This window comes from Heliomicrobium gestii, from assembly GCF_009877435.1.
Taxonomy (GTDB): Bacteria; Bacillota; Desulfitobacteriia; order Heliobacteriales; family Heliobacteriaceae; genus Heliomicrobium; species Heliomicrobium gestii.
In genome coordinates, this window is record NZ_WXEX01000003.1 from 171,625 (window position 1) to 286,967 (window position 115,343).

104 protein-coding genes, 1 pseudogene and 1 riboswitch (1 of these 106 running past the window's edge) are annotated in these 115,343 nt (G+C 56.2%); of the genes and pseudogenes, 78 read left to right on the top strand and 27 right to left on the bottom strand.

The features are described from left to right. The first annotated feature begins 191 nt into the window (after window positions 1-191). Window positions 192-989, top strand: a complete 798-nt coding sequence (locus GTO89_RS04645) for a C40 family peptidase (protein WP_161260899.1) — start codon at window positions 192-194, stop codon at window positions 987-989. A 111-nt stretch (window positions 990-1,100) separates the two neighbouring features. Here GTO89_RS04645 and GTO89_RS04650 read toward each other — a convergent pair whose 3' ends face one another. From GTO89_RS04650 to GTO89_RS17070, 3 genes are read right to left on the bottom strand one after another with little or no spacing between them, the layout of a single operon-like run. After that, window positions 1,101-1,430 carry a hypothetical protein gene (locus GTO89_RS04650; RefSeq protein ID WP_161260900.1) on the bottom strand — a complete coding sequence of 110 codons (330 nt, stop codon included), beginning with the start codon at window positions 1,428-1,430 and terminating at the stop codon, window positions 1,101-1,103. A gap of 13 nt (window positions 1,431-1,443) precedes the next feature. Beyond that, window positions 1,444-1,548 carry a DUF3885 domain-containing protein gene (locus GTO89_RS17925; RefSeq protein ID WP_161260901.1) on the bottom strand — a complete coding sequence of 35 codons (105 nt, stop codon included), beginning with the start codon at window positions 1,546-1,548 and terminating at the stop codon, window positions 1,444-1,446. Then, a complete protein-coding gene (locus GTO89_RS17070) occupies window positions 1,530-1,934 on the bottom strand; it encodes a DUF3885 domain-containing protein (RefSeq protein WP_170294370.1) in 405 nt (134 codons plus the stop codon). Before GTO89_RS17070 ends, GTO89_RS17925 begins: the two co-directional genes overlap by 19 nt. Window positions 1,935-2,211: 277 nt before the next feature. On the opposite strand from GTO89_RS17070, the gene GTO89_RS04660 reads away from it, so the two are divergent. The 12 genes from GTO89_RS04660 (at window position 2,212) to GTO89_RS04715 (ending at window position 11,861) form a co-directional block, all read left to right on the top strand. Continuing rightward, window positions 2,212-2,487, top strand: coding sequence for a SpoVG family protein (locus GTO89_RS04660; protein WP_161261025.1), 276 nt, complete (start codon window positions 2,212-2,214; stop codon window positions 2,485-2,487). A gap of 308 nt (window positions 2,488-2,795) precedes the next feature. After that, window positions 2,796-3,215 (top strand): hypothetical protein, encoded by a 420-nt coding sequence (locus GTO89_RS04665; protein WP_161260902.1) that lies wholly within the window; start codon window positions 2,796-2,798, stop codon window positions 3,213-3,215. Then, window positions 3,173-4,120: a hypothetical protein gene (locus tag GTO89_RS04670; protein ID WP_161260903.1), complete on the top strand. Its 948-nt coding sequence runs from the start codon at window positions 3,173-3,175 to the stop codon at window positions 4,118-4,120. The genes GTO89_RS04665 and GTO89_RS04670 overlap by 43 nt, the downstream gene beginning before the upstream one ends. Window positions 4,121-4,333: 213 nt before the next feature. After that, window positions 4,334-4,516, top strand: a complete 183-nt coding sequence (locus GTO89_RS04675) for a hypothetical protein (protein ID WP_161260904.1) — start codon at window positions 4,334-4,336, stop codon at window positions 4,514-4,516. Beyond that, window positions 4,513-4,758, top strand: coding sequence for a cell division topological specificity factor MinE (locus tag GTO89_RS17930; RefSeq protein WP_161260905.1), 246 nt, complete (start codon window positions 4,513-4,515; stop codon window positions 4,756-4,758). Before GTO89_RS04675 ends, GTO89_RS17930 begins: the two co-directional genes overlap by 4 nt. A 215-nt stretch (window positions 4,759-4,973) precedes the next feature. Continuing rightward, entirely contained in the window at window positions 4,974-5,162 is a 189-nt protein-coding gene (locus GTO89_RS04685; RefSeq protein ID WP_161260906.1) for a hypothetical protein, read from the top strand. A gap of 43 nt (window positions 5,163-5,205) precedes the next feature. Further along, the gene (locus tag GTO89_RS04690; RefSeq protein WP_161260907.1) at window positions 5,206-5,715 is read left to right on the top strand and encodes a bacteriohemerythrin; all 510 of its coding nucleotides are present in this window, start codon (window positions 5,206-5,208) and stop codon (window positions 5,713-5,715) included. Window positions 5,716-5,823: 108 nt separating this feature from the next. Further along, window positions 5,824-6,231 (top strand): bacteriohemerythrin, encoded by a 408-nt coding sequence (locus tag GTO89_RS04695; RefSeq protein ID WP_161260908.1) that lies wholly within the window; start codon window positions 5,824-5,826, stop codon window positions 6,229-6,231. Window positions 6,232-6,455: 224 nt separating this feature from the next. Then, the gene (locus GTO89_RS04700) at window positions 6,456-7,292 is read left to right on the top strand and encodes a site-2 protease family protein (protein WP_161260909.1); all 837 of its coding nucleotides are present in this window, start codon (window positions 6,456-6,458) and stop codon (window positions 7,290-7,292) included. A 279-nt stretch (window positions 7,293-7,571) separates the two neighbouring features. Next, complete coding sequence (locus GTO89_RS17780; RefSeq protein WP_161260910.1) at window positions 7,572-9,308, top strand: methyl-accepting chemotaxis protein; 1,737 nt, start codon at window positions 7,572-7,574, stop codon at window positions 9,306-9,308. A 206-nt stretch (window positions 9,309-9,514) separates the two neighbouring features. Further along, on the top strand, window positions 9,515-9,790 hold the full coding sequence (locus tag GTO89_RS04710) for a hypothetical protein (RefSeq protein WP_161260911.1): 276 nt from the start codon (window positions 9,515-9,517) through the stop codon (window positions 9,788-9,790). 292 nt (window positions 9,791-10,082) lie between these two features. Then, window positions 10,083-11,861: a methyl-accepting chemotaxis protein gene (locus GTO89_RS04715; RefSeq protein ID WP_161260912.1), complete on the top strand. Its 1,779-nt coding sequence runs from the start codon at window positions 10,083-10,085 to the stop codon at window positions 11,859-11,861. Window positions 11,862-12,184: 323 nt separating this feature from the next. Here the strand turns inward: GTO89_RS04715 and GTO89_RS04720 are convergent, their stop codons facing one another. From GTO89_RS04720 to GTO89_RS04730, 3 genes are all read right to left on the bottom strand, one after another. After that, the gene (locus GTO89_RS04720) at window positions 12,185-13,345 is read right to left on the bottom strand and encodes an ATP-grasp domain-containing protein (protein ID WP_161260913.1); all 1,161 of its coding nucleotides are present in this window, start codon (window positions 13,343-13,345) and stop codon (window positions 12,185-12,187) included. Between the two features lie 140 nt (window positions 13,346-13,485). After that, window positions 13,486-15,426 carry a molybdopterin biosynthesis protein gene (locus GTO89_RS04725; RefSeq protein ID WP_235920233.1) on the bottom strand — a complete coding sequence of 647 codons (1,941 nt, stop codon included), beginning with the start codon at window positions 15,424-15,426 and terminating at the stop codon, window positions 13,486-13,488. A gap of 15 nt (window positions 15,427-15,441) precedes the next feature. Then, entirely contained in the window at window positions 15,442-16,686 is a 1,245-nt protein-coding gene (locus GTO89_RS04730) for a molybdopterin molybdotransferase MoeA (RefSeq protein WP_161260914.1), read from the bottom strand. Between the two features lie 181 nt (window positions 16,687-16,867). Between GTO89_RS04730 and GTO89_RS04735 the strand changes: the two genes are divergently transcribed. Further along, window positions 16,868-17,560 (top strand): class I SAM-dependent methyltransferase, encoded by a 693-nt coding sequence (locus GTO89_RS04735; RefSeq protein ID WP_161260915.1) that lies wholly within the window; start codon window positions 16,868-16,870, stop codon window positions 17,558-17,560. Window positions 17,561-17,772: 212 nt separating this feature from the next. Further along, entirely contained in the window at window positions 17,773-18,351 is a 579-nt protein-coding gene (locus GTO89_RS04740) for a hypothetical protein (RefSeq protein WP_161260916.1), read from the top strand. A gap of 129 nt (window positions 18,352-18,480) precedes the next feature. Here GTO89_RS04740 and GTO89_RS04745 read toward each other — a convergent pair whose 3' ends face one another. The 4 genes from GTO89_RS04745 to GTO89_RS04750 form a co-directional block, all read right to left on the bottom strand. After that, window positions 18,481-19,164 (bottom strand): TerC family protein, encoded by a 684-nt coding sequence (locus GTO89_RS04745; protein ID WP_161260917.1) that lies wholly within the window; start codon window positions 19,162-19,164, stop codon window positions 18,481-18,483. Window positions 19,165-19,448: 284 nt separating this feature from the next. Next, window positions 19,449-19,580: a hypothetical protein gene (locus GTO89_RS17600; protein WP_268894612.1), complete on the bottom strand. Its 132-nt coding sequence runs from the start codon at window positions 19,578-19,580 to the stop codon at window positions 19,449-19,451. Between the two features lie 37 nt (window positions 19,581-19,617). Continuing rightward, entirely contained in the window at window positions 19,618-19,743 is a 126-nt protein-coding gene (locus tag GTO89_RS17605; protein ID WP_268894613.1) for a hypothetical protein, read from the bottom strand. A gap of 175 nt (window positions 19,744-19,918) precedes the next feature. After that, window positions 19,919-21,052: an iron-containing alcohol dehydrogenase gene (locus tag GTO89_RS04750; RefSeq protein WP_170294385.1), complete on the bottom strand. Its 1,134-nt coding sequence runs from the start codon at window positions 21,050-21,052 to the stop codon at window positions 19,919-19,921. A gap of 248 nt (window positions 21,053-21,300) precedes the next feature. Between GTO89_RS04750 and GTO89_RS17610 the strand changes: the two genes are divergently transcribed. Both GTO89_RS17610 and GTO89_RS04760 read left to right on the top strand, forming a co-directional pair. Then, on the top strand, window positions 21,301-21,423 hold the full coding sequence (locus GTO89_RS17610; RefSeq protein WP_268894614.1) for a hypothetical protein: 123 nt from the start codon (window positions 21,301-21,303) through the stop codon (window positions 21,421-21,423). Window positions 21,424-21,497: 74 nt separating this feature from the next. Beyond that, window positions 21,498-22,586, top strand: a complete 1,089-nt coding sequence (locus tag GTO89_RS04760) for a hypothetical protein (RefSeq protein ID WP_161260919.1) — start codon at window positions 21,498-21,500, stop codon at window positions 22,584-22,586. A gap of 127 nt (window positions 22,587-22,713) precedes the next feature. Here GTO89_RS04760 and GTO89_RS04765 read toward each other — a convergent pair whose 3' ends face one another. Together GTO89_RS04765 and GTO89_RS04770 are read right to left on the bottom strand one after the other, a co-directional pair. Further along, window positions 22,714-23,031, bottom strand: a complete 318-nt coding sequence (locus GTO89_RS04765; RefSeq protein WP_161260920.1) for an AzlD domain-containing protein — start codon at window positions 23,029-23,031, stop codon at window positions 22,714-22,716. After that, on the bottom strand, window positions 23,021-23,752 hold the full coding sequence (locus GTO89_RS04770) for an AzlC family ABC transporter permease (RefSeq protein ID WP_161260921.1): 732 nt from the start codon (window positions 23,750-23,752) through the stop codon (window positions 23,021-23,023). The genes GTO89_RS04765 and GTO89_RS04770 overlap by 11 nt, the downstream gene beginning before the upstream one ends. A gap of 117 nt (window positions 23,753-23,869) precedes the next feature. Here GTO89_RS04770 and pdxR point away from each other — a divergent pair, with 117 nt between their 5' ends. After that, on the top strand, window positions 23,870-25,417 hold the full coding sequence (gene pdxR, locus GTO89_RS04775; protein ID WP_161260922.1) for a MocR-like pyridoxine biosynthesis transcription factor PdxR: 1,548 nt from the start codon (window positions 23,870-23,872) through the stop codon (window positions 25,415-25,417). Between the two features lie 15 nt (window positions 25,418-25,432). Here the strand turns inward: pdxR and GTO89_RS04780 are convergent, their stop codons facing one another. Next, window positions 25,433-26,593 carry an MFS transporter gene (locus GTO89_RS04780; protein WP_161260923.1) on the bottom strand — a complete coding sequence of 387 codons (1,161 nt, stop codon included), beginning with the start codon at window positions 26,591-26,593 and terminating at the stop codon, window positions 25,433-25,435. A gap of 185 nt (window positions 26,594-26,778) precedes the next feature. On the opposite strand from GTO89_RS04780, the gene GTO89_RS04785 reads away from it, so the two are divergent. The 6 genes from GTO89_RS04785 (at window position 26,779) to GTO89_RS04810 (ending at window position 34,569) form a co-directional block, all read left to right on the top strand. After that, window positions 26,779-27,372 carry a DUF2238 domain-containing protein gene (locus GTO89_RS04785; protein ID WP_407929486.1) on the top strand — a complete coding sequence of 198 codons (594 nt, stop codon included), beginning with the start codon at window positions 26,779-26,781 and terminating at the stop codon, window positions 27,370-27,372. Window positions 27,373-27,419: 47 nt separating this feature from the next. Continuing rightward, entirely contained in the window at window positions 27,420-29,267 is a 1,848-nt protein-coding gene (locus GTO89_RS04790) for a histidine kinase (RefSeq protein ID WP_161260925.1), read from the top strand. Continuing rightward, entirely contained in the window at window positions 29,227-29,943 is a 717-nt protein-coding gene (locus GTO89_RS04795) for a LytR/AlgR family response regulator transcription factor (RefSeq protein WP_161260926.1), read from the top strand. The genes GTO89_RS04790 and GTO89_RS04795 overlap by 41 nt, the downstream gene beginning before the upstream one ends. A 397-nt stretch (window positions 29,944-30,340) precedes the next feature. After that, the gene (locus tag GTO89_RS04800; RefSeq protein ID WP_161260927.1) at window positions 30,341-30,721 is read left to right on the top strand and encodes a DUF485 domain-containing protein; all 381 of its coding nucleotides are present in this window, start codon (window positions 30,341-30,343) and stop codon (window positions 30,719-30,721) included. Beyond that, window positions 30,718-32,247, top strand: a complete 1,530-nt coding sequence (locus GTO89_RS04805) for a solute symporter family protein (protein WP_161260928.1) — start codon at window positions 30,718-30,720, stop codon at window positions 32,245-32,247. Before GTO89_RS04800 ends, GTO89_RS04805 begins: the two co-directional genes overlap by 4 nt. Before the next feature lie 250 nt (window positions 32,248-32,497). Next, window positions 32,498-32,632, top strand: a riboswitch (cyclic di-AMP (ydaO/yuaA leader). Window positions 32,633-32,733: 101 nt separating this feature from the next. Next, window positions 32,734-34,569, top strand: a complete 1,836-nt coding sequence (locus tag GTO89_RS04810; RefSeq protein ID WP_161260929.1) for an APC family permease — start codon at window positions 32,734-32,736, stop codon at window positions 34,567-34,569. A gap of 256 nt (window positions 34,570-34,825) precedes the next feature. On the opposite strand, the gene GTO89_RS04815 is transcribed toward GTO89_RS04810, so the two are convergent. Next, window positions 34,826-35,488, bottom strand: coding sequence for an acetate uptake transporter (locus GTO89_RS04815; RefSeq protein WP_161260930.1), 663 nt, complete (start codon window positions 35,486-35,488; stop codon window positions 34,826-34,828). On the opposite strand from GTO89_RS04815, the gene GTO89_RS04820 reads away from it, so the two are divergent. Both GTO89_RS04820 and GTO89_RS04825 read left to right on the top strand, forming a co-directional pair. Next, on the top strand, window positions 35,458-35,811 hold the full coding sequence (locus GTO89_RS04820; protein WP_161260931.1) for a hypothetical protein: 354 nt from the start codon (window positions 35,458-35,460) through the stop codon (window positions 35,809-35,811). The two genes, GTO89_RS04815 and GTO89_RS04820, sit on opposite strands and share 31 nt — an antisense overlap. Before the next feature lie 34 nt (window positions 35,812-35,845). Beyond that, window positions 35,846-37,051, top strand: coding sequence for a methyl-accepting chemotaxis protein (locus GTO89_RS04825; protein ID WP_161260932.1), 1,206 nt, complete (start codon window positions 35,846-35,848; stop codon window positions 37,049-37,051). 90 nt (window positions 37,052-37,141) lie between these two features. Here GTO89_RS04825 and GTO89_RS04830 read toward each other — a convergent pair whose 3' ends face one another. The 6 genes from GTO89_RS04830 to ygfK all read right to left on the bottom strand — a co-directional run bounded on the left by GTO89_RS04830 (window position 37,142) and on the right by ygfK (window position 45,934). Continuing rightward, on the bottom strand, window positions 37,142-38,755 hold the full coding sequence (locus tag GTO89_RS04830) for an ABC-F family ATP-binding cassette domain-containing protein (RefSeq protein WP_161260933.1): 1,614 nt from the start codon (window positions 38,753-38,755) through the stop codon (window positions 37,142-37,144). An 87-nt stretch (window positions 38,756-38,842) separates the two neighbouring features. Further along, window positions 38,843-39,145 carry a zinc-ribbon domain containing protein gene (locus GTO89_RS04835; protein WP_161260934.1) on the bottom strand — a complete coding sequence of 101 codons (303 nt, stop codon included), beginning with the start codon at window positions 39,143-39,145 and terminating at the stop codon, window positions 38,843-38,845. A gap of 250 nt (window positions 39,146-39,395) precedes the next feature. Further along, a complete protein-coding gene (locus tag GTO89_RS04840) occupies window positions 39,396-40,052 on the bottom strand; it encodes an acetate uptake transporter (RefSeq protein ID WP_161260935.1) in 657 nt (218 codons plus the stop codon). 223 nt (window positions 40,053-40,275) lie between these two features. Further along, entirely contained in the window at window positions 40,276-41,082 is an 807-nt protein-coding gene (locus tag GTO89_RS04845; protein WP_161260936.1) for a hypothetical protein, read from the bottom strand. 329 nt (window positions 41,083-41,411) lie between these two features. Continuing rightward, window positions 41,412-42,743, bottom strand: coding sequence for a putative aminohydrolase SsnA (ssnA, locus tag GTO89_RS04850; RefSeq protein WP_161260937.1), 1,332 nt, complete (start codon window positions 42,741-42,743; stop codon window positions 41,412-41,414). A gap of 26 nt (window positions 42,744-42,769) precedes the next feature. Then, complete coding sequence (gene ygfK / locus GTO89_RS04855; RefSeq protein ID WP_161260938.1) at window positions 42,770-45,934, bottom strand: putative selenate reductase subunit YgfK; 3,165 nt, start codon at window positions 45,932-45,934, stop codon at window positions 42,770-42,772. A gap of 197 nt (window positions 45,935-46,131) precedes the next feature. Here ygfK and dpaL point away from each other — a divergent pair, with 197 nt between their 5' ends. The 42 genes from dpaL to GTO89_RS05065 all read left to right on the top strand — a co-directional run bounded on the left by dpaL (window position 46,132) and on the right by GTO89_RS05065 (window position 92,024). Continuing rightward, window positions 46,132-47,358 carry a diaminopropionate ammonia-lyase gene (gene dpaL / locus GTO89_RS04860; RefSeq protein ID WP_161260939.1) on the top strand — a complete coding sequence of 409 codons (1,227 nt, stop codon included), beginning with the start codon at window positions 46,132-46,134 and terminating at the stop codon, window positions 47,356-47,358. A 126-nt stretch (window positions 47,359-47,484) separates the two neighbouring features. Continuing rightward, window positions 47,485-49,248 (top strand): sigma 54-interacting transcriptional regulator, encoded by a 1,764-nt coding sequence (locus tag GTO89_RS04865; protein ID WP_328793862.1) that lies wholly within the window; start codon window positions 47,485-47,487, stop codon window positions 49,246-49,248. 216 nt (window positions 49,249-49,464) lie between these two features. Further along, entirely contained in the window at window positions 49,465-51,759 is a 2,295-nt protein-coding gene (gene xdhA / locus GTO89_RS04870; RefSeq protein WP_161260940.1) for a xanthine dehydrogenase molybdenum-binding subunit XdhA, read from the top strand. 2 nt (window positions 51,760-51,761) lie between these two features. Then, on the top strand, window positions 51,762-52,649 hold the full coding sequence (gene xdhB, locus GTO89_RS04875; protein WP_161260941.1) for a xanthine dehydrogenase subunit XdhB: 888 nt from the start codon (window positions 51,762-51,764) through the stop codon (window positions 52,647-52,649). Then, window positions 52,639-53,106 carry a xanthine dehydrogenase subunit XdhC gene (gene xdhC, locus GTO89_RS04880; RefSeq protein WP_161260942.1) on the top strand — a complete coding sequence of 156 codons (468 nt, stop codon included), beginning with the start codon at window positions 52,639-52,641 and terminating at the stop codon, window positions 53,104-53,106. Before xdhB ends, xdhC begins: the two co-directional genes overlap by 11 nt. A 350-nt stretch (window positions 53,107-53,456) precedes the next feature. Next, entirely contained in the window at window positions 53,457-54,809 is a 1,353-nt protein-coding gene (locus tag GTO89_RS04885; RefSeq protein ID WP_161260943.1) for a nucleobase:cation symporter-2 family protein, read from the top strand. Between the two features lie 81 nt (window positions 54,810-54,890). Next, window positions 54,891-56,135, top strand: coding sequence for a YgeY family selenium metabolism-linked hydrolase (locus GTO89_RS04890; RefSeq protein ID WP_268894615.1), 1,245 nt, complete (start codon window positions 54,891-54,893; stop codon window positions 56,133-56,135). 59 nt (window positions 56,136-56,194) lie between these two features. Beyond that, complete coding sequence (locus tag GTO89_RS04895; protein WP_161260945.1) at window positions 56,195-57,199, top strand: ornithine carbamoyltransferase; 1,005 nt, start codon at window positions 56,195-56,197, stop codon at window positions 57,197-57,199. Window positions 57,200-57,201: 2 nt separating this feature from the next. Continuing rightward, window positions 57,202-58,152 carry a carbamate kinase gene (arcC, locus tag GTO89_RS04900; RefSeq protein ID WP_161260946.1) on the top strand — a complete coding sequence of 317 codons (951 nt, stop codon included), beginning with the start codon at window positions 57,202-57,204 and terminating at the stop codon, window positions 58,150-58,152. Window positions 58,153-58,284: 132 nt separating this feature from the next. Continuing rightward, window positions 58,285-59,676 (top strand): dihydropyrimidinase, encoded by a 1,392-nt coding sequence (hydA, locus tag GTO89_RS04905; protein ID WP_161260947.1) that lies wholly within the window; start codon window positions 58,285-58,287, stop codon window positions 59,674-59,676. 17 nt (window positions 59,677-59,693) lie between these two features. After that, window positions 59,694-62,258 carry a selenium-dependent xanthine dehydrogenase gene (gene xdh, locus GTO89_RS04910; protein WP_161260948.1) on the top strand — a complete coding sequence of 855 codons (2,565 nt, stop codon included), beginning with the start codon at window positions 59,694-59,696 and terminating at the stop codon, window positions 62,256-62,258. A gap of 93 nt (window positions 62,259-62,351) precedes the next feature. Then, window positions 62,352-63,392 carry a molybdopterin-binding protein gene (locus tag GTO89_RS04915; protein WP_161260949.1) on the top strand — a complete coding sequence of 347 codons (1,041 nt, stop codon included), beginning with the start codon at window positions 62,352-62,354 and terminating at the stop codon, window positions 63,390-63,392. A gap of 48 nt (window positions 63,393-63,440) precedes the next feature. After that, on the top strand, window positions 63,441-64,574 hold the full coding sequence (locus tag GTO89_RS04920) for an XdhC/CoxI family protein (protein ID WP_161260950.1): 1,134 nt from the start codon (window positions 63,441-63,443) through the stop codon (window positions 64,572-64,574). A gap of 41 nt (window positions 64,575-64,615) precedes the next feature. After that, a complete protein-coding gene (yqeB, locus tag GTO89_RS04925) occupies window positions 64,616-65,416 on the top strand; it encodes a selenium-dependent molybdenum cofactor biosynthesis protein YqeB (RefSeq protein WP_161260951.1) in 801 nt (266 codons plus the stop codon). 362 nt (window positions 65,417-65,778) lie between these two features. Next, window positions 65,779-66,030, top strand: coding sequence for a hypothetical protein (locus GTO89_RS04930; protein WP_161260952.1), 252 nt, complete (start codon window positions 65,779-65,781; stop codon window positions 66,028-66,030). 365 nt (window positions 66,031-66,395) lie between these two features. Further along, window positions 66,396-66,758, top strand: coding sequence for a hypothetical protein (locus GTO89_RS04935; protein ID WP_161260953.1), 363 nt, complete (start codon window positions 66,396-66,398; stop codon window positions 66,756-66,758). Between the two features lie 141 nt (window positions 66,759-66,899). Beyond that, window positions 66,900-67,223: a hypothetical protein gene (locus tag GTO89_RS04940; RefSeq protein ID WP_161260954.1), complete on the top strand. Its 324-nt coding sequence runs from the start codon at window positions 66,900-66,902 to the stop codon at window positions 67,221-67,223. Window positions 67,224-67,638: 415 nt separating this feature from the next. Next, on the top strand, window positions 67,639-68,577 hold the full coding sequence (locus GTO89_RS04945; protein WP_161260955.1) for a response regulator: 939 nt from the start codon (window positions 67,639-67,641) through the stop codon (window positions 68,575-68,577). A gap of 291 nt (window positions 68,578-68,868) precedes the next feature. Continuing rightward, entirely contained in the window at window positions 68,869-70,098 is a 1,230-nt protein-coding gene (locus GTO89_RS04950) for a sensor histidine kinase (RefSeq protein ID WP_161260956.1), read from the top strand. Between the two features lie 21 nt (window positions 70,099-70,119). Then, on the top strand, window positions 70,120-71,295 hold the full coding sequence (locus tag GTO89_RS04955; RefSeq protein WP_161260957.1) for a response regulator transcription factor: 1,176 nt from the start codon (window positions 70,120-70,122) through the stop codon (window positions 71,293-71,295). Window positions 71,296-72,139: 844 nt separating this feature from the next. Continuing rightward, window positions 72,140-72,460, top strand: a complete 321-nt coding sequence (locus GTO89_RS04960; RefSeq protein ID WP_161261028.1) for a BMC domain-containing protein — start codon at window positions 72,140-72,142, stop codon at window positions 72,458-72,460. Window positions 72,461-72,471: 11 nt separating this feature from the next. After that, a complete protein-coding gene (locus GTO89_RS04965) occupies window positions 72,472-73,017 on the top strand; it encodes a EutP/PduV family microcompartment system protein (protein WP_161260958.1) in 546 nt (181 codons plus the stop codon). Then, the gene (pduA, locus tag GTO89_RS04970; RefSeq protein ID WP_161258605.1) at window positions 73,010-73,285 is read left to right on the top strand and encodes a propanediol utilization microcompartment protein PduA; all 276 of its coding nucleotides are present in this window, start codon (window positions 73,010-73,012) and stop codon (window positions 73,283-73,285) included. Before GTO89_RS04965 ends, pduA (GTO89_RS04970) begins: the two co-directional genes overlap by 8 nt. 30 nt (window positions 73,286-73,315) lie before the next feature. Next, the gene (gene pduB, locus GTO89_RS04975) at window positions 73,316-74,110 is read left to right on the top strand and encodes a propanediol utilization microcompartment protein PduB (protein ID WP_161260959.1); all 795 of its coding nucleotides are present in this window, start codon (window positions 73,316-73,318) and stop codon (window positions 74,108-74,110) included. Window positions 74,111-74,130: 20 nt separating this feature from the next. Beyond that, on the top strand, window positions 74,131-75,801 hold the full coding sequence (locus GTO89_RS04980) for a propanediol/glycerol family dehydratase large subunit (protein ID WP_161260960.1): 1,671 nt from the start codon (window positions 74,131-74,133) through the stop codon (window positions 75,799-75,801). A 22-nt stretch (window positions 75,802-75,823) separates the two neighbouring features. Further along, entirely contained in the window at window positions 75,824-76,468 is a 645-nt protein-coding gene (locus GTO89_RS04985; RefSeq protein WP_161260961.1) for a propanediol/glycerol family dehydratase medium subunit, read from the top strand. A gap of 15 nt (window positions 76,469-76,483) precedes the next feature. Continuing rightward, on the top strand, window positions 76,484-76,996 hold the full coding sequence (locus tag GTO89_RS04990; RefSeq protein WP_161260962.1) for a diol dehydratase small subunit: 513 nt from the start codon (window positions 76,484-76,486) through the stop codon (window positions 76,994-76,996). Between the two features lie 14 nt (window positions 76,997-77,010). Continuing rightward, a complete protein-coding gene (locus GTO89_RS04995; RefSeq protein WP_161260963.1) occupies window positions 77,011-78,834 on the top strand; it encodes a diol dehydratase reactivase subunit alpha in 1,824 nt (607 codons plus the stop codon). Window positions 78,835-78,841: 7 nt separating this feature from the next. Continuing rightward, the gene (locus GTO89_RS05000; protein WP_161260964.1) at window positions 78,842-79,594 is read left to right on the top strand and encodes a glycerol dehydratase reactivase beta/small subunit family protein; all 753 of its coding nucleotides are present in this window, start codon (window positions 78,842-78,844) and stop codon (window positions 79,592-79,594) included. Then, window positions 79,570-80,316, top strand: a complete 747-nt coding sequence (locus GTO89_RS17785) for a BMC domain-containing protein (protein WP_204758212.1) — start codon at window positions 79,570-79,572, stop codon at window positions 80,314-80,316. The genes GTO89_RS05000 and GTO89_RS17785 overlap by 25 nt, the downstream gene beginning before the upstream one ends. Before the next feature lie 13 nt (window positions 80,317-80,329). Beyond that, window positions 80,330-80,611, top strand: a complete 282-nt coding sequence (pduA, locus tag GTO89_RS05010; protein ID WP_161260965.1) for a propanediol utilization microcompartment protein PduA — start codon at window positions 80,330-80,332, stop codon at window positions 80,609-80,611. Window positions 80,612-80,652: 41 nt separating this feature from the next. Further along, window positions 80,653-81,309, top strand: coding sequence for a phosphate propanoyltransferase (locus GTO89_RS05015; RefSeq protein ID WP_235920234.1), 657 nt, complete (start codon window positions 80,653-80,655; stop codon window positions 81,307-81,309). A gap of 16 nt (window positions 81,310-81,325) precedes the next feature. Further along, the gene (locus tag GTO89_RS05020; RefSeq protein WP_235920235.1) at window positions 81,326-82,144 is read left to right on the top strand and encodes a flavoprotein; all 819 of its coding nucleotides are present in this window, start codon (window positions 81,326-81,328) and stop codon (window positions 82,142-82,144) included. 36 nt (window positions 82,145-82,180) lie between these two features. Further along, the gene (locus GTO89_RS05025) at window positions 82,181-82,471 is read left to right on the top strand and encodes a EutN/CcmL family microcompartment protein (protein ID WP_161260967.1); all 291 of its coding nucleotides are present in this window, start codon (window positions 82,181-82,183) and stop codon (window positions 82,469-82,471) included. Between the two features lie 108 nt (window positions 82,472-82,579). Continuing rightward, window positions 82,580-83,686, top strand: coding sequence for a cob(I)yrinic acid a,c-diamide adenosyltransferase (locus tag GTO89_RS05030; protein WP_170294378.1), 1,107 nt, complete (start codon window positions 82,580-82,582; stop codon window positions 83,684-83,686). Window positions 83,687-83,716: 30 nt separating this feature from the next. After that, window positions 83,717-85,159, top strand: coding sequence for an aldehyde dehydrogenase family protein (locus tag GTO89_RS05035; RefSeq protein ID WP_161260969.1), 1,443 nt, complete (start codon window positions 83,717-83,719; stop codon window positions 85,157-85,159). Window positions 85,160-85,296: 137 nt separating this feature from the next. Continuing rightward, window positions 85,297-86,634 (top strand): 4Fe-4S dicluster domain-containing protein, encoded by a 1,338-nt coding sequence (locus GTO89_RS05040; protein ID WP_161260970.1) that lies wholly within the window; start codon window positions 85,297-85,299, stop codon window positions 86,632-86,634. Window positions 86,635-86,650: 16 nt separating this feature from the next. Next, window positions 86,651-87,199: a BMC domain-containing protein gene (locus GTO89_RS05045; RefSeq protein ID WP_161260971.1), complete on the top strand. Its 549-nt coding sequence runs from the start codon at window positions 86,651-86,653 to the stop codon at window positions 87,197-87,199. 222 nt (window positions 87,200-87,421) lie between these two features. Then, complete coding sequence (locus tag GTO89_RS05050; protein WP_407929484.1) at window positions 87,422-87,808, top strand: MIP/aquaporin family protein; 387 nt, start codon at window positions 87,422-87,424, stop codon at window positions 87,806-87,808. Between the two features lie 762 nt (window positions 87,809-88,570). Next, window positions 88,571-89,032, top strand: coding sequence for a hypothetical protein (locus GTO89_RS05055; protein WP_161260972.1), 462 nt, complete (start codon window positions 88,571-88,573; stop codon window positions 89,030-89,032). Beyond that, on the top strand, window positions 88,980-90,227 hold the full coding sequence (locus tag GTO89_RS05060) for a hypothetical protein (protein WP_161260973.1): 1,248 nt from the start codon (window positions 88,980-88,982) through the stop codon (window positions 90,225-90,227). Before GTO89_RS05055 ends, GTO89_RS05060 begins: the two co-directional genes overlap by 53 nt. Window positions 90,228-91,163: 936 nt before the next feature. Further along, window positions 91,164-92,024 (top strand): hypothetical protein, encoded by an 861-nt coding sequence (locus GTO89_RS05065; protein ID WP_161260974.1) that lies wholly within the window; start codon window positions 91,164-91,166, stop codon window positions 92,022-92,024. A gap of 397 nt (window positions 92,025-92,421) precedes the next feature. Here GTO89_RS05065 and adhE (GTO89_RS05070) read toward each other — a convergent pair. Beyond that, window positions 92,422-94,669 (bottom strand): annotated as a pseudogene (gene adhE / locus GTO89_RS05070) (bifunctional acetaldehyde-CoA/alcohol dehydrogenase); the annotation flags it as partial. Between the two features lie 555 nt (window positions 94,670-95,224). Here adhE (GTO89_RS05070) and GTO89_RS05075 point away from each other — a divergent pair. Further along, window positions 95,225-95,764, top strand: a complete 540-nt coding sequence (locus GTO89_RS05075) for a matrixin family metalloprotease (protein WP_161260975.1) — start codon at window positions 95,225-95,227, stop codon at window positions 95,762-95,764. A 31-nt stretch (window positions 95,765-95,795) separates the two neighbouring features. Next, window positions 95,796-96,308: a hypothetical protein gene (locus GTO89_RS05080; RefSeq protein ID WP_161260976.1), complete on the top strand. Its 513-nt coding sequence runs from the start codon at window positions 95,796-95,798 to the stop codon at window positions 96,306-96,308. A 286-nt stretch (window positions 96,309-96,594) separates the two neighbouring features. Here GTO89_RS05080 and adhE (GTO89_RS05085) read toward each other — a convergent pair whose 3' ends face one another. Both adhE (GTO89_RS05085) and GTO89_RS05090 read right to left on the bottom strand, forming a co-directional pair. Next, on the bottom strand, window positions 96,595-99,207 hold the full coding sequence (adhE, locus tag GTO89_RS05085; RefSeq protein ID WP_161261031.1) for a bifunctional acetaldehyde-CoA/alcohol dehydrogenase: 2,613 nt from the start codon (window positions 99,205-99,207) through the stop codon (window positions 96,595-96,597). Between the two features lie 224 nt (window positions 99,208-99,431). Then, window positions 99,432-101,156 (bottom strand): ATP-binding protein, encoded by a 1,725-nt coding sequence (locus GTO89_RS05090; RefSeq protein WP_161260977.1) that lies wholly within the window; start codon window positions 101,154-101,156, stop codon window positions 99,432-99,434. Window positions 101,157-101,434: 278 nt separating this feature from the next. Here GTO89_RS05090 and GTO89_RS05095 point away from each other — a divergent pair, with 278 nt between their 5' ends. From GTO89_RS05095 to GTO89_RS05115, 5 genes are all read left to right on the top strand, one after another. Further along, on the top strand, window positions 101,435-102,331 hold the full coding sequence (locus tag GTO89_RS05095) for a chemotaxis protein CheX (RefSeq protein ID WP_161260978.1): 897 nt from the start codon (window positions 101,435-101,437) through the stop codon (window positions 102,329-102,331). A 21-nt stretch (window positions 102,332-102,352) separates the two neighbouring features. Next, window positions 102,353-102,715 carry a response regulator gene (locus GTO89_RS05100; protein ID WP_161260979.1) on the top strand — a complete coding sequence of 121 codons (363 nt, stop codon included), beginning with the start codon at window positions 102,353-102,355 and terminating at the stop codon, window positions 102,713-102,715. Between the two features lie 25 nt (window positions 102,716-102,740). Further along, window positions 102,741-104,729, top strand: a complete 1,989-nt coding sequence (locus GTO89_RS05105) for an ATP-binding protein (protein WP_204758283.1) — start codon at window positions 102,741-102,743, stop codon at window positions 104,727-104,729. A 141-nt stretch (window positions 104,730-104,870) separates the two neighbouring features. Beyond that, window positions 104,871-106,130, top strand: a complete 1,260-nt coding sequence (locus GTO89_RS05110; protein ID WP_161260981.1) for a methyl-accepting chemotaxis protein — start codon at window positions 104,871-104,873, stop codon at window positions 106,128-106,130. A gap of 218 nt (window positions 106,131-106,348) precedes the next feature. Beyond that, entirely contained in the window at window positions 106,349-107,377 is a 1,029-nt protein-coding gene (locus GTO89_RS05115; RefSeq protein WP_161260982.1) for an aldo/keto reductase, read from the top strand. 34 nt (window positions 107,378-107,411) lie between these two features. On the opposite strand, the gene GTO89_RS05120 is transcribed toward GTO89_RS05115, so the two are convergent. Continuing rightward, the gene (locus GTO89_RS05120; protein WP_161260983.1) at window positions 107,412-108,551 is read right to left on the bottom strand and encodes a hypothetical protein; all 1,140 of its coding nucleotides are present in this window, start codon (window positions 108,549-108,551) and stop codon (window positions 107,412-107,414) included. 365 nt (window positions 108,552-108,916) lie between these two features. Here GTO89_RS05120 and GTO89_RS05125 point away from each other — a divergent pair, with 365 nt between their 5' ends. Then, a complete protein-coding gene (locus GTO89_RS05125) occupies window positions 108,917-109,456 on the top strand; it encodes a peptidylprolyl isomerase (protein WP_328793863.1) in 540 nt (179 codons plus the stop codon). A gap of 86 nt (window positions 109,457-109,542) precedes the next feature. Here GTO89_RS05125 and GTO89_RS05130 read toward each other — a convergent pair whose 3' ends face one another. Both GTO89_RS05130 and GTO89_RS05135 read right to left on the bottom strand, forming a co-directional pair. After that, complete coding sequence (locus GTO89_RS05130; RefSeq protein WP_161260984.1) at window positions 109,543-109,902, bottom strand: AzlD domain-containing protein; 360 nt, start codon at window positions 109,900-109,902, stop codon at window positions 109,543-109,545. After that, the gene (locus tag GTO89_RS05135; RefSeq protein WP_161260985.1) at window positions 109,899-110,666 is read right to left on the bottom strand and encodes an AzlC family ABC transporter permease; all 768 of its coding nucleotides are present in this window, start codon (window positions 110,664-110,666) and stop codon (window positions 109,899-109,901) included. The genes GTO89_RS05130 and GTO89_RS05135 overlap by 4 nt, the downstream gene beginning before the upstream one ends. A gap of 322 nt (window positions 110,667-110,988) precedes the next feature. On the opposite strand from GTO89_RS05135, the gene GTO89_RS05140 reads away from it, so the two are divergent. Continuing rightward, complete coding sequence (locus GTO89_RS05140; protein WP_161260986.1) at window positions 110,989-112,326, top strand: APC family permease; 1,338 nt, start codon at window positions 110,989-110,991, stop codon at window positions 112,324-112,326. A gap of 135 nt (window positions 112,327-112,461) precedes the next feature. Here the strand turns inward: GTO89_RS05140 and GTO89_RS05145 are convergent, their stop codons facing one another. Then, on the bottom strand, window positions 112,462-113,451 hold the full coding sequence (locus GTO89_RS05145) for a delta-lactam-biosynthetic de-N-acetylase (protein ID WP_161260987.1): 990 nt from the start codon (window positions 113,449-113,451) through the stop codon (window positions 112,462-112,464). A gap of 349 nt (window positions 113,452-113,800) precedes the next feature. Here GTO89_RS05145 and GTO89_RS05150 point away from each other — a divergent pair, with 349 nt between their 5' ends. Then, window positions 113,801-115,343: the beginning of a phosphoribosylformylglycinamidine synthase gene (locus GTO89_RS05150; protein WP_161260988.1), read on the top strand. Its footprint extends 2,258 nt past the window's final position; the window shows 1,543 of its 3,801 coding nt (coding positions 1-1,543); its start codon is at window positions 113,801-113,803; its stop codon lies off the right edge, out of view.

The window sequence follows — 115,343 nt, forward strand, 5'->3', positions numbered from 1 at the left end:
ACCTGATCGATTAAAAATCGATCAGGTGGTCTTTTTATGCAAAATTTCCCCTGAAAGACACGACCCCCACAAAACGAAGGGATAGAACGAAAGCTTTGGCATGAGAATGTTGTCCGCTTCCGGATCCGTGATTGCCGTTTTTTCGTCAACCATCCAACACCATGACCAAACGACAACGAAAGGCGGAAGCAATGAAACAAACGACTTATGCCAAAATGCTGCTGTCTACGCTGGCTATCGTTGGAACCATGATGCTGCCGGGGATCGCTCACGCTTATTCCACTTCCTACACAGTGAAAGGCGGCGACGTTCTATGGAACATCGGAAATAAATGGGGAGTAACCGTTCAGCAGATCATGAGTCAAAACAACTTTACCTTTGATGTAGTGTATCCCGGCCAGGTGATTCAAATCCCGATCACCCAATACACTGTTGTTTCAGGAGATACCTTTTATAAGATTTCGCAAAAAACACGTGTTCCTCTTGATCAACTGATCGCGGCGAATCTTCAGGTCAAGAATCCGGCGAACCTGCTCCCCGGTCAAGTGCTGAAAGTGCCGGTTGTGCCTCCGCCGAAGTTGTCTGCCAGCCAAACAGCCGATAATGTCATCGCTACGGCAAAAAAATATCTTGGGACCCGCTATGTTTATGGGGCAAGGCCCTGGGATACGACGGCTTTTGATTGCTCCAGTTATACGCAGTATGTCTTCGGTGTCAACAACATCCAGCTTCGCCGGGTCGCCTCTGATCAGGCCATGCAGGGAACGGCCGTTTCTCGGGATCAACTCCGCAAGGGCGATCTGCTATTCTTTTGGAATGACAGCACGAAGAACCTTCCGGGGATCGAACGAATCGGTCACGTCGGCATTTATATCGGCAATCGCGATTTTATTGAAGCGGCCGGAACAGGGGTCGGAGTCGTCATCCGGAGCATTGATAATCCCTATTACGTAAAAACGTACGTTACGGCCCGGCGCGTCATTCAGTAGTTTTTTTGAAGCAGCGAGAAAGGCCGCTATGGGCCGAGCTTGCTCGGCCCATAGCGGCCTTTTACGAAAAATGTATCGCACGATCATGTAGCCGGTTTGGATGTTTAAGATTTAAAAGAAGATCCATTTTTTCACCTGATCGCCAGGCTTTAAAATAACCATCTTGGCGCAGGTTCTGTGATACCGGCGATGGTTTAACCAGTAAACAAAGGCATCTCCTCTGTAATGGACGCCGTATTTTTCGCCATCTCGATATAACCAATAGGGATGATCAATGGCGCTGTCGTACAACCAATCTAAAAACTCTTCCCGTAATTTTTTAATGTTTCTTCCCACCTTGGCAGGGCAAGATATATATTCTTTGTCAATGCATAGTCTCACTTCAATGATCAATGCTCCCGCAACCTTTCTGACTGAGTTGAACCCTAATGTTGATGTCACAACAGGGCATCCTTCACCGTAAAGACGGCAAAAATTGCTTTTCAATCCACTCGCGATCATAATCTAAAACCCATTCGTTATACCGTTCAAAAGCGGCCCTTAATGGATCGGCAGACATGGAAATAGCGTCAAGTCCGCGTCAACACTATCTTCAGGATTGAAGTCAGGATGCGCTACGGTACGACAAGATAGTCTTTTTAGCAATTGTCGGTTTTTCAAGTAACGCTGAAAGAAATTTAGTTTTTTTCGCTTATTAGGTAAAGTCCTTCTATATTCTGAGTTAATTAATATTAATATTAGATCATCAGTTGGCGCGTGCAATTCTTTAAACAACTGAATGGAGCGAGCATAGGCGCCTTGCAAATATATTTTTAAATCATCTCCCTCATACGTATCGTCTCCGACCTCAAATCGAATCCGATAAAGGGAACGATCGAAGTAATATTGAAAGAAATCGAACGTAGGAAAGTGGTTAGACAGGTATTCGTCTAAGCGATTGCCCATATTATCTCTCCTTTTTCCATAGCACTCACTTGTAAATAAAGCGAAATCCCTCTTTTACGATATAGATTCGAATTTTCTATCTTCGTCCCATTGAATTTAGAGGTTCCCAGGATTTTTCATTTCTAATCATATTATGGATCTTTGGCTGTGGTCAATCATTTTTCCTATCAGGTGATTTGCATAATTAGTTAATACTACCATTGCGCGGGTTGTTCAAAAGTTATACAATATGTTTAGGATATTTCTAAGGGGAGAAGTGGGGCTGTTTTAAACGGTTATCACGGACGTAAGCCTAAACAGAATCAACCTCAATGGACCTGTTAAAGCATTGGTGTCGGTAACCTTTGATGATGCATTTGCTGTTCATGAGATTAAAGTGGTTGAAGGAAAAAAGGGTTTATTTATTGCCATGCCGAGCCAGGTATCACCGGAGGGGATTTATCAAGATATTGTGCATCCCATTTCGCAAGAGGCGCGGGATAGTCTGTCCAAAGCCGTATTTGATGCCTTTCATTTATTTATCATCGAATCCAAGGGCAACAAGGAATGCTAGGGCTCTGCCTACCTTGAAAAAAGATTCCTCCACCAAAATGGGTCATTCATCTCTTCCCGACTGCTTGTTCAATCAGGGTAGAAAATCAGAGCGACACGTTGTGATGCATTGAGCGCAGCGTAGTCGCTTTTTTATTTGTGAGGGAGACACCACCGGGATTCGCTTAAGTCACCAAGAAAGTCCTATCTTTGTGCTGTATTACGCATAGGATTCTCTTCTGCCGGTACGAAATGTTCAAAAACCATGTCCCTTTCCTACATGGGTACATGGTTTGCGAGACGAAATTGATCGCGAGGGAGAGAACGCGAATGCATGATACACAAGGAACCTACCGCCAGTCTGCCAGCGCCTCCGACTGGTTTAATTATGCCAGCCGTTACGTAGGTTGCAACCATCAGATCCATTGCCTATTGCAGTTTGAGCGGCATCTTGATGAAGGGCTCCTGCGCCAAGCTGCGCGGTCGCTGGTCGAGGCTGAACCGGTGCTCGGTTGTCGCTTCGTCGAGGATTTTCGAGGTCCCTACTGGGAGCAGCGCGATGATTTGGATGAGATCGAGTTCTGCGCCGTTGAAGAGACGCGTCATGTCGAACGGTCGCTCCATGCCTATGTCAACCGGCCAGTTGACTCCTACCGGGATCCGCAGTTGCAGATGCGGATTTTTCGCACCCCCTCAGAGGATCTGTTGTGCATAAAAATGACCATGCCAGCAGCGACGCCGGCGGGCTGAAACACTGTCTCGGTCTGCTCGCGTCTATGTACAGTCGCCTCTGCGCCGAGCCTGCCACCCCGATTACGAGCAGGGCAGGAGGGAGGCGCGATGGCAGCCAGGTGATCGAGCGACTCCGAATCGAAGACGTGAGAACCGCCTGGGACGGCGGAAGCGGCGAGAAGGCGGCGCGTTCGGTGCCCTTTCCTTTTTTGGAGCTTCCCTGCCTGCAACCGGATTTCGCGATAGAACGGCTGGAACCGGAGAGCTATGCCAGACTTGTCGCCTATGCCCGCCGAAGGGACGTGACCATGAATGATATTCTCTTGACGGCCTTTTACCGCGCCCTTTTGCTTGGAGCAAATCCGCGCCTGGCACAGCCTGCGTTGTTGACGGAACACGTTCCGGTTCAGGTTACCGTCGATCTCCGCCGCTACTTGCCCGGAAGACGCGCTGAGTCGATCTGCAACCTTTCCGGCATAGTCACACCATTGATTAAGCCTGTGCTTGATGAACCTTTTGAGGGCACATTGTCGAGAGTATCGGCGGCAATGAAAAAACACAAGGCCCATAGTCCCGGATTCAAAACGACCCTGCTCCTGGAACTCTATTCCCGGATCGGCTACAGCGCTTTTCTCGATTGGCTTGTCGGGAATTGGCGGCAGTCAATGAAGCACCGATCATCTCCGCCCCTGTTTTCCAATATCGGTATGATCAGTGAGGGCAAAATCGCCTTCGGCCCTTGCTTGGCCATCGACGGGTACATGATCGGACCGGCTATGCAGGCGCCGTCCTCCCTGATCGCCATCAGCACCTACAATCAACGACTCACCCTCGCCATGGCCTTCTATAAGCCGGCTGTGCCCGTGAGCAAGGTAACGGCGTTTCTGAAATGTATGATCCGAGAGATGCATACCTGTATTTGAAAACATGGGAGGAAAGAATCCCAGGCAGTTCAGCCTCTGCGGTTGGACTGCCCTATCTTTTTTTTAGGACCATTGACCATGACGAAAGTCCTAAATTTTTCGTAAAATATAGGACAAAAGCCTCTTGAAAAGCAGGGAAATGAGAACATTCGTCGAAAAGTGTAATTAATTGTAAGAGGTGTATTGTCAGCGAAAATGAAGGCAGGTGTGTGGATGTTCGACTTCAAGGAACAGGGGAAACGTTGTGTTCACGAACTCGTGGAAAAAATACAGTTAACAGAGACAGGTTCCGAGGCGCGACACCTTCTCGAAGTTGAGGGGCAAAACTACACGGTGGGAGATTTTTTGGAAGCAATGAATGCCTTTTATGGTTACGGAAGCGAGAAGATTCAATGAGCAATTTTTTCAAAAGCACTGATTTGTCCAGTGACTCGAATCAATTAATTCTTGTAATCGACGATAAAGATGCGGAAGTGACTCCCCAATTCGTCAAGGCCTTAAGTCAGGACATGGTAGACACCATCGCCAAGCACATCGAAATCGACCGTTCAAAGGTTAAGATCAATTTGAGCGCCGAAAAGAATATAAAAAAGATCGTTATCTACATCCCTATAGTGAATATTCCTCGTGGGAGATAAAAATTATTCATGGAGACACTCCTATAAGGGAATAACGGTGAGTTTCCGCTGAAGCGACACGCGATGATGGGTACATGCATCGCGTGTCGTTTTTTTTTTCCGTTGAGGTGTTTAACTCTCGATAAGGAGGTTTGTCTCTGATATGTACTAAAAATCACAAGAACGAATTATAGTTGAGCAAAGATATAGAATCGGATTGAAAGCAGGTGATACAGGTGCCTTTAGAAGTAAAGCAAAATCAAGACGCTATGCGTGTATTGTTCGAAAAATTATGTATGATCGGTACCGGTGGAGAAACACGTCTTTTGCTTGAACTTGAGGGCAAGAAGTATACAGTCGATGATTTCCTGGAGAACATGAATGTCGATTATGAAAGAACAGGAAACCCATCAGGACAATCTTGAAGAGAACCTTGTTCGTAAACCTAGCAGGTCGACTTGTTGATAGATGGCGTTTCGAGAAACTGGCAACAAGTTCCTGAATCAAGGTGCTGTTCATGCCCAAAGGATGATCATCATTGTCGAACAAGCCCTGACAGGAGGTAATCTTATGTCCTTTCTTGAGTGGGATCCGAAATACAGTGTGAACGTTCCCCAGTTGGATAAAGAACATCAGACATTACTGGTAATGGTGAACGAATTACATAGCGCGATGAAGATTGGAAAAGGCAAAGAGATCACAGAGAAACTGATCAATCAGTGTGTAAATTATGCACAACAACATTTTCAAAACGAAGAAAAGTTCATGCTGCAATGTAAATATGCGGATTTTGATGAGCATAAAAAGCAACACCAATTATTTGTTGAGAGAGTAACCGAATTAAAGAAAGAGTTAACGAAAAATAACTTCGTCCTGTCTTCGAGTATGCTTCAATTCTTGAAGAGTTGGTTTATCAACCATGTTGTCATGGTGGATAAAAAATACTCGGTGACAATTAATGGATGCAAGATATCATAATGTTACGAAAGAATCGGAAATAAGTTTCTAGTCAAGATGGATGCAGGATTTACAATCATTGGAATTATACAAACATGGACGTCAAAAAAACAAAGGAGGATGCGCATCATGGCCTTTTTTTCATGGGATACAAAGTACAGTGTAAATGTTCCCGATCTTGACAAGGAGCACAAGATCTTATTAGAAATGTTGAATGAACTTCATGACGCCATGAAGCAAGGGAAGGGCAAGGAGAATATTGAGCGATTAGTCAATAATTCCGCCTCCTACGCGAAATCTCACCTGTCACATGAAGAAAGGCTCATGGAACAATGCGGTTATCCCGGATTCCAGGAACATAAAAAGCAGCATGAATTCTTCGTCCAAAAAGTCAACGAATTCAAGAATGATGTGAATCAAAATAATTACAAGCTATCTTCAGAATTATTGAAATTCTTGAAAGATTGGTTTGTCAACCACATCACGATGGTCGATTCCAAATACTCTACATCAATCAACAATTGCAAGGTGAAGTAGTACCTGACTAACTATAAAATCGAAAGGAAACACCGCCTTCACTCCATAAGATGATGAAAGCGGTGTTTCTCTTTTCAGAGGCAACCCTATCGTTGCGCCATTCCTGTCAGACTAATGTCGATTATAGCATAGACGAGCGAATCATGGCGGATTTCCCCAGTCGTTTACAGAAACCAGGGGTTACGCTATGATGGATATACATTGAAGTATAGGAGCGAGCGTTCTTGAGCAGCGATCTGGAGGAAAACAATATCATTGAGAAAAAGGGATGGAAAACGTGGGGCGCCGCCGGAGGAATCGCCGGCGCACTGTGGGTTGCCCTCAAATTCGCCGGCAAATGGTTGCTGTTGTTGGGCAAACCGCTATTGACCTTTCTGAAAGTGTCCAAATTTGCAGGAACCTTCATCTCCATGATCGCGACGATCGCCATATATGCCATGGTTTATGGATGGAAGTTTGCCATTGGATTGGTGTTGTTGATCGCGATTCATGAGATGGGTCATGTGATGGGCGCCCGGGCGGTAGGGATGCCTACTTCGATGCCCATGTTCATCCCCTTCGTCGGCGCTTTTGTTCAGATGAAAAGGGAGAGCCGATCGCCTGTGGAAGAGTATGTCTTGGCGACCGGGGGTCCTTTATTCGGGATCCTCGCCGGCATCGCTTGCCTGGCGCTGTACGGACTGACCGATTGGATGTTATGGATGGTCTTGGCCAATGTCAGCTTTACCATCAACCTCTTTAATTTGATCCCCTTTGGATCGCTCGATGGCGGGCGAATGACCTCGACCCTCGGGAAATGGCCCTGGATCGTGGGCGCCATCGTGTTTGGTCTCTTTACGGCGGTTACCATGAATCCGATGATGTTGCTCTTTTTCTTGTTGGGCATGATGCAGGTGGTTCGCGCCTTTCGAAATCCCGACGCTCTTGCAGCGGTGCAAGCGACCGGTTCGATGCGGTGGATCTATGGTGGAGTTTATTTGCTGATGGTCACCCTTTGCGGTTGGCTTACAGCCTACTCCCATCAACAACTTCCTCCGGTTTGGAATTATCAGCTTCTTTAATCGGCAGGAAAGGGCCGGAACGATTGAGGAGAATTAGTGAAAAAAAGATAAGTAACAAACAGTAATTTTGTCACTGTTAGGCGAAATTACTGTTTGTTTTAAGTCGTTTTTTATTACAAACCAATGAGATGATCATTGGTATTGCAAGCGGTAAAAGGAATAATAAATTATAAAAGAAGGAAAATGTAAACATACATCGAATATTGCAGGTATGAATTTATTAACTTGTGATAACGTATACGCTCGCTCAGGTTCTGACAGCAAAGGAGAGGCATCATTGTGTTAAAAGACCTGAAAATCGGAACTCGAATCATCATCATGATTGCGGTTCTGCTGTTTGCCATGTCCATACTTGGTTTTGTCGGGTTAACGGTTTTCCAAGAGTCCCATGCCCTAAGCGGTCGCACCTTGCAATCTTCGAACGATTTGATGCAGATGGTGGACAGTTCGAGAAAGGCGCAGGTCCTATTTAAAAAACAGGTGCAAGAGTGGAAAAACATCCTGCTCCGTGGTCATGATCCCATCGCCTTTGAAAAATACATAAACAACTTTCAAAAAGAAGAAAAAGAAACTGACGATGAGTTGCAGCGTCTGAAGACAATGATGACCCGCTACGGAATCGATACAGCCAAAGTGGATCAGGCCGTTTCGACCCACAAGCAGTTGGGCCTTCAATACCGGGAGGCGTTGCAAAGTTTTGATAAAAACAATCCCCAGAGCATGCGGATGATCGACACAAAGGTAAATGGGGTTGATCGAGGCCCTACCGATGATATCGATGCCATCGTTAAACAAATTGAAGATTTCTCGTCACAGCAGTTTGCGACCATTCAAAGCAAATCCGATGAGGAATTGCTTCGTTTTCAACGAACGATCGTCACAACCTTGGCTTTCAGCCTAATGGGGGGCCTGCTGATTGGCTGGTTTTTTGTCCGCCAGATCACCCGTCCCTTAAAGGTCTTAAAAGAGCGAATTGAAGGCATCGCAGAATCGGACGGGGACTTGACACAGCAAATCGATATCGTGAGCAGAGATGAGATCGGGTTGACAGCGACGAAGTTCAACCTGCTTTTGCAAAAGACTAGAAACACCATCGCCAGCGCCGCTTCCGGCGCAACAACACTCAATAAAGAAGCCCGGGAACTCGCTTCAGTGACGGCAGAGGTTCATCAGACATCCGAACAGATCGCCCAGGCTGTGGAATCGTTAGCCTGTGGCAATCAGGACATCGCCGATGAGATCAACCAGATCCAGGTGTCTCTCCATAGCATTAACGGCGATGCGCAAACAACCGCCGACGGCGTCAATCGCATCTTACAGGAGTTTACACAGGTCAGCCGCACCTTGGATGATGGACAGATGGTGTTGCAGAATCAAAAACGGGAGGTTTCCAACACCATCGGCCTGACGAATGAAGTCACGGAAACAGTGAATCAATTGAAGGAAAAAACGGAAGCCATCGGTCGCATCGCCGGTATCATCCAAAGCATTGCAGCCCAGACAAATCTCCTGGCCTTGAATGCCGCGATCGAAGCGGCGAGAGCAGGTGAACAGGGAAGAGGATTCGCCGTCGTGGCCGAGGAAGTGCGGAAACTAGCCGAGTCTTCCAATCATTCGGCCCAAGAGGTATTGATGCAGATCACAGCGATGGAGGAAGCCGTCGGTCGAACGACGGCCAGCATCACCGATGCAAACCGGGGGATTCGTGAGCAGGCCCGCGTGGCCGAACAAACGGAACAGTCTTTTGAAGGCATTACGGAGAAAGTCAATCTTGTCATGAAGGATACACAGGAAACAGGACAGCGCATGTTGCAGGTTATCGAACAGGTGGAAGGACTATTTGCTTCCATCAACCGGATCTCTGCCGTTGCCAATGACGCTGCCGCGTCTACGGAGCAGATGACGGCGTCGATTGAGGAACAGACGGCTGTCTTTGAAAAGGTCTCCCTCATGGCCGACGAGTTTCGCGCGTTGGCGGAGAATTTACAGGTTACAGTCAACCGCTTCCGGTACTGAGCGCATCGAATACGAGGCAGTTCGACCTGCTGTGGTGGAACTGCCTTTTTTTCTTCAATACAGTGTCCAGGGATCCCCTATCATGGATGCGTCTTTTTCTCCATGATCGCAAAAGAATCCCCGATCAGCGCAAGATCGGCTCTGTCGTAATATTTTTAATGTGAAGTAAAATGATTGTAATATCTTTTGCGTGAGGGGGTTGCCATATGGTGTTTCAAGAACTCGCCTCTGAGGGAAATAACGTGGGCTTTATGGTGAACCATTTGACTGTTGAGCAGTTTGACCGATATGTAAGGGTCTGGATATGGAAGTGCGATATTACGATGAAAAAAACAATGCCCAGATCAACCTTCACCAAGCGTTTTTATCAGTTATGGAGCAAAGCGAAGAAGATTGACGAAAAAATCTTTGACCAGTTGCTCCATATCATCCGAGGGCTCGCTGCGATCGAAAGCGAACCGAATCCGGTTCATATCGGATAAGCCATAGGCGTAGGCGAAAAAAGAGGCGACACAGGATGGATGTTTATCGATCGTGTGTCGCCTCTTTGGTTTCATTGAGGTTAATGCCGTTATTGGTGCACAACCCTGTCTGCGATTAAAAGCAGACTCATGGGCGAACGACTATGGTGTGTAGAACTGCGTGCCGATGGGTGGATTCAGCGCTGATGTTGTTGCTAACGCAGAACTGGATATTCTTTTTAAAACAATAAAATCCCTTTTCAGCCATTTTTCACAAACAGAGATTAAGATATTGGCGACCATATAGAACAGCATGGTCGAACATGTTAAGATAGTGATTGATGACACAATCATTAAACGTGCTGGGATTGATCAGAAAATATGTATGAAGGGGAATGCCACTATGCGAATGAGTATTCCAAAAAAACTGATCCTGATCGCCATTCCCATCGTCCTGGCTATCGGTTTTTTGCAGGCTTTTTCCTATTGGGTCTTCGGCAATACCGAAAAGATCATTGACAATACGGCGAAAAATGCGCAGATGCTTCAGGCGATCTCCCAAACCCGGTTAGCGCTGGAACAGGTGCTCATGCCGGCCAATGATTACCTGATCACAGGCGACCCGCAGGAGCGCAAACACTTTGCTGACCTTTCGGCGAAACTGGAAGACCAGATCCGTCGATTGGAACAACTGCCCATGGATTCTGAAGAAGGGGCAATTGTTCGCGATATGAAGAACAGTTGGGCCGCAATCAAAGAGAAGTCGAATCAAATCCTGGCGATACAGAATCCGATCGGCAATCAGGCTGGCGCGGAGCTGATGGAGCAGATGGATGCCAAAACCGATGCCGCCACCGAAGATATTGAGAAGTTCCAGATCATCTACCTCGAACGACAAGAAAAACAGTATCAAGATGCAGAAATAGAAAGGCAGAATGTTGAGCGCGGATTTTTGGTCAACAGCGTGGTGGTGCTTCTCCTCATGGTCGGCATTGGTTTGTATGTTCGCGCCAAGGTCGTGGGCCCGCTGCGCGAAATCGTAACCGTCATGAATGACCTCGGGCATTCGAGCGGTGATTTAACACGGCGCATACATATTCAAACAGGTGATGAGATCGAAGCGATTGCCAACGCCACCAATCAACTCCTTGAAAACACACAGACAATGATGCAAAAAATTTCCCATGTGGCTGAAAATTTACAGACTGTCACGGATAGTGTAGCCGGCCACTGCGAACTCGTCGGCTTGTCGAATCAGCAGGTGGCCGCAAGCATCACCGGCGTTGCCGAGGGAACGTCGGTACAGACCCATGAAGCCAATTCCCTCGCAAATCAGGTTGATGTGTTGAACCGAGTCGTCGGCGCCTTACAATCCCTCAGTGGTGTCGTTGCCGAAATGGAAGACACGACGACCCATCAGTTGCATTCCTCAAATCGATTGCTGAAACATGTTGAATCGTCGATGGATGACATTGCACAAAAAAGCAATCAGGCGAAAGCGACGATTTTGGAGCTTGACAGCATGTCTGCCGAGATATCGAAAGTGGTAGAAGTGATCGGCGCCATCGCCAACCAGACCTCATTGCTCTCTCTCAATGCTGCCATCGAAGCCGCTCGTGCCGGCGAGCATGGACAGGGGTTTGCCGTCGTGGCCAATGAGGTGAAGAAATTGGCTGAGCAGAGTCAGGGGTCTGTCGACGAAATCGCCCGGTTGGTCGCCACTGTTCAATCGGAAATTCAGAAAACAGTCAATGAAATCATCAAGAATGCCGATGCGGCCGCCAAAGGGCTTGAACTCTCGGCCAGCATTTCCAGATCGATCGAAGCCGTGGAAGGGAATTTTCGTGAGATTTCCGGCCAACTGGCCTCTGTCCACGATAACGTTCTCAGCCTGGATGCGGTATCGGGGAAAATTATTTCTGTTACCCAGCGAATCTCCCATATCTGCCAAAACAACAGCGCCATGTCAGAGGAAGTGTCGGCGCTGGCGGAGCAACAATCGCTGGAGTTGTCCAATATCCTGGAAGAGACAAGCGGGGTAAAGGAACAAGCCGGCGAACTGCAGAGCTTGGTGCACCGGTTTAGGTACTGATCACCCTTCGCATGACAAACAGGACTTGAAAAAATACGAGCCACTCCTTCCGGAGTGGCTGCAGACATGTCGGCTCGTTTCAATCCAGGCGGCTTTAAATGGTTTTCTTCGGGATGTCTGCGCTGGGAACACTGGTTTTCTTTGTGTCCGAATTCGGCTTGCTTACAGTCTTTCCTGTCGTGACAGTGGTTGGAATTTGGTTCGAATCTCCTTTATCCGTTGACATCCGATCACCATCTCCTTCATTCTTTTTCGGTTCCGCTAATAACATGTCCAATCAAGTCGATGAAAATGTGGCGGAGCGAATGAACACATATGGAAAATTACGCCATCGCTTGGATATAATCGATGGCCTCACGGATGGGCGTCAAATCGCTGGAACGGACCAGATAGGCGTAATCGCCCATGGCTAGCCGGAAGGCGGGATCGATGGGACCATGGTGGCAGATTCGCTCTCCGAGGTTTTGCAGCACATCGCCATGAGGATGGACATAGGGTTTGCCCGTTTTCCGGCTGACGAAGGCGCAGTGGTATTTCCGGTCATAGCTTGCCGTAAAGCGGTTATGGACGATCACATTCGCCCATTGGGCGTAGATGTCGATGTCGTTGCCATAGTTGAACATATCCAGCGTAAAGCCGCCAGGCGGCCGCATGTTCACCTCCAGGGCGATGATGCGGCCGTCGATGGTCCGAAAATACTCGAAGTGGAAAAAGCGTTCCTTCACGTCAAAGGCGCCCAGTGTTTTGAGGCCCATCGCCTGCAGGTCAGGCGGGAGCTGTCTTAAGGAGTAGAAGGAGACATGGAGATCCTCGTTGACCGCCTCCATGACGCCTTGGTTGTATACGTGAGAGGTAAAGAAAACCGGATGGCCCTCCCGGTCGGTGAGACCGTCAAAAGAGCAGATCGTTCCTTCAACGAATTCCTCCAGAAGATAATCGACTGGCGGTTTATCAGAAAAAAACCGCGCCAAGGCGTCGTCATCGTCCAGGCGAAATGTTTTCGCCGCGCCAACACCGCTGTCCGGTTTCACCACGACAGGATAACCGATTCTATCGATCAGATCTCTTGCCGCTTCCACCGTAGGGATGAGACCGCCTTGGGCAACGGGAATGCCGGCGGCCTGAAAGATCTTTTTCATCTCCGATTTGCGTTTTATGTGCATGATATCTTGCACACCGATTCCGGCAACATTGAAGTCAGTGCGCAAGCGCGATTCGAAGACCAGCCAGTGTTCGTTCAAGGAATCGATGCGGTCGATCTTCCCGTAGCGATGGGTGAAATAACCGCATGCCCGCAATAAGGCGTCATAATCCTCCATGTCAGGAACCTGGCGATACTCGGTGAGGGCCGAACGCAGTTCCGGACGCAAACGCTCGGGCGACTCGTCGGCGATGGCGAGCACCGTGGCGCCTAACGCCTGCAGTTCGACACAGAAGCGATAGTAGTTCGGCGGGAAATGGGGCGACAGAAAGATGATGTTCAAGCCAACAACCTCCAGTCACCACTGATCATGCCCGCCAGGCCGAGGGATAATCCGGATGTGCCGAGGTCGATCCCGTAAACCATGAAAACGAAAACATAAAAACAAAACCGCCGGTGCCTGTTGTCCGGCGGCTTTTATGGTTAAAGGGGAATCACCCTTCCAGCGTCACGCAAGTCGTAGCCGCCCAGGGATTCCACCTCCCGGCGAAACTCTGCTGACTGTAAGATATCGATGATTGCCGGCTGGCAGTCATCATCCGGTAAAAAATTCAACAGCAGATCATACTGTTCCTGGGCGACGGGGATGAAGTCCAACCCCAATGCCAGCGCCGAAGCCCGCACGCCGAGACCCGTGTCGACGGTGCCTGAGGCGACGGAAGCGGCGACCGCCATGTGGGTGCCCACCTCTTTGTCATAGCCGGTGATCGCGGCGGCAGGTATCCCCGCTTTGTTCAGTTCATAATCGAGGAGCATCCGTGTTCCCGAACCACGCTGCCGGTTGATATAGGCGAGGTCAGGGCGGGCGAGGTCGCCGAATCCGGTGATGCCCTTCGGATTGCCCGGACGGACGATCAGCCCCTGTTCGCGCATGGCGAGATGGACCAGACCGCCTTTACGGTCAGGCAGATACTTTTTGACAAAAGGGATGTTGTAGCAGCCCGATGGCTCGTCCAGCAGGTGAATGCCGGCGATGTGGGCCTCCTTGTTCCGGATGGCCATGATGCCGCCCATGCTGCCCACATTGGCGCAGGAGAGAGAGATGTTATCCAGCCGGCGGCGCAGGAATAAGCCGAGCAGTTCCAGGGCTAGATCGTGGCTGCCCACGGCCAGTATCGTGCGGGCGGGCCGGTGTTTGCGCAACAGCGTGACCGGCAAGACCAGACCGGCAGGGAGGCCGGCGCTGCCCCGGTCCACACGAATGATGCCTTGCGCCTTGGTCAGCGAGGACATCATTCCGGCGCCCCGGCTCAACGGAGCGGCGATCCATCTCCCTTGCACATCGCCGATGGAGACGCGTACGTATTCCTCCATGCCGATGGTCGACGCCACCGTTTTTGCCAACGCCGCTTCCATCTGGGGTGGGGCCTGGGGCGGGAGTTTTTGCCGGGCCAAGAGGACATCGCGGACAAACAGCTCGGCCGTCAGCATGGCGGAAACGGGATAGCCGGGCAAGCCGATCACCGGTTTTCCCTGGCAGAGGGATAACACCACCGGTTTTCCCGGCTTGATGGCGACACCGTGCACGAGAACTTCGCCGATGGCGGACAGGACCTGAGCGGTATAGTCTTCCCGGCCTGCCGATGTGCCTGCGTTGATGATCACCATGTCGCTCTCGGCCAAGCTCTCGACAACAGCCTGCTGAATCGCCTCGCGGCGATCGCTGACGATGGTCTTGCGGACCGCCTCGCCGCCCCATTCGGTCACTGCCGCCGCGAGCATGTGCGAATTCACATCCAGGATCGCGCCCGGTTGCAGTTCCGCCCGGGTCGCCACGATCTCATCGCCCGTGGGAATCACGGCGACTTTCGGCTTTTTGATCACCGCCACCGTGTCCAAACCGGCCGCCAGCAAGGCGGCGATGTCCACCGGCGCGATGACATGGTGCTCCGGGATGACCAGTTCGCCGGCCACAATGTCTTCGCCGATGATCCGCACGTGCTGCCAGGGGGCGGCGGCGGCGATGATCTCGGCTTTCCCTTCGGCGATATGGACATCTTCGATCATAATCACTGCATTCGTTCCGTCAGGCATCGCGTCACCCGTGTCGACCATGTAGCAGCCGCCGGGCGCAAAGGGCGCGCCGGCGGGCAGCAGTGTCAACCGCTCTGGCGCCGTCTCCTGAGCGCCATACGTATCGGGGGCATAGACGGCGATGCCGTCCATGGCCGAGCCGTTGTAATGGGGCACCGATTGCCTGGCATAGACCGTGCGGGCGGTGACGCGCCCGAGCGCGGCCGTTACAGGCAACGGTTCAGCCGGCAGGCCCTCAAAATACCCGCTGTCACTCAATCTTTTCCGCCATAGCGCCTGCGCTTCATCCCGCTGCAGGCAATTCAGGTAGGCTTTATTTTTGCCCATCATGCGCACCATCCCTCTTTAATCGGCGTCGCCTAGAAGGAGCACCGGAACCGATTCCCCTTCGTAGACGCCGCTTTTGTCGGCCGGGATGTGCATGACGCCATCCGACTCGGCCATCCACCGGATGAGGCCCGATTTGCCGAAAATCGGCGTTGCCGTGTATCTCCCCGCCTCATGGGTTAGCCGGACGCCCACAAAATCATCCCGTCCCGGTGAAGAGGCCACATTGCGGCTGAGGGACGCCTGGACGACGCGCCGCTCCAAGGGCTTCTGGCGGCCCGAGAGCAAGCGCACGGCCGGCTTGACCAATTGTTCGCTCACGGTCATCGCCGCTACCGGATGTCCCGGCAAACCGAAAACAGGCTTGCCTTTGACCATGCCGAAGATCGTTGGCTTGCCCGGTTTGATGGCGATCCCGTGAAACAAGACACCGGGAGCGCCGAGGCCGTCGATGGCTTTGACAGTGAAATCTCGGGCGCCGACCGAACTGCCGCCCGAGATGACCACCATGTCACAGGCCTCCACCGCTTGTGCGAGGGCGCCGTAGAATTTTTCGTAACTATCGCGGACGATGCCCATCCGCGTCACCCGGCACCCCCACTCCGTAAAGAGGGCGCCCAGCGCATAGGAGTTGACATCCCGGATTTGCCCCGCCCGGACCGGTCCGTCGATTTCCACCAACTCGTCACCGGTGGAAATAATGGCGACTTCTACGGCTTTGCGCACCTGCGCGTGAGTGACGCCGTTGGCGGCGAGGAGACCGATCCGGGCAGGTGTGATTGTTTGACCCCCTTGGACGATGGGGGAACCGGAGGCGATGTCTTCCCCTTTGAGGACCACATTTTCTCCGGGTGCGATCATTTTGGCGATCAACAGTGTGTGGTGATCCGGCTGTTCGGCATATTCCAGCATCACCACGGCATCGGCGCCCACCGGCACCATGCCGCCGGTGGGAATGACAGCCGCCTGGCCGGGACGCAGCTCAATGTCCGTCGATTCCCCCATGAGCACCTCGCCGACGACGGAAAACAGCGATGGCGCCGCTTCACTGGCGCCGAAGGTGTCAGCGCTGCGCACGGCAAAGCCGTCAACGGTGGAGCGACTGAAGGGGGGGAGGTTCTCAGCGGCTGAAATCGCCTCTGCCGCGACGCGCCCCAGGGCGTCCACCAGCGGAACGCGCTCTGATGCGACAACGGCGCCGCTTAGTTCCTTGACGATGATCGCTTGAGCCTCCCGGAGGGGGATGCACTGGAAAAAGTCCACGGTGAATTCCTCATTTCTGCAGTAGGGTCGTCAAAAGGGTATGCCTCGATGAGAGATGATGTTTATTTCGAGAAAAACGGTGCAATCCCTGCTGGGTGTCGAGTTTCGTCGAAGGTGAGCGACTCGGCGTTGACGGCATCCCTTTCCGTGATATAATCTTGCAAATGAGAGGAGTGAAAACATGGAAGAATCCAAGCAAAAGGTGCGGACGAAGTTTGATGACAACGCCCGGCGCTATGACAGTCAACGGAAACAGTTGATTCCTTGTTTTGACGATTTCTACGGCATCGCCGTTTCGCTCGCCGCATCGGAAAAGGAATCCCCCAGGATCCTCGACATCGGCGCAGGAACAGGCCTGCTATCGTCTTTCCTAATGGAAAAATACCCGAAGGCGTCGTTCACACTGATCGATTTATCGGAAAAGATGCTGGAATTGGCGAAAGATCGTTTTGACGATAATCCCAATGTGACCTATCTCGTCGCCGACTATGCCAAATACCCCTTCGCGGAACCCTTTGATCTCATCGTATCGTCCTTGTCGATCCATCACCTGACCGATCCCGAGAAAGCGGCGCTGTACCGAACGATCAACAACATCCTGAACGACAAGGGGATTTTCATCAATGCCGATCAGGTGCTGGGATCGACGCCTTATCTGGACAAGATGTATGTAACCGATTGGAAGGCAAAAGTGGAAGCCAGCGGCTTGAGCGCCGAAGCCATCGCAGCATCCTATGAGAGGCTGAAGCTGGACATCTTTGCGCCCTTGGCGGATCAACTGAACTGGTTGAAGCAGGCCGGTTTTGTTGATGTTGATTGTGTGTATAAATACTTTAACTTTGTCGTTCTTTTTGGAAGAAAAGAGACAGCCTAACGATCACAAGACACCGCGCTCTAGTTTTTGACAGCCCCCCGCTTTTTGTGCTATAATTCACAAAAAGGGGAGTAGCTCATACCAGATGGTCAACAACCGTTCAATTTTGAACTGGTCTTCTGGGGCAATTTGCTGAGCAAGACCTTTGTTCTGATGCAATCACTCGGAACAAAGGTCTTTTATTGTCTTTGTTCTGGAAAGGAGGAAAAACAATGCAAGCGACCACGTCGCGTGATTTCTGGACGGCCGTTGACCAACGGAAACCCTATATCGAGGTGTCTGACGAATCGTTGATCCGGCGAATCCTGCTGAAGCACCACACTTTTCGGTTTTTTGGTCTTACCTTTTTGCTGACCGCCCTCGGCAGCGCCGTGGTAATTCCGCTCATCCTTTTCCGGTATATCCCAAGTGACAGTGATGTTTGGTTCCTTGAGGAAATGATTGACCTATTGGAACTTCTTGATTTTGATGTAGAAGTGGAAAATGAGGAGACCTTGTGGTTTGTCCGAAATTTTATGCGGACTTATGTGATGGTCTTCATTCAAGGGTGGCTGGCTCGCTTTTTTTATGTTCGAACCATTAACGGGAAGTATTCTCTCCGGCGGGATCCGGCCATCTTGTCGGTCGATCACAGGTTATCGCCGTACACCTCGCGGTTTCTCGGTATTCGCTTTTACCCGACGGTCCCACCGGCTTGTCCGGAGTGCGGTCAAGAAAGCGTTTCCGTACAAGGAATCCTCATACAGTGCGCTCATTGTCAGTGGGTAGGCTGGAAGCGCGGTTTGCACTAAAATTGCCTTCTCACTAAGGGTTAGGTGGGCAACTGTCGGTTCCACCAGGTGAGAAGAGGCGATAGGAAAGAGGTGGCTGAACGCAATGTCAACCACCTCTTTCGTCGTTTAAATGTTGAATATCGTTTGTTACTTGGACAAAGCGCCGACAGCGTCCCGGTAGGTTTTACCGATGGTGATCACGATGACAGTGAGAATCGCCGGGATAAAAATTTCCGGAAGCTGTACGGTTGCTTGCCAACCATGCAGGAAAGAGGCGACATACTGGTCTTCAATGATCATCGTGCCGGACGTCCAAGCGAGGATGCCTGATCCGACATAAACCAGCCAGGGATATTTGCGCATTACCGTTGCGAGCAGCGTGCTGCCCACCATAACAATGGGAATGCTGACGCCCAAACCGATGAAGAGAAGGACCAGATCGCCCTTCGCAGCGCCGGCAATGGCCAAGACATTATCGGTGCTCATGAGAAGCGCGGCCCAGATGATGGTATAAATCGCTTTTTTTAGGTCGGCCGAGGACTCTTCCTGTTCGCTTGCATCCTCGTCAGTGATGAGAAGCTTCAAGGCGATCCAGGCCAACAAGGCGCCGCCGACAAATTGAAACATGGGGATCTGAATCAACAGGGCGGCAACCGAGGTCAGAAGGAGGAGGAGCACAAAATAACCGCTTGTCCCCCAGAAAATCGCTTTTCTGCGAATCCTATCAGGCAAGCCCATCGTTGCCATTGCGATTACAACGGCGTTATCTCCGCTGAGGAGAAGATTGATGAAAACGATGTTCAGCAATGTTAAAATCGTTTGCCATGTCATCGGATCACACCCTTTCAAATTGTTTTCGATGGAGAGAATAGAAAAGTCTTAAGAATGCGCTTGTACATTTTAACGCATGCATAAGTGTTATGAAACCTTAAAATAGTGGGGGATATGGAGCGGCAAACCTCCCTTAGGTAATGAACCACTCGGAAGGAAACAAACAGGCCAGTGCCCATATCGGTGGAACATGGCCTGTATTGAAGAAAAAATGGAAAAAGACCCGCTCGTGACGCCACGGGCGAGTCGATATGGAATTTTGGCACAGATAAACTGTTCGCCTGTTACGCGCCGTAACCGTACCCAAAACCAAATCCAGTGCCAAGAATGGCGATGATGATGATCAGGATGGCCAGGGCGACGATGCTGTTACCGAAGTAATGGCCGCCGGTCCCGCAACCGCAAGAGTTGCCCATAACAGAACCCCCTTTCATCGAAAATGGTTCACAAGCATTAGTCGCCGCTGTAACCAAAGCCGACGATACTGGGATAGAAGGCGCCGATGATGATCAGGGCGATAACGAGACCGGCCACGACTCCAAAACCGGAACCGAAGAAACCGACGTTAGAACAACCCATTCGAGACGACCTCCTTTCATGGTTTCTACCAACAGGTTATGGCAAACTATGGAATTGGTTCCTCCTGTATGGCGCGCGCAGGTTTAGAAAAGCGAAGGGCTGATCCATTTCGGATCAGCCCTTCGGCATTGCCTTGATCACACCACGAAAGTGAAATACCTGGGCGGTTCATCGACTACAGCAAGGCCCGTAAAATGGCCTCCAGTTCCGCCTGTGACGCACGCCGAGGGTTGGTCAATCCGCAGACATCCTGCAGGGCGTTTGCTGCGAGTGTGGGGATGTGGCGTTCTTCGAACCCTTTCAGTTCGCAGAGGCGTGTCGGGAGCTTGAGTTCCTGTTGCAGGCGGCGGATCGCTCCGATGGCCGCGAGCGCCGCCTCCTGGGGAGGAGATACAGATGTGGCCGCCCCCATCGCTTCTGCGATGCGCCCATACTTGGCCGTCGCCGCCGGCAGGTTGTAGGCGCAGACTGCCGGCAGCAGGAGCGCGTTGCAGAGTCCGTGGGGAAAATTGTAGAACCCGCCCAGTTGATGGGCCAGGGCGTGAACATAGCCGAGGCTGGCGCTGTTGAAGGCGATGCCGGCCAGGTATTCGGCATAGGTCATCATCACCCGCGCCTGCATATCGTTTCCGTTGTAGAACGCCTGCGGCAGATTGCCGGCGATCAGTTCGATCGCTTTCAGCGCCTTGCAGTCGGTCACCGGTGTCGATTGAGTCGACACAAAGGCTTCAATGGCATGGGTGAGGGCATCCATGCCGGTCGCTGCTGTCAGTCCGGGCGGCATACCGGTCATCAGAGCGGCGTCATTGACAGCGATCAGGGGTGTCACATGCCAATCATCGATGGCCATTTTGACATGGCGCTTCTCGTCGGTGATGACGCAAAATCGGGTGACTTCGCTGCCTGTGCCGGCTGTCGTGTTGATCGCCACGAGCGGCGCCGCCGGTTGCTTCGATCTGTTTGAACCCACATAATCGGTGATCTGTCCGCCGTTCGTCGCCAGCAGGGCGATGGCTTTCGCACAGTCGTGCGGGGAGCCGCCGCCGAAAGAAACGAGGAAATCACAAAGATGGTCCCGATACAGCTTCAACCCCTGTTCCACGTTTTCCACGGTGGGGTTGGGCTTGACCTCTGTGTAAAGGAGATAGGCGATATTCAGGTTGTCCAGGACGTTGGTCAGCTTGTTTACCAACCCTGTGTCCGCCAGCACGCGGTCGCTGATGACGAGGGCCTTGCGCACGCGCATCGGTCGGATGTACTCGGCGATCTCATCCAGGCAGTTGACGCCGACGATGCTGACCGGCGGCATGAAATAGCGGTATACCTGTTTGTTCACTATCGGTCTTCCTTTCCGCCGTTCGGCACCCAATAAAATGATGTTGTTATAATCTTCACATTCTTTAGGGCTTCCTGATTTCCCTGTCGAAAGAAAGAGGTGGACAAGAAAAAGCGCGAATCGTGCAAAAAATGAACATTGATTGTTGATTTATGGGTTGGCTATCTGTCTTACCAGGACAAGGTCATGTTGTTTTTTCTTCGACCCATGAAGTGGCCGAGGTGGAGCCGATTCTCGACGGGGCGGTGATGGGCAACGGCCAATGTCGCGGTATGGCCGATGTGGAAGAACTCCGCGGGAATCTAGGTCTCGGCACCTTCGACTGTATGAAACAAAACATATAGTGAAACGGGAAGGGATTAAGTGATGTTGTGTCAAAAGAGTAGGTAAACAAACTGGAGGGAAAGGAAGGTCGTTGATGGGAAAGAACAAAAAGATCCTGTCTCTGTTGCTGGTTATGCTTTTGGTTTTTGGGGTTGTGGCGCCTGCCGGCGCGGTGGAACCGAAAAAAGCGTTACAGGATTATTTCATCGAAAGCATGACTCGAGACACGGCGGATGTCTACTCGGCCATGTCGAAGGGACAACTTCGAATCGAAAAAATCGCCTTTAATCCCCAGAAAAATGGCAAAACCGATTCCTTCAGTGAGGCGCTCACGGAGCATCTCAACAACTCGGTATTGGACTATAACATCTCCTTTGACATAAAAAACCGAAAGGCTCGCGTTTCCCTGCTCTTCTCGAATAGCCGGCTTAAGCTTCCGCTCATTTTCTACATAATGGAGAAGCAACTTATCGTCGATCTCGATTCGCTCCGCAAATCGGTGGCCCAGATCGATCCGGAGATAGCTGCTCAGCTCCCGGCGGATAGACAGTATCTCGTCAATACGTCCAAGGATGAAGAGGAGCTTTTTACATTTTGGAACGATTTAGAGAAAGCGCAGAAAGATTCGAAGCTTGATGCGAAGTCACAGGAAGCGGTTGCTGACATGATCGGTCTTCTTGTTACATCCCTGCCCGATAAGACCGTCAAGGTGTTTGATCAGCAGGACGTAGGGGTGCAGATCCGTCATGATGACCTGTTGCCGCTGCTGTCCTCGTTGATTCAGGTTGTCGCTGAAAATCCGGACAAAGTGAGCAAGTTCTATAACAACTGGAAAAATCGCTCTTCCTTGCCTGTGCAAAATGCATCGATAGATGAATCCTTGAACCCGGCAGACGTCAAGAAATCGCTGGAAGAGTTGCGAAAGGAAATGGATCGCTCCTTCCATCTCAATGAGTACACCCTCATCAAGGGGCCGAAAGAGGGAAATCGTTTCCGCAGCCTGAACCGGATCGACATCGAGATTTTTGACAACGGCGACAGGAGCACGGGGGGGCAGTTCTGTATCGAACTGGAAAACTGGGATGAAAACAATCCAACCTTTGACTTTTCCTTCCCGACCCTGACCGATTCGAATCAGATCACCTTTGAGGAATTAGATCGTCAATCTGCGAAAAAACGGTAAGCGTTACTGCCATATGATGAAAGCGCCTGCAGCCAATGACCTTAGCTGCAGGCGCTTTTTTAGAAGATGAAAGCAGGGTTTCGATGCGCTGCCTCTCCGCTCAGGCCTTTGATCCTAGTTTATTGCGCTAGATGTGCCACCACCGCAGTGAAAACATGACCGCCATGGACAAGCCCAATGTAGCCGTCACGTTGCTTGTCTTGTAGGCGACCAGTCCAGCCACCAGCCCTGCCAAAAGGTAATCGTTATGGAGAGAAAGGTCGATACGCCCAGCCGGCATCAGCAGCGCCGGCGCGATCAGGATGGTCAAAACCGCCGTGGGGACGTATTTGAGCCACTTTTCCAGCCAGGGTGGCATGAACCGGTAGAGCCCCAAGGCGCCAAAGCGGGTGAGAAAAGTGACCCCAGCCATGCCGGCGATGATCAGGAAGATGTCACTGCGCACTGGTCTTCCTCCCTTCCAGGTATGCGCCTGCCGCGCTGGCCGTCAGGCAGGCCACGATGATGTACCATTTTCCGGGGAGGAGGGAAGCGCCGAGGAGCGCCATGACAGCGGCGGTGGCGCAAACCTTGCGCTGGATAGGATCGGTGAGGCGGGGGATGAGCAGAACCAAAAAAGTGGCCGCCATGGCGAAGTCGAGGCCCCAAGCCAGCGGATCGGGAAACCGGCTTCCCAGCATCACGCCGGCGGCTGTCGAACCGAGCCAGGTGAGATACATGGTGGCGCTCGCTCCCAACTGGTAGGTGGCGCTATACCCCTTGTGGAGCATCCGGCCCACCGTCACCGCGTAGGATTCATCAACGAGACCGAAGGACAGCAGCGCCTGCATGGGCAAAGGCAGGCGGGACATGTGCGGCGCCAGGGACGCGCCCATCAGCAGGTGGCGCAGGTTGACAAGCAGTGTCGTCAGCACGATGACGCCCCAACCGGTGATCCCGGCGCCGATCATGGACATGGCCACAAACTGGGAAGCCCCGGCGAAGACAAGCGCCGACATCATCACCGTCTCCATTGGTGATAGCCCCGCCGTAGGTCCCATGATGCCGCAGGTGATGCCGAAGGGGATGATGCCCACCAGGATGGGCAGGGTGTCCCGCACCGCCAGACCCAACTCGCCGGCAGAGAGAACGACTTGGCCCAAGGCGACTGTTTTCTCCGTATCCATCCCATGTCCTCCCCAACGTTTTATTGGTATTCATTCTAGCTGGCAGGAAAACCAGATTAAATATCCAATTAACCAACTAACCGGTGAAATTGGATACCAAATGAGGTGGATGGAGAAATGGATGCCTCCAATTGGTTTTCTGACGCGAAATTGGACGCTCAATCATCAGAGCCGCTTTACCAGCAGATCGCCGATATGATCATCAAAAAAATCCGCCACCATGTCCTGGCCCCGGGAACGAAGCTGCCGCCGGAACGGGAACTGGCGGCTCTCTTTGATGTGAGCCGCACGACGGCCATCAACGCCTACCGGGCCCTGGAGCGGCAGGGCTGGGTAAGAACCCGCGTGGGCAGCGGCACCTATGTGGAGCGACATGCCACGGACAACGGCGGCAGAAGGGAAGCTGACGAGTTCAAGGGCGCAGCCCCCTTGATGCCATGGATGGAGTTGTTTGCCGCCCGTCCGCAGTCTCCCTTATCGACGATCCTGCGCGACCTCGTGGCGGCGCCGCTGGCAGAAGATAATATTGCCCTCGCTGCCGGGATGGCCGATCCGAATACTTTCCCCATCGCAACGATGCAGCGTCTTTTCGCGGAGCAGGCCGGCGAAACGGCGCCAAGCGATTTTGGTCACATACCGACCGAAGGCTATGGGCCCCTTCGCCATGCCATCGCCACAGGTTTGGCGGTCAAGGGGATCGATGTGACCGGCGAGCAGGTGATGACCTTCGCCGGTTCCCAGAACGGGTTGTACCTGCTGGCGCGGGTTATGTTGGAGCCGGGAGACTATGTCATCGTCGAAGCGCCTACATTTATCGGCGCTGTCCAGGTCTTTCAAGGCGCCGGGGCGCGCCTGCTCTCTCTCCCTGTCAGTGAAGGGCTCGACCTGGCGCTCTTGGAGGATTACCTGATCCGCTACCGGCCCAAGTTCTTTTATATCAACCCCACCTTCCACAACCCAACCGGCCGGGTGCTTTCGGAAAGGTTGCGCCGTGACCTGCTTGAAGTAGCAGCCCGCTATCGACTGGTCATCGTCGAAGATGATGCCTATAGCGAGTTATTCTACCACCAGCCGCCGCCACCACCGTTAAAAGCTGCTGACGGATATGGCGGCGTTGTCTACCTAAACACGTTTTCGAAATTGCTCTTTCCAGGTCTGCGGGTCGGTTACCTGGCCGCGTCACCGACACTGATCAACCGGCTGGCATTGGAAAAACAGTATATCGATCTCCATACAAGCAACATCAGCCAGTGGTTGCTTCATGGCTACCTCAAAAGCGGCGAACTGCCCGGCCATGCGAACCGAGTGCGGGCGCTCTATAAAAAACGCCGGGACGCCCTGGCCCAGGCGCTCCGGCAGTACTGCGGCAACGATTTGTCTTTTTCCATTCCTGACGGCGGCTTTTACCTCTGGTGCCGGATCGAGGGGCCCCTAACCGCCCGTGATCTGCTGCACGAAGCGATCAAAGGGGGGGTGTCCTTCGTGCCCGGTGACGCCTTTTACAGGACGCCGGAAATGGGGGGGCAGCAGTTCCGGCTTTGCTTCACCACTCACCCCGAACCCCTTCTGGCGGAGGCGGCGAGACGGATCGGCGATACATTGCGGCGAATGACGAAGACGAGGCGACCGGCGGCTGGATCGGTTGCGGTGCAACCGATCATTTAACCGATTGTTGGGTCATCATCCTCTTTTTCGCCTGTGAATGGATAGGGCTGTCACTCCGATCAGCGCAAAAACAAGGGCCATGAAGCTCTCCGCAATCGTCAGCGACGCCTTCAAATCCAATTGCTGCTTCAGAAAACTGGAGAAGGGACTAGCCGTCATGCCGCCGATATACCCGGCGGTCATGATCATTGACATTAACCTGGCCGATGGATAGGGGCGCTGCTGTGTACCGTAGGAGAGGATCGCCGCGTAAAGGCCGGAGAAGCCCAATCCCATGCCGCTGATGGCGATAATGAGGAGGAAGAAGTTGGCGCTGTAGAGAACAACCATAGAAGCTGTGAAGGCAAAAAAGGAACAGGCCAGGATATAGGTTTCTACGGCGATTTTTTTAAGGACAATGCCCGAGAGTCCCCGCCCGACAGCCATGAAGAGCCAGAACAGGGACAAAAGGGAACCGGCCTTGGCGGCGTCGGTATGGAGATACTCGACAAAGTAGGTGGGCGCCCAGAAGAGAAAACTCCCCTCGGCGATGAGGTAGCAGAAAAGGCTCATGGCGACGGCGTAGATCGTCCATTCCCACCGTTCTTTTGACGGCGCCGCTTTTTGCCCCTCCTGTTGTCGAACTTGAACCGGGGTGATCCAGATGATGATCAGGAGCAAGATCAGGAGAGACAGCGCATAGAGGTAGATGGTCTGCCATGACACACCCCGTTCCAGCAGCAGACCGGCGCTGAGCGGCGAGACGATGGCGCCGGCGCTGAAAAAGAAGTGGAGCAGGCTCATTTTCGCGGAGCGGTTTTTGTCTTCATATAAACTGACGATGAAGTAGCTCGCTGCTGAGATGTAGAGCCCGTTGGCGAGTCCGAAAAAAAGCATCATCACGGCAAAGAGAACCAGGCTTTCGGTTACGGTCATCATGGCGACGCTGAAGAGGGTGACCACAGAGGCCCCGATCAGTTCCCAGCGGATGTCCACTTTGTCCAGCAGTTTGCCGTTTAACTGGACAGCGGCTGCGTTGCCCAAGACGAAGAGGGTGTAGATGTAACCGATGACATGGGTTTCGACGTGGAAACTCTTCGCAACGGCGATGACGACAACGCCGGGCAGCATGCAGATGACGCCGTTGAACAGGAAAATCATGAAGGCCAGGGCGGTGATTCGCTTCGTTGAGTTCATCGAAGGGCTCCTTTGCATAGGCTTTAAAGCATCCTGATTGCGCCCATTTTATCTAGTTTAAACCTTCTGGCCTTGTTTGTCGTTGTGATATTTTGCTGGAATACGTTGCGGTTTTTGTTTATGCGATGCAAAAAGCCGGAAACAGGGGGTGAATGCCGGTGAACCGTTCCCACCTCGTCCTGCTTATGTTGGTTTCTCTCATCTTTCTCTGGTCAGGCATTAATCCCTACGATCGATTCACCTGGATCCTTGAGGTGTTCCCGGCGGTGATTGGCCTGGCGGCGCTGGCGCTGACATACCGGCGCTTCCCGTTGACCACCTTTAGTTACACCTTGATCGCCATTCACATGGTGATCCTGATGATCGGCGGTCATTACACCTATGCCAAGGTGCCTTTTTTCGACTGGCTGCGCGACAGCTTCGACCTTGGGCGGAATCATTATGACCGCCTGGGCCACCTGGCGCAGGGGTTCATCCCGGCCATTCTGGCCCGGGAAATCCTGCTGCGTTTATCGCCCCTGCGCCGGGGAGGGTTTCTGTCCCTGCTGATCCCATGTGTCTGCCTCGCCATCAGCGCTTTTTATGAACTGATCGAGTGGTGGGTGGCGCTGGCGACAGGCACAGCGGCGGAGGCTTTTCTTGGCACCCAGGGCGATGTCTGGGACACCCAGTCCGACATGGCGATGGCGCTCCTCGGCTCCCTGTTGGCGTTGCTCACCCTATCGAATCGCCATGACAAGGCGATGGCCGTGTTGGCCGAGGGGAGGGAAAAGGGCTGATCCTCTCCTTCACCTTCTTCCTGCTTCAACGGGTGGCCCTTTTGCTTGTGGCGCTCTTTTTGCTCCTGCGCCTGCCTTTTTTTCGCTCCCTCATCCAGCGCCGACTGGTCGGCGAGCGAAAGCTCCGCCTCGTTTTCTGGTTTGGGCTGTTGGCGATAGCCGGTTCACAGGCTGGCGCTGTCGTTACCGTAGAACCGGCATCGGCGTTGGCGCCCCTATCCGAAGTGATGGGGCAGTGGGCATCGATGACTGCTGATGAACTGTCGTCGCAACAGGCAGTCGGACCAGCGTCCGGGCTGACGTTATCCTACAGTCACATACCGCTCCTTCCCATGCAGGCGAATCAGGCGGTCCTTTCGCTGGCAGGGATGAGCGTCATCGGCGCCGGACTTGTCGGCGGATTGTCCGTCGGTTTTGCAGTGGGCGCCATCGCTGGCCTGCACCTGCTTTCCCTGGGTGGCGCGGCGGCGGAAGTCAACGCCGTCACTGTCGTGCTCATGGGTCTGTTGACGGGATGGATGGCTCGTCGCAGCGGCGAATCACTCCTGTCGGGGAGACCGGCCTTCGCCGTGAGCCTGCTCGTTTCCCTCGTGGCTGGCGTCGCTATGGTCATGAGCCAGCAGTTTGCCGGCCAAAGGATGCCGATTCTCGCCGAAGCGGTGCTCCCGGCCGCCCTCATCAACGCCCTGGCGGCAGCCATCTTCATGGAGATGCTCCGGATCGCCTCGCGGGAGGTCGAGGAGGTGGCGCTAGAGACGGAAAGAGCCCTCAAACTGACTGAGTTTACCCTTTCCCAACTGCAGCAGGGACTCAACGCCGAGACAGGCCGCGCCATTGCCGAAGCCTTTATGGCGGAGTTGAAAACGGTTGCCGTCACGATTACAGACAACAAGTATGTCCTCGTCCATGTGGGCATCGGCGAGGAGGAATATCCGCAAGGGCGGCTGGTTCATACCCAAGGCTCGTTGAAGGCCCTCGAAACGGGCAAGCTGCAAGTCGTCTATCACCATGAGCCGTACCAGCATGTCTATCTCGACAAGCTCCTGCGCGCCGCCATCGTCATCCCTTTTAGTTGCTCCGGTCAGGTGATCGGCCTGCTGAAACTCTATTTTTACCGTTCCCAAGACATTCGCCCCTATGAGATCGGCCTGGCTCAAGGCTTGGGGAAACTCATCTCCTACCAACTAAGCCTCCTGGAAACGGAAAAAAAGAGCCTGTTGCTGAAAGACGCGGAACTGCGCATGCTGCAGGCGCAGATCAACCCCCATTTTCTCTTCAACTCCCTCAACGCCATTGTTTCACTGATCCGGACAAACCCGGGATTGGCGCGCAAGATGATGCTGCAACTGGCCGAGTTCATGCGGATGAACCTGAAGCGGATGGACATGCCCCTTGTCTCATTGGAAGAGGAACTGCGGCACCTGAAGGCGTATATCGATATTGTTCAACTTCGTTTCGCTGATCGGTTGACCATCTGCGTCGACACAGAACCTGACCTGAGCCATTATCGCATTCCGCCGTCGACACTCCAGCCGCTTGTGGAAAACAGCATCCAGCATGGGTTGAAGGATTGTTCCGAAGGCGGCCGCATCACCGTGACGATCGCTCGTCACGGCTGCGGTGTACAGGTTCAGGTGACCGATAATGGCGGCGGGATCCCGGAATCCCTGCTCAGCCGCCTGGCTCGCCAGCCCTTGCCCAGCCAGAAGGGCAACGGCATCGGTGTCCACAATGTGAGCCAGCGGCTGGCTTCCCTGTTGGGGACGGATTCCCGGTTGTTCTTCGCCAACCTCCCCGAGGGGGGCTGTGAGGCGCGCTTCTTCCTACCGGATCCGAAGGAAGGGAGTGTGAGCGATGAAAGTGATGATCGTCGAAGACGAGCGACTGTCTCGTGAAGAACTGGAACACCTGTTGACACAGTTCGAAGATGTGGACCTCTGTCCGAGCGCCCGCAACGGCAAGGAACTCTTGCGCTTGCAAAAGGAGTATCAACCGGAACTCATTTTTCTCGATATTGAGATGCCGGAGACAAATGGTGTTGAGGCCGCTCGTCAATTGGCGGAGGCAACCCCGCCGCCGCTGATCGTCTTTACGACGGCCTACGAACAGTATGCCGTAGAGGCTTTCGGTCTGTGCGCCCTTGACTACCTGCTCAAGCCCTTTGACGAAGAGCGTCTCTTCGAGTCACTGGAGCGGGCGCGCCAGCGCCTGCGCGAACGGACGCCGCCGAAGGCGCCCATCAGCAACCTCCTCTTGGAGGAAGGCGATCGGTTGGTCGTCGTCAAGCCGGAGCGGATCTATTTTGCCGAGAAAGAGGAGCGGCGGGTGGTGATCCATTGTGACCGCGGTCGTTTTGAGACGCGGTTGACCATGCAGGAACTGCAGGATAAGCTGTCCGGTCATCCCTTCGTTCGCTCCCACCGCAGTTTTCTTGTCAATATCGACTATGTGGACGAGATTGAGCCCTGGCAGAATGGAACCTACAACATCCTGTTGAAAGGATTGGACGGGATAAAAATCCCGGTCAGCCGCGCCGCAGCGAAAGAGGTGCTCCAGCGATTGGAACGGTAGTTCAGGCGCGGAAGGGATTATTGGGAAGTCAGATCATCATAGAGTAGTCTACGGAAGGGCGAAGCCGGATCGAGCTTCGCCCTTCGCCGTTTAAACCGCCTTTGTTGCACTTCAGACGGGAAAATCGACCAGTTAGGCGAAAAATAAAAATACTATTTGAAATATTCAGAAAAATAACATACCATAAGACCAAACCAGCCGCCCCGGAGAAAGGAGGGAGGAAGGAGCAGCGGCCTGGATAAGGCAAAAGGCGGCGGCGATATGGGGGGATTCGCCCCGACAACCAGGAGCACCGGGGTTATCGTGAAGCCCCGTAACGAGCGAAGCGGACGAACCGCTCTTGGAGCGAGGAAACCGGCGCTCACGACGATAGGCCAATGTGAGAGGAGAGTCGACGATGGGGCAACCGATTATTACGTCCGCGCAGGAAGCCCATTGGAAGGGCGCTGAGAAACCCCGGGAACAAGAAACACGCTGGGTGGAGATCTGCGAGAGCGCCGAGTTCCGAGGTCTGATGGCAGCGAAGGCGCGCTTTTTGATCCCGACCATTCTGTTCTCTTTTATCTATTACTTTGCCTTGCCGCTCAGTGTCGGCTATTTTCCGGAAATCATGAATAAACAGGTGTTCGGCTCCATCAACCTGGCCTACCTTTTTGCCCTTTCCCAATTCTTCGTCGCTTGGGCCGTCGCCTTTTTGTATGCTCGGGTGGCCGAAAACAGCTTTGACAGGACTGTCAACCGGATCAAAGAAAAATTGCGGGGGAGGGGCAACCCATGAAGTGGATCACCTACGGCTTATTTGCGCTGATCGTATCGATCACCGTCGGCATCACCTACTGGGCGGCCCGGCGAACCAAATCGGCCTCTGAATTCTACGCCGCCGGCCGTTCCTTGAGCGGTGTGCAGAACGGATTCGCCATCGCCGGCGATTATATGAGCGCCGCCTCCTTCCTCGGCATCGCCGGTCTGATCGCCCTCAACGGCTATGACGGGTTTCTGTACTCTGTCGGTTGGCTTGTCGCCTACATCTCCGTCTTGTTGATCGTGGCCGAGCCGCTGCGCAACTCTGGAAAATACACGATGGCCGATGTCTTGGCCTATCGTTTAAAGCCGAAGCCTGTCCGCACTGCCGCTGCAGTAAGCACCCTGGTCATCTCCACCTTTTACCTGATCGCCCAGATGGTGGGTGCAGGAAGCCTGATTCAATTGCTGGTAGGCATCCCCTATGAGACGGCGATCATCATCGTCGGCGTCATGATGGTCCTCTACGTCGCGTTCGGCGGCATGCTGGCCACCACCTGGGTGCAGATCGTCAAAGCCGGTCTGTTGATGGCCGGCGCCATCATGCTGGCCGTGCTGGTCCTGGCGAAGTTCAGCTTCAACCCCGTCGCCTTTTTCGATGCCATCTCGGCGAAACATGGGCAACAATTTCTCGAACCGGGTCTGCTCTACAAGGATCCGATTGAAATCGTCTCCTTGGGACTGGCGCTCGTTCTTGGAACCGCCGGCATGCCCCACATCCTGATGCGTTTTTACACGGTGCCGACGGCCAAAACGGCGCGTATGTCCGTCATCTGGGCGATGGCGCTCATCGGCGTCTTCTACATCATGACGACCTTCCTCGGATTCGGCGCATCCCTGTTCCTCGATAAGGCGGCCATCACGGCAACCGACAAGGGCGGCAACATGGCGGCGCCGCTGCTCGCTCAATTCCTTGGCGGCGGGGCGGGCACCGCTGGCGGCGAGGCGATGCTGGCCTTCATCGTGGCCGTGGCCTTCGCCACCATCCTCGCCGTTGTGGCCGGGCTCACCCTGGCGGCTTCGAGCGCCTTCGCCCATGACTTCTATGTAAATGTCTTGAAGGGCGGCAAGGTCGATGAGGCCTCACAGGTCAAGGTTGCCCGCATGGCCACCTTCGGTGTCGGCGCCGTCGCCATCCTGCTGGGGCTGCTGTCGAAGGGGCAAAACGTGGCTCACCTGGTGGCGCTCGCCTTCGCTGTCGCTTCGGCGGCCAACGTGCCTGTCGTCGTCTACTCGGTCTTCTGGAAGAAGTTCAACACCGGCGGGGCCGTCACCGGGATCGTCGTCGGGTTGCTCTCCACCTTGGCCTTGGTGGCCGTTAGCCCCAACTACTTTCCGGTGAAGGAAGCCCTTTTCCCTTGGAAAAACCCCGGTATCGTCAGCATCCCCCTTGGATTCCTGGCTGCTTATGTGGGAAGCCTGCTCTTCGCTGAACCGGAAGCGGAGGCGAAGTTTGAGGAACTCTACGTGCGCGCCAACACCGGCATCGGCGCCGAGAATTGATAAACCTAGAGCCGCGCTTACAACTGACGATATGAATGAGAGACAGTCCAGCCTCGTCGCTGGGCTGTCTTTTTGCGGTCTCGACGAGACGCCCTTACAGGTAGAAGGGTCATAAACGACGATCGACGAAGCACCGGTGAGATTGGAGTAAATAAACGGCAATGGCGGTGCATCTGCGACGCCTTTTACGGAGATTCAAAGGGATTTCCCTTTTGCCTAATCCCTTCTGCAGGTCTATACTTCATTTCAATTAAATAGTAGGCCGAGTTTCGAATCGTTCGAAAACGGGGGAACCGATTTATGGGGCTAATCTTTTGTCACAAAAGAGGGATGTGCTCGCCGTCCTGCCCGTCAGCTAACCTCGTAGGCTGTTGAGACGTTTGCATGGGTTATTTCCAGAATAACCTGCGTTAAGACAGCCTTTCTTTGGCCTGTCTTTTTTATTTTGAAAAAAATGTACCTTTGTATTTTGAGGAGGAAGTTCTCGTGGTCCAGCGCTCACTCAAACGGCTTTTGCTCGGAAGACCCTTGCGTAACCAGGAGTTATCCCATGAGAAGCTGTCAAACTGGAAGGCCTTGCCCATCTTCTCATCCGATGCGCTGTCATCGATCGCCTACGGTCCGGAGCAGGTGATTTTGGCATTGACCGCCGCCAGCGCCTTGGCCTATGGTTTTGTTCCCTATGTGTCTGTGGGCATCCTCTTTTTGCTGGCGGTGGTCACCCTCTCCTATGTTCAGGTGGCGCGGGCCAACCCTGGCGGCGGCGGTTCCTACTCAGTGGCCAAGGGCAACCTGGGTGAACTGCCGGCCCTCATCGCAGCAGGGTCGCTCATCGCTGACTATTGTCTCACCGTTGCCGTTTCGATCTCTTCCGGCACCGATGCCCTGGTCTCAGCTTTCCCGCAACTGAACCCGATTCGTCTCGGCATCGATCTCTTTGTCCTGTTCGGCATCCTGATGATCATCAACCTCAGAGGCGTCCGGGAATCGGCCAACGCCTTTGTCTACCCCACCTACGCCTTCATTTTTGGCATCGCCGCGCTGATCGTCACCGGGATGGTTCAGGCCTTTACGGGAACACAGCCGGTGATGCCTCCGGGATCCTTAGAGAAACAATGGACGGCAGGTATGTTGTTCGTCTTGTTGCGGGCTTTTTCCAATGGTTGCAGTTCCATGACAGGCATCGAAGCCATCTCCAACGGCGTTCCCAACTTCAAAGAACCGGCGGCGGAGAATGCGCGGATCACCACCTACTGGATGTCAGCGATTCTGGGAACCATGTTTGCCGGCATCTCCTTTCTCATGATGCACTATCACATCTTGCCCATAGAAAATGTGACGGGGTTGTCCCAAATCGCCGAGTTGACGGTGGGAAGAAACTGGGCCTATTATTACATCCAGTTTACGACCATGCTCATCCTTTACCTGGCGGCGAACACGGCTTATAACGGACTTCCGCCGCTGTTGTCCCTTCTGGCCATCGACGGCTACATGCCGCGGTACCTGTCGGCCCGCGGCGACCGGCTGGCATTCACCAATGGCATCATCTTTCTTACGCTGGCGGCGGCGGCTCTCATCGTCGTCTACCACGGCGACACGGAGCATCTGATCTCCTTGTACGCGATTGGCGTCTTCCTGTCCTTCACCATCGCCCAGAGTGGGATGGTGATCCACTGGCGAAAAGTCCAGAGCCCCGGATGGCGGAGCAGGGCGACCATCAATGGGATGGGCGCCATCATCACCGGCGTCGTTGTCGTTGTCATCGCCGTCACCAAGTTCCGCCACGGCGCATGGATGATCCTTGTCTTTATCCCGGCAGCGATTTATGTGTTCAAAAAAATCAAAACGCACTATTCGTCTGTCAGCGAGCAACTGGGCATGGACTGGACAAAGATCGGTGTCCCCGGTCTGGAGCGAAAACACATCGTCATTGTTCCCATCGCCGGGGTCAACCGGGTGGTGCAAAACACCATCGAGTACGCCAAAATCCTCAAAGCGGAGGTTCATGCCGTCTTTATCGGCACAGATTCGGAACAGGCGGTAAAAGTGCTGGAACGGTGGAATCGTTGGCAACCGGGAATCGAGTTGCGGGTGATTGAATCGCCCTATCGGACGATCATCACGCCGCTTGTGCGCTACATTGATCGAATGGACAAAAAGAATAACCCCCAGGATTTTATCACCATTCTGATTCCTGAGTTTGAAACGAAGAAATGGTGGCATCGCATCCTCCACAACCAGACAGGGTGGATGCTGCGCACGGTCCTGCTCTTGTATCGCGATGTCGTCGTCACGACGGTGCCGTTTAAATTAACGAAATAAGGCGGAAAAATGCCCCTTTTACGAAGTCGTAAAAGGGGCATTACCCATCCCAGAACTATTGAGGGTCCCAATCCGGAGTCAACACAGCCAGCGCCGTGGCGTCCGCTGCTCCACCCGCATCTCGCCGCCAGAGAAAAGGGTCGACAGGATATTGTTGTCTCCCGAAACATAATCGCCGTTGAAGACAACGAAGTCCAATCGACAGGACAGGTTTGGTCGGAAGTGGGGAGGAGGGGCGTCCAGCGCCGTGTGCCCTTTAACTGGCCTGGCGTGTCCTCGGCCGGGCGGCTTCGCTGAGCGCCGGTCCCTTGCGGATCAGGCCGAGGGGAGCGCCAATGGGGAGGACGACGCGTCCGAAAAAGGTGTTCAGGAAGATGGCGCCGCAACCGTAGAAACCAAGCATGGAGATTGAGAACTCGGACCAACCGGCGACCAGGTGAAGGTCGACGACTTGGAAGGCTGTCAAGGCGAGCGAAGCGAAGAGCACGTTGATCAGCACAAGGATCGCCGCAAAGACCTTATTGGTCTCAAAGGAAGCGATCATGATAAAGAAAGAAAAGACGCCGTAACCGAGGAAGGCCCAGCCGAGTTGGGCGCCGCTGAAAGAAGCCTTAAACTCGGGGCCCATCCAGCCGAGGGTGATGGCCCAGGAAGTGGCCACGCCGAACCAGAACAACCCGTACGTCGTTAAGACCGTGGCGCCGAAGTAGTTGTTCTTTTTAAAATCATACATGCCGGCAATGAACTGGGCCAAGGCGCCGAGGAAGATGGCCCAGGGGAAGATGCCGGAGACGCCGGTGGTCCAACCGAGTTTCTGGCTCGATGCGACCAGAGTGACCATAGCGAGCCCGAAGACGCCCAGGGCCGTCGGGTCGGCGACAGTGATCTTTGTTTCAATGGACCTCGCTTCGTTCGACAAATGATGTGCCTCCTAAAAACTGCAAAGATTCCGTATTGGGACAATTTTCTGATTTTTTAAAGGCTGTCGCTGCTGTTTTGCCAGACGGCAAATCGAATGTCAGAGAATTTCTTGGCCTTCGACCTCCTTCGTCGCAAGTACCACTTATTTTAATTGGAATTCTGGAAAAAGACAAGTCTGAATTGCGCAAATATCCATACATTTTCATGTCGACGTTTACAGGCATTATTAACAGGATGAAAAAACCATGCTCATTATTGGAAACTGGATTGAGAGTAGGTATGGCCCGTGATATGATGGAGAAAGAGGCAGGAATTTCCTGACCCCATGAACGGTTCCAGTAAAGGAGATGAGGATGTGTTTGGTTTATTCAAATCACCGCCGGCGTTGCCAGCTAGGGAGAGCAAGCCAAAACAGGGGGAAGATGTGAGTAAGGAAGAGCGGATGCGGATGCTGGAGGCCATTGCCGCTGCCATGCCCGATCCCTACTATGTGCGCGATATGGACTACAACATCCTTTACTGGCCGCCAAGCATCGCCAAACTAACCGGTTATTCGGAGGAAGAAGCGAAAAAGCTGAAGTGCTACGAAGTGTATAAAGCCGATGTCTGTCAAGATTGCCCCACCCAAAAATGCGTGCTGCAAGGTCGTTTTTTGAAAGATGCGGCTGTGGATATCTTCGACAAGCAGGGAAACCGGCTGAATATCCTGGTCTCCAATGCCGGGATCTATGACGAGCAAGGGAAACCCATCGGGGCCGTCGAGATCGTCAAAGACAACAGGAAGCATCAACAGGTGATGCATGCGATCGATAGCACCGCCCAGCAGCTAAGCGCGCTGTCGCGAGAGTTGGCAACATCATCGCAGGAAGTGGCCGTCCACTCCGGTGAAGTGAACCACCTCTCTCAATCGACCAAGAACCTGACGGGCGAGAGTCTCGAAAAGTCGAAAGTGGTGCAACAGCAGGCGACCCAATGCGTTCAGTATTCGGGAAACATCGCTTCCGCCGCCGACGATATCCGGAGTTCCATGCAAACATCGCTGACCAATATGTTGTTGCTGGAAAAGAAGTCGACAGAAGTGAAGGACATCACTTCGATCATTGAGAATATCGCCGGCCAGACGAATTTACTCGCCTTAAATGCCGCCATTGAGGCGGCGCGCGCCGGGGAACAGGGGCGCGGTTTTGCCGTCGTCGCCGAAGAGGTGCGCAAACTGGCGGAGATGTCTTCGCGCTCTGTCAAGGATATCAATACTACCTTGAGCGAAATCGGTCGTCTGGTCCAGGTTTCGACGGAGGCGCTGAAGGCGACAGGGGAGAGTCTCAATCAGGGGACCGAAAACATTCAGCGGTTCAATGTTTTTATCACTGAGATCGCTGCAGCGTCCAACAGCCTGGTTGCAACCATGCAACAGGTCAATCAGTTCTCCAATGACACCTTTGCAAACAGCAGCAACCGAACAGATGCGATGGAGCAGGTTTCAAAGGCGGCCCGGGAGTTATCCCATATCGCCCAATCGCTGCAGAGTGAAATCGCAATACTGGTCAACGATAAAATGTAGGGTTACATACCGTGAACAGGTACATGGGAGATAGCGATAAAAACGGACCCGGCCTTTGCAGGCGGGTCCGTTTTTGTTGCCACTTTGCGATTACACAGCGCCCTGGACATCCTTCAGCGATGCCTGGTATTCCAAGTACTCGTCAAAGGTCATCAATCGGTCGATCAGGCCGTCCGGTGTCAATTCGATGACCCGGTTGGCGATGGTTTGGGTGAACTGGTGGTCCTGGGAGACGAAGAGCAGTGTGCCATCGAAGCTCATCAGGCCGTTGTTCAAGGCGGTGATCGATTCCAGATCCAGGTGGTTCGTTGGTTCGTCCATGAGCAGCACGTTGGCGCCGCTGAGCATCATCCGGGAGAGCATGCAGCGCACCTTTTCGCCGCCGGAGAGGACAGCGGCTTTTTTCAACGTATCGTCTCCAGAGAAGAGCATGCGACCAAGGAAGCCGCGAACAAATCCTTCATCCTGATCCTTCGAGTACTGGCGCAGCCAGTCGATCAGGTTCAGGTCGCCGTCGGTGAAGTAGGCCGAGTTGTCCTTGGGGAAGTATGCCTGGGAAGTGGTGATGCCCCACTTGAACTCGCCGCTGTCAGCTTCCAACTCACCCATGAGGATCTGGAACAAGGTCGTCTTGGCCAAGCCGTTCGAGCCGACCAAGGCGATCTTGTCACCCCGATTGACGGTGAAGGAGACGTTGTTGAGCACCTTTTCGCCGTCGATCGTCTTGGACAATCCCGAGACCGTCAACAGGTCGTTGCCGGCTTCCCGGTCCGACTTGAAGACGATATAGGGGTATTTGCGGTTCGACGGCTTGATGTCGTCAAGGGTGATCTTGTCGAGCAGCTTTTTCCGCGATGTGGCCTGTTTGGATTTGGAGGCGTTGGCGCTGAAGCGGCGGATGAACTGCTCCAGCTCCTTGATTTTCTCTTCCTTCTTTTTGTTGGCGTTGCGGGCCATCTGCAAGGCCAACTGGCTCGATTCGTACCAGAAATCGTAGTTGCCCACATAGAGTTGAATCTTGCCGAAGTCGATATCGGCGATGTGGGTGCAGACCTGGTTCAAAAAGTGCCGGTCGTGGGAGACGACGATGACGATCCCTTTGTATTCAGCCAGGAAGTTCTCCAGCCAGCCGATGGAGTCCAGATCGAGGTGGTTTGTCGGTTCGTCGAGGAGGAGGATGTGGGGATTGCCAAAGAGCGCCTGGGCGAGGAGAACCCGCAGTTTCACATTGGCTTCCAGTTCTTTCATCTGCTTGTCATGGAGCTCGTTGGCGATGCCCAAGCCGGTCAGCAGGCTGGCCGCTTCCGATTCGGCATCCCAACCGTTCATCTCGGCGAATTCGCCTTCCAGTTCAGCGGCGCGCATGCCGTCTTCTTCGGTGAAGTCAGCCTTGGCGTAGATGGCGTCTTTTTCGACCATGACCTGATAGAGGCGGGCATGACCCATGATGACCGTCTTGATGACCTCATACTCGTCAAACTCGAAGTGGTTCTGTTTCAGCACGGCGATGCGCTCGCCAGGGGTGACAACCACGTCGCCGCTCGACTGTTCGATCTCACCGGAGAGGATTTTTAAGAAGGTGGACTTGCCGGCGCCGTTGGCTCCGATGAGGCCGTAGGTGTTGCCAGGCGTGAATTTGATGTTGACGTCTTCGAACAAGGCGCGCTTGCCGTAACGCAACGTGAGGTTCTGTGTACTGATCATTTCGGACACCTAACCTTTTTGTTTATTGGGGGCACACCGCAAAAAACTCCCCAGGCCAAGCCTGGGGAGTTGCGAAATACCGATGGCTTACCAGTTGGAGCGGCGGGAGCTGAAGCAGTCCCGGCAGTAAACCGGCTTGTCGCCGCGGGGCTGGAAGGGAACGGTGGTTTCAACGCCGCAGCCGGAGCAAACGGCAGGATACATCTGGCGCTCTTCACGACGGGCAAAGCCGCTGTTGTTGTTGCGCTGGCCTCTGCGGGCGGCGCGGCAGGAAGGGCAACGGCCAGGTTCGTTGGTGAAACCTTTTTCAGCAAAGAACTCTTGTTCCGACGCAGTGAAGGCGAATTCAGAACCGCAGTCTTTGCAGGTCAGGTACTTGTCTTGAAACATGAGAAATCCTCCTCGATATTTTTTGCCCGGCGCTAGGGAAGCGACAGAACTCCTTGACTTCCCGAGCCCGAGGCTATCGAGGAAGGGGATATCGTCTGCTCCTAATGGTTACGAGCAGTTCCTAGTATAACCTGAAAACGGAAAAAATACAACAAAGGAATTCCGCTTTACCGGGGGAAAATTTTTCCGATTAGGAATTTTCAGAAGGTTTTCGCCGGGAACGGAGTTACTGAACGAGCGGTGCTTCGTCTTATGCGGGCCGGCGGTTGTTGATGACGGTCACGCTGGCAGGGCCTTTTTTGATCAAACCCAGTGGGGCGCCGAGGGGGAGAATGGTCCGTCCAAAGAAGTTGTTCAGGAAAAAAGCGCCAGCAGCATAGAAGCCGAGGAGCGAGATGGCAAACTCGGACCAGCCGGCGACGTGATGGAGGTCGATCACCTGGAAGGACGTCAGTGCCAGCGACAGGAGCAGCACGTTGATCAGCACCAGGATGGCGGCGAAGACCTTGTTCGTCTCAAAGGAAGCGATCATGATGAAGAGGGAGAAGATGAAGTAGCCCAAAAAGCCCCAACCCAGTTGGACGCTGCTGAAGGCGGCCTTGAATTCGGGACCCAGCCAGCCGAGGGTGATGGCCCAGGACAGGGCGACAGAGAACCAGAAGAGTCCGTACGAGGTGAGGACGATGGCGCCAAAATAGTTGTTCTTTTTGAAGTCGAAAATGCCGGCGATGACTTGGGCAAAGGCGCCCAGGAAGAATGCCCACGGTACGAGGGCGGAGACGCCGCTGGTCCAGCCCAGCTTCTGAGTCGAGGCCACAAAGGTGACCATGGCCAGGCCGAATACGCCGAGCGCGGTCGGGTCGGCAACGGTGATCTTGGCTTCAACATGCGTGGTTTCGGTGGACATCGTTAGCCTCCTGTCAGGATGTCATGCTATTTGTGAAAACAAACGCTTGCTTGATTGTACGGGAAAAAGATGGGCAAGACAAGAGGGAGATTTCGCGTAAGGGAATAAAAAGTCGAACTGCGAAAGCAATAGAAAACGGGGCCTGTTAAAAGCTTTAACAGAACCCCGGCGTTTATACCTTTCCGTATGGCTGCATCCTTGAGAACTCCGATGCCATGCCTCGTTAGAGCCGCGATGACTCGGCGGGCAGTCCCGTCAACTGTTCCCCCAGCGCCGGTGTGACTGATGGCGACACGAAGAGGCACTGCAACTGGCGCCCATTGTGAAACAGCACATAGCGCGTCTCAGTCCGATTCTGTGACAATCGCGCGACAAGGCCTGTCATCGCTTCGTATTCGGCCTCAAGGGGATTCCGTTCCTCATCAGCGCAGTACCAGACGGCCACGTCAGGCCCACCCTCTGTGCGCAGCCAGTAGTCGATGGCGAACAACTCATGGGCGTCAATATGCAGCCACTTGGCGCGGCGCACCGCCAGAGAGGTGACGATGCCATTGGCGTTGAGTGTGGCGATGACGATGCGCCCGATGCCCAGTTGCTGGTTGAGATTGCGCAACTCGCTGATGGAATGGCCGTTCCAGGTCCGCTCCATCAACAGATGGTCGTAGTCGAAGGCCCATTCGGCCAAAAATTTTTCCAACAGGATATGTTGCCGTATTGTGGCGTAACGGCCCATGGCGTACAGCAGTGACACGCTGAAGGCCATAAGGGCGGCCGATGTCACCCAGCCGTTGGCATCGATGACTCGGTTCGGCGCCGCTTGGGTCAGCAGCAGTTCCGAACCCAGATAGGCGATGGGAAAGAAACCGACGCCGATGCAGAGAGAGGAAAGGCGCACCCAGATGATGTTTTGTCGCAGAAATCCCTGCTCCACCATTTTGCCCGCCAAGGGATCGCTGTAGTGCCAGACCCCAGCGAACAGGGCGTACCAAATGGCGATTTCCCAGATGTTGTTCCACGGGAACAGGCCCATCTCATCATCCCCCTGCCGAAGCAAAATTTAATGATTGTTTAAGATATTAGACAAGATTGTTGAAAGTCCTGTCAAAGGTCAAATATAATAAATTAAATATTTTAATCACAAATGTAATGGGCGAAAATCACAAGGGTTTACATGGAAGATGAATAGGACAATGGTCGAACAACGGCAAATGCAAAGACGTTTGTCCCCTCTCAGAGAGCGTGGAAAAAAAGAAAGACACCTGTCAAACAGGGTGTCTTTCCCGAATCGGTTCAATAAATTTGTTGCCTATCGCAAGCCTTTTTGTTCGAAAAAAGCGCGCAGAGGACATTCCCGATCGTTTAATCGGACAGGCGATCCATTTGCTCCCAGAGGCGCTTGGCGGCTTTTTGCGCTTTTTCGTAAATTGGCTGCACATCTTTGACAAACTCCCCGTTATCCAGGACGAGTTTGCCGTTGATGATCACCGTCTTCACGTCCCGCGAATCCATGCCGAAGGCCATGTGGCCGGCGATGTTATCCGCCACGAGCGGGGTGGGGGAGTGATAGGCCGCAATGGTCAGATCAGCCTTATAGCCCTTTTCCACCTTGCCAAAGGGGGCGCCAAAGTAGCGTCCGAGCAGGTCATTGCCGTTGTGGAGGAACCGGAGGAAGCTGTCCGGCCAGAGGGGGCCGCCGGCGTCACGGTGCTTGAAGAAGGCGAATTTGAATTCCTCAAACATGTCGCTGCCGATGCCATCGGTGCCGAGGGCGAGATTTTTATACTGGGCGATCTTTGGGTTATAGCCCACGTTGTTGTTCATATTGGAACGGGCGTTGTGGGCCAGGTAGGCGTCGCTCTCGTTGATCAGGCGCACATCCTCGTCAGAGAGGTGAACGCCGTGGACGAGGAGCGCCTTGTCGTTGAGCAAGCCAAAGTCGTGGAGCCGGGCGATGATGTCCTTCCCGTAATGGTGGTGGGAGTGGGACACGTCGTAGCGATCTTCCGCCACATGGACATGGATGCCCCGTCCCGTCGCTTTCACCGCCTCGGCCATGAGCCGAAGCGCCTCGTCAGGCATGGTCACCGGCGCATGGCCGCCGATCATCGCTTCGACCAGGTAGTGGCCGTTTCCCCTTTGCCGGTCTTTCTCACAGAGTCTGGCGAAGGCGATGTTCTCTTCGACGCCGGCTTCCACCTCTCTGAGACTGCCGTTGCGGTCAGTCGTCTCATAGCAGGTGATGCCCCGGAGCCCCGCCTCCTCAAAGGCGCTCTTGAGCACTGAGAGGGAACCGCCGATGAAGTTCGGCGAGGCGTGGTGGTCGATGACGGCTGTCGTTCCGCAGCGGATCGCTTCGAGAGCGCAAACAAGGCCGCTGTAGTAGAGGATCTCCTCATCGATGGCCCGGTCGAGTCGCCACCAGAGGTTTTTCAAGACAGAGATGAAATCAGGGCTCGCCTTGATGCGGGCCAGGATCCCACGGGACAAACCGGAGTAAAAGTGGTTGTGGCTGCAGACGATGCCGGGCATGACGAGAGCGCCCTTCACATCGATGACCCGTGTGGCGTCATAGGTTCCGGAGAGATTGGCGCCGACGGCCATGATCTCTGTTCCGTAGATGTAGATGTCCATGCCTGTCCGCACCCTGGGCGGCTGGAACTCGACGATGGTGGCGTTTTTCAGCAGGATCACCGGTCTCATACTCCTTTCCGCGAGGGCTAACGATCGACGCGCCCAAAGAGAGAGGGGCGGTTGTGATAAAGGACGGCGAAAATCCGGGCCATGCGGGCCAGGGTGGCGTCGCTGTCGTCGACGTGGAAAGCGCCCGCCGCCAAGGGGAACAGGCGCACCGTCTCTTGTATGCGCACATGGACGGTATCGTCTTCGACAAAGAAACCGAGGTTGCCGCTGGCCTCAAAATCCTCTCGCAAGCTGAAGAGGGTCGGCTTGTCTGTGAAGGGACGGCCCTCCCAGGGGCAGAAGGTGGCGCAGTTGCCGCATTCGTTGCAATACGCGTCCAGGTGGACGATCTGATGGCGGTTGCGGAATGTTGCCGAAGCGCCGTCGCCGTCGTCCATCGCCACGGCGATGTTGGCCCGGTTCGGGCAGACCTCGACACACTTGTTGCAGACGCTGTGGCACTCGAGACAGCGACGGAATTCATTGTCGCCGACGGCAGGATCGACGGCAGGCCCCGCTTCGACGGGCACATCCGATTGCGCGACGAGTCCCAGTTTTTTTGCCCTGATCTCCTTGACCAGCCCTTCACCGGCAGGGGCCGGGATCAGGGCGGCCCGTTTCCAGGCGGGGTCTTCAGCGCGGCAAATCGCGTCGGCGGCTTTTCGCCCGTCGGCGATGCACTTGACGATGGAGGAGGGACCGCGCGAGGCGTCGCCCACCAGATAGACGCCGGGCAGGGCGGTGGCGCAGGATTCCTTGTTCGTCTGCGCCATGCCTGAATCGGTGTTGACCAATCCCAGCATCGTGAGCAAACCGGTATCGACGGTCTCGCCGATGGCGGTGATCAGCGTGTCCACCGGCAGCGACCGCATTTCTTCCGTTTTTTCGGGGCAACGGCGGCCGCTGCCGTCCGGCGCGCCGAGTGTCATCACCCGGCAGCGGAGCAGGCCGTCATCGTCGAAACGCTCAGGGTTCATCAAGAATAGGAATTCCACGCCATCGGCCAGGGCGAGTTCATACTCTTCCCGGTAGGCCGGCATCTCTTTTTCCGTCCGCCGGTAGATGACCGTCACTTTTTCCACGCCGGGGAGCCTCAGCGCCGTCCGGGCGGCGTCCATGGCCGTGTTGCCGGCGCCGACGACGGCCACCTGCTTGCCTACGTAAAGGGACGCGGGATCGCGGTTGAATCGCTCCAGGAAGGAGAGGGCCGACAGCGAGCGAGGCTGGCCGCTGTCGCCCGATAGCCCCTCGACGGAGAAGTCTTTTTCCGCTCCGGCGCCGACAGCGACGACGACATAGGCATAGCCCTGCGAGCGCAGTTCAGCCGGTGTCAAGGCAGTCGAGGCGTTGAAGACGAAGGTGACGCCATGCTCTTCGATAAAACGGACATCGGAGTCGATGGCCTCGTCGCTGATGCGATAGCGCGGGATCACATGGCGCACCGTTCCGCCGGCCGATTCGCGCCGTTCGAAGACCGTCACGTCAAAGCCTTCCCGGGCCAGGAAGTAGGCCGAGGCGAGCCCGGCGGGACCGGCGCCCATGACCGCCACCTTGGCCAGCTGCCGCTTTGCCGGGACAGACCACTTTTCCTTGTATTCGGCAAAGCCCTTTTTCACAGCGATCCGCTTCACTTCCCGGATCAGCACAGAGCCCTCATAGTCGAGGCGTGTGCAGCGGTACTGGCAGGCGTGGTCACAGATGTGGCCGGTGATCGACGGCAGCGCGTTCTTTTCGTAGATCACGGCCAGCGCTTCAGCGTAGCGCTCCTGACCGACGAGGCGGATATAGGCGGGGATGTCCTGGTGGATCGGGCATGCCGCTTGGCAAGGCGCTTCGGCGCAGTCAAAGAGAGGCAGGTCGCCGGCGAGCGAAGCCTTGGCGTCGCCGCGGAAACGCTTTTGGGCGTAGTCGGCATTCAGGGCTTTGGCCGCCAGGTCCTCCACCTTGGCTGGGTCGATCTTGCTCAGCGTCCAACCATCAAGGGTTTCCAGTTTGGCGGCCATCGCGGTCATGCGGGCGTAGCCGCCCGGTTTCAGCAACTCTGTCGCCGCCGTGATCGGACGGATGCCGGTGGCAAAGACATCGGCCACATTCTGTTCGCTGATCCCGGCGGAGAAGGAAATGGGCAGTTCCCCATCGAATTCGCGGCAGATTTTCGCCGCCACGTTGATCGAGAGCGGGAAAAGCGCCCGTCCGGACATGTACATCTCGCCGCCAGGCAAGCGGTTCTTGAAGTTGACGGCGCCGAGGGTGTTCGTCAGCTTGACGCCGAAGAAGCGCCCCTGCTCGGCGGCGATGGCCTGCAACCGCTTCAGCATGGGGATGGCGTCCTCATATTGCAGGTCATGATCGAAGGAAGCGGGGGAGAGGTCCACATAGTCAAAGCCGAGATCATCCAAGATGTTGCGCACGACGGGATAGGAGAGGAGTGTGGGGTTCAGCTTCACATAGGTGGCCAGCTTCTTCTCGGTCAACATATACAGGCAGATCTTTTCGATCTCCTCCGGCGGGCAACCGTGCATGGTCGAGAGGGTGACAGAATTGCAGATCCTCGGCGAGATCCTCTCAGGCAGCGAGCGCAACGCCGGCAGTCGCTCTTCCAGGCCGGTGCCGTTTAGGAAGGAACCGTCTTGCAGCAATTCGGACAGTTCCGTAAGCGTGTCCCCAAAGAGGGGATGCTGGGAGGCGTCGATCAGCCCGTCGATGTAGGCGTTCATACGAGGCGACTGAATCCCTGCCAGGTTGTAACCGACGCTCATATTGAAGATGAAAGCGCGCTCTGCCCCTACCTGCAGTTCAAAGGTCTCTTCCAGCAGGTGCAGCAGCACCCAGGCCTTGATGTACTCGGCATAGGCTTTTTCGACGGTGAATTCGGAGGACCATTCCGTATTGAATCCCTCATCTTCGGCGTCGATGCAGGGCTTTTCGACAGGCGGCTCTTTCTCCTGGACCGTCTTCAACTCGATGAAGCGGCTGCCGGACAGGTACGATGCGGCGATATTCTGGGCCAATTGCGTGTGCGGCCCTGCCGCTGGTCCCAAAGGGGTCTCACAGGCTTCCCCGAAGAGGCGAAGCTGTTGATTCCTGCTTTTCCGGAAAAAGTGCGCCTCCGGCAGCGCGAAGACAGTACGATCGACTGCGTATTCCTGAAAGGCCCGGCAGATCAGTTCTGTTAACGGAATCGGTCGCATGATGTCGCCCAAGCGGATTTCCTCCTTCAAAAAGTACGTCAACAAAAAGTACGCCAACGTTGCAATCCATAACCAATGCAAAAATTATACCAAGATCAACCGCGTTGGCGACAGATGCTAAAGAAAATTCAAAAATTGTTTTTTTGGCTGCTGTTGGCGCGGTTTTTGCATGATTCATAAGGCAACACCGCGTGAGGAGGATGCAGCATATGAGTGGAAAAATCCTGTGGACCGGAAATACGATGCAAAAGCAGGGCTCGCCGGGCCTGTCCACCGCTTTTTTGGGAAAAAGGGAGATTGAAAAAGCGCGACGCTTTCACCAGAGTTTTCCCGAGTACAAGCCCACACCGCTGCAGCGTCTTACCGACTTGGCGGGACGCCTGGGTGTAGCGGGGATTTATGTGAAAGACGAATCCTACCGCTTCGGTCTGAACGCCTTCAAAGTGCTGGGCGGTTCTTACGCCATCGCCCGCCACCTGGCCCAGCGGCTGGGAAGGGATATCGATGGGCTTCCTTATCGGGCGCTCGTCTCCCATGAGGTGCGGGAGCAGTTGGGCCAGATCACCTTTGCCACGACGACAGACGGCAACCATGGCCGTGGTGTGGCCTGGACGGCGAAACGGCTCGGCCAGCAATCGGTCGTCTACATGCCGAAGGGCTCCTCGCTGACGCGACTGGAAAAAATCCGTGTCGAAGGCGCCAACGCCTGCATCACTGAGTACAACTACGACGACGCTGTCCGCATGACTGCGGAGCAGGCGCGGAAATACGGCTGGGTTGTCCTTCAAGACACAGCCTGGGAGGGCTATGAAGAAATCCCCACATGGATCATGCAGGGCTATGGGACGATGGCCATCGAAGCGCAGGAGCAGTTGCAGGCCCTCGGCGTGGAAAAGCCGACCCATATTTTCATCCAGGCTGGCGTCGGTTCCCTTGCCGGGGCGATTTCAGGGTTCTTTACCGACACCTTTGGCGACGGGCGGCCCAAACTGGCCGTTGTCGAGCCTGATCAGGCGGACTGCTTCTTCCGTTCCGCCCTGGCTGGCGACGGCAAGCCCCGGTCGGTCGGCGGCGATCTGGCCACCATCATGGCGGGTCTGGCCTGTGGGGAGCCCAACCGGATCGGGTGGGAGATCCTTCGCGATTACAGTGATATGTTCTTTTCCTGTCCTGACTGGGTAGCGGCGGTGGGGATGCGCGTGCTTGGCAACCCCCTCGGCGAGGATCGGCGCGTCATCTCCGGAGAATCGGGCGCCGTCACGCTGGGATTGCTTGATATGCTGCTGACCGATCCGAAATTAGAGGAAGCGCGGATCGCCCTTAACCTGACGGCAGACTCCCAGGTTCTGCTCTTTAGCACAGAAGGCAACACTGACCCGGACAAATATTTAAGCATCGTCTGGGATGGCGAGTGCCCCGGCGATGGCAAAGAATAAAGGAGCGATTCTAACGGTTTGTGGGAACCAGTGCAGGAAAAAAGGACCGTCAGGTCAAATAGATCGAGATAATTCATCGTGCTCGTGATTGCATGGTGCTGAAGCGAGCCGACTGGGGGTGGGGACGTGTACCGGCTGCGAGACATCGAAGAGACGGTGCAGCAGACGGCGGAGGCAATAGCGGAAGCGCTGATGATCGAGGTGGAGATCGCCGATCCTGCTTTAGTGCGCATCGCCGGGACAGGACGTTACCGCGACGGTGTCGGGCGCGTGCTGGAGGATGGATTTGTCTACCGCCATATCCTGCGGACTGGCGATGCCGTCATCATTGACCGGCCCGGCAACCATGAACTCTGCCGGCCCTGTGCTCGCCGCGGCAGTTGCTCCGAGACGGCGGAGGTGGCTGTGCCGATCAAGATCGGCGAAGAAACGATCGGCGTCATCGGGCTCATCGGATTTGATGGGCAGCAAGGAAAGCGGCTGTTGAGCCGCCAGGAATCGTTGCTCCGTTTCTTAGAAAAAATGGCCGACCTGATCGCTGGCAAAACAGCGGAAAATGTGCAAAACCGGCAGCGGGAATCCCTTGTCCACCGGTTGGAAACGGTGTTGAACCTGCTGCATGACGGCCTCCTTGTCGTCAGCGCCGACAAGGCGATCACCCATCACAACGAGGTGGCCGCTTCGATGACCGATTTGACCGCCGGCGCCGTGGTCATGCTGCCGCAGATCATGGATGAGAAGAAGCTCTGGAAAGCCATTGAAAAGGGAAGGGGCTTCTCCGGTCAGGTGAAGGGGCGGCGGGTGGCCGGTCACTGGTACTGTGACGCCATGCCGATCATCCGGGAAGACGTTTTGGATGGAGCCATCGTCATCTTAAAGGATGTGCAGGAGATCAAGCGCCTTGTCAATGACACGACGGTCAGTGACATCGCCACCGAGTTTTCCCAGATCATCGGCAACAGCATGAAGATCCGGGAACTCAAGGCCTTGGCCTGCAAGGTCGCTTCCGGCAATTCGACCCTGCTCATCCAGGGAGAGAGCGGAACCGGCAAGGAACTGCTGGCCCGGGCGATTCACCAATCGAGCGGGCGCAGTCAAAACGCCTTTATCGCCATCAACTGTGGCGCTATCCCAGAGACGCTGCTCGAAAGCGAACTCTTCGGGTATGAGGAGGGTTCTTTCACCGGGGCGAAACGAGGCGGCAAGCTCGGCAAGTTCGAGTTGGCCAACAATGGAACCCTTTTTCTCGACGAGATCGGCGACATGCCCCTTCACCTGCAGGTCAAGATCCTGCGCGTCCTCCAGGAGCGACGGGTCGAGCGGGTGGGCAGTTCTCGCTCGATTCCGGTCGATGTGCGGATCATCGCCGCCACCCACCGGAATCTCGAAAAGATGGTCGCCGCCGGCGAATTCCGAGAGGATCTCTACTACCGTTTGAATGTGATTCCCCTTACCATACCGCCCTTGCGGGAGCGGCGGGAGGACATCCCCCTGTTGATCGATCATTACCTGGAACACTACTGCAACCTGATCGGCAAACAGGTGAACCGCTTGGCTGCAGAAGCTGCGTCGCTGCTCAATCGCTACGCATGGCCCGGCAATGTGCGCGAACTGGCCAATGTGGTCGAGTACGCCGTCACCATGGCCACTGGCGGTTTTATCGGTTTGAAGGATCTGCCGAAGCGGATCAAGGCCGAGGAACCGGTGAAGCTTCAGGACGATCACCTCAACCTGAAGTCCCTTGAACGGGAAGCCATCACCAAGGCTTTGGAAGCGGCAGCGGCTGAAGGGTGCAAGGATGACGCTGCCAAACGACTGGGGATTAGCCGCGCCACCTTATACCGAAAAATCAAGGAGTACGGCATCGCCGAACGCAAGGTCTTTTCCTGACTTCTGAAGAAGAGACGGATGTCTCAACGTGAGAACCCTTTTTAGGGCGGCGACAGGTTTCCCTCTGCGAGCCGACGCCCAAAGCGACAAATCGTCATGGTGATTCAGCGCTAGGCAAAGCGTTTTTGCAAATAGAGACACAAAGGTGTCAAATTGAGATCTTCCTGTTCCCGCAGCCACAGTTATAGATCGCCGCAAAAAAGGAGGAGAGCGCCCATGAAAAGCGTAGGCCGGAGCATCCCCCGCGTCGACGCTGTCGCCAAGGTCAAAGGCGCCGCCAAATATGTGGACGACCACTTCGTTCCTGGCATGCTCCATGCCAAGGTCTTCCGCAGCGCCATCGCCAATGGCTGGGTCAAGCGCATCCATGTCGACAAGGCCAAGGCCTTGCCCGGCGTTGTCGCCGTCGTCACCTATGACGATGTGCCGGGCCACACCTTCCCGACAGCGGGACACCCTTATTCCAAGGATCCCTCTCACCAGGACGTGGCCGATCGCAACCTGTTGACACGGCGCGTGCGCCTCGTCGGCGATGAGATCGCCGCTGTGGTGGCCGTCGATGAACTGACGGCCCAAAAGGCGCTGTCCCTGATCGAGGTGGAATACGAGGCCTACGAGCCGCTGTTGACGGCGGAAGCGGCCTTGCAGCCGGGCGCGCCGGAGATCCACGCCGGAACCGGCAATGTGCTGGGCCGGGGTGGGTACGAACTGGGCGATCTGGCTCAGGCGCTGGCCGAATCGGATCGTGTCTTTTCCGATTCTTTTTCGACGCAGATGGTCGCCCACTGTGCCATGGAGAATTACAGCGCCTACGCCTATATGGAGGAAAACGGCCGCATCGTCGTTGTCTCCTCCACCCAGATCCCTCATATCTGCCGGCGAATCGTCGGTCAGGCCCTGGGCATCCCCTGGGGACGGGTGCGCGTCATCAAACCCTACATAGGCGGCGGTTTTGGCGGCAAACAGGACGCTGTGGTGGAACCGCTGGTTGCTTTTCTCACCTCTGTCGTCCACGGCCGTCCTGTCAAACTGGAGTTTAGCCGTGAAGAGAGTTTCATCGCCTCGCGGGTGCGCCATCCCATCCAATTCAAGATCAAGACGGGCGTCAGAAATGACGGCACCGTGCTGGCCCGTGAACTGGAGGTCCTCTCCATCAACGGCGCCTACGCCTCCCACGGTCAGTCCATCGCCAACAACGCGGGCGTGAAGTACCGCCAACTGTACATGCAACAGGCGATCAAATGCAAAACCATGTCGGTCTATACGAACATGCCCGCCGCCGGGGCCATGCGCGGTTACGGCATCCCGCAGGTCATGTTCGCCCTGGAGAGCCACATGGACGATGTAGCGCGGGAGCTGGCGATCGATCCTGTTGAATTCCGCCTGAAAAACATCGTCGTCGTCGGCTACCAAGATCCGATCACCGGCGTCAAGGTCCTAAGCAACAGCCTGGCTGAATGCCTGCAAAAGGGCCGGGAGATGATCCGTTGGGAGGAAAAAAAAGCCGATGCCACCCGGCGGGAGGGGACGAAGCGCCGCGGCTTGGGTGTCGCTTGCTTCACCTACGCGTCAGGCACCCACCCCGTCGGCCTGGAAGTGGCCGGCGCGCGGATCGTCATGAATGAAGACGGCTCGGTCCAACTCCAGGTAGGCGCCACCGAGATCGGCCAGGGCAGTGACACCGTCTTCACCCAGATGGTGGCCGAGACGATCGGCATTCCTGTATCGATGGTTCACATCCTCTCCGAACAGGATACGGACATTTCCCCGGTCGACCTGGGCTCCTACGCCTCCCGCCAGACCTATATCACCGGCATGGCCGTGCGCAAGGCCGCTGAGGAGATCAAGGCGAAGGTTCTCGATTACGCCTGGGGGATGACCGACATCCCGGCCAGCGCCATGGACATCGTCGACGGCTGGTTGGTTTACAGTCACAACGGGGAAAAAATTACACCGTTAAGCGAGGTTGCCCTGGACGCCCACACCGATGTGGTTCATTGCCAGCCCTTTACGGCCGATGTCTCCAACAACGCTCGTGTCAACGCTTTCGCCTACGGCTGCACCTTCGTGGAAGTGGAGGTGGATCTGTTGACCGGCAAGGTGGAGGTGTTGGAACTGCACAATGTCCACGACTCAGGCAAGATCATCAATCCTCAGTTGGCGGCCGGTCAGGTTCACGGCGGCGTCAGCATGGGCCTCGGTTACGCCCTCTATGAGCAGATGCTCTTTGACCCCAAGAGCGGCAAGCCGCTCATCGACAATCTCCTGGACTACAAACTGATGACGGCCCTGGACACGCCAGACATCGGCGCCCACTTTGTGGAACCCTATGAACCGACAGGACCCTATGGCAACAAGGCTCTCGGCGAACCGCCGGCCATCACGCCGGCGCCAGCCATCCGCAACGCCGTCCTCGACGCCACCGGTGTCGCCTTCAACGACTTGCCCCTCACACCCCAGCGCCTGATCGCCCGTTTTCAGGCGGAAGGCCTGATCGCCAAGGAGGGATGACCATGTTTGACATCGCCCGATATGACGAGGCCCGATCCGTCGAAGAGGCTGTGGCTTTGCTGGCAGCCAATCCCAAAGCCCGGTTGATCGCCGGCGGAACGGATGTATTGATCCACATTCGCGAAGGCAAGCAGCCAGAGGCGGAACTCGTCGGCATCCGCCACATCCCCGAACTGGCGCGCATCGAACGAGAGGCCGACGGCACGCTCTCCATCGGGGCGGCGGCCACTTTCAGCCGCATCGTCGCCGATCCCTTGATCAGCAGGCATGTGCCTGTCCTTGCCGACGCGGTGGAGACCGTCGGCGGCCCCCAGATCCGCCGTGTGGCCACCATTGGCGGCAACGTCTGCAACGGCGCCACATCGGCCGACAGCGCCTCGACCCTCTTTGCCCTCGATGCGGTGCTCCAGATTCAGGGGCCCGGAGGTGTGCGGCTGACGCCGATCCGGGATTTCTACGCCGGCCCTGGCAGGGTTCATCTCGGCCAGGCTGAGGTGTTGACGGCGATCCGTCTGGCGCCGGAAAGTTACGAAGGATACGGCGGACATTACATCAAATACGCCATGCGCAAAGCGATGGACATCGCCACCCTCGGCTGTTCTGTCAACTGCAAGGTCACCGGAGGCGACAGGCTGGCCGATGTGCGCCTGGCCTTCGGTGTCGCTGCGCCGACCCCTGTCCGCTGTCTCCAGGCGGAAGAGGCCGTCAAAGGCAAAGTGTTCAGCCCCGATGTGGTGGAGGCCTTCGGCCATGCCGCAGCGGCCGAGATCAACCCGCGCACATCCTGGCGGGCCTCCCGGGAATTCCGGCTCCATCTGGCCAAAGAACTGAGCAAAGAGGCGCTGGTCAAGGCCTACGCCAAGGCAGGGGGGATCATCCATGGCGCATAAACACATTCAATGCACCGTCAACGGGCAAAAACTCTCCCTTGAGGTGGCTGTCGGGGAATCCCTTCTCGATATGTTGCGCAACCGGCTGCACCTGACGGGCACGAAAAAAGGCTGCGGCGTCGGCGAATGCGGCGCTTGCACCGTCTTGCTCGACGGAGAGGCCATCGATTCCTGTCTCTTTCTCGCCGTCTGGGCGGACGGCAAGGACATCCGAACCATAGAGGGCGAGTCCAAGGAGGGCAAGCTGAGCAAGGTGCAGGAAGCCTTCGTAGAGGAAGGCGCCGTTCAATGCGGCTTTTGCACCCCTGGTTTTGTCATGTCTGTCACCGCCCTTGTCGAAAAGGGATGCCAGTGCGAGCGGGAAGGACTCAAAAAAGAACTATCGGGCCACATGTGCCGCTGCACCGGTTACCACAACATCGTCAACGCAGCCGAAAAGGCGATAGGGGAACCTTGAGGCGACTGTCTCAATACTGAGAAAAAAGTCGCACATTCCTGCGACATTGGTTTCATCGGCGGAAATCGCAGCACCATCGGACAGGGAGTGAACAAGGGCTAACCTGCGGAACCCTAGCTTGCCTCTCGTCCTTTGGCGACGATGGGGGAGCGGATTTGGTTCCCGGCATCATTTTTCTCGAACCCTCTGCTTTGGTTATACACATTGGCACGGAACTTGCATTAGTATTTCGACATTGAGCCAATGTTGTGCTACATCGAACAAGATCAAGAAGTGGGGTGGGAGAGGAGAAGCATCTCCAATGGGAGGCATGCCGGGAAGTCAAATCATGAGGAAGTAGGTGCGAACGTATGCAGCAAGGAAAGCCTGTTCACCCCGTCGACGAAAAGCTGCCCATGGGACAGTTGTTTACCTATGGATTGCAGCACGTATTGGCCATGTACGCCGGAGCGGTGGCCGTGCCGCTGATCTTAGCCAACGCGTTGGGCTTGTCCACGGAACAGTTGATCTTCCTGATCAATGCGGACCTCTTCACCTGCGGGATCGCCACGATCATCCAAACGGTCGGCTTTTGGAAAGTCGGCGTCCGGATTCCCATGATCCAGGGGGTTACCTTTGCCGCTGTGACGCCCATGATCATCATCGGCAAGTCACAGGGATTGACAGGCATCTACGGCGCCATCATCGTGGCGGGCCTGTTCACCTTCCTCTTGGCCCCTTACTTCAGTCGATTGCTTCGTTTTTTCCCGCCTGTCGTCACCGGCACGATCATCACGATCATCGGCATCACCCTGATGCCTGTCGCCGTTCGTTGGGCTGGCGGCGGAAACCCGGCGGCGCCCGACTTCGCCAACATGACCAATATCGGCCTCGCCTTGATCACACTGGTGATGGTTCTCTTCTTCTACCGCTACTTCAAGGGATTCCTGAGCAACATCGCCGTGTTGCTCGGGTTGATGGGCGGAACGGCCATCGCCATCCCCTTTGGCATCGTCAGTTTCGCCGAGGTGGGCAAGGCGGGATGGTTCAATATTACGACACCGTTCTGGTTCGGCTATCCCACCTTTGATGTCGCTTCGATTGCCGCCATGGTTCTGGTCATGCTGGTGGTCATGACGGAAACGACGGGCGACTGCATCGCCATCGGCGAGATCATCGACAAACCGGTCACCCAGGACGACCTCTCCCGCTGCCTGCGGGCCGATGGCTTATCGACGGTGCTCGGCGGCATTTTCAACAGCTTTCCCTACACCGCTTTTGCTCAGAACGTGGGCCTTGTCGGTTTGACCCGCGTGCGCAGCCGTTACGTCGTCACTGCGGCCGGCGTTATCCTCACCGTCCTGGGCTTGTTCCCCAAATTGGCCGCCATCATCGCCGCCATCCCCAGCCCTGTGTTGGGCGGCGCCGGGATCGCCATGTTTGGGATGGTCGCTGCCAGCGGCATCAAGACCTTGTCCAAGATCAACTTTGACGGCACCCACAACATCATGGTCGTCGCCGTCAGCATCGGCGTCGGCATGATTACACTGGCCGTTCCCAATTTCTTTGATCACTTCCCCAACTGGGCGCAGGTCATCCTGCACAGCGGCATCACCGCCGGCAGCCTGTCCGCCATAGCCCTCAACGCGCTGCTGAACGGAACCGGCGCCGCTTCCGAGGCGATGGAGGAGCCCAAAGCAGAGTTGGGGCTTCACGGTCATTGAGCAGCGTCGCAAATCGGCTCCATCTTGTCTGCCTCATGGACAGTGGATATATTTCATTCGGGTGATAAGGAGATGCAGGTTTTGAAGAACACCTATGCCGAGGTTCTGAAACTGGCCGAGAAGTACAAACCGGACATGTCCCGGTTCCTGCGCGATCTGATCGCCATCCCCAGCGAGAGCTGTGACGAGCAAAAGGTCGTGCTTCGCATCAAAGAGGAAATGGAGAAGGTCGGCTTTGACAAGGTCGAGATCGATCCCATGGGCAACATCCTGGGGTATATCGGCCAGGGCAAGCACCTGATCGCCATGGATGCCCATATCGATACCGTCGGCGTCGGAAACCCGGAAAACTGGCAGTACGATCCCTATATGGGCTATGAAGACGATGAGATCATCATCGGCCGGGGCGCCAGCGACCAGACGGGCGGCATGGTATCCATGGTCTACGCCGGCAAGATCATCAAAGACCTGGGCCTGGAGGATGACTACACCCTCGTCGTCGTCGGCTCTGTCCAGGAAGAAGACTGCGATGGCCTCTGCTGGCAGTACATCATCAACGAGGACAAGCTTCGTCCTGAGTTTGTCGTCATCACCGAACCGACCGACGGCAAGATCTACCGCGGACAGCGCGGCCGCATGGAGATCAAGGTGACCACCAAAGGCGTCAGCTGCCATGGTTCGGCGCCGGAACGGGGCGACAACGCCATCTACAAGATGGCTGATATCTTGAAAGAGTTGCGGGCCCTTCACGAAAACCTGCAGGATCACCCGTTCCTGGGCAAAGGCAGCCTCACCGTCTCTGAGATCTTTCACACCTCGCCGTCGCGCTGCGCCGTCGCCGATAGCTGTTGGATCTCCATCGACCGCCGCCTGACCGCAGGCGAAGATGGGGAACTGGCGCTGAACCAGATCCGCAACCTGCCTGCCGTCAAAGTTGCGGGAGCCCTTGTCGAGATGTACACCTATGAACGCCCGGCCTACACGGGCCTCCTATACCCCACAGAGGCCTATTTCCCGACTTGGCTGATCGAAGACGGCCATCCTGTCTGCTATACCCTGGAGGATGCCTACAAAGGGCTTTTCGAGACCGATCCCGTCGTGGACAAGTGGACCTTTTCCACCAACGGCGTCTCCATCATGGGGCGCTATGGCATCCCTTGCATCGGTTTTGGACCGGGCCATGAAGACCAGGCCCACGCCCCCAACGAACGGACCTGGAAGAAGGAACTGGTCATGGCCGCCGCTATGTACGCCGTCATTCCCTCCGTTTATGTATCCAAGTATGCGGCCCAGATGCCGGAGGACACGAAGAACCTGGTTGAGTAAGGACCAAGAGCCCAAAGCGGACGAACGTGCCTTCACAAAAAAAAACGAGGAGGATTCTCATGCAGACCATTTTCCGCGGACGCCACTTTATCGATCTCGAAGAGTTCACTAAAGAAGAAGTCGACACCATGCTGGAGGTCTCCTTTGACCTCAAGAAAAAATTCGCCATGGGCGTGCCCACGCCTTACCTGCTCCACCAGTCCATGTTCCTGATGTTCTTTGAGCAGTCCACCCGGACCCGCAACTCCATGGAAGCCGGTTTTGCTCAGTTGGGTGGCCATGCGGGCTTCCTCGACTCCAGCAGCATGCAGATCGCCCATGGCGAGAGCGCCAAGGACACGGCCATCATCCTGTCCCGTTTCGGCCACGCTATCGCCTGCCGCTACTGCAACTGGGGCTATGGCAACAAGTACCTGACCGAGATGGCCAAATGGTCCAGGGTGCCCATCATGAACCTCCAGTGCGACCTCTACCACCCCTTCCAGGCTTTGGCTGACTTGATGACGATGAAAGAAAAGATCGGCGACCTGAAGCGGATCAAGGTCTCCATCATCTGGGCCTACGCCGAGAGCCATAAAAAGCCCATCTCTGTTCCCGTCTCCCAACTCCTGCTCTTCCCTCGCTACGGCATGGACGTCTGCCTCGCCCACCCGAAAGGCTGGGAACTGCCCGACTGGGTCATTGAAAAAGCGAAGGCCAATGCGGCCAAGTTCGGCGGCACCGTGACGGTCACCAACAACGAAGCGGAAGCCTACGAAAACGCCCACATCGTCATCCCGAAAAACTGGGGATCCTGGGTCAATGACCAGACCGGCGCCTCCATCGCCGGCGCCACCAAGGTTGTCGACGACAAGCTGATGGCGCAGAAGTCCTGGAAATGCACCGAAGCGAAAATGGCCACCGCCGATAAGGATGTCATGTACATGCACGCCCTTCCGGCCGACCGCAACAATGAAGTGGAAGACTCCGTCATCGACGGGCCCCACTCCATCGTCTTCGATGAAGCCGAAAACCGCCTCCATACCGCCAAAGCGGTCATGACTTTGCTGATGGGTGGTCGTTAACATTGAAAGAACTGGTCGTCGTAGCGATCGGCGGCAACTCGCTCATCATCGATAACAGCAAGACAACCGTTGAGGACCAGTATGCCGCTGTCTGTGAGACGGCGAAACATATCGCCGGGATCATCGAACAGGGCTACGAGGTGATCATCACCCATGGCAATGGTCCGCAGGTCGGTTTCATTCTTCGCCGCTCGGAGATCGCCAGCGAGGTGGCCGGCATGCACCATGTGCCCCTGGTCAGTTGCGGCGCCGACACCCAGGGAGCCATCGGTTACCAGATCCAGCAGGCTATGGACAATGAGTTCAAAAAGCGCGGGATGACCAAAGAGGCCGTCACCGTCATCACTCAGGTAGCCGTATCTCCCGACGACCTGGCATTTCAAAGCCCATCAAAACCGATTGGTTCCTTCTATACGGAAGCGCAGGCAAAGAGCCTGCAACAGGCCCACCCGGACTGGGTGCTCGTCAACGACGCCGGGCGGGGCTATCGCCGGTTGGTGCCGTCGCCGCTGCCCCAGGAGATCATCGAAAAAGACGTGATCCGCCTGCTCGTCAACCAGGGCTACTGTGTCATCAGCGTCGGCGGCGGCGGCATTCCCGTTGTCACCCAGGAAGATGGCTCGCGCAGAGGGATCGACGCCGTCATCGACAAGGATTTCGCCTCCAGCCTGCTGGCGACCGATATCGGGGCCGATATCCTGATCATCTCGACCGGCGTCCCCCAGGTGTGCCTCCATTACGGCACGGCGGCGCAAAGGTCACTCGATACGGTGACACTGGCGGAACTGAAGCGGTATGTGGCGGAAAACCACTTCGCCCCCGGCAGCATGCTGCCGAAGGTGCAGGCGGTCATCACATTCTTGGAGAAGGGCGGCAAGAAGGCGATCATCACCAACCCTGAATCGCTGGAAGAGGCTGTCGCCGGAAGGACAGGAACCCATATCTATCCCTAATCGTCTTTCGAGAGGACATCACTTGAGATTGCGCGTCTCGCCGCCCCTCGCCTGCCGAGCCGAGTCAAGGCTTGGCGGCGGGGGAGGCGGAGTCGCGCAATCTCATCGATTTCATCGGGGGAGGTGACCGCCTTGGCGTACCTGTTGCGCGGCGGCACGATCGTGACCGCGACAGAGAGCCGCCGAGCCGACCTGCGAATCGAAGGGGAAGGGATCGCGGCGATCGGCGAAAACCTGGTCAGTCAGCAGGGCGATGAAGTTTTCGATGTGACCGGCGCCTTGATCTTGCCGGGCGGCGTCGACGCCCACACCCATTTTGACCTTCCTGTCGGTGATTTTGCCACCGCCGATGACTTTGCCAGCGGCAGCCGGGCCGCTCTGCTCGGCGGGACGACAACGGTCATTGATTTTGCCACCCAATTTCGCGGTGAAACCCTGATGGTGGCTCTGGAGAACTGGCATAACCGGGCGCGGGACAAGAGCTTCTGCGACTACGGCTTTCACATGGCCATCACCGACTGGCGGGAGGAAAGCGCCGGCGAAATGGCGCTGCTCGCCCGTGATAAAGGTGTTACTTCCTTTAAAATGTATATGGCCTACAAACATGTCCTGCAGGTCGATGACGGCATCCTCTTCCAAGCGTTGCGCCAGGCGCGGGCGATCGGCGCCCTTGTGGGGTTGCACTGTGAAAACGGCGATGTCATCGACGTGCTGATCAACGAGTTTCGCCGCCAGGGAAAGAAAGCCCCATTTTTCCATCCCGAGAGCCGTCCGCCGGCCGTCGAGGCGGAAGCGGTGAATCGAGCCATCGCCCTGGCCCGATTTGCCGGAGCGCCCTTATACATCGTCCACCTATCGACTCGGGAGGCCTTGGAAGCGGCAGAGGGGGCCCGACGGCAGGGAGCGCCCATCTATGTGGAGACTTGCCCCCAGTACCTGCTGCTTGATGACAGCCGCTACACCGGCATCGACGATTTTGAGGGCGCCAAGTATGTCATCTCGCCGCCGCTTCGGCCGAAAGAGCATAAGGAAGCCCTCTGGTCTGGCCTGTCCCGGGGTGTCATCGACACGGTGGCCACCGATCACTGCTCCTTTTTTTATCAGGGACATAAGGATAAAGGGCGCGACGACTTCAGCCGGATCCCCAACGGCATGCCCGGCGTGGAGCATCGCCTGGGTCTGCTCTATACCTACGGTGTCGCCGCCAGGCGCATCAGCCTCACCCAATTCGTTTCTCTCACCGCCACCCGACCGGCCCAATTGTTCGGAATATTCCCCCGCAAGGGAACCATCGCCACCGGCTCTGACGCCGACATCGTCGTCTGGGACCCGTCCATTTCGACTGAAATCACCGATGCAAACCACCACTACCGGCTCGACTACAACCCCTATGCGGGATTCCGGCAAAGGGGCCGCCCTGCCCATGTGTTTTTGCGCGGCCGTCCCGTCGTCCGTGACGGTGAACTGATCGACGCCACACCCGGAGGCCAATATCTCTTCCGTGAATCCTCGCGAATCCTGTAGAGAGAAGGGGATACGCCATGCACAAACTAAAGGTTAACGGCGTGATCCATCATGTCGACAGCGGCGAAGGGAATCTCCTGGATTTTCTGCGCGATGAACTCCGGCTCACCTCCATGAAAAACGGCTGCGGCGAAGGCGCCTGTGGCGCCTGTATGGTCCTCATTGACGGCAAAGCCATGCGCGCCTGTCTCTTCACAGTCGCCAAGGGGGAAGGCAAAGCCATCGTCACCGTGGAAGGGCTTTCCTACCGGGAAAAAGAAACCTACGCCTGGGCCTTCGCAGAAGCGGGCGCCGTCCAGTGCGGTTTTTGCATCCCTGGCATGGTGATCAGCGCCAAAGCGCTGCTCGATAAAACCCTTCACCCGACAAAAAGAGAGATCAAAGAAGCCATCCGCGGCAACATCTGCCGCTGCACCGGCTATGTAAAGATTGAAAAAGCGATCGCCCTGGCGGCTACGGTGCTGCGCGGCGATTTGAATATACCTCGGACAGACAACCGGTTCGGTGTCGGCATCAGCGTTCCCCGCGTCGACGCCCGGGAAAAAACGCTGGGAACGGGCGAGTATGTCGATGATCTGCAGGTGGAGGGGATGCTTTACGGGGCTGTGCTGCGCCCGAAGGCCGCCCGCCTGCGGATCATAGGGATCGACACCACTGCGGCGAAAGCGCTGCCAGGGGTGGAGGCGGTGCTGACGGCCAAGGATATCCCCGGTCAGCGCCACTGGGGCTTTATCGCCAAAGACTGGCCGGCGCTGGTCGCCGAAGGCGAGGAGACGCGCTACATCGGCGACGCCCTGGCGATTGTGGCCGCCCGCACCCGCCAGATCGCCCGGGAAGCGGTCAAGGCGATTCAAGTAAAATATGAAGAACTAGAGCCCATCGTCACGCCGGCGGCGGCGCTGGCCGTGGGCGCGGCGGCGATTCACCCGGAGGGCAACCTCCTCTCAAAAACCCATGTCCGGCGCGGCAATCCCGAGGCGGCCTTGGCCCGCTCCGCCCATGTGGTCACCCATCGCTACACCACGCCGGCGACAGAGCATGCCTTTCTGGAGCCGGAAAGCGCCTTGGCGGTGCCGGGCGTCGACGGAGAGTTGACCCTATACGTGGGCACCCAGAGCGTCTACAAGGATCAGCAGGGGATCATGGCGATCCTGGGCCTGCCGGCAGAGAAGGTGCGCGTGATCGGCAAGCTGATCGGCGGCGGCTTCGGCGGCAAAGAGGATCTGTCGGTCCAGCACCATGCCGCCCTGTTGGCCCAGGCGACGAAAAAACCGGTCAAGCTCACCCTGACCCGCCAGGAGAGCATCCATGTCCACCCCAAGCGACATGCCATGGAACTGGAACTCACCACCGGCTGTGACGCCGAAGGCCGGCTGACAGCGGTCGTCGCCCGCATCGTCGCCGACACGGGCGCCTATGCGTCGCTCGGTCCGGCCGTCTTGGAACGGGCCTGCACCCATGTGGCCGGTCCCTACCATGTTCCCAACGCCGAGATCACCGGACTTTGCGTCTATACGAACAACCCGCCGGCTGGCGCCTTCCGGGGCTTTGGCGTCCCCCAGGCGGCCTTCGCCTGTGAAGGCAATATGGATCTTTTGGCGGAAAAAGTGGGGATCTCGCCATGGGAATTCCGCTTTCGCAACGCCCTGGCGCCGGGGATGGTGAATGCCACCGGACAGATCGCCGATGAGGGCACAGCGATCAGGGAGAGCCTGCTGGCTGTCCGGGAGGCCTATGAGAGCCATCCTTTCGCCGGTGTCGCCTGCGCCATGAAAAACACGGGCATCGGTGTCGGCCTGCCCGATATCGGCCGAGTGAAGCTGCGCGTATCAAGCGGAGTCGTGCAGATTCTGACGAGCGCCGCCTGCATCGGCCAGGGCATGGCCACCATCGTCACCCAGATCGTCGCCGAGGTGACGGGCCTGCCGTCAGAGAATCTCCAGGTAGCCCTGCCGGAAACGGGGGTCACCCCTGACGCGGGGACGACGACGGCCTCCCGGCAGACCATGTTTACCGGCGAGGCTGCTCGCCAGGCCGCACTGGGCCTCCTAGAGGCGCTCAATGACACAGAGGGCGATCTGGAGCGGTTGGAGGGCCGGGAATTCTCCGGCGAATACCAGGGCATCACCGATCCGTTGAATTCACCGAAGGCGAACCCGGTCAACCATGTGGCCTACAGCTACGCCACCCAGGTCGTCTTGCTGGACGAACAGGGGCGACTGTCCAAGGTGATCGCCGCCCACGATGTGGGCCGGGCCATCAACCCCAGGGCGATTGAGGGTCAGATCGAGGGCGCTGTCGCCATGGGACTCGGGTACGCATTACGGGAAAAGTTTCCCCTCAAAGGCGGTGTTCCGCAGGTGAAGTTCGGCACATTAGGGTTGTTCCGTTCCACCGAGATGCCGGACATCGATACGATCCTGGTGGAGAAAAACCCGTCACCGCTGGCTTTTGGGGCAAAAGGGGTGGGGGAGATCGCCACCATTCCCGTGGCGCCTGCCGTCGCCTCGGCCTATTACCGGTTTGATCGGCAGAAGCGATTCGATCTGCCGCTGAAGGGAACGCCCTATGACAAGGGGTAGCGAGAAAAAGGACCTTCGTAACCAGGGGATTCATTAGCGCGCTTTCCCAGGGAGGGCGCTCCCACTATACTCAAGAATCGTGGTGGTCCAGGGTTGAAGCAACGAAAAGTGCCTGTGGAAGAAGCGCTCGGCATGATCCTACCCCATGACATGACCAAGATCGTCCCGAACCAATTCAAAGGGCCGGCCTTTCGCAAAGGACATGTCGTCAGAGCGGAAGATATCCCCGAACTGCAAAAGATGGGCAAAGCCCATCTCTTTGCCCTTGAACTGGAACCGGGTGAAATCCATGAAGATGACGCCGGCCTACGGATCGCCCAGGCGGCGGCAGGAAGAAACGTCCATACGAGTGTGCCGAAAGAGAGCCGTGTCAATCTGATCAGCGCCTCCAGGGGGCTCTTGCAGGTGAACGTGGCGGCCTTGCTGGCCCTTAACGAACTGGACGATGTTGTCTTTTCTTGCCTGAGCAACCGCACCCCTGTCGAAGCGGGCGAACTCCTGGCAGGAACCAAGGTGATCCCCCTTGTCGTACCGGAAGAGACGGTTCGCGATGCCGAATCCATCTGCGCCGGCCTGGGGAAAATCGTCGAAGTGATCCCCTACCAGGGGCTGAAGGCGGGAATCGTCGTGACCGGCGGCGAAGTGTATCATCAGCAGATCGCCGATGCCTTTGGACCGGTGCTGCGAGAAAAGCTGGAATCTTACGGCGCGTCGGTGCTTCCCCTGGTCTATGCCCCCGATGACGCCGAGGTGATCGCACAAAAAATCGACGATCTCGCCGGACAAGGAGCCGAACTGATCCTGGTCAGCGGCGGCATGTCTGTCGATCCCGACGATGTGACACCCCAGGGGATTCGCCGAAGCGGCGCCCAAATTGAAAAGTATGGCGCGCCCGTTCTGCCCGGCGCCATGTTCCTGCTCGCCTACAAGGGCGATATACCCATCATCGGCATGCCGGCCTGCGGCATGTTTTTCCGGATCACTGTGCTGGATCTGATCCTGCCGCGCCTGTTTACCGGCGAGCGCCTTGGCCGCGCCGATATGGTCGCCCTCGCCCATGGGGGGCTTTGCCGCAATTGCCCCCAATGCCGCTACCCGCGGTGCAGCTTTGGACAAGGCGGGATCCAACGGTGACGGCGAGGGAAGTGCTGAAAAAAACACCGATAAGGTTGAGGGATAACATTGGTTTATGTCGAAGTGGTGCAGTCTCTTGAACAGGAAGAGCCCTGTGTTGTGATCACGCTGCTGAAAGAAAAGGGGAACAGGCTTCCCGCTGTGGTGGGAAAGCTGTTTTGGTCCCCTACCGGAAAAATGGAGGCAGACACTGGGGAAAGGGAAAGGGAAAGGGGCTCATGGGATAGCGCTTCCGGTGAAGCGCCTTTTCCAGGACCTATCTCTTCCGAAGCGGATGCCCTGGCTGAGGCATCGATCCATTCCGGTAAGATAGAAACCAAACAGGTCATTTTGGAAGGGGAGAGGGCGCAACTGCTTGCCGAACCCTTCTTTCCCCCCGATGAGCTGGTCATCCTCGGCGGCGGTCATGTCTCTCAGGCCCTTGTCCCCATGGCGGTCATGCTCGGGTACCGTGTCACCGTTGTGGACGACCGGCCTGCTTTTGCTGCGCCGGAACGCTTTCCCGGCGCGACGAGGGTGATCTGTGACGATTTTGCGCGGGCCATCACAGGATTGACATGGCATCCCCGCTGTGCTGCGACCATTATCACCCGGGGCCATCGCCATGATCTCTGTTGTCTGGAGGCGTTGGTTGAGAAGCGGTTGGGCTATCTGGGCATGATCGGCAGCCGCCGCCGTGTACACCTGATCCGGGATCACCTGCGGGCGCTCGACATATCCCAGGAGCGGATCGATCAGGTTCACATGCCCATCGGGTTGGCGATCGGCGCGCAAACGCCGGAGGAGATCGCCGTCAGCATCGCCGCTGAATTGATCCAGTCTCGAAGAGGCGGGGGAGGCGGCGCGGGGATCCCTCAGCAGGAGATGGAACTGTTGCGAAGATTGGCGGCCAGCGCCGTACGGGGAATTCCGGCTGTCGTCGCTACGGTTATTGCGACGCGAGGCTCGACGCCGCGCAAGGCAGGCGCCAAACTCCTCGTCTTTCGCGACGGACAGATGTGTGGAACCATCGGCGGAGGCTGTATCGAAGCAGAGGCCCGCCGAGAGGCTCTCCAACTGTTTGACGGGGGCCGGAAGTACGGTCTCTTTCGATTTTCTTTAGACGACGATCAGGCTGCGGAAGAGGGAATGGCCTGCGGTGGAACCATGGAGGTTCTGCTGGAACGGGTAGCAGCCGATTGATCGGCCGTCATCGCTGAAAACAGGCAGGGGGAAGCGGACGAATGCGAACAGAGCTGGTGTTGATCAAAGGGGCAGGCGATCTGGCGAGCGGTGTGGCCCACCGCCTTGTTCAATGCGGTTTCATCCCCGTCATGACCGAATTGGCCGAGCCCCTCGTCGTCCGGCGAACAGTGTCTTTTGCGGAAGCGGTTTATTCGGGGGAGACAACGGTCGAAGGTGTCCGCGCCGTACTTACCGAACAGGTGGACGAGGCGCTGAAATGGCGCGAGCGAGGCGTGATTCCGGTGCTCATCGACCCCGATGATCAGGCTGCGAAAATTCTCAAACCTACCTATTATATCGAAGCGACGCTTCGGAAACAAAACAATGGCTTGGCCAGGGACAGAGCGCCTTTTGTGATCGCCCTGGGTCCGGGCTTTTGCGCCGGAAGGGACGTTCACGCAGTGATCGAAACCAAGCGGGGCCACGACCTCGGCCGGGTGATCTACGAAGGCGTTGCCATCGCAGACACAGGCATCCCGGGCGAGGTGGGCGGTTACCGCCAGGAGCGTCTGCTGCGAGCGCCAACAGCGGGACGCTTTTCCGCCGGCTGTGCCATCGGCGACCAGGTCGCCCCAGGGGAAACCGTTGGAACGGTCGACGGTCAGCCGGTTCGAGCGCAGATCGCCGGCATCGTTCGCGGCCTGGTCAAGGATGGCATCACCGTGACGGCGGGACTGAAGATCGGCGATGTTGATCCCCGGTTGGAGCGATCCTACTGCGCTAGCATCAGCGACAAAGCGCGAGCGATCGGCGGGGGCGTCTTGGAGGCCATGCTTCACTTGGCGCTGCGCCGCCCATAAAGGCCGATAATTTCCAAAAATATTAGGTTCAGGTATCTTGAAGAGCGGAAAATGACATTGAATAAATACCCCTAATGCATTAAAATAACATTAAGAATTAATGCAAATAGGGGGCGATCGATTTGGCCGGTTTACTTCACCTACCTGTAAAGCGGAGATCCGTTACCCCAGCGGGAACCATAAGGCTGCTTTTTTACGGAAACAGCGCTGCATCGACACTAGTGGCCGGCGTGCAAACGAATCGTTTCTTCTCCGCCATAGCCAGCGGCAAAGATATTCACGACAGAAACCTCCCGGGAACCTCCTACTGCATGGTCAAAAAATATGATCGAAGCGGGGGGGCATCCTAATCTCGGGAGGTGATGGCTTTCTTTGAACGATGGCTGGACCCGACGCTGCAGCGTGTGATGGAAGGACCGGGTCCGAAAGACTTCACCGATCATTCCGAGGAATCATCGCTGGAGATCTTTCGTTTCCTGGACTGCGTCTGCGATACCTTTACCGGGTTCGACGTTCCCAGCGATGTCCAAGGCCTAGTGGAGGACGATTTGAGGGATACCGATGGCCAGCGTTCAGACCGTGACGGACTTGTAGAAAAGCCAGGCAACACCTGATCCATGGGGCGATCCAACCGTCCAGATGGATCGCCCTGTTTTGTTTTTCCATCCCCACAGATTCGGCTTTTTCGGAATCTTCCGCAACCTATTTTCTACATTGATGTTCCTGTGAATGCAAACCTTCAACAAGCGAGATGCAGTGGTATCGCTTTGGCGTGACCCCTGTTCATCTTCATCTACTCAATCAGCCCTCATCCTATGAAACGAAAGAGACAATGGCATGTGGCTTTACATTTTCCTGTAAAGAGAAATTCTAATGTATTTATAACAAAAAATCATCTGTTGCGTGGAAAAATAATCCGTTATGATTAAGGCAGGGAGTTGAGTTACTGGCGACAGCACGAGCAATTTGGAGGGGAAAGATGGTAACATTTCGCGAACTGGCTGAAGAAGGTGAATTTCTCAAACAGAGCATCATGGCGCCTCTGCCGGAAAAAGTAGTCAGTCAGATCCTGCCGGTAGAGATCTGGGCGAGGAAATGCATAAAAACGCTTAGACAGCGAGTGCCCCAATCGACAACAATTCACTATTTCACCAGCTTGGCGGCTACCCGTGAACCGAACATGCTCACTTTTGACAAGATGCTGTTCCTCATCGAGGGATTGGCGCTGACAGAGGATTTAGTGAGTCTCTTTGGTGAAACTCCGGATCCCTTGCTTCACGATGTCCCTGCCCTTGCAGAAGCCGATGTCCCGGTCAAGCTGACCCTTTGCCAGAATTCTTGAATCGATTGGCGAAAGCCGTTAACCCCGCGCCACCGACAAGCCGGCGCGGGGTTTTTTACTGTCCTTAGCCGCCGAGATCGGCTTGTCGAATCACCCGCGATGATGTATCGTGTAATTACATGAAATGTTGAGGTGTTTTGCATGAGAAAACCGGTGCTGAGCGACTATGGTTTGACAAAGGATGAGATTCCCGAGATTGAAAAGAAGCACAAAAATCGAAAGTGGATGGAGGCGGCGGTCACATTCGTTCCCTTGGGTTTGATCTACGCCGTTTTTAGCAGCGGCGTCATCCCGAATGAATGGTTGTTGATGGTCGTCCCCTTGGGCTTTGCGGCGGGCGCTGGCATCGCCATCGGCGGAAAGTACTTTTTCAACAAGTGGTATATGCAAACATACAACCCGAAGATCGAGGCCTTTGCTCGCTACAAAGTCGACACCAACGCCTATCAGTCCAAAGGAGAGTAACGTTCATCATCTCCCGGGAGTCGGCGATGCAAAGGGGCGCGAAAGAGCGGCGCGGGAGACGTGAATAAAAGTGCCCCCTGTGGCGGCAACCTAACGTGGAATCAAGCGAAAAGGATAGATGGGTCTATCGCGCGATTTCAAGATTCCCGGGCTTGACGAGCAAAAATGTACAATGCGACTGCTCCCCCCGGACTGTATTATCCTGTCGAGAGTGTCGGTGCCGCTCAGCAGGCGAGGTAGGCTGAGGATAACCGGACGATTGACGGGAGGGACGGGGGGATTTTTGTGTCTATCAATGCATAGTTTATCTCCGACAATCGTTCCTCAATGGTTTTTCGAATTTTCGTTTGTGCAAAGCCGTCATAAGCATTATGATAAACAGAGAGTGTATTCACAGACGCAGGAGGGAACGGCAATGGATGTCTGTCAATCAGGAAAAGGAAATGCAAAAGGAAGAAGCTCTTGCTCTCCTTGGTCGGTTGACGGATACCAGGGACTGCCGGTTCTCGTGGTGGAAGACAACCCGATTAACCTCAAAATGATCCGCACCCAACTGAAACAATTGGGGATTGAAACGGTACATACGGCGGTCAACGGTGATGAGGCGGTTCAGTTGGCCCGTCAAAACGCTTATGGATTGATTCTCATGGACTGCCAGATGCCGGTGATGGACGGTTACAACGCAACGGCCTTGATCCGGGACTTTGAAGGCCAAGCCGCCCATACCCCGATTGTGGCGGTTACGGCCCATGCCCTCCCGGGGGATCGGGAAAAATGCATCCAGGCGGGGATGGACGATTATATCAGCAAACCGGTACGCTTACAGCAGTTGTTGGAAGCGCTGCAGAGTTGGCTGCCGGCTTCGGAGACGACTCGCGTCGCTGCAAAGGAACGGGACGCGCAAGCGAGGGAAGAGGGGAAGGCAGTGCCTGCTAGTATGCCCAAGGCTGACGTATCATCAACAATTCTCAGCGGAGAAAAGGCGTCGGCCCTCTCGCCCGTCGATTTCAACGTGATCCAAGGACTTCTCGGCGCAACCATGGAGGAGTTGCCGCTCTTTTCCCACCTTTTTGTCCTTTTCTTTGCAGAATCCCGCGATAAGATGGAGAGAATTCGCTTGGCCTTGGAAGCGAAAGACGCCGGGCAGGTCTGCGCCTTGGCCCATGCGTTAAAATCAGCCAGCGGCAATGTGGGCGCCCTCGGGTTGTCCCAATTGTTTCGGGAGATAGAGATGCAGTCCCGCTGTGGCGCCATTGATGGCGTGCCGCTCATGTACGAGCGGGCGGAAAAAGAGTACGAACGGGTGAAAGCGGCTCTTGCCCAGTACTGTGACCGTTGCGGTTCTCTCCGATGAGATGAAGCGCGGAGCCAGCATAAGGTGACTGTTTTGCCGCATCCAGTTGCGGCTTTTTTTGTACCCCCATTGATTGATTTCTGGCGAAAGATATTGCATAGATGAGCTTGTGATAGCAAATAAGAGGGGAAAAAGAAGGGAATCGAAAAATGACGAAGAATGTATAAACTTGACGATTTTTAAGAATTAATTGTCAATTGGAGTATCCCGTTTCGTACCAACTGTAGGTGTTTTATCGCATTGCTAGTGAACGTGATTACACTTTCAAATACCCGCCATTGGAGGGACTCCATGGAAAGACATTCCGAATACCGGTTGAGTGAGATCATCAATGTGGCCAAACTTCAAGAGATTCAGGACAAGTTTACGGAAGCGACAGGAATCGCCGCGATCATTGTCGACGGTGAGGGGCGGCCGGTGACCAATCCCAGCAACTTTACGAAATTTTGCATGATGGTCCGATCCACGCCGGAAGGCCTGGAACGGTGCATGTGTTCCGATTCCCGTGGAGGCAGGGTGGCCGTGCGGGGGCAAAGCGCCAACGTCTACCGCTGTCACGGCGGCCTGACCGATCTGGCGGCGCCGATCATAGTCAACGACCAGTACATGGGCGCTTTTCTGGCTGGCCAGGTTCGATTGAGCGAACGTGACTATGATGTGACCGCTGATGTGCAGCATCGTATCGCCGATCTGGGCTATGATCCTGCAACGGTGTCAGCGCTGTTGGCCGAGGTGGAGGAAATACCGGAGAACAGGGTGAAGGCGTCCGCCGACTTGCTCTACATCATGACAAACTACATCGTCGAAATGGGCATCGCCAATATCGCCCAGCGGCGTCTGTTAATGGAGATGAGGGAGAAGGCCGATCTGGAGAAGATGCTTCGCGAAGCGGAGATCAAAGCGTTGCAATCCCAGATCAACCCCCATTTTTTATTCAATACCCTAAACACCATTGCCCGGCTTGCCCTGCTGGAAGGGGCCTCTCAGACAGAGGAGGTTGTCTATGCCCTTTCCGATCTCCTGCGGCACAATCTCCGCCACGACCGTCCCATGAGCGTGCTGCGCGAAGAGATCGATTACATCCAGAGCTACCTCTCCATCCAGGCGGCCCGCTTTGGCGACCGGATCCGATCGACCGTTGACATCCCGGAAGATTTGCTCGATCTGCAAATCCCCACGATGACGCTGCAGCCGCTGGTAGAGAACGCCATCATCCACGGTTTGGAGCAAAAGACTGGTGGCGGCAAGATCGACATCGCCGCCGTCCGGGAACAGGGCCGTGTGACGGTCCGCATCATAGATACGGGCGTCGGCGTCACACCGGAAAAGATCGATGAGATCTTTCGCGGCGAGCGGTACACCCCCAGAGGCCATACGACAGGGTTAGGGATATTGAATGTCCATTTACGGCTTCAGCATTACTTTGGTCGCGAGTGCGGCCTGAACATCACAAGCGCCCCCGGCAAGGGAACGACAGTGGCGATCCGTCTTCCCTCCCCGGCCAATGAACCCGGGTATTGATGCCAGGAAGGAGAGGGAGCCATGTGCACCTTGTTGGTTGTCGACGATGAATCCTTGGAACGGCAAGCCATTCGCCAGATCATCAAGCGGGAAGATCTTGCGATGGAAGTGGTGGGCGAGGCTGCGTCGGGTGATGACGCCGTCGCCTTGGCCGAAACGGTGCGGCCCGATGTGGTGCTGCTCGATATCCGCATGCCCGGCCTCAACGGCATCGAGGTGATGAAGCGCCTGCGCGGTTTTTTGCCGGACTGCCGGATCATCATCCTCACGGCCTTTGACGAATTCCAATACGCCAGGGAAGCGGTCCAGTGGGGCGCGTTCAACTACCTGCTCAAACCGGTCCGGCCGGCCGAACTGGTGCGGGTCTTGGCTACAGCCGCCGACCAGGTGAGGGAAGAAGGGGAAAAACGCGCTGAGGCAGAGCGGTTGCGCCATCAGGCCAAGCTGCAGGCGCAAAACGCCGCGCCGTTGTTGCGGTTGAATCTTTTCGCCGAATCGGTGCATATCACTCCCTCCGGTGTCCTTGTTTCCATGGAGCGGTCACTCCTGGAAAAAATCCGCTGTGGCGAGCGACGCGAAGCCCAGGCGGGATTACAGGCCCTTCTCGACGAAGCCCTGCAGCGCTGGGACAGCTTGGAAACGGTCAAAACCTACCTCGTTGAACTGCTGATCCTCCTGTCCCGTTCCGCCATGGAAGGGGGCGCCCAACTGAACCGTCTTTCACTGTCGGATCGAGAGCGGATTGAGGGCTTGCTGGCCTGTCGCACGAAAGAGGACTGTCGCGCCTGGACCGAACGAACCCTGGAGAGCCTCTTTGACAGCATGGTCGACAACCGTTCCAGCGCCAACCGCCGCCTGATCAACCGCGCCTGCGAGTACATCACCGCCAACTGCCAGCGCAACCTCTCGTTGGAAGAGGTGGCCCGCTCGGCTCACCTCAGCCCCTACTACTTCAGCCGCATCTTCAAGACGGAAAAAGGGTGCAACTTCGTCGACTTTTTGACGAACGCCAGAATGGAGCGAGCCAAAAAGCTGCTGACCGACACGGACAACAACCTGATCCAGATCGCGGGACAGGTGGGGTACCAGGACTCGAGCTACTTCTGTCGCGTCTTTCGCAAGGAGACGGGCATGACGCCGAACCGCTACCGCAAGGAGATGCGGCGGGGGAACTTTACTCAAGCGATCTCGAAATAGGAGCAGAGTTCAGACAAGCAACCGTTGCCAAGGCGACGGCGCAGTGTTTATAATCAGAAGAGGATGATGTGTCAAAGGATGGGCGCATATCCTCTTTTTTCTTTTTTTAATGGATACAAGCAGGACTCCCGCCCTACGGCCTGGAGCGCTATATAAAGAAAGCATACGTCTACTGGCTTGGTGGGCGATTTCATCCTAAATGCCTGAATCAATTGCATGAGTACATACAGAATAATATCAGTACGGAAGACAAGGTTGAACTCTGGTCCATCTGGTTTGGAGATAACGGTGAAACAAAACTATCCCAAACAATCGCCTTGCCGGATCTGACAGTAACGGATCTTGAATTGCTTCGAAGTCACTGGCACTGTTGCATCATGATAGAAAGAGGCGCCTAGAGAGGCGTGCGCGTATTACCATTGTTGATACGTGTGCGCCTCTCTCTATTTAAATTTGGAATGTAGGTCTTGAGTTCATCATTGGTTTTTTGGTTGCCCTCTTCCATTGCACAGCGCAAAAGAACCCCATTTTATCAGAAAAGTTCTATGACTTGTCCGAAAAGTCCAATGATTCGTTATATCCGTCAATTTCATGCGCTTGCGGGAACAAGAATGTCCACTAGGAGCGCAAGAACCCTCATAGGAAAAGAAGGCCATTACGCCAATATATTTAGCGTGGATTGAAACTGCGGGCACAAGTGCGATGAGTGGCGGTTTCAAGCCTCAGGTGATACAAAGCCACAGGTGACTTGTAACATTCGCGATTCAAGGACACAAACCATGAACCCCGTGACCGAAAGCAGAAGGCGGTGCTGAATTTGGAGAAGATTCAGGAAAAACCGAGGATGATTCAGGAGTACGTCCCCGGCAAACAGGTGACCCTGGCCCACCTGATCGCGAACCCCAAAAAAGACCTCTGCGAGCGCCTGGGCTTGGAGACCTGTTCAGCCATTGGCATCCTGACGATCACCCCGAGCGAAGCCGCCATCATTGCCGCCGATGTGGCCACCAAGACGGCCGCTGTGGAAATCGGATTTCTCGACCGGTTTACCGGCTCTCTGGTCATCAGCGGAAACGTCTCGGCCGTGGAAGCCGCCCTCCAGCAGGTGACGACCATGCTCTGCAATCAATTGGCCTTTTCTGCCGCCGACCTGACCCGCTCCTGATGGGCGCGGCCATGAAGCGCGTCATGCTCATCGGCACCGTAGGCGCCGGGAAAACAACCCTGATCCAAGCCTTGCAGCGGCTTGCCGATGGAGTCGGCGAGGGACGCACCGAGGAACTCAGCCAGGAACCCGTCGAGAAACCCACCGAGAAACCCACCGAGAAACTTGCCGAAGAACGCTCCGCCGGAAAAGCCGCCAAGACCCAGATGATCCTCTACCACGATAGCATGATCGACACGCCGGGCGAGTACATCCAGTCTCCCCGATTTTACGCGGCGCTCCAGGTGACCGCCGCCGATGCGGCCATGATTCTCCTCGTCCATGATGGCACGAAACGCAGCGTATCCATTCCCCCCGGCTTCGCCGGCATGTTCGCCTGTCCTGTCATCGGTGTGGTCACCAAGATCGACCGACCGGAGGCAGACCAGCAGACAGCGGCGGCCCGCCTGAAACAGGCTGGAATCAAAGAGTCGATGTTCTTTGTTTCCGCCCGCACCGGCGAAGGCCTGGCGGAATTGCATACATTCCTCGCCGAAAGGGGGTGCAACCATGGGTGAAGCATTGGGTTTGGTCGAAACAAAAGGCCTCGTCGGCGCGATTGAAGCGGCTGACGCGATGGTCAAAGCGGCCAACGTCATTCTCGTTGGTTACGAAAAGATCGGCTCCGGTCTCGTTACGGTAATGGTCCGCGGCGATGTGGGCGCCATCAAGGCCGCCACCGACGCGGGCGCTTGCGCGGCCGCCAAGGTCGGCGAAGTCCTGTCGGTCCACGTCATTCCGCGTCCGCATATGGATGTGGAAAAAATTCTTCCGAAATTGAAGTAATCATGAAGAAAACACGGAGGTGTTTTGATCGTGCATGAGCAGTTGATGGACAAGGTCATGGAAGAGATCAAAAAGCGCATGGAAGCGGCAGCCCCGGAAGCGCCCAAAGCAGAAGCTCCCAAAGCCGTTCTCAGAAACCCCGGCATCACCGAGTTCGTCGGCACCGCTATCGGTGACACAATCGGCCTGGTCATCGCCAATGTCGATCCCATCCTGCACTCTTACATGAAACTCGATCCCAAGTATCGTTCCATCGGCATCCTGGGCGCCCGCACCGGCGCTGGCCCCCACATCATGGCCGCCGATGAAGCCGTCAAGGCCACCAATACGGAAATCGTCGCCATCGAACTGGCTCGCGACACCAAAGGCGGCGCCGGCCATGGCAGCCTGATCCTCTTCGGCGCCGAGGAAGTCTCTGACGCCCGCCGCGCCATTGAAGTGGCCCTGAAGGAATTGGATCGCACCTTCGGCGACGTCTACGGCAATGACGCCGGCCACCTGGAGATGCAGTACACCGCCCGCGCCAGCTACGCCATCAACAAGGCCTTCGGCGCTCCCCTGGGCAAAGCCTTCGGCCTGATCGTCGGCGCCCCCGCTGCCATCGGTGTCATTATGGCCGATACGGCGGTCAAAACGGCCAACGTGGAGATCGTCGGCTACGCCAGCCCCGCCGCCGGCACCAGCCACTCTAACGAAGTCATCCTGCAGATCACCGGCGACTCCGGCGCCGTTCGTCAATCTGTGCTCGCCGCTAAGGAAATTGGGTTGAAGCTCATCGAAGCCATGGCCGGCCCGGCCCCTTCCGCGACGACGCCCTACATCTAAACAATAGGGAGGGATAGCGAGTGAAACGCTCCAAGCGCTTCGAAGCCCTGGCAGCCCGCCCCGTCAACCAGGACGGATTTGTGGTCGAGTGGCCGGAAGTGGGTCTCATCGCCATGGGCAGCCCCAATGACCCCGTACCCAGCATCAAAGTGGTGAATGGGAAAGTCGTCGAACTGGACGGCAAAAAACGGGAAGAATTCGACTTCATCGATCAATTCATCGCTGACTACGCGATTGATGCGAATATCGCCGAAAAAGCCATGGCCATGGACAGCCTGGCCATCGCCAAGATGCTCGTCGACATCAACGTCTCTCGCGACGAGGTTGTCAAAGTGGCCCGCGGTCTCACGCCGGCCAAACTGGTCGACGTCTTCGACAAGATGAACGTCGTCGAAATGATGATGGCCGTTCAGAAGATGCGCGCCCGCAAGATCCCCTCCAACCAGTGTCACGTCACCAACCTCCAAGACAACCCCGTGCAAATCGCCGCCGAAGCCGCCGAAGCGGCCCTGCGCGGATTTGACGAGATGGAAACCACCGTCGGCGTTGTCCGCTACGCCCCTTTCAACGCCCTCTCCCTGCAGGTCGGCGGTCAAGTCGGCCGAGGCGGCGTTCTGATCCAGTGCGCTCTGGAAGAAGCGACAGAACTGCTCCTGGGCATGCGCGGCATCACCGCTTACGCCGAAACCATCTCCGTCTACGGCACGGAAAACGTCTTCGTCGACGGCGACGACACCCCCTGGTCCAAAGGCTTCCTGGCTTCCGCCTACGCCTCCCGGGGCCTGAAGATGCGCTTCACCTCCGGCACCGGCTCGGAAGTGCAGATGGGCTACGCCGAAGGCAAGTCCATGCTCTACCTGGAGATCCGCTGCATCCTCATCACCAAGGGCGCCGGCGTTCAGGGCCTGCAAAACGGCTCCATCTCCTGCATCGGCGTCCCGGGCGCTGTTCCCTCGGGCATCCGCGCCGTTCTCGCCGAGAACCTCTGCACCACCATGCTGGACCTGGAAGTCGCCTCCGGCAACGACCAGACCTTCTCCCACTCCGACATGCGCCGGACCGCCCGCCTGCTCATGCAGATGCTGCCGGGCACCGACTTCATCACCTCCGGCTACAGCGCCACGCCGAACTATGACAACATGTTCGCCGGTTCCAACGTGGACGCCGAAGACTTCGACGATTTCAACATCATCCAGCGCGACCTGAAGGTCGACGGCGGCCTGCGCCCCGTTTCGGAAGCGGAAGTCATCGCCGTCCGGAACAAAGCGGCCAAAGCCCTCCAGGTCGTCTTCCGCGAACTGGGCTTCCCGGCCATCACCGACGAGGAAGTGGAAGCGGCCACTTACGCCCATGGCAGCAAGGACATGCCACCCCGGAACGTCGTCGAAGACCTGAAAGCCGCTGAAGAGATGATGAATCGCGGCATCACCGGCATCGACATTGTCAAAGCCCTGGCGAAAAACGGCTTTGCCGACATCGCCCAGAACGTCCTCAACATGCTCAAGCAGCGCATCTCCGGCGACTACCTGCACACCTCGTCCATCCTGGACAAGGACTTCAACGTCGTCAGCGCCGTCAACTGCTGCAACGACTACGCCGGCCCCGGCACGGGCTATCGCATAAGCAAGGAACGTTGGGACGAGATTCAGAACATCAGCCAGGCCATCAAGCCGTCTGACTTTGACGTTTGATCGGGAGAGAGGTGGAACAAGGATGCAACTGAACGAGCAAGTGCTCCGTGAGATCGTACTGCAAGTCCTGCAAGGCATGGAAGCTCCCGCTGCCGCTGCGCCCAAGACGGTCGTCACCGGCCGGCCGATGACCATCACGGAAAAAGGCGAAGCCCGCCCGGGCGCGAAGAGCGACGAAGTCGTCGTCGCCCTGGCCCCGGCTTTTGCGAAATATCAGAACAAGACCATCGTCAACATTCCCCACAGCGATGTCCTCCGCGAAATCATCGCCGGCATCGAAGAAGAAGGGATGCGCGCCCGGGTCATCCGCGTCACCCGCTCCTCTGACGTGGCCTTTGTCGCCCATGATGGCACCAAGATCAGCGGCTCCGGCATCGCCATCGGGATCCAGTCCCGGGGCACCACGGTCATTCACCAGAAAGACCTGCCGCCCCTCAGCAACCTGGAACTGTTCCCCCAATCGCCCCTGATCGACCTGCCGGCCTACCGGGCCATCGGCCGCAACGCCGCCAAGTACGCCAAAGGCGAGTCGCCGACGCCGGTTCCCACAAAGAACGACCAAATGGCTCGGCCCAAGTTCCAGGCCAAAGCGGCCGTGCTGCACATCAAGGAAACGGAACACGTCGTTCCCGGCGCCAAGCCGGTTGAACTCGAAGTACAGTTCTAGAAGGTGGTGACGGGAATGAATGAAAAAATGCTCGAAGAACTGGTCCGCCAGGTGCTGGCATCGGTGACCCAGGCGCCCGCCGCGCCTGCCGCTGCTCCCGCACAGGCTTGCAGCAAGCTCGATCCGAAAGCCGACTACCCACTGGCCACGAAGCGACCGGAACTGCTCAAATCGCCCACCGGCAAGAAACTCAGCGACATCACCCTGGACAACGTCCTCAGCGGCACCGTTTCCGCCGATGATGTGCGCATCACCCCGGAAACCCTGCGGATGCAAGCGGAGATCGCCGAAGGCGTCGGCCGCGTCCAGTTTGCCGCCAACCTGCGCCGGGCTGCTGAACTGACGGCCATCCCTGACGCGCGCATCCTCGAGATCTACAACGCCATGCGCCCGTACCGCTCCACGAAAGCCGAACTGTTGGCCATCGCCGACGAACTGGACAACAAGTTCGCCGCCAAAATCAATGCCGCTTTTGTGCGGGAAGCCGCTGAGGTGTATGAGCGCCGGAACCGCCTCAAAGCGGAGTAGGGAAGTGAACGCTCATGGCCATCGTGGCGGGCGTCGATATCGGCAACTCCACCACTGAGGTTTGCATCGCCCGGGTCGATGACCGGGGAGTGATGCACTTTCTGAGCAGCGGCATCGTCAAAACGACAGGCATCAAGGGAACGACTGCCAACATCCCCGGCATCCGCATGGCCCTCGCCGACGCCCTCAAACGCGCCGGTGTGGACATGCACGATCTGAAGCAGATCCGGTTCAACGAAGCCACCCCCGTCATCGGCGACTTGGCCATGGAGACGATCACCGAAACGATCATCACCGAGTCGACCATGATCGGTCACAACCCGGGCACCCCAGGCGGGCTCGGCCTCGGTGTCGGCAAGACGGTGGCCTTCGGCGAACTCGATCAGGTTCTCTCCGGGGAAAAGGTGATTGTTGTCATCCCCGCCGGCATCGACTTTGCCGATGCCGCCCAGTCCCTCAACTGGGCTTTTGACCGCGGTGTTCTCATCGAAGGGGCCATCGCCTGCCAGGATGACGCGGTCCTGATCGCCAACCGGCTCGAAAAAACGATTCCCATCGTCGACGAAGTCACCCTCATCGACAAGGTGCCCCTGGGCATGTTGGCCGCTGTGGAAGTGACCGAGCCGGGGAACACGATCCAGACCCTCTCCAACCCCTACGGCATCGCCACCGTCTTCCACCTGACGCCGGAAGAGACGAAAATGGTCGTTCCCATCGCCCGGGCGCTGATCGGCAACCGCTCCGCCGTCGTCGTCCGGACGCCCCAGGGCGATGTGAAGGCCCGCACCATCCCCGCCGGTGCGATCACCATCTTCGGCCAGCGCAACCGCGAAGAGATCGACGTCGACGCCGGCTCAACCAAGATCATGCAGGCGGTGGAACGGGTCCAGCCGGTCGTCGATGTCAAAGGGGAGCCGGGCACCAACGCCGGCGGCATGCTGGAACGGGTTCGCCAGGTCATGAGCGACCTGACGGGCCAGCCCCTCAACCAGATGAACATCCAGGACCTGCTCAGCGTCGACACCTTCATCCCCCAAGAGGTGCGCGGCGGCTTGGCCGGCGAGTTCGCCTTGGAAAACGCCGTCGCCCTGGCGGCGATGGTCAAGACGAGCCGCCTGCCGATGCAGCAGATCGCCGATCAACTGATGGCGCAGCTAGGCATCCCGGTCGTCATCGCCGGCGTGGAGGCCAACATGGCCGTCCTCGGGGCGTTGACGACACCGGGCACAGACAAGCCCCTGGCCATCTTGGATATGGGCGGCGGTTCCACCGACGCAGCCATCGCCACCCGCGACGGCAAGACCCACTCCATCCACCTGGCGGGGGCAGGGGATATGGTCACCATGCTGATCAACTCGGAACTGGGCCTCAATGACATTGACCTGGCCGAGGACATCAAGAAGCACTCCCTGGCCAAGGTAGAGAGCCTCTACCATGTCCGGCTGGAAGACGGCACGGTGCGTTTCTATGAAAATCACCTGCCGCCCCAGGTCTTCGCCCGGGTCGTCATCTTGAAGGAGGGCGGCATGGTTCCCATCCCGACGACCCACTCGCTGGAAAAGATCCGCCACGTGCGCCGGGAAGCCAAGAAAAAGGTCTTTGTCACCAACGCCTTGCGCGCCCTGGCCCGGGTGGCCCCCACCGGCAACGTCCGTCACATCGAGTTCGTCGTCATGGTCGGCGGTTCGGCCCTTGACTTCGAGGTCGCCGACATGGTCGCCGACGCCCTGGCCGAATACGGCATCGTCTGCGGCCGCGGCAACATCCGCGGGACCGAAGGCCCGCGCAACGCTGTCGCCACCGGCCTGGTGCTCACCGATACCGGCGACGGGAGGTGAGTGGCCGATGTCCACGGCAAATGCCGTCCAAGCGGCGACAAGCGCGTCCGGAGCGACGGTAAATGCAGTCCAAGTGACTACAAATGTTGCGACAACGAATGTTGCCAAGAACCTCCCCGCTGCCGCCGCAATGGCTGCGGAGCGCGCGCCGGCAAAACCATCGGTCCTCATCTTCTACGCGCCCCATGACGGTTGTCCGCAGAAGCTGCGGGAACTGCACGCCGGACTGGAAGAGGAAGGCATCCCCGCAGCCGCTCAGGTTATAACGGCGGGCGCACTTGAACAGATCGCCTACCAGGCCGCCCAGACCTCCCAACTGGGCGTCGGCATCAGCGTCATCGGCGGTCAGGGGATGTGCATCCACCACCGCCGCCTTCCCGAAAACCGTCCCCTGTTCGTGCTCGATGAGACAGCAAGACCGGCCGACTGGCGACGCTTGGGCTACAACGCGGCGCGGCTGGTCAAAGGGACGGCCTTCAAGCTGGAGACGGACGATGAACCGGCGAGCCGGAGCGGGAAGAACGCCGCAACAGGGGCAACAGGAGCGACAGGAGCGGCAGGTCGAGCGGAAGCGAGCCTCCGTGATATCGCAGATTCAACAATGGACGCTATGCCACCGGGCGCTGAAGAACCACTCGACCAAGTGATCGCCCGGATCGTCGCCAAGATCCTGGCGGAGCAAGGACCCATGCAAGGCAAGGCAACGAATCAAGGCGAGGCGAAGGGGGTGAACCCGTGGTCCAAAATGCCCTGGGGTTGATTGAAGCCGTCGGCATGGCTGCAGCGATCGAGGCTGCAGACACAGCCGTCAAAGCGGCGAACATCGAATTGCTCGGTTATGAACTGACCAAAGGCGGCGGCATGGTGCTGATCAAGCTGACCGGCGATGTGGGCGCCATCAAGGCGGCCGTCGCAGCCGGCGCGGAAGCGGCCCGCAAGGTCAACAAAGTGGTTTCCACCCATGTCATCGCCCGCCCCCACAGTGAAATCAAGGGCGTCATTCTCAACCGGGATACAGTCTCCACGAAGGCGTCCGGATCGAAGGTTGTATCCGAAACCCCGCCTGCGTCGGACTCGTCGACCAAAAGCGAGACGGACGCCGAACCTGAGCCCGCACCGGCGCCTGCTCCAGAAGCGGCGGAAGAAGCGATAGCGGAACCTGTGACAGAGCCGGTCGCAGAACCAATGACAGAACCAGTGACAGAACCGGTGGCAGATGAGGCGGTAGAAGAGACTGTAGAATCGGTATCTGAACCTGATGCAGAACCGGTATCCGAGTCAGAGACCGCCCCCAAAACTGCTCCGGAAACAGCCCCGGAGATGGAAGCGGCGACAGAAGCGACAGCCGAACCGGTGAGTGAACCGGTTTCGGAAGAGGAAGTCGGCCCTCATTCCAGATACACTTGCAATCTCTGCGGCGATCCCCGCTGTCCCCGGAAAAAAGGGGAGCCCCGCAGCACCTGCATGCACCACAAAGCCTAAGGAGGTATGACCGATGCGAGGAGAAGCTCTGGGCATGGTGGAAACCAAAGGTCTCGTCGGCGCTGTCGAAGCGGCTGACGCCATGGTGAAAGCCGCCAACGTCAATCTGATCGGTTATGAAAAAATCGGTTCCGGCCTGGTCACCGTCTTCGTCCGCGGCGACGTCGGCGCTGTCAAAGCGGCTGTCGATTCCGGCGCCGTTGCGGCCCAAAAAGTCGGCGAACTGGTCGCCGTCCATGTCATTCCCCGCCCCCATATGGACGTGGAAAAAATAATTCCCAAATTCGACGCCTGATCCTGACGTCTTCGGACGCAGGGCAGAAGTAGGTGAAACCGTTGGACTCCAAACTGATGGAACAGATCATCACCCAGGTGGTTCTCGCCCTGCAGGAGCGCTTCCCCAATGGGGAAGCGCCTCCCAAAGGGATTCCTGTCGGTGTCTCCAACCGCCATCTCCACCTCTCCACGGCGGACGCCGCCATCCTCTTCGGTGAAGGCCATCCCTTGACAAAAATCAAGGATCTCAAACAGGAAGGCGAGTTTGCCGCCGAAGAGACGGTGACCCTCATCGGTCCCAAAGGGGTATTGCGCGGCGTCCGCGTCCTCGGCCCTTTGCGTGGCAAGACGCAGGTAGAGATCTCCCTCACCGACAGCTTTTCCCTCGGCATTAAGGCCCCGATCCGCGATTCCGGTCAGACCCAGGGATCGCCGGGGATTTCCATCGCCGGTCCCTGTGGCGTCCTCATGCTCCGAGATGGCGTGATCGTCGCGGCCCGGCACATCCACATGAGCCCGGCCGAGGCGGACGCCTTCCGCCTCCATGATCAGGATCGGGTCAACATCGAGACCTTCGGACCGCGCGGCGTCATCTTCAAAAACGTGCTGATCCGGGTGCATCCCAAGTTCCGCCTCGAAATGCACCTGGACGTCGATGAAGCCAACGCCGCAGGCCTGAAAAACAACGACGCCGTCTACCTCTATCGACAGGAGTGAAAGGAGGCGGGCGTTGATGGATGAAGAACTGGTGCGCCGCGTGATGGCGGAAGTGATGCGGCGCATCCACCAGACCTCGGACGAAACAACCGCTGACAACGCTCCCGCGCCGCCCCGGTCTTCTGTGATGGCGATCTTCACCGGCGGCACCATCGGCATGGAGGAGGGGCTGGCGGCCTTGAAGGAACTGCAGGAAGATGACTGCAACCTGACGGTCGTCCTCTCCCGGGCCGCCGAAAAGATCGTCACCGCCGAACGGGTGCGCAAGCACCTGGGTGACGCCGTGACGGTGCTGACGCCGGAATCGCCCTATCCAGGGAAAGCGCTCCGGCAGGCCGACCTGGTCATCGTGCCGGTGCTGACACAGAACACCATGGCCAAGCTCGCCCATACCTTGTCTGACACGTTGCCGACAACGCTGATCATGCAGTCGCTCATGCTGGGTAAGCCGGTCGTCGCCGCCGAAAACGCCGCCGACCCTCGCGACAGCTGGCGAGCCGGCCTAGCGATGGACAAAGCCCCCATCGTCCTGGTGCGCGCCTTTCAGGAAAACCTGCGCAAAGTGCGCGACTTCGGCGTCAACCTGACCGATGTGCGGAACCTGGGCCGGGAAGCCCGGCGCGCGCTGGAACGCTCGAAAGCGACCGCCGGGGAAGAAGCCGCGCCGCGCGCCGCCTCTCCGGCGAAACGGAACCTTGTCGACGCAGAAAAAATCAAAGCCGTCGCTCTATCGGGCGGGCGGGTCTACTCCGTCGCCCCGGGAGATCTGATCACCCCTCTGGCTCGCGACACAGCCCGGGATTACGGCGTAGAAATTATCCGGGCGAACACCTAAAAAAATCGGTGAGCCCGAGGAGGGGAGCGATCTTCCATGTGGATCGGAACGGTTGTCGGAAACGTCGTCTCCACCAGCAAGGATGAGAGCCTTGTCGGCAGCAAGCTGCTGATCGTCAAGCCCATGTCCAACAGTTCGGCCAACAAGATCGGTTTGATCGTGGCCGTCGACACCGTAGGCGCCGGAAACGGCGAACGGGTGCTGGTCCTGCAAGGGACATCGGCACGGCTGATTTTGTCCAATAAAAACAGCGCCGTCGACGCCGCCATCGTCGGGATCATCGACAGCGTCGAACTTGACGAACGGTTGCTCCACGACGCCGATTGACCGGCTCTGCAAACGGCCGGCCCGATTCGCCCCGTCGCGGCGGGTCGGGTGGGCCGGGAGCGCCAAGCCCCGCAACACCACCGAATGGCCGGCAAGGGGTAATATGTGATGAAAGTCTACACCAAAACAGGCGATCGGGGCGTCACCAGCCTCTTTAGCGGCCAGCGGGTTCCCAAAGATCACGCCCGCGTCGAGGTCTACGGGACGCTGGACGAAGCGAGCGCCGCCCTGGGTCTCGCCAAATCGCTGACCAAAAACGAAAAAGCCCTGTCGATCATCCACCGCATCCAGGCGGAACTCTTCGACGTCAACGCCGACCTGGCCACCGAACTCGGCGAAGAGGCCAAGCGGCCCCTGCGCTACCGCCTGACGGAGGATCACGCCCGGGCGCTGGAACAGTCGATCGACAGCCTCGAGGCCGCCCGAATCCCCCAAAAGGGGTTTGTCATCCCGGGCGCTTCGTCCGCCGGCGCCGCCATCGACCTGGCGCGAACCATCGTCCGCCGGGCCGAACGGGCCGCAGTAAAGCTGTCCAAGTTTGCTGAAGTCCATCCGCCTGTCATGGTCTACCTGAACCGCCTGTCCGACCTGCTCTTCGTGCTGGCCCGGTTCGTGGATCAGGAAGAGATGATCGCCCAAGTGACCGCCAAGGTGAAGCGCATTTTGACCGAGAATTCGGCGGCTGGGCTTTCTCCCGAAGAGCGGTCGTTTTTTGAGCAGCCGATTCTTGAGCCGGCGACGGAGCAACCGTCGACCCCGGAGCATCCTGCGGCCAACGATGCGGCTGCCGACACCGCAACGTCGACAAAAAAACCGGCTGCTTCGACGCTGCTCGGTCGCGCCAAAGCGATGATTGAAGCCGCCGAAGCGAAAGCCGCCGAAATCGGTGTACCCATGGTGATCACCGTCGTCGATGGCGGAGGAAACCTGGTGGCCCAACACCGGATGGATGGGGCCCTGCTGGCCAGTATCGCCATCTCCCGGGACAAGGCTTACACAGCGATGGCCTTGAAGATGTCCACCGAAGCAGCGGCGGCCTTGGCCCAGCCCTACCGGGCGCTTTATGGGTTGAACACCGTTGACGGCGGCCGGCTGGTCGTCTTCGGCGGCGGCATCCCCATCGCTGACGACGGCGTGATCATCGGCGCCATCGGGGTGAGCGGCGGTTCTGTCGAACAGGACATCGCCGTCGCGCAAGCCGGATTGGACGCTTGAGTACGCCGTGAAACAGGGAGTGAATGACCAATGAACATCAACCAAGAGATCGTCGGCAAGATCGTCGCCGAGGTGCTGGCCAACCTGCAAGGGGTGGAAACCAAAGCCGTGGCGCCCCAGATCCCCGGCGTGTTTCCCACCGTCGATGAAGCCGTCAAAGCGGCTCGACGGGCCTACCTGCAACTGCAGACCCTGTCGGTGGCCCAACGGGAAGAACTGATCGCGGCCATGCGCAACGTCGCCTTTGCCCACGCCGAGGAACTGGCCCGTCTGGCCGTCTCCGAAACGGGCATGGGACGGGTGAGCGACAAGATCCTGAAAAACCAGCTGGTCGCCAAAAAGACGCCCGGCACGGAAGATCTGACGACCACCGCCTGGACCGGAGATGACGGCCTGACCCTGGTGGAGATGGGCGCCTACGGCGTCATCGGCGCCATCGCGCCGACGACCAACCCCTCCGAGACCATCATCTGCAACGGCATCGGCATGATCGCCGCCGGCAACGCCGTTCTCTTCAGCCCCCACCCGACGGCGAAAAAGACCTCCTACCGGACCTTGGAGATCCTGAACAACGCCATCATCGAGGCGGGCGGCCCCTGCAACCTGCTGACCATGGTCGCTGAACCGTCCATCGAGGCGGCCAACGAGATGATGAAACACCCCGCCATCAACCTGCTCGTCGCCACCGGCGGACCGGGCGTCGTCAAAGCCGTCCTCTCCTCCGGCAAAAAAGCCATCGGCGCCGGCGCCGGCAACCCGCCGGCTGTCGTCGACGAGACAGCCGACATCCCCAAGGCCGCCCGCGACATCATCGCCGGCTGCTCCTTTGACAACAACCTGCCCTGCATCGCCGAAAAAGAGGTCATCGTCGTCGGCTCGGTCGCCGATGAACTGATCGCCCACATGCGCCGCAACGGGGCCTACCTGATCAAAGGATCGGAGATCGACGCCCTGCTCAAAGTGGTCATGACGGAGAAGGAAGAGCTCATCGCTCCCGGCTGCACCGTCAAGCCGAAAAAGAGCTACGGCATCAACAAGTCCTGGGTCGGCAAGGATGCCCAGCTCATCTTGAAGGCCATCGGCATCGACGTGCCCGACAGCATCCGCGCAGTCATCTGCGAGGTGGAAGAGGACCATCCCTTCGTCATCGAAGAACTGATGATGCCGATCCTGCCCATCGTCCAGGTGAAAAACATTGACGCCGCAATTGAACTGGCCGTCAAGGTCGAACATGGCAACCGTCACACGGCCATCATGCACTCGAAAAACGTGGACAACCTGACCCGTCTCGCCCGCGCCATCCAGACGACCATCTTCGTCAAAAACGGCCCTTCTTACGCCGGGATCGGCGTCGGCGGCGAAGGCCACACCACCTTCACCATCGCCGGTCCGACCGGGGAAGGCCTCACCTCCGCCCGGACCTTCACCCGCCAGCGTCGCTGTGTCCTCGTGGAAGGCTTCAAGATCGTCTAACCACGCGACCCCTCAGAACGCTAGGCCCATGGCCTTGGCTTTTACAGCCTAAATATGCTTCGCTAGACAGGATCGAAGAATCGGGATTGATGGGGGCGGGGCAACTCGCCCCCTTAAAAAGCGGGTGATTGAAACCGATGATTGAAAAAATCGTCGATGCGGTGAAGGCTGCTGGCGTGGTGGGGGCCGGCGGGGCCGGTTTTCCCACGCATGTGAAAATAAACGCGAAAGCGGAGCTGATCATCGCCAACGGCGCCGAATGTGAGCCGCTGCTGCGCGCCCACCAGCAGATCATGGCCGTCGAGAGCGACAAAGTCGTCCTCGGCATGATCGCCGTGATGCTGGCCACCGGGGCAACGAAGAGCTACATCGCCCTCAAAAAGAAGTACGCCGCCGCCACGGAGGCCCTGGAAAAGTCCATCGCCGTCCATGCGCCGGGGCGGATCGAGCTCTTCTTCATGCCAGATTTTTACCCGGCCGGCGACGAGCAGGTCATGGTCTATGAGGTGACCGGGCGGATCGTGCCGGAAGGCGGCATCCCCTTGCAGGTGGGCGTCGTCGTCATCAATGTGGAGACGCTGCTCAACGTCACCCGGGCCATGGATGGCGTTCCCGTCACGGAAAAATACGTCACCGTCTCCGGCGCCGTCCACAAGCCGGTGACCCTGAAAGTCCCCGTTGGCATCTCCGTGAGCCGCCTCGTGGAAGCCGCCGGCGGCGCAAAGATCGACGATTACGCCCTCATCGACGGCGGTCCCATGATGGGACGCCTGATCGAGAAGGACGCCGTCGTCACGAAAACGACGGGCGGCATCCTCGTCCTGCCGCAGGACCACCCGTTGATCGTGAGTCGCCAGTTGCCCTGGCAGGCGGCCCTCAACCGGTCCAAATCGGTTTGCTGCGCCTGTCGCGCCTGCACCGACAGTTGCCCTCGCCACCTGCTCGGTCACGGCCTGGAGCCGCACCGGATCATGCAGGCCGTCGGCAACGGCCTTTCCGGCAGCGCCTCCACCATGTTGACCAGCGTCTTTCTCTGTTCCGAATGCGGCGCTTGTGACAGCTTCGGCTGCACCATGGGATTGTCACCGCGCCGCGTCAACGCCGAACTGAAGCGGCAGATGAGCGCCGCCGGCATCAAAAACCCCCACCACAACAAACCGCTCCGGGCGGGCTCACACCGCAACAACCGGCGCATCCCCATCAAACGCCTCGTCTCCCGGCTGGGCCTGTACGAGTACGACATCCCCGCGCCGCTGGTGAATGAACTCCTGGCGGCGGACGAGGTGCGACTGCCCCTGCGGCAGCACATCGGCGCGCCGGCTGTCGTCGCCGTGAGCGCCGGCGATAAGGTGACGGCGGGGCAACTTGTCGCTGCCATGCCCGAAGGGGCAGCGGTGAGCGCCAACATCCACGCCAGCATCGACGGCGTCGTCGTCTCGACGGAAAACGGCGTCACGATCCGGGCGGAAGCCTGAGAGGGGAGGGGAAGCAATGAAAAACGCCATCGGCATGTTGGAGATTGAAAATGTGACCCAGGGCATCCTCGTCGCCGACACCATGCTCAAGTCGGGCAACGTGGAACTGCTCCTGGCCCAGCCCCTCTGCCCGGGCAAGTACGTCATCCTCGTCAGCGGCGATGTCGGGGCCGTCCAGAGCGCCGTCCGCAGCGGCCAGGCGATTGGAAAAGACCATGTGGTCAACGACTTTGTCCTGCCCAACGTCCATCGGACCATCTTTCCGGCGTTAACGGGCTGCACCGAAGTCAAGCAGATCCGGGCGCTCGGCGTCATTGAGACCTATTCGGTCGCATCGGCCATCGTCGCCGCCGACCAGGCCGTCAAAGCCGCCGCCGTCGAACTGATCGAGATCCGCCTGGCCCGCGGCCTGGGCGGCAAAGCCATCGTATCGCTCACCGGCGATGTGGGCGCTGTCACCGCCGCCATCAAGGCCGGCAGCCACATCATCGCTGACAGCGGATTCCTGGTCGATCAGATCGTCATCCCGGCGCCGCACAAAGGGTTGCAGACGAGCATTTTCTAAGGCGAGTAGTATTTTCTAAGAGGATTATTTTCCGAGACGAGCAGTTTCTTAGGCAGAACGGTTCGGCTTACCGATAAGGGCCGGCTACTTCTATCGCAATAAGGTTTTGAAGAAGCCGGACGAGTTCCCCCGAGTTTCTACCTTACTTCTATCCTGTTTCACGCTACGTCATCTTAATGAAGCGTAATCGTCTGGCTGGCCTTCCTGTCCAACTGGGAACTGGTGGAAGACAAAGGCGCCAAACTGGGCATCTTCTGCACCGCCCCCGCTGTCCGCAACACCCCGGCCAACCTGCTCTGTGAGATCATCGCCACCATCATGCTCATCGTCCCCGTGTTCGCCCTGACCTCCAAAGCCGTCGCCGTCCCCGCCGGCAAGGTCCCCTACATGGTTGGCATCCTGATCTGGGGCATCGGCCTGAGCCTCGGCGGCCCCACCGGCTACGCCAACCCCGCCCGTGACTTGGGACCCCGCATTGCCCACGCTATCCTGCCCATTGCCGGCAAAGGCGGATCTGATTGGGGTTATGCTTGGATTCCCAGGGAAGGCCCCTTCATCGGTGGTGTTTACGCGTACTATATTGCGCTGGCTGCTGGGATTCTCAAGTAGGAAATTGGATAAAAAAAGAACCATTGGTTAGCGAAGAGCCAAACGTTTTCATTTTATTCAATCTGGCGCCGTTCTAGTTTACGGCGCTAGATTTGTGTTGTTTAGCTACTTTAAAAACAAGTGAAAAAAGAGGTAACAGGGAAAATATAAATTGGGCTTCAACGGAGTAATATTGACAATGTGAAAATATACGCTAAGGCTAATGTTGTCCATTTATTATTCTGTCAACTTAGTAGGGCGCTTGGTTCGGGACGAAGGGCCACAGGTTCGAATCCTGTCGCCCCCAACCATTGACTTTATTGGGTTGTTGGGAGTGTGGGCAGTGGCTACGGTAGAGCGGTTACAAATGGTATAACGACTACTGGTTAAATTCAGATGATTAAGTTGAGGTCTAGGATGAGTAGCCCTTGGATTTTTTTGCGTGTGTTGCAGTAGGAAAACAGCCGACCATTGACCGAACGGATAAGGAAAGCCAGCGTAGGTAGGTATATTATTGTTTATATTATTGGGGAACAGTAGTGGTCAGAGCACTACAAGAGTTTCATAGTCTAGGGCTTACAATGACTAAAAATAGGGTATTGTGGCACGACTCTGTCCGGAGTAGACTATATACGTTGATTAAAAAAGACAACCAAAAAATGGTATATTTTTAAATTTTGTCTCATACTATTACTTAGGCAGGATTTGTCTAATGAGGATAGAATAAACATGATATCCTAATATCCTCTACTGTCCTGCATGTTTTTGAATGGCGGGAGTGCAGTGAAAGAAATCGATTTAATCGCACCAGTGGTAAAGAGCTTTTCTGACCGTGGTTATCGGGCATATGCTGAAGTAAAGCTGAGTTCAAGGTGGATTGACGTATATCTCATTAATGAGAATACTTTTGAAACGATAGCCATTGAGTTAAAACTGACTAACTGGAAAAAGGCGTACCAACAGGCAAAGGTATATCCATTAGTTGCTGACTATGTTTATATCGGAATGCCAGAAAAATACGTCCATCGTGCCCTAGACAACATAGACCTATTCAAAAAACTTGGGGTAGGTATTTTATCTGTTAGTCAGGAAGTTATTGAAGTTCTTGAGCCACAACAAAGTACAATTTTATCACAAAACGTAAAAAGAGAGGTCATTGGGAAATTAGAATCTGGGAGTGAGTTAGTTCTAGATGAACAAAACAATCTTACCAAGACAATTTATCCGTGTGGCCGCATCCAATGAATTAACTTCTGCTGAAAACGCCTTGGATTATGTTGATGCTTTTATGATTAGCCAACCATTCGTGTGCAAAATGGGCACAAGCATTGCTGCCTATTTACAAAAATACAAAAAACCTTTTTTATTTGACCCTGAAACATATAGGTACTTTTTCCCGGCTAAGAGGCATCTTAAAAATAAAAAACCCCGTCTTTGGCTTAAAGAAATGTCCTTAATGATGCCGGAGGAAATAAAGAATTCTTTTGGTCAACGTAAAGCTTCATTAACTAATTTCGACGGCTCATCTATTATTGAGTTTTGTCAAGCAAATCTAGAAATACAGACAAGTTTAAAAGGACAGGATGGAAATCCTTTATTGCCACTAGCTATAATGTGTCCCTATGCAATGATTGATAACGTTGAAATTTCCAAAAAAACAATGTTTCACATTCAAATTGTTAATACGATGAATAAAATTAATAAGACGGGTTTACCGGTGGTAGCAACAATCTACCTTGCAAGAGAATTATTATCTAACCCAGTTAGATTGAATAATATTGCCGAATCTTTTAATGTTTCTCATTGTCTAGGAGTCGCAGTTTGGATTGATAACTTTGATGAAGCAACAGCAGATGATATTGAGTTAGAAAACCTTAAGGACTTCTACTTAAAATTATCTGAGTCAAAACATGTTTTGGCACATTACGCGGGAATAGCTCAAATCTTAATGATGTACTCCGGTATAAATTCAATAACACATGGTATCCATTATCAAATGATGAAAAACGGGGTTTCTGAAGGCGGAGGACCAGCTCACTACTTCTACCTTCCAAATATTCGGCAAAGAATTCGTACAATTGATGCGGCTGCAATAGTTGCTCGTCAGGCATTCAATCGCCAAGAATATTTGACAGCAATTTGTAATTGTCCTATTTGTTATTCTGAAATATCTCATAACCCTAAAGATGCTATTTTAGCTTTAGAAGGCAATACTAGTGAACAAGTTTCTAGGCTCATCACTCATTTTGCACACAATAAAAGATTAGAAATCCACAATATTAGATATTTAAGCAAAGAACAGTATGCAGAATGGTTATTGACGGGATCAAGGCAATTAGATTTAACGGATGACGAACTTGTTTATGTTGAAACAATAGAGAGATGGATTAGTGCAATATTAAATATTCATACTGAAGAGTTTTGTAGTGAGTCTGTTTAGGTAATATACAGTTTACCAGGTCAATAAACTGAGAAAATGGTAATAGTTTAATAACAAGGTGCTACTTATAAGTTAGCCATTCGTAGCGACCTTTTTTCAAAGTGAACCGCACCCCGGAAATCGGACAGTGAAAGAAATTCACCCCCTATGGTAGAATTTGAACACTACTATAGGGGGTCATTCATTGTGGTAAGTAAAACTAGTAGGAAATACTTTGATCAGCACATTATTGAAGAAGTATTACAGATGAGAAGTGAAGGATAAACACATCGAGAAATCAGTGAGCATGTCAGATTCTCAGATGAATATGTTATTAAACAACTCATAAAACGTCACAATCGAAAAAAACGTCAAATAAGCTGGTATTATTCCGCGAAGAAAAGGACGTCCTCGGAAAATGGGTCGCGTGAATCTGACAACAAAGGAGCATTTGATTAAGAGGCTTTAAATGGAGAACGAGTTGCTCCGTTCTTTTCTCTTAGAGGCCGGAAGGGGGTGAAGGCTTACGTCAAGAATACCTGAACCGATATCTGCATTAACCTAAGCGATGGTCTGAAGCTGTCGGGGCGTAACCAAAGTGCGGATCCCAGCGTCCACCGCCTAATTGCCGTACTCCATACAGATGGGTAGCTGTCAAGGGCAACGTCCTTGCCCTTGACGGACGACGGGCTACATGGGACCATCCAGGCGGTGGTGTCACCGTCGAAAGAGCGTAAACAGTGAGAATTCAAAAAGCAATGTTACTGTTTAAGAGCGTTATCAGGCGCGAAGGCGTGCAGCCGTCCGAGTCAAATATAATGCCCAATAACTGCCAAGTAACAAAGAAAGCATAATTCAGCCCCACCCTGGCGAACCGTAGTGAACCCCGTTATTAGAAACTCCTTTCGTATCTCCCACGAAATAATTCGGCGAATGAATCGTATTGGAGAGGAAATTATGGATAAAAATCTAGAACTGATTGAAAAGTTTTATCTTAGATTTCTGGATTGCCTAGAACTTGTAAATTATTATCACTTATATCTCAATTTGGGCTTATTCTATTCTGAATTCTCTAAGAGAAAAAGTTTGGTTGATCAGGTTAATGAAGTGTCCCTAGATCAGCCAACTGAATATATACTAGACGTAGATTCCATTAAACATGTATTAAACGCTTTTAGTAAAAATCCAATGCCGGATTTTTTTTCTGGCATGACGGTAATCAATTCAATCCGTGGTTTCACGATGTCAGTTTATGAGTTTCTTAACGATACTGAAAACGGAGGCAAGATATTTGAGCAAATACTTATAGAGGAGATATTTAATGAAAACGAGGATGATTTTTTTAATTTTAGAATAGTCTTATCTTTCATTAGAAACGTTTTATCACACAATATTAGTTACAATACAAATGTTAAATATAAAGACATTGCCAGTCAAATTCGGTGGATGAAAAATAGAGGAATTAATGACCAATTCGTAAGATTTAAGTATCCTTACTCCGAATCTCCATTGAACTGTTACGGGGATTTGCATATTAAGATTAAATTAAATTTTGGTTCATTAAAACCTGATGAAGTTTTACCATTCAACTTTTTTATTACGGAACCTGAGCTATTCAAACTTGGATTGTTTTGTTACCACACGATTTTATATTTGAGTAAATACGCTGAAGATGTTTTTAAAGAAGTGGAATTACTATACATGCTCCCAAAACGTTTTATCAATGTAGGTTTTTCACATTTTGGAAAGAGAATAACGATGAGCCTGAGAGACCTATTAAAAGAATATCATAATGGTAATATAAAGTTTATTGATTAGTATGGAAGAATTAATTATATGACCACTACATGGTTCCCGCCACTCATCGGCGAGGTTGCCTTTATTATACATAGCAGACTAGTTTATGCCGGATAACCTGGGTTGTTTGTGGGGCGGGGAGGGGCAGGCGGTCGAAAAGTTGTCAGCTATATATACATAAGAGAGAAGGTAAGTTTACTGTAATACTCGTTTTTAGACATCTCGGAATAGAGTTTGTCTATAAAGTGCCGGAATGCCAATCAGTATTGTTGTTACTCTAGTTTAGATCCCCTCTCGCAAGCAACATAAATGTTTGTAAATCCACATGAAAAAATGCGACATCGCCAGTGATGGCGACGTCGCATCGTAAGCATTTAGTAGCATCAATGATCAGTTTGTACTTTTTCAAAACCGCTTTTTACGATCCCCCGTACGCATTCATCAAAATCTGCTGCAACTCCGTCATCAGCGGCATCCTCGGGTTCGCCGTCGTCGTCTGGTCATCAAAAGCCCGCTCCGCCAGTTCCGGCAACAGGCTCATGAACCGGTTCCGCTCGATGCCGAGTTCGGCCAGGGTGAGGGGCATGCGCACTTTCTGCATGAGATGGCGGACGGCCTCAATGAGCGACTGGACGCCCTCTTCAACGGTGCGCGCTGGCAGGCCGACCATGCGGGCGATCTCGGCGTAGCGGCGGTCGGCCACGTAGGATTCGTAGTTGGGGAAGGATGAACTTCGTAGGCCGGCTGGCGTTGAAGGCGATCGTGTGGGGGAGCAAGATGGCGTTGGCCCGGCCGTGGGGGATGTGGAAGACGCCGCCCAACTGGTGGGCGATGGCGTGGTTGACGCCGAGAAAGGCGTTGGTAAAGGCCATGCCGGCGATGCAGGAGGCGTTGTGCATCTTCTCCCGGGCCTGTTTGTCGTTGCCGTTGTGGAAGGCCCGCGGCAGGTACTCGAAGACGATCTGGATCGCCTTGATCGCCAGGGCGTCCGTGTAGTCCGAGGCGAGGACGGACACATAGGCCTCGATGGCGTGGGTCAGCACGTCCATGCCGGTATCGGCTGTCACGCCCGGTGGGACGGTCATGACAAAATCGGGATCGATGATGGCCACGTCGGGCGTCAGTTCGTAGTCGGCCAGGGGGTACTTGATGTTCCGTTCCTTGTCGCTGATGACGGCGAAGGAGGTGACCTCTGATCCGGTGCCCGAGGTGGTCGGGATGGCGACGAGCCGCGCCTTCGATCCCAGCTTGGGGAACTTGTAGAGGCGCTTGCGGATGTCCATGAAACGCAACCGGAGGAGGGAGAAGTCGGTCTCCGGGTGTTCATAGAAGAGCCACATCCCCTTGGCGGCGTCCATGACCGAACCGCCGCCGAGGGCGATGATCACGTCCGGTTTGAAGTCATTCATCATGCGGCAGCCGCGCATGACCGTCTCGACCGACGGATCGGGCTCCACCTCGGCGAAGATCTCGCTGTGGACGTAGATGGAACGGTTGCGCAGGTAGTGGAGGACCCGGTCGACATAGCCCTGCTGCACCATGACCGGGTCGGTGACGATGAAGGCGCGGTGGATTTCAGGCATCTTCTCCAGGTAGGCCACGGCGCCGAATTGGAAATAAATCCGCTCGGGGATTTTGAACCACTGCATCTTTTCTCGCCGCCTCGCCACCCGTTTTTTGTTGATCAGGTTGACCACTGACACGTTGGCCGAGGTGGAGTTGCCGCCGAAGGTGCCGCAGCCCAGGGTCAGCGAGGGCATGTTGGCGTTGTAGATCTCGCCGATGGCGCCCTGGCTGGCCGGGGAGTTGACGATCAGCCGTCCCGCCTTGATGCGGCGGGAAAAGGCGTCGATCACCGCCGGGTCTTCCGAGTGAATGACGGCCGAGTGGCCCATGCCGCCGAAACGGACCATCTCCTCGGCCCGGTCGATGCCTTCCTCGGCGCCGTCGACGATGTAGTAGGCGAGGACAGGGCTGAGTTTTTCCCGCGAGAGGGGGTACTGGGGGCCGACGCCCTCTAAGCGGGCCAGCAGGATCTTCGTGTCCGGCGGCACGGAGAAGCCGGCCATCTCGGCGATGCGGGCCGCCGGCTGGCCGACGATGTCGGCGTTGACGGCGCACTTTTCTTCATTGACGACGATGCCCTCCAGGCGGGCCTTTTCGTCGTCGTTGAGGAAGTAGCACTTGTGTTCGCTCATGTAGCTTTCAAAGTCGCCGGCGATGGCCCGGTCGACGATGACGGCCTGTTCGGAGGCGCAGATCATGCCGTTGTCGAAGGTCTTTGACATGATCAGGTCGGTGACGGCGCGGCGCAGGTTGGCCGTCTTTTCGATAAAACAGGGCACATTTCCCGGCCCGACGCCGAGGGCCGGCTTGCCGCAACTGTAGGCGGCGAGGACCATGCTGGCCCCGCCGGTGGCCAGGATCAGGTTGACGCCGGGGTGGCGCATCAGCAGGTTGGTCGCGTCGATGGAAGGTCGCTCGACCCACTGGATGCAGTGCTCCGGCGCGCCGGCCCGAACGGCGGCGGCGCTGGAGCGCTGGGTGCCGGGGTGGAAGGCGAAGATGACGGGGTTGCGCGTCTTCATGGCGATGAGCGCTTTGAACATCGTCGTCGAGGTGGGGTTGGTGACCGGCGTCAACGCGGCGATGACGCCGACCGTCTGGCGGTATTTGACTCCTACAGATGTATCTCGAATCGGGGCATGAGCGATGGCATTCGTGTGGCGTAAAGGAATGCCTGTGGGTGAAGTAATCGGGAGATGACTTCCTCTGGTGAACGCCTCTCGATGTAAGCGGTAAAACCGCAGATAATCAGAAATGAAGATTGTCGTGACGATCGCCGTCCGAATCCCGAAAATCCTATCCAACCGGGGGATGCCCAACCATTGTATAAATTAAAATGAAAAGCTATATGTTTTTGCAAATTTAGTATATTTGCATCGTGTTTATTCACTGTATATCCACATTGTTCAAGAAATAGTTGTGTAAGTCTATGTAGTATAATGTCGAAAAAATGAGAAAAATAGTAGAAGAAAATATTAATAACAAAGAAGGAAAAGAGAATGAATGATAGAATTTACAAAAGGAGGGTATCAATTAAAATTCATGGCAAGGAGGGAAATGGAAAACGATAATAGCGAAGGAGGGATGGAAAATAATAATAGAATTACTTTGTATGTTTTAAAGCGATTAAAAAAATAAGAGGGGTGCGAAATACATTGATTAAATTCTCTATTAAAAAAGCTTTGTTAGGAGTTGCACTGACTGTTTTTTGTATGGGTATAACTGGTGTCGCTTTTGCTTACAATTTGATGGGTTATGTGTGGTCTAATCCCAAAGGTCTTGGGTATTACTTCGCATCAGGAACTCCTTCGGATATTCAGACTGCCGCTAGTGAAGGGGCAAACGCATGGAATAATGCGTCAAGCCTCATTTATATTGGCGCCGGTGGATCCAAAAATGTGTATATCAAAACGGTGTCACAATCAGGTAGTGCCTTCAGTGGAATGACTGATCTGAAATTAGGCTGGGATAGCAAAATCAGTAGTGCTGCAATTACTATTAACACTGCTGCAATAAGCAATTACACTAGTCTAGAGAAAAAAGGAACACTTGCTCATGAGATAGGTCATGCTTTCGGACTAGGGGAATCAGGAGATCTTTGGGCTTTGATGTATCCCTATGATTCAGAAAGAATTTATAGAGGGACTTATGTTCCTAGAGATGATGACAAACAAGGTATTGACGCAATGTATTAATCCAACATTTTTTTGTTAGGGGGAATAAGAGTTGAAAAGAACTGTTATATCAGTTATTGTGCTAAGTTTGCTATGTTTTATAGCATACAAAGTAAACGAACCAACTGTGACAATTGCTCATGGAAGTCTCACCATGCGGTATACTGATAATAAGGCTGCAAAAGAAGCTAAATATATCGTAATTGGAACTGTTAAAAAACATATTGGTTTTTCAAATGAAGCCTTTCCAATGACAGATATGACCGTTGAAATTGAAAAAAGCATAAAAGGAAATCTGAACGGAGAAATAGTCTTTGTTCAGGAGGGCGGTTTTGATAAAGAAGAGAATAGGATTATTCAAATTGATAACTATAAATTACTAAAAGAGGGTAATAAATATTTGTTGTTCCTTAACGAAGTTCCCGATGAACCGGGTAAGTACTGGTCTATCGGAGGCCCGCAAACTGTTTATGGCCTAGAAAAAGGAAAAGCCATAAACGCTCACAGAGATGCAGATAATAAAACATTAGCCGAACTCGAAGACATCATTAATAATAACAAATAATGCAAAGAGAGACCACCAGTTGGTTTAAACTGCACCCCGGAAAATAGACAGTGAAAGAAAGTCCCCCCTTATTGGTAGAATTTCAGCGGGTAATCAGGTTACAAATCAGCTAAGAAATCTGCTGAGCAGTTTCGTAAATAAAACCTAACAGGCGATAGATAAATGCCGTTGCCCCCTATGATAGAAATTAAGTTCTATCATAGGGGGCAACATGTTTTCTTGATCATTTGTTCAGTTTAGTTCATTTCCATAGCCGTTTTTCTGTTAACCAGCCCGCCCCTTAACACTACCCGCCGTAAGCATTCATCAAAATCTGCTGCAACTCCGTCATCAACGGCATCCTTGGGTTCGCCGTCGTCGTCTGGTCGTCAAAGGCCCGCTCCGCCAGTTCCGGCAACAGGCTCATGAACCGGTTCCGCTCGATGCCGAGTTCGGCCAGGGTGAGGGGCATGCGCAGTTTCTGCATGAGATGGCGAACAGCCTCGATGAGCGACTGGACGCCCTCTTCGACGGTGCGGGCCGGCAAGCCGACCATGCGGGCGATCTCGGCGTAGCGCCGGTCAGCCACATAGGACTCGTAGTTGGGGAAGGACGTGAACTTCGTCGGCCGGATGGCGTTGAAGGCGATCGTGTAGGGGAGCAAGATGGCGTTGGCCCGGCCGTGGGGGATGTGGAAGACGCCGCCCAACTGGTGGGCGATGGCGTGGTTGACGCCGAGAAAGGCGTTGGTGAAGGCCATGCCGGCGATGCAGGAGGCGTTGTGCATCTTCTCCCGGGCCTGTTTGTCGTTGCCGTTGTGGAAGGCCCGCGGCAGGTACTCGAAGACGATCTGGATCGCCTTGATCGCCAGGGCGTCCGTGTAGTCCGAGGCGAGGACGGACACATAGGCCTCGATGGCGTGGGTCAGCACGTCCATGCCGGTATCGGCTGTCACGCCCGGTGGGACGGTCATGACAAAATCGGGATCGATGATGGCCACGTCGGGCGTCAGTTCGTAGTCGGCCAGGGGGTACTTGATGTTCCGTTCCTTGTCGCTGATGACGGCGAAGGAGGTGACCTCTGATCCGGTGCCCGAGGTGGTCGGGATGGCGACGAGCCGCGCCTTCGATCCCAGCTTGGGGAACTTGTAGAGGCGCTTGCGGATGTCCATGAAACGCAACCGGAGGAGGGAGAAGTCGGTCTCCGGGTGTTCATAGAAGAGCCACATCCCCTTGGCGGCGTCCATGACCGAACCGCCGCCGAGGGCGATGATCACGTCCGGTTTGAAGTCATTCATCATGCGGCAGCCGCGCATGACCGTCTCGACCGACGGATCGGGCTCCACCTCGGCGAAGATCTCGCTGTGGACGTAGATGGAACGGTTGCGCAGGTAGTGGAGGACCCGGTCGACATAGCCCTGCTGCACCATGACCGGGTCGGTGACGATGAAGGCGCGGTGGATTTCAGGCATCTTCTCCAGGTAGGCCACGGCGCCGAATTGGAAATAAATCCGCTCGGGGATTTTGAACCACTGCATCTTTTCTCGCCGCCTCGCCACCCGTTTTTTGTTGATCAGGTTGACCACTGACACGTTGGCCGAGGTGGAGTTGCCGCCGAAGGTGCCGCAGCCCAGGGTCAGCGAGGGCATGTTGGCGTTGTAGATCTCGCCGATGGCGCCCTGGCTGGCCGGGGAGTTGACGATCAGCCGTCCCGCCTTGATGCGGCGGGAAAAGGCGTCGATCACCGCCGGGTCTTCCGAGTGAATGACGGCCGAGTGGCCCATGCCGCCGAAACGGACCATCTCCTCGGCCCGGTCGATGCCTTCCTCGGCGCCGTCGACGATGTAGTAGGCGAGGACAGGGCTGAGTTTTTCCCGCGAGAGGGGGTACTGGGGGCCGACGCCCTCTAAGCGGGCCAGCAGGATCTTCGTGTCCGGCGGCACGGAGAAGCCGGCCATCTCGGCGATGCGGGCCGCCGGCTGGCCGACGATGTCGGCGTTGACGGCGCACTTTTCTTCATTGACGACGATGCCCTCCAGGCGGGCCTTTTCGTCGTCGTTGAGGAAGTAGCACTTGTGTTCGCTCATGTAGCTTTCAAAGTCGCCGGCGATGGCCCGGTCGACGATGACGGCCTGTTCGGAGGCGCAGATCATGCCGTTGTCGAAGGTCTTTGACATGATCAGGTCGGTGACGGCGCGGCGCAGGTTGGCCGTCTTTTCGATAAAACAGGGCACATTTCCCGGCCCGACGCCGAGGGCCGGCTTGCCGCAACTGTAGGCGGCGAGGACCATGCTGGCCCCGCCGGTGGCCAGGATCAGGTTGACGCCGGGGTGGCGCATCAGCAGGTTGGTCGCGTCGATGGAAGGTCGCTCGACCCACTGGATGCAGTGTTCCGGCGCGCCAGCCCGGACGGCGGCCTCATAGACCACCTGGGCGGCGGCGGCGCTGGAGCGCTGGGCGCCGGGGTGGAAGGCGAAGATGACGGGGTTGCGCGTTTTCATGGCGATGAGCGCTTTGAACATCGTCGTCGAGGTGGGGTTGGTGACCGGCGTCAACGCGGCGATGACGCCGACCGGCTCGGCCACCTCCTCATAGTCGTCAAACTCGTTGACGCCGATGACGCCCACCGTCTGGTGGTACTTGATGCTGTGGTAGACCGATTCGGTGGCAAAGGTGTTTTTGATGATCTTGTCTTCATAGACGCCGCGGTGCGTCTCCTCGACGGCCATCTTGGCCAGGGGCATACGCTGTTCCAGGCCGGCCATGGCCATGGCGTGGACGATGGCGTCCACCTGGTCCTGGTTGAGTTCAAGAAAACGGTTCAAGGCCGCTTGGGCCTGATTCACCAGTCTGTCAATCGCTTGGGTGACGTCGGGGGCGGGGGAAGCCCCGTGGGCGGCGCCGTTATCTGCGCCTAGCATGGGGGAGGGATACACCCTATCCATCGGATCGAACCTCCTTGCGCCGGCTAGTTCTCTATTCCTTAATCTTTCCTGGATAGCAAAAGAAATAGCAATCATTTTCTTCGATTGCCAGTAATAACACTCCTGCTGGATGATTAAAATTTTCCATGAAAATAACAAGGAACACCCAGCCGGGGTCGACCAATGCGGTCGGTTCCGGCTGGGTGTTCGCCTTTTCTGGACTATGCGATGCTGTCGCCGCTGTCGTCCTTGTCTACCGAGGCCCGCACCTGCGTCAGCGCCACCGCGAAATCCTCTCCCGTGATCCGGATGGCGCTGGTGAAGTCGCTGGAGAGGGAGGCCGGCCAGCGGTCCATGTCCGGCCCCAGCGCCCGGGCCACCGCCATCAATGCCGCCTTGGCGCAGAGGGCGGCAATGTCGGCGCCGGTGAAGCCCTGCGTCTTTTCCGCTAGGTCGTTGATGTCGACCGTCCCTTCCAGGGGCATCTTGGCCGTATGGAGCTTAAAGATCTGCAGGCGGTCCTCCAAGGTCGGCACAGTTACGCGGACACGGTAATCAAAGCGGCCGGGGCGAAGGAGGGCTTTGTCGAGCACGTCCAGGCGGTTGGTCGTGGCGATGACGACGACCTGGGCGCGCCGGTCAAAGCCGTCCATGAGGGAGAGGAACTGGGCCACCAGGGTTGCCTCGAAGGAGGTCGTCGTCCGGCTGCGGTCGAGGGCGAAGGCGTCGATCTCGTCAAAGAAGATGATGCTGGGGGCCTTCTGCTCGGCCTGGGCGAAGAGTTCGCGCAGGCGTTTTTCGCTCTGCCCGTGGAGGGAGGAGAGAAACTCCGGTCCCTTGACGGCGAAAAAGGTGGCCTCCACCTCGTTGGCCACGGCCTGGGCGAGCAGGGTTTTGCCGCAGCCCGGTGGTCCGTAAAGCAAGACGCCCTTTGGCGGCGTGATGTTGAGGGTCCGCACCAGATCCGGGTAGCGCAAAGGAAGTTCGACGGCCTCGCGGAGCAGGCGCAGTTCTTCCTTTAAACCGCCCACATCGGCATAGGTGACCTTGCCCGGTTTGACGGGGCGGAAGAAATCTTCCATGGAGCCGTCCAGGGGATGGGAGACGGGGGGGTGAGAAGACGAAGGCCCAGACGAAGCCCCAGACAATGCAGCAGAGGAAGCGCCGCCAAAGTCATCGGCCACCTTCGGTTTCCCCGAAGGCGACGACGCAGTCCTTGTGAGCGAGCGCGATTCGTCGACGCGGACGCTGGTCATGCTGGTGTCCATGTCAAAGCGGCCGTGACCGGCCCGCCCCAGCGGCGTCCGGACGATGCCGGTCACCGTCGTTCCCGCGTCGTCGAAGCGATACTCCCAGTCGCCGTCCTTGCGCGGATTAATCCCATCCGGGAGGCTGGCGACGCGAAGGTTGACCCGCTGCCAGTCCAAGGCAGGACAGGCGACACAGCCGGACGATGCGGCCAATTGTTCCACCATGGTGTGAACCGCCCCTTTGTCCGTATGAAAGACGCCGTCACCGTCGACCTCGCCGTGACGGTACCAGCGGGGCCCGTCGGGCTCGCTCCAGTCCACATCATCGACGATGAGGAAACGGCAGCCGGGGAAAAAGAGCGCCTGTTCATCGCGGGCCGTCATGCCGACGCTGCGCCCGTCACAGTAAAAACCGGCGTCTCGGACCTTCAGCCGCTGTTCCAGGCAGGTGATGATCTTATCCAGTTGTTCTGGCGAGATCGCTTTTCCGGCGGCCGTGATGGCCGTGATCGGCCACTGGCGAGCTTTTTTCCAGAACTCGCACAATGGGGCATGATCCTTGTCATCTGCGGAGAAACAGGCGCGGTAACCGCCGTTGTCTGATTTGGCGACATGGGAAAACTGTCGCCGCAGGCCGATCGAGGCCAGGGCAGAAGGGGAGCGAAATTCGATCACGAGATGATTTGTTGTATCCATCGGTCATACCTCGAATTCTTTTATGGAATGTTCACGGAATATGTTCAAATATACCAAGCACCCCGGCGGGATGTCCACTAGGAAAGCGAAAAGAACGACAGGACTGCACGCCTAGTCGCTCTTTCATTTTTTAAACAGACTTTTACCGTTCTTTAACGAGCCAGTAAATCTTGGATAATAGTCGCCCGTTACGATGGAGGGGACAACAGGTCTAGCTGAATGGAACTACCGCAACGCCACGGCGGTAAAGAACAACGAAGAAGAGAGGTCTTGACAGCATGTTTACCCAGTTTTTTGGCAACTACCTTCTCGAACGGAACTTGCTCACGATGGTTCAATTGGGCGAGGTGTTGACCCAGATGAAACATGTCCGGGCGCGCCTGGGCGTCCTGGCGATCGATGCTGGATATATGACAGGGGAGCAGGTCGACTACATCCACAGCCTGCAACGGCGACAAGACAAGCGCTTTGGCGAGCTGGCCATCCAGGAAGGATATCTGGACGCAGCCCAACTGGAAGAGCTGCTGGCCAATCAATCGAGCAGTTATCTCGCCCTGAGCCAAGTGCTAGTCGATAGCGGCTGCTTCACCTACGATCAGTTGTCCCATCTGCTCCATGAATTTAAGGAACAGTGCAACATCAGCGATCGCGATTTTGAAGCCTTGAAAAATGACGATCTGGATGCCATGGTCGATGCCTTCTTGAACCTCGACCCACTGGAGGAAAAGGAACTCTGCCGCGCCGCTTTCCTGAGCTTTGTCAAGAACACCTTCCGCTTCATCGAAAGCGACTTCCGCTTTGCCCAAGGCCAGTTCGGCGATCAGTTCTCCTTCCACCGGCTGATCTATACGACGATGAGCGGCGACTACGACCTGTGCGTCGGATTGGCCGGCGATCAGGCGGTGTTCGAACAGTTTTCCTCCCGCTTCAGCGAAGGCCTGGGTGTCGCCGATATCGACATGCACGATTCCCTCGGCGAGTTCCTCAACGTCACCTGCGGCCTCTTTCTGGCCTCCCTCTCCAACCAGGGGATCGATCTGGAACTGCAGCCGCCCGCCTTGTGCCAGGAAAAAGCGCTGTCAAACCCACAGGGCCTCTTCTCCATCCCTGTTCACCTGCCCTTCGGTCGGATCGATTTTATCTGTAGTCGAGGAATCCCTGCTATCACTGAGTGACAACAAGGAGGTTTGCGAGCCATGGCGCGCATTTTGATCTGTGACGATTCCAACCTGTCCCGAGGCAACCTGAAAAAGATACTGACCGCCAAAGGACATGAGATTATCGGTGAGGCTGTCAACGGCGAAGAAGCCTGCAAGAAATACGGTGAGTGCAAACCCGATCTGGTCACCATGGACATCACCATGCCGAAAATGGACGGCATCACCGCGCTCAAGAAAATCATCCAGGAAAACCCCCGGGCCAAGGTGATCATGATCTCCGCCTTGGGCCAAGCGCCAAAGATCTTAGAAGCCGTCAACAGCGGCGCCAAAAACTATGTGACCAAGCCGTTCGACGCCAACAAGGTCCTCACCGCCGTGGATGAGGTATTGAAAGCCTAAGGGCGGGTCGTCTTTTGCCGGAGGCATGGGATGGATCGGACGAAAGGGGTTGATTCCTGTGGCCGTAATGGAAGAGATGCTCCTCCACCTGCCGGAAAGCAGCGGTCTTTTGGAGCGGGAAGACACCGGCGACCACGTTGACGTCCATATCGCCAAACTGATGCAAGAGGCGCCTGTCGTCGATGTGAACGAACTGGGCAGCCGTGTGCTGGCGATCTTCGAAGCCGATGAGAACACGGAAGGCATCGTCGTGTTGAAGCTTGGCCGGGCTGTGGGTCTGATCATGCGCAACAGCTTTTACCGCACGATCGGCCAGCAGTTCGGGCGGGAGGTCTTTCTGACCCGCCCCGTGAACCGGGTCATGAACAAACAGCCGCTGATCGTCACCCCCGGCACGGACATCACCCAGATCGGCATGCTGTCCATGAGCCGCGATCAGGAGAGCCTCTATGATTTCATCCTGGTGGAGGAACAAGGGCGCTATCTCGGCGTCATCAGCATCCGCCGCTTCATGGTGGAACTGTCCAAGCGCAGGGAAAAGCAGATCCGGCTGCTGGAAAAGCAGAAGAAAACCATCAAAAACCTGATGGACAATGCCGGTCAAGGGTTCCTGTCTTTCGGACAAGACCTGATCATTTCCAATGAATACAGCCTTGAATGCGTCGGTATTTTCGGGAAGGAGATCGGCGGCCTCAATGTTCTCGATCTGTTCGGAAGCTATCTTTCGGAAGAGGAAGGGGAGACGGCCGCCGGGGTGCTGAAAGGGCTCTTCCACGCCAAGAACAGCCTGGAGACCCATGTGTACATCTCCTTGCTTCCCGGCGAAATCATAGTGGCGGAAAAGAGCATCCACTGTGCATACAAGGTCATCCCCCAATGGGAACAGACGACGGTGATGGTCATCCTCACGGACATCACCGAGAAAAAAGCCCTCGAACAGAAGATGGTCGAAGAGAAAAACAACCTGAAGCTGGTGCTCAAGGCGCTGGCCTGCCAGAGCGACATCATCAACGGCATGGAGGCTTTTCGCGAGTTCTTTGCAAAAACAGTGCCCGAGATCTTGGAGAGCGACTGCGCCGCCCCAGAGAAACTGTCTGAGATCTACCGCGCCGTCCACACCTTCAAGGGCGATTTCGGCCAGTTCTATCTCTCCCACACGGCAGAACACCTCCATGAACTGGAAGACCGCCTGTCCCGGTTGGTCGACTGCGCCGATGCGACCACAGCGGCCATCGAGGAGATCATGGGCTCTGTCGATAGTGACCGTTGCCTCGCCCGCGACCGGGAGATCATCACCGAGATCCTGGGGGAAGGCTTTTTCTGTCAGAGCCAGACCTTCGCCGTCAGTCTCGACCGGATCATCGAGATCGAACGGCGCGCCGCCGGCGCCTTCTCGGAAGAGGAGCAGCGAGCGGAATTGCTCCTCCTGATCAAGCGACTCCGTTGCACCAACGTCAAGGACATCCTGGCGCCCTACCAGGAATATGTGCAAAGCCTGGCCGAACGGCTGGAAAAAGGCGTCGAACCGCTGGAGATCCGCGGAGACGACATCTTCATCGACAAAACGGCCTATGTCCGGTTCTGCAAATCCCTCGTCCATGTCTTTCGCAACATCGTCGATCACGGCATTGAGGACATGGACAGCCGCAGCGAGTCGGGCAAGCCCGAAAACGGAACGATCCGCCTGGAACTGAAGGACCTGGGCGACGGGTTCACCCTTAGCATCGCCGATGACGGCAAGGGGATAGACCCTGACCTGATCCGGACGAAGGCGGTGGAAAAGGGGATTTTCTCAGAGGAAGCTGTCGCCGGACTCTCGGAAAAGGATGTCATCGAGATCATCTTCATGGACCGGTTTTCCACCAAAGACGAAGTCAGCATCCTTTCCGGTCGCGGTGTCGGGATGGCCGCCGTCCGGGCCGAGGTGGAAAGCCTGGGGGGGAGCGTGGAAGCGCGCTCTGAGGTCGGAAAGGGAACGGAATTCCTTTTTCGCTTGCCCTATATCGTCGGTTAAGCGGGCTGAGAACACCAAGCCGTCTCCGAATCTGAAATCGCAATTTCCATGAAACACGTTGCATCGAATCGTGATGATTGATCGACATGTTATTCAGCAGGAACGGTGTGCCCGCAGTTGAAAGGTGGTATCTTGCGGAAGATGACTGTTGGCGACAAAGGCAGGCTGTTGCTCGTCACAGCCGTGGCCCTTCTCAGCGCGTTGGGCGCAGGCGCGGCTCTATTTATTTCCGGTCCCTCGACAGCGGTCATCTTCATCGTGATCGCTGCGTTCACCACCGGGCTGTTGGGTTTTTTCGCTGTCCAAAACGGCATTCAAATGGAGGCAGTCCGAGCGTTTTTAGCAGAAAATAGTTGGTTAAAACCAAGCGCTTCGATTCCTCTTCCTGCACATTTTTCCTCTCTATCTCCTTCTCTGGTTGAACAACTGAAAGAGTGGGCCGAGGGGCGGGAGCAGTCCCTCTCACACCTTCGCGCCATCGTGGAAGAGTTGGCGACAACAGCCAGTGAAATGCCGACCCATCTTGACCGCCTTTCCTTCGCTGCGTCCCGGACAGAGGAGCATGACGGACAGGCGACTGCTGCTGCGCAGGAGCAGAACCAGTTCGTAGAACGGGTGCGGAAAGACTCCTCGGAAATCGCTCAGGCGATCGAAGCCCTCGCCGAGAGCGCGGCGGCGTCCAGCCAATCGGCGACCGATGCCTTTTCGGCGGCTGAAGCGGGCTGGAATTCCATCATGTCCGTCGTCAGCCAGATGGAGGCCGTCAGCAATGCTTCCCTCCGTACGGCCGGCATCATCCAACACCTGGGCGGCAAATCAGGACAGATCAGCCAGTTCGCGGACGTGATCACCAACATCGCCGACCAGACGAATTTGCTGGCCTTGAATGCAGCCATCGAAGCGGCCCGGGCGGGAGATCAGGGGAGAGGGTTTGCTGTCGTCGCCGAAGAGGTGCGCAAGCTGGCAGAGAGTTCGGCAAAGGCCGCGCGGGAGATCACCGTCCTTATCGCGGAAATCCAGGGGGACACGCTGAAAGCGGTTGCCTCTATGGAAGCAGGCGGGAGAGAGGTGGAGGAAGGCGCTCAGTTGGCCCGTGACGCCGGCGCCGGCTTTGAATCCATCGCCGATCTGGCAAACAATACGGCGACCCAGATCCATGATGTGACAGCGACGATTGAACAGATCGCCAAGGCCAGCCGCGATATGGCCGACGGCATCGACCACATTGGCGGTTTGAAATCAGAAGAGTCCACGGGAGCGTCCCCAGAGATGGGAGCGCCTACTAAGGAAGAGATCAGCCGGAACCTCGAGCGGGAAGCGGCCCGGCAACAGGCGCAGGCATTGACCGAATTAATGATGAGTCGAATAGCCGAACTCCGGCTGGCGATTGAGGCAGAGTAAAACAGATAATAGCGCCATAAGAGAGCGGGATCGATCTTCGTGTTGCGCCTGATCCCTTGTAAAAACCGTCCAACGAGTTTGGGCGGTTTTTGTCATTCCAGAACGGGCATACGAAGACAGAGGATTTTTGCTAGAAAGCGAGAAAAGATGGATAGAAGGTGAATAGAGGATCAATCATGAGTGGTTAGAGAAATACGATTTTATTGGGAGATGATCCGATGAACTACCGGCACTTGGGGAAGACAGAACTGACCGTATCGGAACTCGGCTTTGGCGGGATCCCCATCATCCGCCTCGACACGGCGGAAGCCATCAAGGTGTTGCAACGGTCTTTTGAGCGGGGCATTACCTTCTATGACACGGCCAACGCCTACCGGGACAGTGAAGACAAGATCGGTCAGGCCTTTCAAGGGATGCGCCACAAGGTGGTCATCGCCACCAAGACGGGCATGCGCGACGGCAACGGGGCGCTGGCCCACCTGGAAAAGAGCCTGCGCATGCTGCGCACCGACTATATCGACCTCTACCAACTGCACCAAGTCTCCCAGGAGAGGGATTGGGAGGCCCTTACCGCCCCCGGCGGCGCCTTGGAGGTCATCGTCAAAGCCCAGGAAGCGGGGAAGATCCGCCACATCGGCGTCACCTCCCATAACCGCCAGATGGCCATCAAATTGATCAAAACCGGTTATTTCACGACGATCCAGTTTCCCTTCAACTTCATCGAGGACGCCGCCAAGGACGACCTCTTCCCGTTGGCGCGGGAGATGGACCTGGGCATGTTGGCCATGAAACCCTTTGCCGGCGGCATGATCGACAATGCCGCATTGGCCTTCAAGTTCCTGCGCCAACATCCCGATGTCCTCGCCATCCCTGGCTATGACTCCGTCGCGTCAGTCGACCAGATCGTCGCCTTCTATGACAGCCCCAACGTGGTGACCGGCGATGACCTGGCGGCGATGGACCGCTACCGTCAAGAGTTGGGCATGCAGTTTTGCCGGCGTTGCGAGTACTGCCAGCCCTGTCCCCAGGGCGTGATGATCACCCCGGCCATGGGCTATCAGGTGCTCGCCAAACGCATGGCGCCGCCGGTGGCCGTCGAGTTCCTGCGCCGCCCCATGGAGACGGTTCCCAACTGCACCGCCTGCGGCGCTTGTGTGAAGAAATGCCCCTACAACCTGCCCATCCCCCAGATGCTGAAAAAGCATTATGACATGTGGGAGGGCCACCGGATCGAAACAGGGCTTTAATCGAAATGGCCTGACGATCGCCTGACAAGAACGCTTACCTCTGCTCGATCCTCGTTGACACGATATAAGCATCCCTCTGTTTTTTCACCGTTAATGTAAGCGGTCGCCGGGCGGCCCAGCGGGGGCGATCCGGCAGCAGGCCGATTTCGGCTTCATCCCCCTTTTGTCGAAATGTTGTCCCTCCGGTGACGAGTTCCTTGTCATCGATGGATAAGACAAAGCGACCTTCATGGATGACATCGGCGGGCGACGCAGCATCGCCCGCTTTTTCCTGTTCCTGTTCTTTTTCCGGCGCAGCGCCGCCGAGAGCGGGGAGGGGCAACGGGGGATCAAACTGGGCAGCGAAGTGGCCTGTTCCCGAAGCGACCGTTTCCGAGACGGCGCCGAAGGCCCGCAAAGCCGGACGGCCCTTGTGTAAGGTGACGATCAGGTGGCTGCTTGCCGATTGCACAACCATTTGTTCCTCGCTGAGCGCCGTGATCCCATAGTCGATCTCCCCGCTGTTGAGCGCCCACCGCCAGCGTTCCCCTACAACCCCTTTTTCCGGCTGCTCCACCCACCGGATCTGCCGTTCGCCCGTGCGGAAGACGGCCATGTCGAAGACCTCCGAGTAGTACCCTTTGAGACCCGTAAAGAAAAAGGGGATCCAGATGCGACGAGGGACTGCAAACTCCTTCCCGGCGATAAGCAGCCGGGTTCGCTTTCCAGCCAGGGTGCTCCGCTGGCGGAACATGATCGGCAGGGAACTCTTGCGGGCATGTTGCCCCGGATCGATTGCCCCGCCCCAACGAGAGGATGTCTTGCTTGCGGCGACAAAGTCGAGCCGGACGGGTTCTCCCCGAAAAGAGTCAAAGGCGAGTTGGATGCGGACGATATCGGCTTCAACGGTTCGTCGGTAACTGATGGGCCGGAAATGCATCTCTCGTTTGAGTCCTTCCCGCTGGAGTTGTTGAACCACCCGCTCATCATTGACATGATCGATCTGGGACTGGTCATGCAACGTGATGATCGCCCGGATCAGCGGTGGGGAACCCTCACGGAGACGGATCATCGCTTCGAGGGATTCGTATTTTGGGTGTTCCCGCAGGTACACCATCACATGGGCATCATAACGGTGAAACACGAAAGAAAAGGGCTGGAGCAGGAGGCCCTGGAGTTGTTCAAGCTGGAACATCGACAACACTCCCTTCCTTAGAACGGTGCATATCACCTCATCTATAAAGTATCCTTTTAGGACGTCGTATAAAGACGTCCTATATGAAGGTCGCTTTAGAACATCGTCATATCGACATGCGACATTGTCAAAACGACATTGTCAAAACGACAAGCGACGTCGTTGAATCGGCAAGCTGAACTATGTATGAGCGGGGCTGCAACGCCTTTCACCGTTTCTTATTATGTTGCGAAAGGGAGAACGGTGAGCCCTGATTGCGCATTTCCATTGATTTCTTTTCCTCCAGCGCGTACAGTAGGGAAGACGGGTTCGGAGCGCCGTCAACGGGGCATAATTTGGATAAGAGAAGGAGATGACGTCCACCGATGACAAACAAAACATATCCGGCGCCGCCGGAAATGACCATCGACACCAACAAGGAATACGTGGCCACGGTCAACACGACGAAGGGAACCTTCCAAATCAAGCTGCTCGCCGCGGAAGCGCCGAAGACAGTCAACAATTTCGTCTTCCTGGCCCGCGATCAATTTTATGATGGCGTCCGTTTCCACCGCATCATCAAAAACTTCATGATCCAGACAGGCGACCCGAAAGGCAATGGCACAGGCGGACCGGGGTATCGTTTTGCCGACGAACTGCCGCCGGCCCTGCCCTATGCGCCTGGCGTCGTCGCCATGGCCAACGCCGGCCCGGACACCAACGGCAGCCAGTTTTTCATCTGCAACGGCGACAGCGCCCGTGGATTGAACAACTACCCCAACTACACCGTCTTCGGCCAAGTCACCGAAGGGATGGATGTGGTGCTGAAGATCTCCGACACGCCCGTTGAATGGGGCGCTGGCGGTGAGCGGAGCAAGCCCGTCGAGGACGTGAGCATCGAATCGATCACCATCGAAGAGAAGTAATCCCATAATCAACCTTTGAGAAAAAGCGAAACAGGCCCCTTCCCGATGGAAGGCAGGCCTGTTTCGCTTTTATCCGCCTGTTTTTCCTACAGCATCAGTTGAACCCACAGGAAAGCCCCTGCGATCCCGCCGGCGACGACGAGAATCAGGTTCATCTCGAACAGGGCCAGCAGGACCGCTGTGATGCCGCCGGCTGTTGCAGCCGCGACTTGATCCGAGCCGGTGGAGGAGAGGATGCCGGGGAATATCAACGCGCCCAGAGCGGCAAAAGGGATGAAGCGGAGGAAGCGATGGGCCAAGGGCGGCAATTTCATGTGACGGAGCAATGCCAGAGGCAGCATGCGCGGGAGATAGGTGACAAGGCCCATGGCCAGCACAAGGCTGAAGAGCGCCCAGGGAGCAGTATGAAGCGCACTAGCGGAACTTGCCGGCTCGATAGGATTCATGACCGATTCGCCTCCTTTGTGAAGATGGCTGCGCCGGCGGCAGCGCTCAAGACGGTGGCGATGATGATCGTCCAGCCGGCCGACAGGCCGGCGAAAATCGGAAGCCAGCGCAGGAGGGCATGGATGGCGGCGGCGAGCAAGGCGATGGTCATCACCTCGCGGGAACGTTTCATTGACGGCAGCAGCAGCCCGATGAACATGGCGTACAGGGCGATGCCCATGCTGTTCTTCAGCGCCTCCGGCAACCCTTCCGCGATAAACAGGCCAATCCAGGTGCCGGCGTTCCAGGCGGTGTAAGCGATGACGTTCAGTCCCAGCACGAACCCCTTTGCCAGCTTTGCTTCGGAACGGAGCGCCGAGACGCCGAAGGTTTCATCGGTGACGCCAAAGGCGATCAAGGCCAGCCATTTTTTCGTCACATTCGTCTCCAACCGCTGGGAGAGCGCCGCAGACATGAGGAAGTGACGGAAATTCAGGATCAGCGTCGTCAAGACGATCTCGCCGAATCCGGCGCCCAGGACGAGAAGATTGACACCGACAAACTGACTGGCGCCAGCGAAGACAAAAAAGGACATGGCCATGCCGACCCAGTTGGGCAGTCCGGAAGACTTGGCGAGCAGGCCGAAGGCGATGGCAATGGGGACATACCCGATGGCGATCGGGATGCCGGCTGTGACGCCGCGGCGGATATCGGCGCTGACGCCGCCATGGCGCGGCTCAACGAGGGTAGCTTCTGGCCGCGTATGCCGATTCAATGAAGGCATGGCAACGTTCCTTTCGTTGGCAAGGGTTGATAGGCCCAAAACACCCAGGGCAATGCATCATAGGGGATAACTCGCAATACTATATTTTTGCATTTTTTCAACCGCCTTGTCCAGGCGGCTTTTTTCCTTATCGCGCTATCTATTTATCACTATATTTTGTTGAATGGACAATATCGCTGCTATTTTGAAGCTTCACACCCTTTTTGCGAAGAGGAATAAAATTATTGCTGACGATTGCGAAAGTTCCCTGTATAATGTACAAGTGTCCACGAGGAACAAACAAAAGCCGCAGATAGTCAATCCACGAAAGGAGCATCACAGGATGCAGCACAATTCGGAATCGATGCTAAAAAAAGACATCGGAACGATCGTCGCCATGTCCATTGTCATCGGTTCAGTCATCGGATCAGGGATTTTTATGAAACCCGGGAAGGTGATCGTCGCCTCGGGCGACTCTACCATGGCCCTGTGGGCCTGGGTTCTCGGGGGGATCATCACCCTGGCCAGCGGCCTGACGATCGTTGAACTGGCGACTCAGATCCCGAAAACAGGTGGTCTGTACGTCTATCTGGAAGAGGTCTACGGAAAGCTCTGGGGTTACCTCTGCGGCTGGGTGCAAACCTTGATTTACGGTCCCGCCATTATCGCCGCGCTGGGCCTTTACTTCGGCTCGCTGGTGGCTCACTTCTTCGGTTGGGGGCCGGAAGCGAAAATGTATGTGGGGCTCTCCGCGATCATCTTCCTGGCTATCGTCAACAGCATCGGAACCAAGTATGGCGGTTTCGTGCAGACCCTGGCCACGGCGGGGAAGCTGATTCCCATCGCCCTGATCGCCATCTTCGGCATCTGGCAGGGCGACGGCCAGATCCTCAATATGACCAGCGGCGTCACCGAAAAAACGGGCATGGCCGCCGCCATCCTGGCGACGCTCTGGGCCTATGACGGCTGGTTGCTCGTCGGATTTGTGGCCGGCGAGATGAAAAACCCGGCGAAAATCCTGCCCCGCGCCATCATCATCGGTCTTTCCATCGTCACCGTCGCCTACCTCTCCGTCAATATCGCCATGATGCATGTCTTGCCGGCTGCTGAAATCGCCAGGCTCGGCGAGAACGCCGCCGGCACGGCGGCGACGATCCTCTTTGGCGGCATCGGCGGCAAACTGATCAGCATCGGCATCATGGTGTCCATCTTCGGCTGCCTCAACGGCAAGATCCTCACCTTCCCCCGGGTGCCCCTGGCCATGGCCGAGCGGGGTCAACTGCCTTTTTCCCGCCTTTTGGCCCAAGTTCAGCCGAAGCTCGGCACGCCGATCTTCGCCACCCTCTCCCAGGTGGTGATCGCCGTCGTGATGATGTTTGTGGCTGACTCGGAGCGCCTCTCCGACATCGCCATCTTTGCCATCTATGTCTTCTACATCTTCGCCTTCGTTGCCGTCTTTCTCCTCCGCAAGAAAAACAGCGCCGCATCGCGGATTTACAGCGTGCCCGGCTACCCCATCATCCCCCTGGTCGCCATCGTCGGGTCTGTCTTTATCATCGTCAGCACCATCTTCGACAACCCCACAGACACCCTGTTTGCGCTGCTCATCACTGTCATCGGCCTGCCCGTCTACTGGGTTTTGAACCGGAAAACCATGGCCTCGGCCAACCAGGAAGGCTAAAAAGTCGGGGGAGCAAAGCCGAAATCCGACCAACCCTCGCCTCGGTTCGTATCCCCAGCTTCAGGTAGTATCCGAAGCAAAAAGCTCAACACCGCAACGTGGCGGCGTTGAGCTTTTCTCCTTTTTATCGCTTATTCACCGGGGCGACGGCTCGCCCGGCAGCGGCTTGAATATGTATCCTTGGGCGCGGCATTCCTCGATGAAGCGGGGAAGCATCTCCGTGTTGTCCTGGGAGACGGCGTGGAGCAGGATGACCGCCCCGGGGTGAAGCTGCTTCATCACCTGGGGCAGCGCCTTCTCGGGACCGACCTGCTTGTCCACTTCCCAGTCGCGGTAGGCGATGCTCCAGAAGGTCGTCGTCAAACCCAGGTCATAAGCGGTGGCGACAGAGGCGGCGTCAAAACGGCCCATGGGCGGGCGGTAGTGGATCGGTTTCTTCCCGGCGAGGTTGGTGACGGCGTCGTTGATCTTTTGCAGTTCTGCTTTTTGTCGTTCCGGGCTGAGTTTCGTCATATCGGGGTGGTTCTGGGTGTGGTTGCCGATGCCAAATCCTCGACGGCCCATTTCTTGAACCAGTTCCGGGTGGGTGTCGACAAACTGTCCGGTGACAAAGAAGGTGGCCGGAACCTTGGCCTGGGACAGGGACTCCATGATCTGCGGCGTAAAGCCGTTTTCATAACCTTCGTCAAAGGTCAGATAGAGCGCTTTTTCCTCCGTCGGGATCCGGTACACCGGGTCATAGGCCGCGATCGCGCCGGTCATTGAAGCGGGCCATTGCGGGGCTACCCCTGTCTCGTGGCGAGGGATCCACCAATCCTGAGGACCGGTTGTGCCTTTGGCGGAAGAGGCGCTCCCTTTCGGCGTCGTCTCCACTTTCTCCGGCGCTGTCGGAGGCGCTTGTGACGCCTTGGCCGGTTCTTTCGACGTGTCAGCTTTGGCCGTCTCGGCCGTGGCAGGACTCGGTTTGGCTGCGTTCGTACCGGCCGCCGCCGCTGCCGGGGTCTGCGCAGGCGAGGGGGGAGGTGTGGCATCGCCGGCCCGCGTCTGCTCGATCGTGAACAATCCGGCGGCGATGCCCCCGATCAGGACCAGGGCGGCGGCAATGGTGAGATTTTTCTCTTTCATGGCATACTTCCCCTTAGGGAATCCTTCGGCGGCAGCGCCACCTTTGCCGAGAAGGCGTCCGCTTGACGGAACGGCGCCGATGGGCAAAGCTTCGTCCCAGCGATAAATGGTCGAAGGGCAAGAGACGCTGCGCCGGGATTCCGTGTAATAGGGAAGAATTTCTCTTACTTTTGAGACAACTCCTCCAAAAAACCGACGGAGGATGAGAAAAAGTTTGCTTGGGTCGGTTGTTACCGTCAAGATTAGACACACTTCGCCAATTCCCTATTGACCGTGTTATAATGATGATCGTCGATTGAGGGACTTACGGATAACCATTGAATCAGTCACGGGGGGTATTGTTTTTATTATGGATAAGGCGATACGCCGGATCTTTGTGGAAAAACGCGAGGGTTTCAACGTGGAAGCCCAACACCTGCGCGATGACCTGCGGGACAACCTGGGCATCTCCGGACTGGAAGGCCTGCGGATCGTCAACCGGTACGATGTGGCCGGCATCTCTGACGACGAGTATGCCCGGGCGCGCGGCACGATCTTCTCGGAACCCAACGTGGACCATGTGTACGATGAACGGCTGGCGACCGACCCGGCACATCGCCTCTTTGCCATGGAATACCTGCCCGGCCAGTATGACCAGCGGGCCGATTGGGCGACCCAGAGCATCCAGATTGTGACGCAAAAAGAACGCCCCGTCGTCCAGTCGGCCAAGGTGATTGTTCTTGAAGGGCAGATCAGCGACGACGAGTTCAACCGGATCAAGGCCTACTGCATCAACCCTGTCGAATCGCGCGAGGCCGCATTGGATAAGCCGGCTTCCCTGGACATGCAGCTCCAGCCGCCGGAAGATGTGAAAATCCTTACCGGCTTCATCACCGCCGCTGATGAGGAACTGCAGTCGCTAATGGGACAGTTGAGCCTCGCCATGAGCTTTGAGGATCTGCGCTTCTGCCAGGCCTATTTCCGCGATGACGAACAGCGGGACCCGACGATCACCGAGATCCGGGTCATCGACACCTACTGGTCTGATCACTGCCGCCACACCACCTTTTTCACGAAGATCGAAGACGTCCAGATCGAAGAGGGGCCCTTCACCGGACCGATCCGGGCGGCTTATGACGAATACCTCCAATCGCGCAACCTCGTCTACGGCGACAAAGAGCGCGATGTCTGCCTGATGGACATGGCTGTCATCGCCATGAAGGAACTGAAAAAACAGGGCCGCCTTGACGACCTGGACGAGTCGGACGAGATCAACGCCTGCAGCATCGTCGTCCAGGCTGATGTGGACGGCAAAAAAGAAGACTGGCTCGTCATGTTCAAAAACGAGACCCACAACCACCCGACAGAGATCGAGCCCTTCGGCGGCGCCGCCACCTGCCTCGGCGGGGCGATCCGCGATCCCCTGTCTGGGCGTTCCTATGTCTACCAGGCCATGCGCGTCACCGGCAGCGGCGATCCCCGCACTGCCGTGGAAAACACCCTGCCCGGCAAACTGCCCCAGCGCAAGATCACCATCGGCGCCGCTGCCGGCTACAGCTCCTACGGCAACCAGATCGGCCTAGCGACGGGGCAGGTGGCCGAGGTCTATGATGAAGGCTTCGTCGCCAAGCGCATGGAGATCGGCGCGGTCATCGGCGCCGCGCCGCGCCAGAATGTGGTGCGCAAAGCCCCTGCGCCGGGCGATGTGATCCTCCTCGTCGGCGGGCGAACCGGCCGCGACGGCTGCGGCGGCGCCACTGGCTCGTCGAAGGAGCACACGGCCGAATCGCTCTTCACCTGCGGCGCCGAGGTTCAAAAAGGCAATCCGGTCACAGAACGGAAGATCCAGCGCCTCTTCCGCAACCCTGACGTCAGCCGGCGGATCAAGAGGTGCAACGACTTTGGCGCCGGCG

Coding starts and splice junctions, on each gene's coding strand:
- GTO89_RS04710 (WP_161260911.1), top strand. CDS start 9,515: ATGGTGTTTCAAGAACTCGCCTCTGAGGGAAATAACGTGGGCTTTATG.
- GTO89_RS05115 (WP_161260982.1), top strand. CDS start 106,349: ATGAACTACCGGCACTTGGGGAAGACAGAACTGACCGTATCGGAACTC.
- GTO89_RS04830 (WP_161260933.1), bottom strand. CDS start 38,755: ATGATCAGTACACAGAACCTCACGTTGCGTTACGGCAAGCGCGCCTTG.
- xdh (WP_161260948.1), top strand. CDS start 59,694: ATGCACAAACTAAAGGTTAACGGCGTGATCCATCATGTCGACAGCGGC.
- GTO89_RS05145 (WP_161260987.1), bottom strand. CDS start 113,451: ATGAAAGAGAAAAATCTCACCATTGCCGCCGCCCTGGTCCTGATCGGG.
- GTO89_RS05135 (WP_161260985.1), bottom strand. CDS start 110,666: ATGCCTTCATTGAATCGGCATACGCGGCCAGAAGCTACCCTCGTTGAG.
- GTO89_RS05035 (WP_161260969.1), top strand. CDS start 83,717: ATGAACATCAACCAAGAGATCGTCGGCAAGATCGTCGCCGAGGTGCTG.
- GTO89_RS05095 (WP_161260978.1), top strand. CDS start 101,435: ATGTTTACCCAGTTTTTTGGCAACTACCTTCTCGAACGGAACTTGCTC.
- GTO89_RS04895 (WP_161260945.1), top strand. CDS start 56,195: ATGCAGACCATTTTCCGCGGACGCCACTTTATCGATCTCGAAGAGTTC.
- GTO89_RS05110 (WP_161260981.1), top strand. CDS start 104,871: ATGACTGTTGGCGACAAAGGCAGGCTGTTGCTCGTCACAGCCGTGGCC.
- xdhB (WP_161260941.1), top strand. CDS start 51,762: ATGTTTGACATCGCCCGATATGACGAGGCCCGATCCGTCGAAGAGGCT.
- GTO89_RS04645 (WP_161260899.1), top strand. CDS start 192: ATGAAACAAACGACTTATGCCAAAATGCTGCTGTCTACGCTGGCTATC.
- GTO89_RS04885 (WP_161260943.1), top strand. CDS start 53,457: ATGCAGCAAGGAAAGCCTGTTCACCCCGTCGACGAAAAGCTGCCCATG.
- dpaL (WP_161260939.1), top strand. CDS start 46,132: ATGAGTGGAAAAATCCTGTGGACCGGAAATACGATGCAAAAGCAGGGC.
- pdxR (WP_161260922.1), top strand. CDS start 23,870: ATGGATGCCTCCAATTGGTTTTCTGACGCGAAATTGGACGCTCAATCA.
- GTO89_RS04665 (WP_161260902.1), top strand. CDS start 2,796: ATGCATGATACACAAGGAACCTACCGCCAGTCTGCCAGCGCCTCCGAC.
- GTO89_RS04845 (WP_161260936.1), bottom strand. CDS start 41,082: ATGGGCCTGTTCCCGTGGAACAACATCTGGGAAATCGCCATTTGGTAC.
- GTO89_RS05045 (WP_161260971.1), top strand. CDS start 86,651: ATGAAAAACGCCATCGGCATGTTGGAGATTGAAAATGTGACCCAGGGC.
- GTO89_RS05000 (WP_161260964.1), top strand. CDS start 78,842: ATGTCCACGGCAAATGCCGTCCAAGCGGCGACAAGCGCGTCCGGAGCG.
- GTO89_RS05040 (WP_161260970.1), top strand. CDS start 85,297: ATGATTGAAAAAATCGTCGATGCGGTGAAGGCTGCTGGCGTGGTGGGG.
- pduA (WP_161258605.1), top strand. CDS start 73,010: ATGGGTGAAGCATTGGGTTTGGTCGAAACAAAAGGCCTCGTCGGCGCG.
- GTO89_RS04690 (WP_161260907.1), top strand. CDS start 5,206: ATGGCGTTTCGAGAAACTGGCAACAAGTTCCTGAATCAAGGTGCTGTT.
- GTO89_RS04950 (WP_161260956.1), top strand. CDS start 68,869: ATGGAAAGACATTCCGAATACCGGTTGAGTGAGATCATCAATGTGGCC.
- GTO89_RS04930 (WP_161260952.1), top strand. CDS start 65,779: ATGGCTTTCTTTGAACGATGGCTGGACCCGACGCTGCAGCGTGTGATG.
- GTO89_RS04760 (WP_161260919.1), top strand. CDS start 21,498: ATGGGAAAGAACAAAAAGATCCTGTCTCTGTTGCTGGTTATGCTTTTG.
- GTO89_RS04935 (WP_161260953.1), top strand. CDS start 66,396: ATGGTAACATTTCGCGAACTGGCTGAAGAAGGTGAATTTCTCAAACAG.
- GTO89_RS04835 (WP_161260934.1), bottom strand. CDS start 39,145: ATGTTTCAAGACAAGTACCTGACCTGCAAAGACTGCGGTTCTGAATTC.
- GTO89_RS17605 (WP_268894613.1), bottom strand. CDS start 19,743: ATGGGTTGTTCTAACGTCGGTTTCTTCGGTTCCGGTTTTGGAGTCGTG.
- GTO89_RS04735 (WP_161260915.1), top strand. CDS start 16,868: ATGGAAGAATCCAAGCAAAAGGTGCGGACGAAGTTTGATGACAACGCC.
- GTO89_RS04750 (WP_170294385.1), bottom strand. CDS start 21,052: ATGCCGCCGGTCAGCATCGTCGGCGTCAACTGCCTGGATGAGATCGCC.
- GTO89_RS05140 (WP_161260986.1), top strand. CDS start 110,989: ATGCAGCACAATTCGGAATCGATGCTAAAAAAAGACATCGGAACGATC.
- GTO89_RS17925 (WP_161260901.1), bottom strand. CDS start 1,548: ATGTCTGCCGATCCATTAAGGGCCGCTTTTGAACGGTATAACGAATGG.
- GTO89_RS05090 (WP_161260977.1), bottom strand. CDS start 101,156: ATGGATACAACAAATCATCTCGTGATCGAATTTCGCTCCCCTTCTGCC.
- GTO89_RS04805 (WP_161260928.1), top strand. CDS start 30,718: ATGAAGTGGATCACCTACGGCTTATTTGCGCTGATCGTATCGATCACC.
- GTO89_RS05100 (WP_161260979.1), top strand. CDS start 102,353: ATGGCGCGCATTTTGATCTGTGACGATTCCAACCTGTCCCGAGGCAAC.
- GTO89_RS04695 (WP_161260908.1), top strand. CDS start 5,824: ATGGCCTTTTTTTCATGGGATACAAAGTACAGTGTAAATGTTCCCGAT.
- GTO89_RS04715 (WP_161260912.1), top strand. CDS start 10,083: ATGGTCGAACATGTTAAGATAGTGATTGATGACACAATCATTAAACGT.
- GTO89_RS04745 (WP_161260917.1), bottom strand. CDS start 19,164: ATGACATGGCAAACGATTTTAACATTGCTGAACATCGTTTTCATCAAT.
- GTO89_RS05130 (WP_161260984.1), bottom strand. CDS start 109,902: ATGAATCCTATCGAGCCGGCAAGTTCCGCTAGTGCGCTTCATACTGCT.
- GTO89_RS04940 (WP_161260954.1), top strand. CDS start 66,900: ATGAGAAAACCGGTGCTGAGCGACTATGGTTTGACAAAGGATGAGATT.
- yqeB (WP_161260951.1), top strand. CDS start 64,616: ATGCGAACAGAGCTGGTGTTGATCAAAGGGGCAGGCGATCTGGCGAGC.
- GTO89_RS04955 (WP_161260957.1), top strand. CDS start 70,120: ATGTGCACCTTGTTGGTTGTCGACGATGAATCCTTGGAACGGCAAGCC.
- GTO89_RS04795 (WP_161260926.1), top strand. CDS start 29,227: ATGAAAGTGATGATCGTCGAAGACGAGCGACTGTCTCGTGAAGAACTG.
- GTO89_RS04990 (WP_161260962.1), top strand. CDS start 76,484: ATGAATGAAAAAATGCTCGAAGAACTGGTCCGCCAGGTGCTGGCATCG.
- GTO89_RS04985 (WP_161260961.1), top strand. CDS start 75,824: ATGCAACTGAACGAGCAAGTGCTCCGTGAGATCGTACTGCAAGTCCTG.
- GTO89_RS04770 (WP_161260921.1), bottom strand. CDS start 23,752: ATGGATACGGAGAAAACAGTCGCCTTGGGCCAAGTCGTTCTCTCTGCC.
- GTO89_RS04780 (WP_161260923.1), bottom strand. CDS start 26,593: ATGAACTCAACGAAGCGAATCACCGCCCTGGCCTTCATGATTTTCCTG.
- GTO89_RS04725 (WP_235920233.1), bottom strand. CDS start 15,426: ATGATGGGCAAAAATAAAGCCTACCTGAATTGCCTGCAGCGGGATGAA.
- GTO89_RS05025 (WP_161260967.1), top strand. CDS start 82,181: ATGTGGATCGGAACGGTTGTCGGAAACGTCGTCTCCACCAGCAAGGAT.
- GTO89_RS04945 (WP_161260955.1), top strand. CDS start 67,639: ATGGATGTCTGTCAATCAGGAAAAGGAAATGCAAAAGGAAGAAGCTCT.
- pduA (WP_161260965.1), top strand. CDS start 80,330: ATGCGAGGAGAAGCTCTGGGCATGGTGGAAACCAAAGGTCTCGTCGGC.
- GTO89_RS04740 (WP_161260916.1), top strand. CDS start 17,773: ATGCAAGCGACCACGTCGCGTGATTTCTGGACGGCCGTTGACCAACGG.
- GTO89_RS04840 (WP_161260935.1), bottom strand. CDS start 40,052: ATGTCCACCGAAACCACGCATGTTGAAGCCAAGATCACCGTTGCCGAC.
- GTO89_RS04995 (WP_161260963.1), top strand. CDS start 77,011: ATGGCCATCGTGGCGGGCGTCGATATCGGCAACTCCACCACTGAGGTT.
- GTO89_RS17930 (WP_161260905.1), top strand. CDS start 4,513: ATGAGCAATTTTTTCAAAAGCACTGATTTGTCCAGTGACTCGAATCAA.
- GTO89_RS05105 (WP_204758283.1), top strand. CDS start 102,741: ATGGGATGGATCGGACGAAAGGGGTTGATTCCTGTGGCCGTAATGGAA.
- GTO89_RS05060 (WP_161260973.1), top strand. CDS start 88,980: ATGAACAAAACAATCTTACCAAGACAATTTATCCGTGTGGCCGCATCC.
- adhE (WP_161261031.1), bottom strand. CDS start 99,207: ATGCTAGGCGCAGATAACGGCGCCGCCCACGGGGCTTCCCCCGCCCCC.
- GTO89_RS04785 (WP_407929486.1), top strand. CDS start 26,779: ATGTTGGTTTCTCTCATCTTTCTCTGGTCAGGCATTAATCCCTACGAT.
- GTO89_RS05030 (WP_170294378.1), top strand. CDS start 82,580: ATGAAAGTCTACACCAAAACAGGCGATCGGGGCGTCACCAGCCTCTTT.
- GTO89_RS04960 (WP_161261028.1), top strand. CDS start 72,140: ATGATTCAGGAGTACGTCCCCGGCAAACAGGTGACCCTGGCCCACCTG.
- GTO89_RS05020 (WP_235920235.1), top strand. CDS start 81,326: ATGGATGAAGAACTGGTGCGCCGCGTGATGGCGGAAGTGATGCGGCGC.
- GTO89_RS04800 (WP_161260927.1), top strand. CDS start 30,341: ATGGGGCAACCGATTATTACGTCCGCGCAGGAAGCCCATTGGAAGGGC.
- GTO89_RS17600 (WP_268894612.1), bottom strand. CDS start 19,580: ATGGGCAACTCTTGCGGTTGCGGGACCGGCGGCCATTACTTCGGTAAC.
- GTO89_RS17070 (WP_170294370.1), bottom strand. CDS start 1,934: ATGGGCAATCGCTTAGACGAATACCTGTCTAACCACTTTCCTACGTTC.
- xdhA (WP_161260940.1), top strand. CDS start 49,465: ATGAAAAGCGTAGGCCGGAGCATCCCCCGCGTCGACGCTGTCGCCAAG.
- GTO89_RS05125 (WP_328793863.1), top strand. CDS start 108,917: ATGACAAACAAAACATATCCGGCGCCGCCGGAAATGACCATCGACACC.
- GTO89_RS05065 (WP_161260974.1), top strand. CDS start 91,164: ATGGATAAAAATCTAGAACTGATTGAAAAGTTTTATCTTAGATTTCTG.
- GTO89_RS05120 (WP_161260983.1), bottom strand. CDS start 108,551: ATGTTCCAGCTTGAACAACTCCAGGGCCTCCTGCTCCAGCCCTTTTCT.
- GTO89_RS04675 (WP_161260904.1), top strand. CDS start 4,334: ATGTTCGACTTCAAGGAACAGGGGAAACGTTGTGTTCACGAACTCGTG.
- GTO89_RS04965 (WP_161260958.1), top strand. CDS start 72,472: ATGAAGCGCGTCATGCTCATCGGCACCGTAGGCGCCGGGAAAACAACC.
- xdhC (WP_161260942.1), top strand. CDS start 52,639: ATGGCGCATAAACACATTCAATGCACCGTCAACGGGCAAAAACTCTCC.